The sequence below is a fragment of the Pseudomonas sp. GW821-FHT10C09 genome, assembly GCF_059415465.1.
In genome coordinates this window covers 97,059-212,401 of record NZ_JBWKNG010000006.1, presented here as the reverse complement: position 1 = coordinate 212,401, position 115,343 = coordinate 97,059, and the positions used below count along the sequence as shown (strand labels likewise).

The 115,343-nt window shown below is 60.0% G+C and carries 93 protein-coding genes and 1 pseudogene (1 of these 94 only partly in view); 55 read left to right on the top strand and 39 right to left on the bottom strand.

What is annotated here, in order from left to right; genetic code table 11:
• From ribH to AC07N8_RS08025, 8 genes are all read left to right on the top strand, one after another.
• Positions 1–58: the 3' portion of a 6,7-dimethyl-8-ribityllumazine synthase gene (ribH, locus tag AC07N8_RS08060; RefSeq protein WP_003185938.1), read on the top strand. Its footprint begins 419 nt before the window's first position; the window shows 58 of its 477 coding nt (coding positions 420–477); the start codon falls outside the window, past its left edge; it ends in the stop codon at positions 56–58.
• Complete coding sequence (gene nusB / locus AC07N8_RS08055; RefSeq protein WP_123433383.1) at positions 55–555, top strand: transcription antitermination factor NusB; 501 nt, start codon at positions 55–57, stop codon at positions 553–555. The genes ribH and nusB overlap by 4 nt, the downstream gene beginning before the upstream one ends.
• A gap of 21 nt (positions 556–576) precedes the next feature.
• The gene (gene thiL / locus AC07N8_RS08050) at positions 577–1,542 is read left to right on the top strand and encodes a thiamine-phosphate kinase (RefSeq protein ID WP_483843546.1); all 966 of its coding nucleotides are present in this window, start codon (positions 577–579) and stop codon (positions 1,540–1,542) included.
• On the top strand, positions 1,539–2,042 hold the full coding sequence (locus AC07N8_RS08045) for a phosphatidylglycerophosphatase A family protein (protein WP_123433385.1): 504 nt from the start codon (positions 1,539–1,541) through the stop codon (positions 2,040–2,042). Before thiL ends, AC07N8_RS08045 begins: the two co-directional genes overlap by 4 nt.
• Before the next feature lie 21 nt (positions 2,043–2,063).
• Entirely contained in the window at positions 2,064–2,798 is a 735-nt protein-coding gene (locus AC07N8_RS08040; RefSeq protein ID WP_493142991.1) for a substrate-binding periplasmic protein, read from the top strand.
• Between the two features lie 249 nt (positions 2,799–3,047).
• Positions 3,048–3,665: a GTP cyclohydrolase II gene (ribA, locus tag AC07N8_RS08035; RefSeq protein WP_027924335.1), complete on the top strand. Its 618-nt coding sequence runs from the start codon at positions 3,048–3,050 to the stop codon at positions 3,663–3,665.
• Positions 3,662–4,081 carry an MFS transporter gene (locus tag AC07N8_RS08030; RefSeq protein WP_493142989.1) on the top strand — a complete coding sequence of 140 codons (420 nt, stop codon included), beginning with the start codon at positions 3,662–3,664 and terminating at the stop codon, positions 4,079–4,081. Before ribA ends, AC07N8_RS08030 begins: the two co-directional genes overlap by 4 nt.
• Positions 4,081–4,881, top strand: a complete 801-nt coding sequence (locus tag AC07N8_RS08025) for a cobalamin-binding protein (RefSeq protein ID WP_493142987.1) — start codon at positions 4,081–4,083, stop codon at positions 4,879–4,881. Before AC07N8_RS08030 ends, AC07N8_RS08025 begins: the two co-directional genes overlap by 1 nt.
• A gap of 120 nt (positions 4,882–5,001) precedes the next feature.
• Here AC07N8_RS08025 and AC07N8_RS08020 read toward each other — a convergent pair whose 3' ends face one another.
• From AC07N8_RS08020 to AC07N8_RS08000, 5 genes are all read right to left on the bottom strand, one after another.
• Positions 5,002–6,885 (bottom strand): TonB-dependent receptor domain-containing protein, encoded by a 1,884-nt coding sequence (locus AC07N8_RS08020; RefSeq protein WP_493142985.1) that lies wholly within the window; start codon positions 6,883–6,885, stop codon positions 5,002–5,004.
• 149 nt (positions 6,886–7,034) lie between these two features.
• The gene (gene dxs / locus AC07N8_RS08015; RefSeq protein WP_493142983.1) at positions 7,035–8,933 is read right to left on the bottom strand and encodes a 1-deoxy-D-xylulose-5-phosphate synthase; all 1,899 of its coding nucleotides are present in this window, start codon (positions 8,931–8,933) and stop codon (positions 7,035–7,037) included.
• 92 nt (positions 8,934–9,025) lie between these two features.
• Positions 9,026–9,913 (bottom strand): (2E,6E)-farnesyl diphosphate synthase, encoded by an 888-nt coding sequence (ispA, locus tag AC07N8_RS08010; RefSeq protein ID WP_493142981.1) that lies wholly within the window; start codon positions 9,911–9,913, stop codon positions 9,026–9,028.
• Positions 9,910–10,152 (bottom strand): exodeoxyribonuclease VII small subunit, encoded by a 243-nt coding sequence (locus tag AC07N8_RS08005; RefSeq protein ID WP_007894317.1) that lies wholly within the window; start codon positions 10,150–10,152, stop codon positions 9,910–9,912. Before AC07N8_RS08005 ends, ispA begins: the two co-directional genes overlap by 4 nt.
• Before the next feature lie 261 nt (positions 10,153–10,413).
• Positions 10,414–11,559 carry a Fic family protein gene (locus tag AC07N8_RS08000; protein ID WP_493142980.1) on the bottom strand — a complete coding sequence of 382 codons (1,146 nt, stop codon included), beginning with the start codon at positions 11,557–11,559 and terminating at the stop codon, positions 10,414–10,416.
• Between the two features lie 278 nt (positions 11,560–11,837).
• Here AC07N8_RS08000 and AC07N8_RS07995 point away from each other — a divergent pair, with 278 nt between their 5' ends.
• The 6 genes from AC07N8_RS07995 to AC07N8_RS07970 are packed head-to-tail and all read left to right on the top strand — an operon-like array spanning position 11,838 to position 22,015.
• Entirely contained in the window at positions 11,838–12,629 is a 792-nt protein-coding gene (locus AC07N8_RS07995) for a YfaP family protein (RefSeq protein WP_493142978.1), read from the top strand.
• Between the two features lie 36 nt (positions 12,630–12,665).
• Positions 12,666–14,378, top strand: coding sequence for a DUF2138 domain-containing protein (locus AC07N8_RS07990; protein ID WP_493142976.1), 1,713 nt, complete (start codon positions 12,666–12,668; stop codon positions 14,376–14,378).
• A complete protein-coding gene (locus AC07N8_RS07985) occupies positions 14,363–15,013 on the top strand; it encodes a DUF1175 domain-containing protein (RefSeq protein ID WP_493142974.1) in 651 nt (216 codons plus the stop codon). Before AC07N8_RS07990 ends, AC07N8_RS07985 begins: the two co-directional genes overlap by 16 nt.
• On the top strand, positions 15,010–19,575 hold the full coding sequence (locus AC07N8_RS07980) for an alpha-2-macroglobulin family protein (RefSeq protein ID WP_493142972.1): 4,566 nt from the start codon (positions 15,010–15,012) through the stop codon (positions 19,573–19,575). The genes AC07N8_RS07985 and AC07N8_RS07980 overlap by 4 nt, the downstream gene beginning before the upstream one ends.
• A gap of 1 nt (position 19,576) precedes the next feature.
• A complete protein-coding gene (locus AC07N8_RS07975; protein WP_493142970.1) occupies positions 19,577–21,196 on the top strand; it encodes a DUF2300 domain-containing protein in 1,620 nt (539 codons plus the stop codon).
• Positions 21,197–21,199: 3 nt separating this feature from the next.
• The gene (locus tag AC07N8_RS07970) at positions 21,200–22,015 is read left to right on the top strand and encodes a YfaP family protein (protein ID WP_493142968.1); all 816 of its coding nucleotides are present in this window, start codon (positions 21,200–21,202) and stop codon (positions 22,013–22,015) included.
• A 410-nt stretch (positions 22,016–22,425) separates the two neighbouring features.
• On the opposite strand, the gene AC07N8_RS07965 is transcribed toward AC07N8_RS07970, so the two are convergent.
• From AC07N8_RS07965 to exaC, 9 genes are all read right to left on the bottom strand, one after another.
• Complete coding sequence (locus AC07N8_RS07965; RefSeq protein ID WP_483843572.1) at positions 22,426–23,172, bottom strand: S24 family peptidase; 747 nt, start codon at positions 23,170–23,172, stop codon at positions 22,426–22,428.
• Positions 23,173–23,401: 229 nt separating this feature from the next.
• Positions 23,402–23,929 (bottom strand): inorganic diphosphatase, encoded by a 528-nt coding sequence (ppa, locus tag AC07N8_RS07960; protein WP_003205933.1) that lies wholly within the window; start codon positions 23,927–23,929, stop codon positions 23,402–23,404.
• 113 nt (positions 23,930–24,042) lie between these two features.
• On the bottom strand, positions 24,043–24,855 hold the full coding sequence (locus AC07N8_RS07955; protein WP_483843565.1) for a M90 family metallopeptidase: 813 nt from the start codon (positions 24,853–24,855) through the stop codon (positions 24,043–24,045).
• A gap of 6 nt (positions 24,856–24,861) precedes the next feature.
• Positions 24,862–25,518, bottom strand: a complete 657-nt coding sequence (locus tag AC07N8_RS07950) for a DedA family protein (RefSeq protein WP_483843566.1) — start codon at positions 25,516–25,518, stop codon at positions 24,862–24,864.
• 285 nt (positions 25,519–25,803) lie between these two features.
• Positions 25,804–26,265, bottom strand: coding sequence for a GNAT family N-acetyltransferase (locus tag AC07N8_RS07945; protein ID WP_483843567.1), 462 nt, complete (start codon positions 26,263–26,265; stop codon positions 25,804–25,806).
• Between the two features lie 115 nt (positions 26,266–26,380).
• Positions 26,381–27,205, bottom strand: coding sequence for an ethanolamine ammonia-lyase subunit EutC (gene eutC / locus AC07N8_RS07940; RefSeq protein ID WP_493142964.1), 825 nt, complete (start codon positions 27,203–27,205; stop codon positions 26,381–26,383).
• A gap of 8 nt (positions 27,206–27,213) precedes the next feature.
• A complete protein-coding gene (locus AC07N8_RS07935; RefSeq protein ID WP_493142962.1) occupies positions 27,214–28,608 on the bottom strand; it encodes an ethanolamine ammonia-lyase subunit EutB in 1,395 nt (464 codons plus the stop codon).
• A gap of 139 nt (positions 28,609–28,747) precedes the next feature.
• Positions 28,748–30,118 carry an ethanolamine permease gene (gene eat, locus AC07N8_RS07930; RefSeq protein WP_027924316.1) on the bottom strand — a complete coding sequence of 457 codons (1,371 nt, stop codon included), beginning with the start codon at positions 30,116–30,118 and terminating at the stop codon, positions 28,748–28,750.
• A gap of 239 nt (positions 30,119–30,357) precedes the next feature.
• A complete protein-coding gene (gene exaC / locus AC07N8_RS07925) occupies positions 30,358–31,878 on the bottom strand; it encodes an acetaldehyde dehydrogenase ExaC (RefSeq protein WP_489334345.1) in 1,521 nt (506 codons plus the stop codon).
• Between the two features lie 452 nt (positions 31,879–32,330).
• Here exaC and AC07N8_RS07920 point away from each other — a divergent pair, with 452 nt between their 5' ends.
• The 4 genes from AC07N8_RS07920 (at position 32,331) to AC07N8_RS07905 (ending at position 36,688) form a co-directional block, all read left to right on the top strand.
• Positions 32,331–34,244 carry a sigma-54-dependent Fis family transcriptional regulator gene (locus AC07N8_RS07920; protein WP_493142959.1) on the top strand — a complete coding sequence of 638 codons (1,914 nt, stop codon included), beginning with the start codon at positions 32,331–32,333 and terminating at the stop codon, positions 34,242–34,244.
• 188 nt (positions 34,245–34,432) lie between these two features.
• Entirely contained in the window at positions 34,433–35,782 is a 1,350-nt protein-coding gene (mpl, locus tag AC07N8_RS07915; RefSeq protein WP_123433408.1) for a UDP-N-acetylmuramate:L-alanyl-gamma-D-glutamyl-meso-diaminopimelate ligase, read from the top strand.
• Positions 35,779–36,411, top strand: a complete 633-nt coding sequence (ubiX, locus tag AC07N8_RS07910; protein WP_493142956.1) for a flavin prenyltransferase UbiX — start codon at positions 35,779–35,781, stop codon at positions 36,409–36,411. The genes mpl and ubiX overlap by 4 nt, the downstream gene beginning before the upstream one ends.
• Entirely contained in the window at positions 36,404–36,688 is a 285-nt protein-coding gene (locus AC07N8_RS07905) for a YceK/YidQ family lipoprotein (RefSeq protein ID WP_483843061.1), read from the top strand. The genes ubiX and AC07N8_RS07905 overlap by 8 nt, the downstream gene beginning before the upstream one ends.
• A 117-nt stretch (positions 36,689–36,805) precedes the next feature.
• Here AC07N8_RS07905 and AC07N8_RS07900 read toward each other — a convergent pair whose 3' ends face one another.
• The 3 genes from AC07N8_RS07900 to AC07N8_RS07890 form a co-directional block, all read right to left on the bottom strand.
• Positions 36,806–37,447, bottom strand: a complete 642-nt coding sequence (locus AC07N8_RS07900) for an oxidoreductase (RefSeq protein ID WP_123433410.1) — start codon at positions 37,445–37,447, stop codon at positions 36,806–36,808.
• A 27-nt stretch (positions 37,448–37,474) separates the two neighbouring features.
• Positions 37,475–39,193: a C13 family peptidase gene (locus tag AC07N8_RS07895; protein ID WP_493142954.1), complete on the bottom strand. Its 1,719-nt coding sequence runs from the start codon at positions 39,191–39,193 to the stop codon at positions 37,475–37,477.
• Between the two features lie 101 nt (positions 39,194–39,294).
• Positions 39,295–39,750, bottom strand: a complete 456-nt coding sequence (locus tag AC07N8_RS07890; protein WP_493142952.1) for a MaoC family dehydratase — start codon at positions 39,748–39,750, stop codon at positions 39,295–39,297.
• 195 nt (positions 39,751–39,945) lie between these two features.
• Between AC07N8_RS07890 and AC07N8_RS07885 the strand changes: the two genes are divergently transcribed.
• The 5 genes from AC07N8_RS07885 (at position 39,946) to AC07N8_RS07865 (ending at position 42,617) form a co-directional block, all read left to right on the top strand.
• Positions 39,946–40,308, top strand: coding sequence for a CidA/LrgA family protein (locus tag AC07N8_RS07885; protein ID WP_483843058.1), 363 nt, complete (start codon positions 39,946–39,948; stop codon positions 40,306–40,308).
• Positions 40,309–40,310: 2 nt separating this feature from the next.
• Positions 40,311–41,021 carry an LrgB family protein gene (locus tag AC07N8_RS07880; RefSeq protein ID WP_193560097.1) on the top strand — a complete coding sequence of 237 codons (711 nt, stop codon included), beginning with the start codon at positions 40,311–40,313 and terminating at the stop codon, positions 41,019–41,021.
• A 10-nt stretch (positions 41,022–41,031) separates the two neighbouring features.
• A complete protein-coding gene (locus AC07N8_RS07875; protein ID WP_483843057.1) occupies positions 41,032–41,622 on the top strand; it encodes an LON peptidase substrate-binding domain-containing protein in 591 nt (196 codons plus the stop codon).
• A 114-nt stretch (positions 41,623–41,736) separates the two neighbouring features.
• Positions 41,737–41,943, top strand: coding sequence for a hypothetical protein (locus AC07N8_RS07870; RefSeq protein ID WP_483843056.1), 207 nt, complete (start codon positions 41,737–41,739; stop codon positions 41,941–41,943).
• A gap of 104 nt (positions 41,944–42,047) precedes the next feature.
• Positions 42,048–42,617: a hypothetical protein gene (locus AC07N8_RS07865; RefSeq protein WP_483843055.1), complete on the top strand. Its 570-nt coding sequence runs from the start codon at positions 42,048–42,050 to the stop codon at positions 42,615–42,617.
• A 49-nt stretch (positions 42,618–42,666) separates the two neighbouring features.
• On the opposite strand, the gene AC07N8_RS07860 is transcribed toward AC07N8_RS07865, so the two are convergent.
• Entirely contained in the window at positions 42,667–43,983 is a 1,317-nt protein-coding gene (locus AC07N8_RS07860; RefSeq protein ID WP_493142949.1) for a bifunctional DedA family/phosphatase PAP2 family protein, read from the bottom strand.
• 92 nt (positions 43,984–44,075) lie between these two features.
• Positions 44,076–44,774, bottom strand: coding sequence for a DNA-3-methyladenine glycosylase (locus AC07N8_RS07855; protein WP_483843053.1), 699 nt, complete (start codon positions 44,772–44,774; stop codon positions 44,076–44,078).
• A gap of 177 nt (positions 44,775–44,951) precedes the next feature.
• On the opposite strand from AC07N8_RS07855, the gene AC07N8_RS07850 reads away from it, so the two are divergent.
• The 13 genes from AC07N8_RS07850 to AC07N8_RS07790 all read left to right on the top strand — a co-directional run bounded on the left by AC07N8_RS07850 (position 44,952) and on the right by AC07N8_RS07790 (position 57,540).
• Positions 44,952–46,223: a glutamate-5-semialdehyde dehydrogenase gene (locus AC07N8_RS07850; RefSeq protein WP_493142947.1), complete on the top strand. Its 1,272-nt coding sequence runs from the start codon at positions 44,952–44,954 to the stop codon at positions 46,221–46,223.
• Position 46,224: 1 nt separating this feature from the next.
• Positions 46,225–46,914, top strand: coding sequence for a nicotinate-nucleotide adenylyltransferase (gene nadD / locus AC07N8_RS07845; RefSeq protein WP_493142945.1), 690 nt, complete (start codon positions 46,225–46,227; stop codon positions 46,912–46,914).
• 71 nt (positions 46,915–46,985) lie between these two features.
• The gene (gene rsfS / locus AC07N8_RS07840) at positions 46,986–47,480 is read left to right on the top strand and encodes a ribosome silencing factor (RefSeq protein ID WP_123433420.1); all 495 of its coding nucleotides are present in this window, start codon (positions 46,986–46,988) and stop codon (positions 47,478–47,480) included.
• Between the two features lie 9 nt (positions 47,481–47,489).
• Complete coding sequence (rlmH, locus tag AC07N8_RS07835) at positions 47,490–47,957, top strand: 23S rRNA (pseudouridine(1915)-N(3))-methyltransferase RlmH (RefSeq protein WP_007937439.1); 468 nt, start codon at positions 47,490–47,492, stop codon at positions 47,955–47,957.
• Positions 47,958–47,967: 10 nt separating this feature from the next.
• Positions 47,968–49,863: a penicillin-binding protein 2 gene (gene mrdA / locus AC07N8_RS07830; protein WP_493142943.1), complete on the top strand. Its 1,896-nt coding sequence runs from the start codon at positions 47,968–47,970 to the stop codon at positions 49,861–49,863.
• Between the two features lie 31 nt (positions 49,864–49,894).
• Entirely contained in the window at positions 49,895–50,998 is a 1,104-nt protein-coding gene (rodA, locus tag AC07N8_RS07825; protein ID WP_046028876.1) for a rod shape-determining protein RodA, read from the top strand.
• Positions 50,999–51,015: 17 nt separating this feature from the next.
• Entirely contained in the window at positions 51,016–52,026 is a 1,011-nt protein-coding gene (gene mltB / locus AC07N8_RS07820; RefSeq protein WP_483843049.1) for a lytic murein transglycosylase B, read from the top strand.
• Complete coding sequence (locus tag AC07N8_RS07815; protein WP_483843048.1) at positions 52,026–53,039, top strand: septal ring lytic transglycosylase RlpA family protein; 1,014 nt, start codon at positions 52,026–52,028, stop codon at positions 53,037–53,039. The genes mltB and AC07N8_RS07815 overlap by 1 nt, the downstream gene beginning before the upstream one ends.
• 180 nt (positions 53,040–53,219) lie before the next feature.
• A complete protein-coding gene (locus AC07N8_RS07810; RefSeq protein WP_027924295.1) occupies positions 53,220–54,377 on the top strand; it encodes a D-alanyl-D-alanine carboxypeptidase family protein in 1,158 nt (385 codons plus the stop codon).
• An 87-nt stretch (positions 54,378–54,464) separates the two neighbouring features.
• The gene (locus AC07N8_RS07805) at positions 54,465–54,740 is read left to right on the top strand and encodes a DUF493 domain-containing protein (RefSeq protein ID WP_483843047.1); all 276 of its coding nucleotides are present in this window, start codon (positions 54,465–54,467) and stop codon (positions 54,738–54,740) included.
• Positions 54,740–55,387 (top strand): lipoyl(octanoyl) transferase LipB, encoded by a 648-nt coding sequence (gene lipB / locus AC07N8_RS07800; RefSeq protein ID WP_483843046.1) that lies wholly within the window; start codon positions 54,740–54,742, stop codon positions 55,385–55,387. The genes AC07N8_RS07805 and lipB overlap by 1 nt, the downstream gene beginning before the upstream one ends.
• A 1-nt stretch (position 55,388) precedes the next feature.
• Positions 55,389–56,414, top strand: a complete 1,026-nt coding sequence (gene lipA, locus AC07N8_RS07795) for a lipoyl synthase (protein ID WP_483843045.1) — start codon at positions 55,389–55,391, stop codon at positions 56,412–56,414.
• Between the two features lie 175 nt (positions 56,415–56,589).
• Positions 56,590–57,540, top strand: a complete 951-nt coding sequence (locus AC07N8_RS07790; protein ID WP_483843044.1) for a S66 peptidase family protein — start codon at positions 56,590–56,592, stop codon at positions 57,538–57,540.
• A gap of 115 nt (positions 57,541–57,655) precedes the next feature.
• Here the strand turns inward: AC07N8_RS07790 and AC07N8_RS07785 are convergent, their stop codons facing one another.
• From AC07N8_RS07785 to leuS, 5 genes are all read right to left on the bottom strand, one after another.
• Positions 57,656–58,978 (bottom strand): lytic murein transglycosylase, encoded by a 1,323-nt coding sequence (locus AC07N8_RS07785; RefSeq protein WP_493142938.1) that lies wholly within the window; start codon positions 58,976–58,978, stop codon positions 57,656–57,658.
• Positions 58,979–59,039: 61 nt separating this feature from the next.
• Positions 59,040–59,204: an alternative ribosome rescue factor ArfA gene (gene arfA / locus AC07N8_RS07780; protein ID WP_003176285.1), complete on the bottom strand. Its 165-nt coding sequence runs from the start codon at positions 59,202–59,204 to the stop codon at positions 59,040–59,042.
• A 260-nt stretch (positions 59,205–59,464) separates the two neighbouring features.
• Complete coding sequence (gene holA / locus AC07N8_RS07775; RefSeq protein WP_027924289.1) at positions 59,465–60,502, bottom strand: DNA polymerase III subunit delta; 1,038 nt, start codon at positions 60,500–60,502, stop codon at positions 59,465–59,467.
• A gap of 39 nt (positions 60,503–60,541) precedes the next feature.
• The gene (locus tag AC07N8_RS07770; protein WP_493142935.1) at positions 60,542–61,147 is read right to left on the bottom strand and encodes an LPS-assembly lipoprotein LptE; all 606 of its coding nucleotides are present in this window, start codon (positions 61,145–61,147) and stop codon (positions 60,542–60,544) included.
• A gap of 88 nt (positions 61,148–61,235) precedes the next feature.
• A complete protein-coding gene (gene leuS, locus AC07N8_RS07765; RefSeq protein ID WP_483843040.1) occupies positions 61,236–63,842 on the bottom strand; it encodes a leucine--tRNA ligase in 2,607 nt (868 codons plus the stop codon).
• Positions 63,843–64,121: 279 nt separating this feature from the next.
• On the opposite strand from leuS, the gene AC07N8_RS07760 reads away from it, so the two are divergent.
• Positions 64,122–64,442 (top strand): hypothetical protein, encoded by a 321-nt coding sequence (locus AC07N8_RS07760; protein ID WP_483843039.1) that lies wholly within the window; start codon positions 64,122–64,124, stop codon positions 64,440–64,442.
• A gap of 116 nt (positions 64,443–64,558) precedes the next feature.
• Entirely contained in the window at positions 64,559–65,320 is a 762-nt protein-coding gene (locus AC07N8_RS07755) for a YdcF family protein (RefSeq protein ID WP_483843038.1), read from the top strand.
• 62 nt (positions 65,321–65,382) lie between these two features.
• Here AC07N8_RS07755 and lnt read toward each other — a convergent pair whose 3' ends face one another.
• The 5 genes from lnt to miaB all read right to left on the bottom strand — a co-directional run bounded on the left by lnt (position 65,383) and on the right by miaB (position 70,808).
• A complete protein-coding gene (gene lnt, locus AC07N8_RS07750; RefSeq protein WP_483843037.1) occupies positions 65,383–66,906 on the bottom strand; it encodes an apolipoprotein N-acyltransferase in 1,524 nt (507 codons plus the stop codon).
• An 8-nt stretch (positions 66,907–66,914) separates the two neighbouring features.
• Positions 66,915–67,754 (bottom strand): CorC family transporter, encoded by an 840-nt coding sequence (locus tag AC07N8_RS07745; RefSeq protein WP_027924283.1) that lies wholly within the window; start codon positions 67,752–67,754, stop codon positions 66,915–66,917.
• 5 nt (positions 67,755–67,759) lie between these two features.
• Entirely contained in the window at positions 67,760–68,254 is a 495-nt protein-coding gene (gene ybeY / locus AC07N8_RS07740; protein ID WP_123433436.1) for an rRNA maturation RNase YbeY, read from the bottom strand.
• Positions 68,247–69,251 carry a PhoH family protein gene (locus AC07N8_RS07735; RefSeq protein WP_483843036.1) on the bottom strand — a complete coding sequence of 335 codons (1,005 nt, stop codon included), beginning with the start codon at positions 69,249–69,251 and terminating at the stop codon, positions 68,247–68,249. The genes ybeY and AC07N8_RS07735 overlap by 8 nt, the downstream gene beginning before the upstream one ends.
• A 228-nt stretch (positions 69,252–69,479) precedes the next feature.
• On the bottom strand, positions 69,480–70,808 hold the full coding sequence (miaB, locus tag AC07N8_RS07730; protein ID WP_483843035.1) for a tRNA (N6-isopentenyl adenosine(37)-C2)-methylthiotransferase MiaB: 1,329 nt from the start codon (positions 70,806–70,808) through the stop codon (positions 69,480–69,482).
• Positions 70,809–70,942: 134 nt separating this feature from the next.
• Here miaB and AC07N8_RS07725 point away from each other — a divergent pair, with 134 nt between their 5' ends.
• Positions 70,943–71,272, top strand: coding sequence for a DUF1820 family protein (locus AC07N8_RS07725; RefSeq protein ID WP_007894425.1), 330 nt, complete (start codon positions 70,943–70,945; stop codon positions 71,270–71,272).
• 160 nt (positions 71,273–71,432) lie between these two features.
• On the opposite strand, the gene AC07N8_RS07720 is transcribed toward AC07N8_RS07725, so the two are convergent.
• The 4 genes from AC07N8_RS07720 to AC07N8_RS07705 all read right to left on the bottom strand — a co-directional run bounded on the left by AC07N8_RS07720 (position 71,433) and on the right by AC07N8_RS07705 (position 74,965).
• A complete protein-coding gene (locus AC07N8_RS07720; protein WP_123433439.1) occupies positions 71,433–71,987 on the bottom strand; it encodes a tetratricopeptide repeat protein in 555 nt (184 codons plus the stop codon).
• Positions 71,988–72,212: 225 nt separating this feature from the next.
• Positions 72,213–73,496 carry a glutamate-1-semialdehyde 2,1-aminomutase gene (gene hemL / locus AC07N8_RS07715; protein ID WP_483843034.1) on the bottom strand — a complete coding sequence of 428 codons (1,284 nt, stop codon included), beginning with the start codon at positions 73,494–73,496 and terminating at the stop codon, positions 72,213–72,215.
• Positions 73,497–73,511: 15 nt separating this feature from the next.
• Positions 73,512–74,135 carry a thiamine phosphate synthase gene (gene thiE, locus AC07N8_RS07710; protein ID WP_483843033.1) on the bottom strand — a complete coding sequence of 208 codons (624 nt, stop codon included), beginning with the start codon at positions 74,133–74,135 and terminating at the stop codon, positions 73,512–73,514.
• Between the two features lie 32 nt (positions 74,136–74,167).
• Entirely contained in the window at positions 74,168–74,965 is a 798-nt protein-coding gene (locus AC07N8_RS07705) for a hydroxymethylpyrimidine/phosphomethylpyrimidine kinase (RefSeq protein ID WP_027924276.1), read from the bottom strand.
• 326 nt (positions 74,966–75,291) lie between these two features.
• On the opposite strand from AC07N8_RS07705, the gene AC07N8_RS07700 reads away from it, so the two are divergent.
• From AC07N8_RS07700 to AC07N8_RS07685, 4 genes are all read left to right on the top strand, one after another.
• Positions 75,292–77,676 carry a hybrid sensor histidine kinase/response regulator gene (locus AC07N8_RS07700; RefSeq protein WP_493142929.1) on the top strand — a complete coding sequence of 795 codons (2,385 nt, stop codon included), beginning with the start codon at positions 75,292–75,294 and terminating at the stop codon, positions 77,674–77,676.
• Positions 77,677–77,750: 74 nt separating this feature from the next.
• The gene (locus AC07N8_RS07695; RefSeq protein WP_483843031.1) at positions 77,751–79,397 is read left to right on the top strand and encodes an acyl-CoA dehydrogenase family protein; all 1,647 of its coding nucleotides are present in this window, start codon (positions 77,751–77,753) and stop codon (positions 79,395–79,397) included.
• Positions 79,398–79,569: 172 nt separating this feature from the next.
• The gene (amn, locus tag AC07N8_RS07690; RefSeq protein WP_185045067.1) at positions 79,570–81,069 is read left to right on the top strand and encodes an AMP nucleosidase; all 1,500 of its coding nucleotides are present in this window, start codon (positions 79,570–79,572) and stop codon (positions 81,067–81,069) included.
• A 75-nt stretch (positions 81,070–81,144) separates the two neighbouring features.
• Positions 81,145–81,780 carry a pseudouridine synthase gene (locus tag AC07N8_RS07685; protein ID WP_493142924.1) on the top strand — a complete coding sequence of 212 codons (636 nt, stop codon included), beginning with the start codon at positions 81,145–81,147 and terminating at the stop codon, positions 81,778–81,780.
• Here the strand turns inward: AC07N8_RS07685 and AC07N8_RS07680 are convergent.
• On the bottom strand, positions 81,775–81,984 hold the full coding sequence (locus AC07N8_RS07680; RefSeq protein ID WP_027924271.1) for a DUF2788 domain-containing protein: 210 nt from the start codon (positions 81,982–81,984) through the stop codon (positions 81,775–81,777). The genes AC07N8_RS07685 and AC07N8_RS07680 overlap by 6 nt on opposite strands.
• A 199-nt stretch (positions 81,985–82,183) precedes the next feature.
• A complete protein-coding gene (locus tag AC07N8_RS07675) occupies positions 82,184–82,663 on the bottom strand; it encodes an Lrp/AsnC family transcriptional regulator (protein WP_007894448.1) in 480 nt (159 codons plus the stop codon).
• A 435-nt stretch (positions 82,664–83,098) separates the two neighbouring features.
• On the opposite strand from AC07N8_RS07675, the gene AC07N8_RS07670 reads away from it, so the two are divergent.
• On the top strand, positions 83,099–84,169 hold the full coding sequence (locus AC07N8_RS07670) for a DUF6515 family protein (RefSeq protein WP_493142920.1): 1,071 nt from the start codon (positions 83,099–83,101) through the stop codon (positions 84,167–84,169).
• On the opposite strand, the gene AC07N8_RS07665 is transcribed toward AC07N8_RS07670, so the two are convergent.
• Together AC07N8_RS07665 and pmcY are read right to left on the bottom strand one after the other, a co-directional pair.
• Positions 84,154–85,059 (bottom strand): cation diffusion facilitator family transporter, encoded by a 906-nt coding sequence (locus AC07N8_RS07665; RefSeq protein ID WP_493142918.1) that lies wholly within the window; start codon positions 85,057–85,059, stop codon positions 84,154–84,156. The genes AC07N8_RS07670 and AC07N8_RS07665 overlap by 16 nt on opposite strands.
• Positions 85,060–85,088: 29 nt before the next feature.
• A complete protein-coding gene (gene pmcY, locus AC07N8_RS07660; RefSeq protein WP_123433448.1) occupies positions 85,089–85,508 on the bottom strand; it encodes a periplasmic Zn2+ metallochaperone PmcY in 420 nt (139 codons plus the stop codon).
• Positions 85,509–85,618: 110 nt separating this feature from the next.
• Between pmcY and AC07N8_RS07655 the strand changes: the two are divergent.
• Positions 85,619–86,065 (top strand): annotated as a pseudogene (locus tag AC07N8_RS07655) (DEAD/DEAH box helicase); the annotation flags it as partial.
• Between the two features lie 63 nt (positions 86,066–86,128).
• Positions 86,129–88,651, top strand: a complete 2,523-nt coding sequence (gene hrpB / locus AC07N8_RS07650; RefSeq protein ID WP_493142914.1) for an ATP-dependent helicase HrpB — start codon at positions 86,129–86,131, stop codon at positions 88,649–88,651.
• A 153-nt stretch (positions 88,652–88,804) separates the two neighbouring features.
• Here hrpB and AC07N8_RS07645 read toward each other — a convergent pair whose 3' ends face one another.
• Both AC07N8_RS07645 and AC07N8_RS07640 read right to left on the bottom strand, forming a co-directional pair.
• Positions 88,805–89,578 (bottom strand): DUF4365 domain-containing protein, encoded by a 774-nt coding sequence (locus tag AC07N8_RS07645; RefSeq protein ID WP_493142912.1) that lies wholly within the window; start codon positions 89,576–89,578, stop codon positions 88,805–88,807.
• Positions 89,579–89,834: 256 nt separating this feature from the next.
• Complete coding sequence (locus AC07N8_RS07640; protein WP_493143028.1) at positions 89,835–90,110, bottom strand: HNH endonuclease; 276 nt, start codon at positions 90,108–90,110, stop codon at positions 89,835–89,837.
• Positions 90,111–91,337: 1,227 nt separating this feature from the next.
• Between AC07N8_RS07640 and AC07N8_RS07635 the strand changes: the two genes are divergently transcribed.
• From AC07N8_RS07635 to AC07N8_RS07595, 9 genes are all read left to right on the top strand, one after another.
• Positions 91,338–91,868: an RES family NAD+ phosphorylase gene (locus AC07N8_RS07635; RefSeq protein WP_493143026.1), complete on the top strand. Its 531-nt coding sequence runs from the start codon at positions 91,338–91,340 to the stop codon at positions 91,866–91,868.
• A 343-nt stretch (positions 91,869–92,211) separates the two neighbouring features.
• Positions 92,212–92,781 carry a lipid-binding SYLF domain-containing protein gene (locus AC07N8_RS07630; RefSeq protein WP_310271742.1) on the top strand — a complete coding sequence of 190 codons (570 nt, stop codon included), beginning with the start codon at positions 92,212–92,214 and terminating at the stop codon, positions 92,779–92,781.
• Between the two features lie 340 nt (positions 92,782–93,121).
• Positions 93,122–95,806 carry a bifunctional diguanylate cyclase/phosphodiesterase gene (locus AC07N8_RS07625; RefSeq protein ID WP_493142910.1) on the top strand — a complete coding sequence of 895 codons (2,685 nt, stop codon included), beginning with the start codon at positions 93,122–93,124 and terminating at the stop codon, positions 95,804–95,806.
• 280 nt (positions 95,807–96,086) lie between these two features.
• On the top strand, positions 96,087–110,015 hold the full coding sequence (locus tag AC07N8_RS07620; RefSeq protein ID WP_493142908.1) for an autotransporter-associated beta strand repeat-containing protein: 13,929 nt from the start codon (positions 96,087–96,089) through the stop codon (positions 110,013–110,015).
• A gap of 669 nt (positions 110,016–110,684) precedes the next feature.
• Entirely contained in the window at positions 110,685–110,852 is a 168-nt protein-coding gene (locus AC07N8_RS07615; RefSeq protein ID WP_150726924.1) for a periplasmic nitrate reductase, NapE protein, read from the top strand.
• A gap of 39 nt (positions 110,853–110,891) precedes the next feature.
• Entirely contained in the window at positions 110,892–111,158 is a 267-nt protein-coding gene (locus AC07N8_RS07610) for a chaperone NapD (protein WP_429511138.1), read from the top strand.
• Positions 111,149–113,653: a nitrate reductase catalytic subunit NapA gene (gene napA, locus AC07N8_RS07605; protein ID WP_429511137.1), complete on the top strand. Its 2,505-nt coding sequence runs from the start codon at positions 111,149–111,151 to the stop codon at positions 113,651–113,653. Before AC07N8_RS07610 ends, napA begins: the two co-directional genes overlap by 10 nt.
• An 11-nt stretch (positions 113,654–113,664) precedes the next feature.
• Positions 113,665–114,156 (top strand): nitrate reductase cytochrome c-type subunit, encoded by a 492-nt coding sequence (locus AC07N8_RS07600; RefSeq protein ID WP_223525583.1) that lies wholly within the window; start codon positions 113,665–113,667, stop codon positions 114,154–114,156.
• 9 nt (positions 114,157–114,165) lie between these two features.
• Complete coding sequence (locus AC07N8_RS07595; protein ID WP_007943094.1) at positions 114,166–114,762, top strand: cytochrome c3 family protein; 597 nt, start codon at positions 114,166–114,168, stop codon at positions 114,760–114,762.
• Positions 114,763–115,343: the final 581 nt, after the last annotated feature.

Below are 115,343 nucleotides of genomic sequence, written 5' to 3'. Positions count from 1 at the left end.
AGCTGCCCTGTCCGCTCTGGAAATGGTCAGCCTGCTGGCGCAGTTGGAGGCCAAGTGATTAGCGACGATAGCGATCGTTTCAACCCGCGCGATCCAAAGCCTGCGGATGCCGGCAAGCCATCGAAAAGCGTCAAGCGTCGCGAAGCCCGTCAGCTCGCGACTCAGGCGCTGTACCAATGGCACATGGCCAAGCAGTCGTTGAACGAGATCGAAGCGCAGTTCCGGGTCGATAACGATTTCAGTGATGTCGACGGTGCCTACTTCCGCGAAATCCTTCACGGGGTTCCGGCGCAGAAGGACAAGATCGATGCGGCCCTGACGCCTTGCCTGGACATCACCATCGACGAGCTGGACCCGGTTGAACTGGCCGTTCTGCGCCTGTCCACCTGGGAACTGCTGGAGCGCGTCGACGTTCCTTACCGCGTTGTGATCAACGAAGGTATCGAGCTGGCGAAAGTCTTCGGTTCCACCGACGGCCACAAGTTCGTCAACGGTGTACTCGACAAGCTGGCCCCACGTCTGCGTGAAGCTGAAGTGAAGGCGTTCAAGCGCTGATTGGCGCTTGATTTGCTGCCAATGGGCGAGTTTGAGCTGATCCGCAATTTCTTCGCCGCCGCGCCCTGTGCGCAAGGCGGCGAAGGCGTTGCCCTCGGGATCGGCGATGACTGCGCCTTGCTGGCTGTTCCTCCCGGGGAGCAGTTGGCGATTTCCACCGACACACTCGTTGCCGGTGTGCATTTCGCAGATCCTTGCGACCCGTTTCTGCTCGGTCAGCGCTCGCTGGCTGTGGCCGTCAGCGATCTGGCTGCCATGGGCGCCACTCCCATTGCCTTTACCCTTGCCCTGACCTTGCCGACGGTGACTGCCGATTGGCTGGAGGCGTACTCCCGTGGTTTGAACCTCATGGCGCAACGCTGCGGCGTGGCGTTGGTGGGCGGCGATACCACCCGTGGGCCGCTGAGCCTGACCATGACTGTGTTTGGTCGTGTGCCGGCCGGTCAGGCGCTGACCCGCAGCGGCGCGCAGCCTGGCGATTTGTTGTGCGTAGGTGGCGAGTTGGGCAACGCAGCCGGGGCTTTGCCTCTGGTGTTGGGGCAGCGAACGGCTGATGCAGCCGTTGCCGAGCCGTTGCTGGCGCATTATTGGTCACCGCAGCCGCAACTGGCGTTGGGTCAGGCGTTGCGTGGCAAAGCCACCTCGGCGCTGGACATCTCCGACGGCCTGCTCGCCGACTGCGGCCACATCGCGCTGGCGTCGAAGGTCGGCATTCAGCTTGAGCGGAGTAAGCTGCCCGTGTCGGCCGCGTTAGTGACCTTCCTCGGTCAATCCGCTGCCGAAACCGCAGCCCTCAGCGGCGGCGACGATTATGTACTCGCCTTCACCCTACCGTCCGTCGAGTTGCCGACATTGCTGGCAAACGGCTGGCCGATCCATGTGGTCGGGCGTGTCGTGACGGGGCAGGGCGTGGCGCTGCTGGATGCCGATGGACAAGACATCACCCCGCAAACCCGGGGCTATCAACATTTTCGGGAGACACCGTGACAGATCATCCCAAACAGGTCCCGGCGGAGTTCGTACCGCCCTCGGTCTGGCGCAACCCCTGGCATTTCCTGGCGTTCGGCTTCGGCTCGGGGACCCTGCCAAAGGCACCGGGCACGTGGGGTTCGTTAGTTGCGCTACCCTTTATCCCGTTGTGGCAAATGATGCCCGATTGGGCCTACTGGCTGATGCTGGGTATCACCATGCTGTTCGGCTTCTGGCTGTGCGGCAAAGTGGCCGACGATTTGCGCGTGCACGACCACGAGGGCATCGTCTGGGACGAAATGGTCGGGATGTGGATCACCCTGTGGCTGGTGCCGGAAGGTTGGTACTGGTTGCTGGCGGGTTTCCTGATGTTCCGCTTCTTCGACATTCTCAAGCCATGGCCGATTCGCTGGATCGACCGGCATGTGCATGGCGGCGTCGGGATCATGCTCGACGACGTGCTGGCCGGTGTATTTGCGTGGTTGGCGATGCAAGGGCTGGTAAGGATTTTCGCCTGACGGGCGAAGCAGGGGACTGGGATGGTTCGGCGCTGGTTGGCGGTGGTTTTCGCAATGGTATGCTCACTCGCCCAGGCGGGGGATGCCGCGCCGACGCCGTCCGTGATTCATCTGGCCAGCGAAGAATGGGAAGACTACACCGCCGCTGACGGGCATGGCCTGGGCTGGGACGTGATGCGGGCCATCTTCGAGCCGGCCGGGGTCAAGCTCGACTTGCGTACCGAGCCTTACACTCGCGCCGTCGGCCTGGCCCAACGCGGCGAAGTGGATGCCTGTGTCGGCTCTTACCGTGACGAGGCCGGCGATGTGCTTTATCCACGCTGGAATTACGATACCGATCACATCTACGCCCTTGGCCTGGCGAGTAATCCGGCACCGAACCCACAGACGCTCGGCAACTATCGACTGGCCTGGGTTCGCGGCTACGAGTACCAGAAATACCTGCCTGGCGTGCAGCGCTACAACGAGGTCGTGCGGCGCACCGGCATTTTGTCGATGCTGACCCACAACCGCGCCGATTTTTACATCGACGCGCTGACCGAGATCGATTACATCGTCAAACGGGCCAAGGATCCTGCCCAGTTCCGTCGCACGCACATCACTGAATTGCCGTTGTACCTGTGCTTCGCCAATACGCCCAAGGCCCGCGCCTTGATGGCATTGTTCGATCAGCGCATGGATCTGTTGGTAAAAAACGGCACACTCAAACCCATCTTCGAACGCTGGAAACAGCCTTACCCGTTCGACGCGAACTGAACACGGATCTACGACCGGTGATGAACCCTGTGGGAGCGAGCCTGCTCGCGAAGACGGTGTGCCAGTCGACATCAATGGTGAATGCCAGACTGCTTTCGCGAGCAGCCTCGCTCCTACAGGGGCAGGGTGGGCCTGAGATCTAACATTTTGATCGTTATGCCCCATAATTCAGCCTAAGCGTCTGTAGGAACCTGCTGTTACAATGCCGCGTCTGCGAATCTCCAGTACTTATTGATCAGGAGCACACCGGTGCCTGTCGTTTTTGTCGCCGCTTCCAAGCTGCCAACGCCTTTTGCGCAATTCACCATGCACGGCTTTCTCGATGAAGAAAACGGGCGCGAGCACGTTGTGCTGAGCCTGGGTGAGTTCGCCGACGGTGCCCCGGTACTCGGCCGGTTGCACTCCGAATGCCTGACGGGCGATGCCTTGTTCAGCCAGCGTTGCGACTGCGGTTCGCAACTTGAAGCCGCGTTGCAGGCCATCGCCCGTGAAGGCCGTGGCGTGTTGCTGTACTTGCGTCAGGAAGGCCGTGGCATTGGCCTGCTGAACAAGATCCGCGCCTATGAGTTGCAGGACGGCGGCGCCGATACCGTTGAAGCCAACGAGCGCCTGGGCTTTGCAGCCGACCAGCGTGATTACGCCATGTGCCTGCCGATGCTTGAGCACCTGGGCGTGAAATCCCTGCGCCTGATGACCAACAACCCGCGCAAGGTCAAAGCCTTGACCGACATGGGCATCGTGGTCGCCGAGCGCGTGCCGTTGCACACCGGTCACAACCCGCACAACAAACTCTACCTGGCCACCAAGGCCAGCAAGCTCGACCACATGATGGGCAACGAGCATCAGGGCGAGGCGGATCGGGCGTGACCCGCGGTCAGGTTCGGCGCCGGTTGTCGTTCAGTTGGTGGCAATACCTGGCGCTGGCCTTGTTGCCGTTGTTCGTGATCAACGGCGTGTTCGGCCAGGGCGAGGCGATCCTGCCGGTGCTGGCGATGCCGCTGTTCATTGCGGGTGTGGCGTCGATGCTTGTCAGCCTGAAGTTTTTCGGTGGCTACAAGCACGCCCTGATCGCCACGCAAAAAGCCCTCGATACGCCTGAAGAACCCGCCGCCTGGATCGTCCTGGCCGCCAAGCGACGTACCGCGTTCCTGGCGGCTGCATTGCCGGCCTGGATTGGTGCGCTGGCGGTGTTCGTCGGCCTCGAAGCCGTACCGTTGGTGCTGCTGGCGCTGTCGACCGCGGTGCTGTTCTACCTCTACCGTATTCCGCGTCAACTCGGCTGATGCGTCGGGCCTGGCTGGCGGTTTTGCTGTTGGCCGCCAGCGGCTCGGCGACTGCCGTCGAGCGGGTCGTCAGCCTCGCGCCGTCCCTTTCTGAAATCGTGGTTGAACTGGGTTCAGCCGACCTGCTGGTCGGGGTGCTGGATGCCGGTGAACGTCCTGCCGAACTCAAAGACCTTCCTTCGGTTGGTCGCTACGGTCAGTTGGACATGGAGCGTTTGCTCAGTCTCAAACCCGATTTGCTGCTGCTTTGGCCGGGCAGCGTTGGCCCGGCCCAGCGTGAACAGCTCAAGCGCTTGAACATTCCCACCTTCGTCGCCGAACCCCACACCCTCGACCAACTCGCGGCACAAATCGAAGCCATCGCCACGCAACTCGGCCGGCCCGAACGGGGCGTGACGTTGGCGACTGATCTGCGACAAAAACTGGATAACCTGCGTCAGCGCTATCGACGGGAGGAGCCGTTGCGGGTGTTTTATCAGGTCTGGGATCGGCCGCTGTACACCGTGGGTGGCGGGCAAATCATCAGTGATGCGCTGGAAGTCTGCGGGGCGCGCAACGTGTTTGCCGACCAGACATTGCCGGCGCCGCAAGTCAGTGTCGAGGCGGTGTTGCAGCGTAATCCCGAGGTGATTCTGGCCAGTGATCAGGCCCAGCTCGAGGCGTGGAAGGCGTGGCCGCAGGTGGCGGCGGTGGCGCGGGGGCAATTGCTGTTGGTGACGGACAAGGGGCTGGAGCGGCCGAGTGGGCAGATGGTCGAGGCGACGGCCAAGCTTTGCCGGTTGATTGCGCCGGACCGCTGAGACCGAGGTGCGGCCTTCGCGAGCAGGCTCGCTCCCACAGGGGAATTGTGGCGCTCACAAATCCAATGTGGGAGCGAGCCTGCTCGCGAAAAGGCCAGCCCAAGCACCACAAATTTCAGATCAGATCCCGGGTGTCCAGGTCACCCCAAACATCAACGCCCGACCTTCCTCGCGATACCCATACTCACTGCCATCATGGCTATACAGCGCCCGGCTGTAGCCTTTATCCAGCAAGTTATCGAGCTTCAGCTCCAGCTTGATCTCACGGTCGAGCGCCCAGCTGCTGCGTAACCCCAACAATGCATAGCCACCGAGTGGCTGTTGATTGTTCAGGTCGTCATAGCTGCTGCTGACCGCTTGCCAACTGGCGCCGAGGCCCAGGCGATCAAATTGTCGGTCCAGGTCCAGGCTCAATGTCCGCCGTGCACGACGGGCCAAGGTATGGCCGGTATCGCGATCACGCGGGTCGATGATCGCCACGCCAAGGTTGCTCTGCCAGCCGAACAGTTCCTGTTTCAGTGCCGCTTCGAAACCGTTTATCCGTGCCGATGCCACGTTCTCTGGCCGCGAGTTGCTGCCGAAAATAATCGCGTCTTCAAGGTCGGTGCGGTACAGCGACGCTTCCAGTCGACTGTTTTCGGTTAACTGGTTGCGCCATTGCAGCTCATAGCTTTTCGACGTTTCAGGTTTCAGGTCCGGGTTGCTGAAGTCCGGGTAGTACAAGTCGTTGAACGTCGGCGCGCGAAAGCCTTCGCTGTAGGTCAGCAGCACGTCGTTGTCCGGGTTCACCGGCAAGGTTAGGGTGCCGCTCCAGCTGTTCTGTCCACCAAACTGTTGGTTGTCATCGTGGCGCAGGCCCAGTTCGGTAGAAAAACTGTCCGCCCGATAGTGATGCTGGATAAATGCCGCGCGGTTCCAGCGACTGTCTTCATCGAACGCCGTGCTGCTGTTGATTCGGTCTTCATACCAGTCGCCGCCCAGGAGCAGGCTGTTACGGTCGTTGAGCGTCAGGTCGTTCTGCCAGTTCACCGAGTCGCGGTAGGTGTTGAAGACGCTGCGTTCATCGCTGAGCTTGTCGAGGGTCTTCTCGCGGTTTTCGCTGTGGCCGAATTCGACGCGGGTCTTCCAGGTATCGGTAACCCGCGCATCAACGTAACTGCTGACGCTGCTCACCTCGAAATCGCTGTAAGGCTGTTGCTGCACGGATTCGAAGGTGGTGGTGTCGAAGCGGCCAAACGGGTTGTCGAACTCGCTTTTGCCCCGGTTATCCAGCACGTTGGCGCCGATTTCCAGGTCATCGGTGAGCGCGTGACTGACGCTGAAACTGACCGATTGATTGCGGTACTCATCGTGATCGTTGTCGCTGGGGTACGACTCGTGCGTGCGATTGATCCCGGCGGTTTCGTTGAGGCTGGCGCCGAGGTTGAAGCGGGTTTTTTCATCGCCGCCGGACAACCCAAGGCTGCGCTCCCAGGTCTGGTTGCTGCCAAAACCGACGTGCATTCGCGGTTGCAGACCTTGCTCGTCGCCACGGCGGGTGAAGATCTGAATCACCCCGCCAATCGCATCGCTGCCATAAATCACCGAACGGGAGCCGCGCAACACTTCTACGCGCTCGACCTGTTCGATGTTGATGTGCTGCAGGTTGCTGTCACCCGAGGTCGAATTGCCGATGCGCTGGCCGTCGACCAGCACCAGGCTTTGCGCCGACTGGGTACCGCGGATGTAAACCCCCGGCAGACTGCCGCGCCCACCGGTCTGCGCCACTTGCACGCCCGGCACCCGGTTGAGCAGGTCGGTGATGCTGTTCGGTTGCAGACGATCGATGTCTTCGCGGGTGAACACCGTGTTGGCGGCGCTGCTGTCGTTGCGTGCTTCGACCTGACGGTTGGCGGTGATCAGCACGTCGGGCAGTTTCAACGCTTGATCGCGTTCGAAAGTGTCGGCCAGCAGTTGGCCGGCCGGCAGCAGGGTCAGCGTCAGGGCGAGGGGGGAGAGTTTCATCGGCAGTCCGTGGTATTCGGGGTAAGCACAAATCAAATGTGGGAGCGAGCCTGCTCGCGAACGCGGTGTGTCAGTCAAAATCTAACTCGACTGACAGTCCGTATTCGCGAGCAGGCTCGCTCCCACAGGGTTTTGCATGTGTCTGATGTTTAGAGGTTCAGCAGTTGCAGGCGCTCACGCACCGCCGCTTCGATCCCGGCCTCGTCCAGCCCGCACTCGGCCAGCATCTGCGCAGGCTTGGCGTGTTCGACGTAGAGGTCCGGCAAGCCCAGGTGCAGTACCGACTTGAGGATGTTCTCGCGGGCGAGGAATTCGCTGACCGCGCCGCCTGCACCGCCCATGATCGCGTTTTCTTCGATGGTCACCAGCAGCTCGTGGCTGCCGACGATGTCGCGCACCAGCGCTTCATCCAGCGGTTTGACGAAACGCATGTCGACCACGGTTGCATCCAGCGTCTCGGCGACTTTCAGCGCCTCGGCCAATTGCACACCGAACACCAGCAAGGCGACTTTGCTGCCCTGACGACGAACAATGCCTTTGCCGATTTCGATTGGTTGCAGGTCTTTCTCGATGGTCGCATTCGGACCTGCGCCGCGCGGATAACGCACGGCCGCCGGGCCGTTGTAGAGGTGACCGGTGGTGAGCATTTTGCGCAGTTCGTTTTCGTCGCTCGGCGTCATCACCAGCATGCCGGGGATGCAACGCAGGAACGACAGGTCGAAGCTACCCGCGTGTGTCGGGCCGTCTTCGCCCACCAGACCGGCGCGGTCGATGGCGAACAGCACGTCGAGGTTTTGCACCGCGACGTCATGAATCAATTGGTCGTAGCCGCGTTGCAGGAACGTCGAATAAATCGCTACCACCGGTTTCGCGCCTTCGCAGGCCATGCCGGCGGCGAGGGTCACGGCGTGTTGCTCGGCAATCGCCACGTCGAAGTAGCGCAGCGGGAAACGCTCGCTGAACGCCACCAGGTCGGAGCCTTCTTTCATCGCCGGGGTGATGCCTACCAGGCGCGGATCAGAGGCGGCCATGTCGCACAGCCATTCGCCGAACACGCCGGAATACTTCGGTCCGCTGGCCTTTTTCGGGGCGGCGGCCGGTGCGTCCAGCGGTTCGAGTTTGGTGATCGCGTGGTAGCCGATCGGATCGACTTCCGCCGGGGCGAAGCCTTTGCCTTTCTTGGTGACGACGTGCAGGAATTGCGGGCCTTTGAGGTCGCGCATGTTGCGCAACGTCGCGATCAGGGTCGGCAGGTCGTGGCCGTCGATAGGGCCGATGTAGTTCCAGCCCAATTCTTCGAACAGCGTGCCGGGAACCAGCATGCCTTTTGCGTATTCTTCGGTACGACGGGCGATTTCCCAGGCGCCGGGCAGGCGCGACAGGACCTTTTTGCTGCCCTCGCGCATGCTGGCGTAAGTGCGGCTGGAAAGGATTTTCGCCAGGTAATTCGACAGGCCGCCGACGTTGCGCGAGATCGACATGTCGTTGTCGTTGAGGATCACCAACATGTTGGCGTTCACTTCCGGCGCGTGGTTCAGCGCTTCGAAGGCCATGCCGGCGGTCAACGCACCGTCGCCAATCACGGCAATGGCCTTGCGATCACTGTTTTGCAAGCGGGCGGCAATGGCCATGCCCAGCGCAGCGCTGATCGAGGTGCTGGAGTGGCCGACGCCAAAGGTGTCGTACTCGCTCTCGGAACGACGCGGGAAGGCGGCAACACCGTCCTTCTGGCGCAGGGTGCCCATGCGCTCGCGACGGCCGGTGAGGATTTTGTGCGGATAAGCCTGATGACCCACGTCCCACACCAGCCGGTCGTCCGGGGTGTCGAAGACGTAATGCAACGCGATGGTCAGCTCGATGACGCCCAGGCCGGCACCGAAATGCCCGCCGGTCTGACCGACCGTGTAGAGCAATTCCAGGCGCAACTCATCGGCCAGGGTTTCCAGCTCGGCTTCGCCTAACCGGCGCAGGCCGTCCGGCGTGTTGGCACGGTCGAGCAGGGGCGTGGTCGGGCGCTTGCGGGGAATCTCATGAAACGTCGTGGGCATCAGGCGAATCGTTATAGGTATAAAAGATGCGGCAGTTTACCTGATGCATCGCCCCCTGCCCACGCGTTGCTTTTAACTTGGCCGATACGCTGTCAGCTACGCCGGTCGACGATGTAGCGGGCCAGGTCGCGCAAAGGCTCGGCGGCCGCGTCAAACGGTCGCAGCGCGTGCAGGGCCTGATCGCGCAGTTCCAGGGCATAAGCCTTGGCCGCTTCGAGGCCGAGCAGGGCCGGGTAGGTCGGTTTGTCGCGAGCGATGTCGGCGCCCTGGCGTTTGCCGAGGGTTTCGGTATCGCTTTCAACGTCGAGAATGTCGTCCTGCACCTGAAACGCCAGGCCGATGGCCTGTGCATAGGTCTGCAAGGCTTTCAGTTCGTCCTTCTCCGCGCGGCCGCTGGCCAGGGCACCGAGTTTGACGCTGACTTCAATCAGCGCGCCGGTCTTGTGCCGGTGCATGTACTCAAGGGCTTTTTGATCGAGCTTGAGGCCGACCGAGCCGAGATCGATGGCTTGACCGCCGACCATGCCCGCCGGGCCTGCCGCGACAGCCAGGGCGCTGACCATCTGCAGGCGGATCTCGGCGTCCGCCGCGTTCAGGCGCGGGTCGAGCAGGGCGCTGAACGCCAGGCTCTGCAAACCGTCGCCAGCGAGGATGGCGCAGGCTTCGTCGAATTTCTTGTGAGTGGTCGGCTGGCCGCGACGCAGATCGTCGTCGTCCATGGCCGGCAAATCGTCGTGGACCAGGGAATACGCGTGAATCAGCTCCACAGCACAGGCCGCGCCGTTTGCGTGTTCAGCCTTGCCGCCCAGCGCTTCGCACGCCGCGTAAGCCAGCAGTGGGCGTACGCGTTTGCCGCCATTCATCACGCTGTAGCGCATGGCTTCATAGAGGCGGGCGAGCTCGGGGCTCGGGGCGTTGAACAAAGTTTCCAGTGCCGCGTTGACACGGGCCTGGCTGGTCGCCGAATACGCTGCAATCATTCTGGCTGATCCGCGTCGAAGGGTTCCTCGGCCAGCTCGCCATCACGCTCGAGCAGCACTTGAACCTTTTGCTCGGCCTGGGCCAGCGCCGCCTGGCAATCGCGGGTCAGACCGATGCCTTGCTCGAAAGCCGTCAGCGAGTCTTCCAGCGACAGTTCGCCGTTCTCCAGACGCTCTACCAGCGTTTGCAGGTCAGCGAGAGATTGTTCGAAATCCAGTGCAGCTTTTTTGCGGGCCATGGCGGCTATTTCCGGTTGTCGTTAAACCGGCGCGACACTAGCAGACATGGGGGTTATGGGCAAATGAGCGGGGACGTCTGGAACCGTAATTCCGGGGGCAGCAGCAAACATTGTAGCGAGGGAGCTTGCTCCCGCTGGGGCGCGAAGCGGCCCCTTACACAGACGCTGCGTTTCGTCAGGCATACCCCATTCAGCGATTTGCGACTGCTGCGCAGCCGAGCGGGAGCAAGCTCCCTCGCCACAGGTAGGTGTTGAAGCAAGTTATTGCGTTGAGTCATCCGGGTAGTGGACTTGATAGCGTGTACTACGCCCACCACCGGGCAGGCGTTGCAGGCAACCCTTCACCAGCAACTCAGCCAAATGACGGGTCGCGGTGGCTTTCGATACTTTTGCCACCGCCTGATATTGAGCCGCGCTGATCCTGTCCTCGAAGCCTCGCTCGCCACCGTCCAGCAAGCGGTTCAGTACCTTGATCTGCTCGGCGGACAGTTTTGCGTCCCTATGCGCCTGCCAAAAGCGCGCCTTGCCCAGTACCGCTTCGATCCGCGTCATGGCCTGCTGCAAGCTGCGCAGCAGGGTTTGCAGGAACCATTGCAGCCACTCGGTAATGTCCGTGGAGCTTTTCTGGCTGGTTTCCAGCACTCGGTAATAGCTGGAGCGGTCGTCCAGGATGCTCGCGGACATGGCGTAGAACCGGATCGCCTGCGCCTCTCCCTGAGCCAGGGCGAGATCGGTAATGGTTCGCGTGAGGCGACCATTGCCGTCTTCAAAGGGGTGCAGGGTGACGAACCAGAAGTGCGCGATACCGGCCCGCAACAAGGGATCGAGCCCATCTTGCTTCTGACTGGCTGCAAACCAGCCAAGAAACGTATCGAGCTGCTGTTCAAGCCCAAGACGTGGCGGTGCTTCGAAGTGAATGGTCGGTTTGTCCAGCCGCCCGGACACTACCTGCATCGGCTCATCGCCACGCAGCTCGCCGATATGGATCGAACGGGCGGCAACGTTCATATCCTGATCGGGAAACAGCCATGTATGCCATTCCAGCAACCGCTGCAGTGTCAGCGGTTGTGCGAAGCGCTGAGTGGCGTCGAGCATTAACTGCGCCAGCCCTTCGCTGCGCTGGCTGACTTTATCGCCATCGACCACCTCCAGGCCCAGGCGCCGCGCCAGCGATGAGCGGACCGAGCCCACATTGAGCTGTTCACCCTCAATGGCCGAAGACGTCACGATGTTTTGTAACAGCGCGTCCAGTTCGTTCTGTGCGCTGAGTGAGCTGTCCACGGAACTGGCCATGCCCATCAACCGGCCTTGCGCCTGCACGCACTCACGCAATAGCGGCGTCAGGCGTTGGGATCGCCAGGTGAAATTCGGCCAGTCGGGCTGTTGCCAAATCCAGTGAGGTGCCATGACCACGGGTAACTCCAGAGGGAATGAGCCGAATAATAGTCTTATTCGGCTCATAATGTGAGCCGAATAAGCGCGCTATTCGGCTCACGCCCCACCTTCTTCGTGATGCCTGCAGCAAATCAAGAGGTATCTGATTGTTAAAAAACTGCCGAATCGCTAACCTTCGCGCCTTCTACGACCCAATAGTCACGGGTCTTTCTGACGAAACGCAGTATTTGGTTCTGTAACGCGCCGAGGATCGGGCGCAAGGTTTCGTTATGCATGGCAGGAGGCGTCACATGCGTTCACTTCTTTTGCTGTTGATGGGTCTGGTCTGCGCGAGCGCTGCCTCGGCCGAGCCGACGGCTGAGCTGTCGGAACCGGTCGGCGGCTGGCGCTATAACGGCCTGCTCGACCGCAGCGAAAATCCGCAAGTCGCCTATCCCACGCCGCCCATCGACCGGGGCGTGCAGCGCAATCGCACGATGATCGAGGGCCAGCTCAAGGCCATCGGCACGCAACGCGGGCCGCACACGCTGGCGGTCAACGGTAATCCACTGAATCTGTACACCGACGACGAAGGGCGTTTCGCCCGGCCGTATGCCTTTGGCGCCGGCTCCAACAGCGTCGAAGTGCGCAGTGCCGAAGGCAAGTCGCTCAAGCGCGTTCAATTTTATGAAGCCAATGACCTGCGCACACCGGCACGGATTCGTGTGGTGCTCGGTTGGGACGACCCAAAAGCCGAGCTCGACCTGCACATCATTACCCCCGACGGCCAGCATGCGTTTTTCGCCCACACGGCGTTGACCAATGGCGGCGGCCTCGACCCGGATGGCGTTGATGGCCCCGGCCCGGAAATGTTCACCATGACCGCGCCGTTGCATGGCACCTATCTGGTTTACGTGAACTATTGGGGCAACTTCGGCAGCGAAGGCTATAACTTCGATGAGACCAGCAACCAGAACGAGGTCATCACCTCGCAAATCAACCTGGTGCTCAACGAAAACACCGTCGACGAAAAACGCGAGACCTTCATCGTGCCCCTGCGGGCCATCGGTGACCTGCTGCTGGTCAAGACTTTCAACTATTAAGCATCCCGCACCACGGATGAATTGGGCGTTGTGAACATGAGCGATAACACTGTTTCCCCGGCTGCTGAAACACCGGCCGCCAAAACTCCTCGCCGCTGGCCGGCGCTGCTGGTCGGCCTGGCCCTGATCGCCGGCGTTGCGGGCGGGTTGGGGTGGTTCATGCACAAACCCAAGGCGCCGCCGGCGGAGCTGGCCAGTGACAAACTGGGCATGAGCCGGCCGGACGGTCTGCTCGAAACCCACTCCTTGAGCCAATTGCCCAAGGACTTGCTGGCAGTGCCGTTCCTCAAGGAAACCCTGACCGAAGACTTCGTCTTCTATTACGAAGCGCACGTCGATCGCCTCGGCTTGATCGGCAGTCTGCGGCGGATCATCTACGAACATGACCTGAAATTGCAGGACAGCCTGATCGAGCAACTTTTCGATCAACCGGCCGACGTGGCGCTGTGGCGCGGAGCGGATGGCCGGCTCAAGGATTTCCTGTTGGTGATGGACCGCGGTGGTCTGGCGAAGGTGCTGGAGCCGCTGGCCAAAGTGGCGCTGGACGATTCGCAGCTGACCCACCTCAGTGATGTGAAAGTCGGTGCCGACGACGTGCCGCTGTATCAACTCACCTACAACAACAGCAAAGCGCTGGTGTTCGCCTCCCATGGCGACAAATTGGTGGTGCTGTCCAATCCCGCCAAACTCTACGACCCGAGCAGCGGCCCGAGCGAAGAGCGCGGCAGTGTCTCGACCACGGCCATCGCCGCGTTGCTCAACGGTGACAAACTGTTCCCGGAAGCCTTCGGCCTGCCACCGCGCACACCGGAAGTGAAGCAACGCCTGTCGGTCAATTCCAGCGTGTTGGCCATGGGTTACCAGCGCTTCATCCCGAATTTCGCCGGGCTGCGTTTCGACATGGACGACAAGGGCTGGCACAGCTTCCTCGCCATGGATGAACTGGACGATCAGCCGGACTTCGATTTCAAACCGATCTGGCAAGCCATGCCGATGGGCGCCAGTGCCTGCGTAGCCTTGCCCCTCGCTGCCGAACAACAGAAACCGTTGCTGGTAAAACTCGGCGCCGAAGAGCCAGTGGCCCAGGCGTTGACTGAACACATGGCCGGCGCGGCGGGCCTGTGCTGGTACGCCGATTCGCGTCTGTACACGCCGTTGCTGGTGGCCAGCCTGAACGACAAGGACAGCGCCAAACTCGACGGTGACCTCGGCAGTTTGTTCGGCTCGATGGTCGGCGCCTATGAGCCCAATGTCGAAGAACACGCGTTCCCGGTGATCGAGAAACAGGACGGCCCGACTCACCAGTGGCAGCGTCAGGTCAGCTCCAACTTCGGCCCCTATAAAGCCAAGGAGGCTGAAGATCCAGACGCGATCTCCGGCAAGGCCTTCATGAAAGTCAGCCTGGCGCGTCACGGTTCGACGCTGCTGTTTTCCCTCGACGACAAGCTCGTGGACAAGGCCCTCGGCACCCTCGACAAGCGCTTCCCGCCGATGGCCGACGTGGTGCCGAAAGACCTGCTGATGCCGGTCTATTTCGGCCCGGATGCGATGGCGCAGTTGATGCAACAGGAAACCCTCGACAGCCTGCCGCAGGACATGGAACCGGTGTTTTACAACGCCGCGCAAACTTACTTGATCCCGAAACTGCGCAAGCTCGGCGGTTACGGCAAATACGCCCTGACCTTGCCCGAAGGCAGCGAGCCCGACGGCCATTGGCAATGGCTGCCGCTGGAATGGAAAGCCCTGTGACCGCACTCATCCGCGGCCTCGGCCTGCTGGCGATGTTGTTGGGCAGTCGCGCCTTTGCCACTGAGGCGGCGCCGCTGGATCCGCAGCAATCCCAGGTGTTCCGCGCCTGGTTCGTGCGCATCGCCCAGGAACAACTGACCCAAGGCCCGAGCCCGCGCTGGTATCAGCAGGACTGCGCGGGGCTGGTGCGTTTCGCTGCCAACGAAGCGCTGAAAGTCCATGACGATAAATGGCTGCGCAGCAACGGCCTGTCCAATCGCTACCTGCCGCCGGAACTGCCATTAAGCGACGCGCAACGCGGTCTCGCCCAGCAGTGGCAACAGGGCGGCGGCAAGGTCGGGCCGTACGTCAACGCGATCAAACTGATTCAGTTCAACAGCCATCTGGTGAGTCGGGACGTGGCGCAAGCCCGTCCCGGCGACCTGATGTTTTTCGATCAGGGCGACGACCAGCACCTGATGATCTGGATGGGCCGCTACATCGCCTATCACACCGGCACCACCACCCCCACTGACAACGGCATGCGATCCGCGAGCCTGCAGCAACTCATGACATGGAAGGACACCCGATGGATACCCGACGCAGCCAACCCCAACTTCATCGGCGTCTATCGACTGAATTTTCTCTCCCAATGATCGGTGCCCGCATGTTGCGTTTTCTGTCTCTGCTGTTGGTTTTGCTGCTGCCGTTTTCGGCGGTCAACGCCGAAGACACCGTCGAGCCGAGCGGCTATACGCCGGTGGCCGGTGAAAGCTTTTTCCTGCTGGCCGACAGCAGTTTCGCCAGCGACGAACAGGCAATGGTGCGCCTCGAAGCGCCGGGCCGTGACTATCGCCGCTTCCGCATGGAACCTTATGGCGGCGCCGACATTCGCGTGTACCGCATCGACAAGCCACTGGATTTCCTCAAGCGCCAGAAGAACCTGCACCGCGTGGTCAGCGATGGCCAGTTCAAGGGCGAAGGGCTGTCGAATACCCTCGCTTACCTGTGGGACAACTGGTACCGCAAATCCCGTCGCGTGATGCAACGGGCGTTTTCCTACGAGTCGCGTCAACAAGTCACCGAGGAAGTGCCGGAACTGAAGATGGGCACCGCCATCGCCGCGCCAACGCCTTACGATGCACAGCCGCAATTCGCCCTGATCCCGGGCCTGCCGGTGGTCAGTCAATTCCGCTATCCGCTGTGGCAAGCCAAACCGATCCAGCCGCCGGAAGGCGTGAACCTGGCCGGTTCTTCCAGCGAATTCGTCAGCGTCGCGCCGGGTAACGTCTACATTCCGTTGGGTAACCTGAAACCGGGTCTGTACCTGGTGGAAGCGTTGATCGGCAAGTACCGCGCGACCACCATGGTCTTCGTTTCGAACACCGTGGCCGTGAGCAAAATCGCCGGTGATGAACTGGTGGTGTGGGCGGCGCGCAAACACGAAGGCAGTTCGGTGCCGAAAGTGAATGTGCTGTGGACCGATGGCCTCGGCGTGATGAGCAGCGGCGCCACCGATAACGATGGTTTGTTGCGTCTGAAACACGTCAGCCCCGAGCGTTCGTTCGTGATCGGCGAGGACGAAGAGGGTGGGGTGTTTGTCTCCGAGAACTTCTATTACGACAGCGAAATCTACGACACCAAACTCTACGCCTTCACCGACCGGCCGCTGTACCGGCCGGGCGATTGGGTGTCGCTGAAAATCGTCGGGCGCGAGTTCAAGAATGCCCGGGACTCCGTCGCACCGACTGCGGCCGACGTCAACGTGACCGTGCTCGATGCCACCGGCACGGCGCTGCAATCGCTGGCGCTGAAACTGGATTCCAAGGCCGGCACCCAAGGCCGATTCCAGTTGCCGGATAACGCGGTAGCGGGCGGTTATGAACTGCGTTTCAGCTACAAGGATCAGGCCTACAGCAGCGCCTTCCGCGTGGCCGAATACATCAAGCCGCACTTCGAGATTTCGCTGAACCTGGCCAAGCAGGACTACCGCACTGGCGAGCCGGTGAAGGGCAGTCTGGTGCTGCTGTACCCGGACGGCAAACCGGTGGCCAACGCCAAGTTGAGCCTGAGCCTGCGCGCCCAGCAACTGTCGATGGTCGACAACGAACTGCAATACCTCGGGCAATTCCCGGTGGAGCTGACCAGCACCGAATTGACCACCGACGCCAAGGGCAACGCGACCCTCGACCTGCCGGCCGCCGAGAAACCGAGCCGCTACATGCTCACCGTGTTTGCCAGCGATGGCGCGGCGTATCGGGTCAAGACCACCAAGGAAATCCTCATCGACCGTGGCGCGGCGAGTTTCAGTTTGAGCGCGCCGCAGCGGTTCAGTGCGGTGGGCGACAAGGTTGCGTTCAGCTACATCAATGAAGGCGCCAACGAACAGAGCAAAACCGTGACACCAAGCAGCTACAGCTGGGTGCGTCTGGAAGATCAGACCTCTGGCGACGGCAAACTGGCTGCCAAAGACAAAGGCTTCACCGTGGCCTTCGAACGTCCCGGCACCTACAACCTGACATTGAAAGATGACCATGGCCGCGTCATTGGTGCGACCGGTCATTCGGTCACCGGCGACGGCGTCAAAGCCGTGCCGGGCACCGTGGAAATTGTCCTCGATAAACCCGAGTACAAGGCCGGTGATGAAGCACTGGCCCTGATCACTTTTCCGGAGCCGATCAGCGATGCACTGCTGTCGCTTGAGCGCGACAAGGTCGAGGCCACCGCGCTGCTGTCCAAGGGCGGCGACTGGCTGAAGATGGAAAAACTCAGCGACACCCAATACCGCGCGCGCATCCCGGTGAAAGACAATTTCGCCCCGAACCTGACCTTCTCCGTGCTCTACACCAAGGGCGGCCAATACAGCTTCCAAAACGCCGGGATCAAGGTCGTTGCGCCGCAAATCGACGTGGCCATTGCCACCGATAAAGAGGCGTATCAACCCGGTGATACGGTGTCGGTCGACTTGACCACGCAGTTCGCCGGCAAGCCGATTCCGGCGCACCTGACCGTCAGCGTCGTTGACGAAATGGTCTACGCGCTGCAACCGGAAGTCGCGCCGAGCATCGACCAGTTCTTCTACCACCCGCGCCGCAACAACGTGCGCACCAGCGCCAGTCTGTCGTTTATCAGCTATGACGTCGCATTGCCGGGCAGCCCCGGCGCGCCGGGCAAAGCCAACCGCAGCGAACGAGGGGTGAAAGTGCTGGAGCGGCCGCGTCGTGAAGACGTCGATACCGCCGCGTGGCAGCCGGAACTGGTGACTGATGCCAACGGCAAAACCCGCTTCACCTTCAAGATGCCGGACTCGCTGACCCGCTGGCGCATCACTGCGCGGGCCATCGCCGATGACGGGCAGGTCGGGCAGAAGAAGCAGTTCGTGCGTTCGGAGAAACCGCTGTACCTGAAGTGGAGCGGGCCAACGAAATTCCGCACCGGTGACAAACCAGTGCTCGGGGTATTCGCCTTCAGCCAGGCCGAGAAACCGGTCAAGGCTGAGCTGGTGATTCATTTCGGCGGCGCCGATCAGCGTGTTCCAGTGACTCTCAACAACGGCATCAACTACATCGCGTTGCCAGAGTTCTCGTTGGCCAGTGGCGAGTGGACCGCCGAACTGGTGCAGGACGGCAAAACCGCTGACGCGCTGGCCGTGCGCCTGACCGCCACCGGTGAAGGATGGCAGGTGACGCAGAGCCAAAGTCTGGACGTGGCCAGCGGCGATACACCGCTGAGCTTGCCGGCCGATGCGACGGATATTCGCCTGCGTCTGGATGACAGTCCGCAAGCGTTGTTCCGTTCGGCGCTGGATGATCTGCTGAGCTATCCGTACGGTGGCGTCGAGCAGACCGCCAGCCGTTTGCTGCCGCTGAGCATCGCCTATCCGACCTTGGCGTCTAACCCGCAAATCCGCGACCGCTTGCGCCTGATCATGCAAAACAGCCGCTTGCGACTGGTGCAAATGGCCGGGCCTTCCGCGAGCTTCACCTGGTGGGGCATGGACGGCGAGCCGGATGCCTTCCTCACCGCTTACGCCTACTACGCCGACTGGAACGCCAGCAAGGTGCTGGACTTGAACCTGCCGCCGGAGCATTGGCAGCGGGTGCTGGAGGTGTATTCGAAACAGGCGCAAAACACCCCGCTGTTGCAGCGCGCGCTGATCCTGTCGTTCGCCAAACAGATGCAATTGCCGGTGAATACCTTGCTCAGCGGGTTGATGGATGACCTGGCGAAAGCAGGCGAGGGTAATGCCGCAAACCTGATGGAGGATGGCGAAGACAGCATCGTCATGAGCGATCCGGATTCGGCGCTCGGCCTGTCCGCTGCCCGCGTGTTGACGGCCTCACTGGCGCGTCAGTCCAAAGTGACGCTGCCGGAGGCGTTCAATCGCCAACTGGCGGATGCGCAACAGCGTTTGGCGGTCAGCTCGCAGCCGTTTGCCGAAGCGCTGAACCTGTCGCTGCAACCCTTCGATCAGGCCCACGCGCAAGCGTTGTTGCAACGCTTGCTGCCACAGCAATCGACGCTGGAACGCGCCTTGGCGCTGACCTGGTTGCAACGAAGTATCGAACAGGCTTCGCCGACCATCGCGCTGGCACCGGGTGAAGGCTGGAGGAAACAGTACGGCGATACCGGTGAGATGTACTGGACGTGGCAGGGTTCTCCGTCGGTGCCAGCGGTGTTGTCGCTGGCTGGTACGCAGGAGCGGCCATTGCGCGCCGCGTTGAGCTTCCAGACTCGACAACCTGCGGTTGATCCGATGGCCGTGACCATCACACGTCGCTTGTCTCGATTGGTGCCGGGTGACGAAGCCTTCACCTTCAAACTCGAAGCGGTCGGCACCCAGCCGTTGTCCAGCGACAGTCTGTATCTGGACGAAGTAATCATCACCAGCAAAGCCGCGAAACCGCTGCGCTACGGCATGCTCGAAGTGCCGCTGCCGCCGGGCGCCGATGTCGAACGCACGACGTGGGGCATCAAGTTGATGGGCAAGGCCGGCACCGAACCGACCGCGCTGGAGAAGGCGCGTTTTGAGCCGGGTCAGATGGCTTACGCGATTCCGGTGGATGCCTTGAGCGGGGAGTTGCGCTTGCGTCATTTGGTGCGCTTCTCGCAGAAAGGTCAGTTCAATCTGCCGCCGGTACGTTTCACGCAGGTTTATGCGCCGCAACATCAAGCGCAGGAACAGAAACCGGCCCTCGGTCAGGCCACGGTCAACTGACATGACCCGGCCTCTGGTCTGGTTGCTGCTGTGTTTGATTCCTGCGCTGGCGACAGCGCAGGACGAACCGCTGCGGCTGGGCTTCAAGGGTGAACTGATTTCGTTGAACCGGACTCAAGTGATTTCACGCGAGCCGTTGCCTGCTGATGTGCAGGCACCGTTGGGCAGTTTGTGGAAGTTGTTTGTGTACGGTTGGCTGGTGGATACCGGCGCCCGAGAACCTGCGTATGAATGTCGCGGGCAGTCGAAGGAAGAGGTTTATTGCTGCACGGCTGGCGGCAAGATCGAGCGCGATCAGGCATTGGTAAAATCGTGCGGTTTGTATTTTGAGCCGGCACGTTTGGGCATCACTGACGCTGACTGGCGCACGTATTGGAAGGCGCGTCAGGCGCCGGAGTGGTTGCTGGATTTGCCGTCGTTAAAACCCTCTACGCGAGTGTCCGTCGCTGAATTGCTCAAGGTGTTGGCGATGATGCCGGCGCAGGATCAGGCGCGGCGGGTGTTGCTCGATGTGGTGCTCAATGCCGCCGATGGCAACGTGGTGGGCGAACTCGGTGGCCGGTTGCGGGTGAAAACCTGGAGCTGGTTGGGGGATCAGGATCCGTCGTCACGTCAGGGCGGTTTTGCCGGTTGGACGGCGGATGGCACGCCGATCTGGGCAGGTGGGCGCGGGACCAGTCAGATGGTGCTGCGTCATTATGGTGAGGCGTTAGCTTCGGTGTTACCGAATGATTGGCCAGCGGATTCTGGGCGTTGTGTCGAAGTCGGACTGTTTTCTCGCTATCCGATCGAGCGGGTTCTGGCGGGGGACCGTGTAGTTTCTTCCGGGCCATTGCAGGGCGACTACCGCGTCGAATTCAGCAACGGCAACCAACTCGAAATCCACAGCGACGGCGAACTCTTCTTGCTCAAGGACCAGCTCGTCGCCCGCCTGGACCGCGAAGAATACGTCGCCCGCGTCCTCCAGCGCGAAGCCAAAGCCGAACCTTTAGAGGCTGCCAAGGCTCTGGCCGTCGCTATCCGCACCTATCTTCTACAAAACGCCACGCGTAACGGCGACTGCCTGAGCATCGACGACAGCAGCAGCCGTCAGCGCGTTTCGCCACGCCCGGCCACCGCTGAATCGCGCAACATTGCCGCGTGGACCAGCGACCTGGTCCTGGCCGGCAGCACCGTCACCTACCACTCCGACCAGCCCGGCCCGGACAAACTCTCCTGGCAGCAAGCCGTCGAACAAGCCAACGCCGGCCAGCGCTACGACGCCATCCTGCTGCACGCTTACCCGCGCGCCAGCCTCAGCCGCTGGGACAACCCCGTCGCCTCCTGCGAAGCACTGCCCGCCGCGCAAGACTGGCTGCAAACCCAGCGCCGCGGCTGGCGTGCGCGGCTGGAAAGCGAAGTCGGCTACAACGAAGTCAGCACCTTCGCCGTCTGCCGCCTGGCCTTCGGCCGCCCCTACGTCGACCGCGAACGCCAGCGCATCTACGTGCGCGGCGTGCTCTCGCTGCAAGACCGCCTCGACTTGACTCACGAATACTTGCACCTGGCCTTCGAAGCACACCCCAACGGCCAGGATGAAACCTACATCGAAGGGCTCGCCCGCCACCTCTTGCTGGAATAGGCCATGAAACTCCGTTATCCACAGGTCTTCCTGTTCCTTTGTACTTTTTGCGCGATGTCGACGACTTTTGCCGCAGACGCCGCCGTCAAACTCGACACCCCCGTCGGCGGTTGGCGCACGGGCGCGGTTGAAGGCGAAGGCGAAAATTTCCGCCAGACCGTCAACTATCCTGCTTCGTCGGTGAACACCCCGGTGGGCCAGGCCAACACCGCGCGCATCAGCGGTCAGATCAAATCCACGCCCAAATCGACGGAGCCTGGTCGATTGATCGTCAACGGCGTGAGCATGCCGCTGAAGATCGATCCCGCCGGGCGTTTTGATCGCCCGTTCTCATTTCCCAATGGCAGCAACAGCGTTGAAGTGCGCAGCCCTGATGGACAGCAACGGCATCGCACACAGTTTCTCAATGCCAGTGGTGGTGCCACGCCGGCCAAGTTGCGGGTGTTGTTGTCGTGGGACAGTGACGGCACCGACCTGGACTTGCATTTGATTACGCCGGACGGGGCGCATATTTGGTACGGCGATCGGGTTGCGCCCAATGGTGCGGCGCTGGATGTTGATGTGACGACCGGGTATGGGCCGGAGATCTTTGCCATGCCGGCGCCGATCAAGGGGCAGTATTTGGTGTATGTGAATTATTTTGGTGGTGGATATAGCAGCGATGAGGAAGGGCAGGAGGATGCGGTTCAGCCGCTGACGACGGCGCAGGTGACGGTGATTACGGAGGAGGGGACGCCGAGCGAGAAGATGGAGACGTTTTTGGTGCCGATGCGGGCGGTGGGGGAGTTGACGTTGGTTAAGTCGTTTAGTTATCCGTGATACTGAATTGGGCAGCAGCGTGCTGCCTAATTGCACGAAGGTGGTCTTCTCAAATCGCAGGCATTAAAAAGCCGGCTTGTGGCCGGCTTCTCGGGGACTGGCTTGGTTCATTTTTGGTAAACCGCGCCAGCCTTCAAAACGTACACCCGGATCTTGCGTCCGGCTGTGGGACTCGGCGAGAAAATCATCTGCCTTGTCGGTGCGATCTGAGCCGCGGGGCGGGTCGATGCGCAAATGTGGGGCGCAGCATACTGATTTTTTGGGGAAATTCCCAGCTTGGTGTGTGGTGTAGAGCGATTGGTGCATTGAGTTCAGCAACACGTCCGGGTTTGTAGTGTGAATGTTCTGCCGCCATCGCGAGCAAGCTCCCACATTTGATCGCATTCCAATGTGGGAGCGACGGGGCGTTCTCACAGGAAGGGGACTGATGGCCGCCGTTTGTTAAGTGTCGACCACCAAAACACCCACCCCAACACCCTGATGTTCTGCTTATCGATCTGCTCGGCACTGAAAATCTCATCCGGGTGCTCGGTTTTGTTGTAGCTGCGCAACCGCAGCGCATTTCCGGGCATCCGGTGCAGGTATTTGATGCGCAGCATCCCGTCATGGTCGATCGCGTAAATCTCCCCATCAATCACCTTGGTCAGCCCACGGTCGATGGCGAGGGTGGAGCCGTCCTCAATCCTCGCCCCCATGCTATTACCGAGCATGTGAATGCCGATCGCATCGGCATGGTTGATTTCCAGGGAGTCGAGGTGGCTTTTGGGCAGGCGGATAAATTGGCCGGTGTCTTCCACGATGTGGGTTTTGTAAGACCCCGGGGCGATGGGGGTTTCTTTGTAGAGGGGCAGTTCTACGTCGGTCGGCTCGATGACCGTGTAGATGCCACGAATCGCCTGGGCGTCGAAGGTGTTGCCGGACTCGTCGAGCAGGCGCAGGTGTTTGGCGTCTTCCGGGCCTTCGCCGGTTTTGAGCCAGTGGCTGTTCACCGAGAGTAATCTGGAGACCTCTTCCATGCGGTAAGCGGGCACACCGCGGGTGTACCAGTTGTGGATGTTTTGAGCTTCCGTGTCGAAAAAAGCGGCAAATCCTGTCGTCGTGATCTTGGCTTTTTCGAGCAATGCTTTGAACCGTGGGCCGCTAGTGTTCTTTTTCATAAACACGAGTCTACGGGCGCAGGGCGGGGCTTTGAATAAACGAACCGTTCAAATTTCGAGGGAAATTTACGACCGGATGTAAGACGTATTTGGAACAAATTAAACAGAGAAAAACCGCAGCGGCGAAAAGATAAACACGCTGTTTAAAGCCCTTTATGAACGCCCACAAAAAACCCCGGATCAACCGGGGTTTTTTTCAAGTCGTCAGTGGCACAAGGCCAATGGCGTCTTAGCCTTTGTAGGCAGCAACCGACTTGGTGATCGCTTCGCGGGCGGCATCGGCGCCGGCCCAGCCTTCGATTTTCACCCATTTGCCTTTTTCGAGATCTTTGTAGTTCGCGAAGAAGTGCTCGATCTGCTGGATCAGCAGTGGCGGCAGGTCGGTGTATTCCTTCACGTCGACGTACAGCTGGGACAGCTTGTCGTGTGGGACTGCGATGACTTTGGCATCGCCGCCGCCGTCGTCGGTCATGTTCAGGATGCCGACTGGACGAGCGCGGATGACCGAACCTGGAGCAACCGGGTAAGGGGTTACAACCAGCACGTCGAGGGGATCACCGTCGTCAGCCAGGGTGTTCGGAATGTAACCGTAGTTGGCCGGGTAGAACATCGGGGTGGCCATGAAACGGTCAACGAACAGGCAATCGCTGTCTTTGTCGATTTCGTATTTGATCGGCGCGTGGTTGGCCGGGATCTCGATCGCGACGTAGATGTCGTTCGGCAGGTCTTTGCCAGCCGGAATCTTGCTGTAGCTCATTGGGCGGTGCCCCCGTTAGTTGACCAAAAACACTTGGCCGGATTGACCAAAAAGTGGCGGCGATTATAGGCATATTCCGCCGATGACGCCATGTACCAGAAGTCGTGTAGACCTTAGTCGCGTGCCTGATAGACCGGGTCTTCGGCCAGAAGTTGCCGCAACCGGGCCAGCGGGTCCTGTCGGTAAAACAACTTCAGCTGCTCATACACCTTGGGATAAGCCTCGTGCAGCAAATCCGGGGCGCTGAAGAAGTATTCGCTGGTGACGGCGAAAAACTCGGCAGGGTTTTCTGCGGCATAGGGATCGATCGCGGTTTCGGCGTCCGGATTGCGCTCCAGTTGCCGGTCGAGGTCGTCGTAGGCCTCTTGCATCACCTTGGCCCAATCGCTGACCCGCATGTCCGGGTGCAACGGCGGCAGGCCGTTGGCGACGCCATTGAGCATGTCGAGTTTGTGCGCGAGTTCGTGGATGACCAGGTTGTAGCCTTCCCAGCCACCACTGGCCATCACGCCCGGCCAGGCGAGGATGATCGGGCCTTGCTGCCACGCCTCGCCACTGTGTTCGCCGTCCCACTCATGCTCGACGCCGCTGGCATCGCGGTGGCGCTGGGGGCTGAGGAAGTCGTCGGGGTAGAGGATGATTTCGTGGAAACCCTGGTACCAGTTCAAATCGCCCAGGTTCAACAGCGGCAATTGCGCTTGCGCGGCCAGCAGCAGCCGCTGCTCCTGATGCAGTTCAACGCCGGGCAGGGCGGTCAGGTGTTTGTCTTCGAGGAACAGCACGCTGGCTTCGCGCAACCACTGGTCTTCGGTGGCGCTGATGCCATCGAGGAAGCTCAGGTGATGGCGCACCCGATGCCACATGTCGTCGGCAATCGGGTGCTTGGCCAGGGTGCGCTGGCGACGCCAGGCACTAAGCGACCACATCGCTGTTCAGCGCGATTGGGCTTTGGACGCGGCGTTGCCGAGGCGGCTGCGGACCATGCCAATGATCATCGGCACCAGCGACAGCAGGATGATGCCTACCACCAACAACGACAGGTTTGTCTTGATGAACGGTACATTGCCGAAGAAGTAACCGAGGGTCACCAAGCCGCCGACCCAAAGAATCGTGCCGATCACGCTGAAGAAGAAAAACCGCGGGTAAGGCATCTTGCCGACACCGGCGACGAACGGTGCAAAGGTGCGGATGATCGGCAGGAAACGCGCAAGGGTCACGGTTTTGCCGCCGTGCTTGTCGTAGAAATCGTGGGTTTGTTGCAGGTAGTCGCGGCGGAAGATCTTCGAATTCGGGTTACTGAACAGTTTTTCGCCGGCCGTTCGACCAATCAGGTAGTTGGTGCTGTCGCCGAGAATCGCCGCAAGCATCAGCAGGCCGCCCAGCAATACCGGATCCATGCCGCCACCGGCCGCAACGGCACCGGCAATGAACAACAGGGAATCGCCCGGCAGGAATGGCATCACCACCAGACCGGTTTCACAGAAAATCACCAGAAACAGGATGGCGTAAATCCAGGTCCCATAGTTGGTCACCAGCATGTCGAGGTAAACGTCGAGATGCAGAACAATGTCGATCGGGTTGAAATCCATGGGGCACCTGTGGTGACGGCCCGACTCAGCAGGCCTGTGCGGATGACTTCGCATAAGACTACACGCAGGTGTAGTTTTTCTTACAAGTCGGAAAGATCGGGATTATACGGACTGAAAAGTGAAAAGAGCGTTCAGTTTGTAGCGAGGGATGTCGCAGTAGACAGATGGTCCAGGCAGGGCTTTTGTAGGAGTGAGCCTGCTCGCGATAGCCTCGCCTCGGTGATTCAGTCAAACCGAGGTGCGGCTATCGCGAGCAGGCTCGCTCCCACAGTAGATCGGTGGGGCTCAGAGCCCGTCGCTGATCGGCAACACGTAGTTCTTGAACTCGGTGTCTTCCTTGAATCCGATGGATTCATAGGTTTTGCGCGCGACTTCGTTGTTGCTGCTGGTGGAAACGCGCATGCGCACGGCATTGGTTTCCTTGGCCATTTTCTTCGCGGTACGGATCAGGTTGTCAGCCACCAGTTGGCGGCGGGCGTCTTCGGCGACATAAATGTCGTTGAGGATCCATACTCGTTTCAGCGAAAGAGACGAAAAGCTCGGGTACAACTGACAGAAACCCATCAGTTTGTTGCTGTCGTCATCGGACAGCGCCAGGTAGATCACCGATTCCTTGCGGCGCAGGCGTTTTTCGAGGAACGCTCGGGACGAGTCCGGGTACGGCAGGGATCCATAAAATTCACGATACTTCACGAACATGGGCGCCAATAGGTCCAGGTGTTCGAGGGTCGCTTGAATAATCCGCATGGTAGGTCTCGTCTTCAAGTGGCTGTCTTTACTGCATTGACGGCGATGGGAAACCCGTGGCGGCCGTTCGTCGATCCTGCCTGAAACCTATTCGCAAACGCAATGCGGAAACGGTTCAGGCATCTGTTTGACCCAGCAGGAAGTTTCGTTTCATGTCCGTACCGGCGTCCGATTCCAGTGTCTGGAGCTGCGCCTCGTCCTTGAGATTGACCCCCGACAGCTGTCTACGACAGGCCTCTCGCATCAAATACAGCAAACGGTGGGCGGCCATGCCGTAACTCAGGCCTTCGAGCCGAACGTTGGAGATGCAATTGCGATAAGCATCCGTCAGACCAATCTTTGGATTGTAGGTGAAATATAAACCCAGACTATCAGGGGAGCTGAGTCCGGGGCGTTCACCGATCAGGATGACCGTCATCTTCGCCCCCATCAGTTCACCGATCTCGTCGGCCACAGCGACGCGGCCCTGTTCCACCAGCACCACGGGTGCCACGGACCAGCCTTCGGCCTGCACCTGTTCATCCAGGCGTGCGAGAAACGGCAGGGTATGGCGATGCACCGCCAGTGCCGACAGCCCGTCGGCCACCACAATCACCAGATCGACACCGCCGGGGTTGGCCGTCGCGTACTCGCGAAGCGTCTGCGCCGACTCATCGCTGAGCTTTCGCCCCAGATCAGGGCGCTGCAAATAGCTGTCCCGGTTCGTGGCGGCGCTGTGCAGCAACAGACTGTCGCGCCCGATCCCGGCCAGTTGCGAACTGAGCCCCGCCGAATCGAACGGCAAATGCACCGCATCCCGTGCCTGCGCATGGGCGTACTGGAAATCCAGTTGGGCGCTGGTCGGCATGCTGGTGCCCGTGCGCCCCAAGGCAATCCGCGCGGGTGTCAGGCGGCGCAATTCCAGCAACGGGTTCTGTGGATCAACGGGTGGTTTTTCCATGAAAGCACTCATCCCAATTGCGCCATCGCCTGGCGGAAGGCCGGGGGCAGGCTGTCGCCGAAGTGAATTTTGCCGTCCGCCTGGGTAAAGATGCCCATTTTCGTCAGCCACTGCTCGAATTCCGGCGCGGGTTTCAGGCCCAGCGTCTGACGGGCGTAGAGGGCGTCGTGGAACGAGGTGGTCTGGTAGTTGAGCATGATGTCGTCGGAACCGGGGATGCCCATGATGAAGTTGATCCCGGCGACGCCCAGCAAGGTCAGCAGCGTGTCCATGTCGTCCTGGTCGGCTTCGGCGTGGTTGGTGTAACAGATGTCGCAGCCCATCGGGACGCCCAGCAACTTACCGCAGAAGTGGTCTTCGAGGCCGGCGCGAATGATCTGTTTGCCGTTGTAGAGGTATTCCGGGCCGATGAAGCCGACCACCGTGTTCACCAGAAAAGGCTTGAAATGGCGCGCCACGGCGTAGGCACGGGTTTCGCACGTCTGCTGATCGATACCGTGGTGGGCGTTGGCGGACAGCGCACTGCCTTGGCCGGTTTCGAAATACATCAGGTTCTGACCCAGCGTGCCGCGATTCAGGCTCAAACCGGCGTCATAACCTTCCTTCAACACATTCAGGTTGATGCCGAAACTGGCGTTGGCCGCCTCGGTGCCGGCGATCGACTGGAACACCAGGTCCAGCGGCACCCCGCGATTGATCGCTTCGATCGATGTGGTGACGTGGGTCAGCACGCAGGCCTGGGTCGGGATTTCGTAGCGCTGGATGATCGCATCGAGCATTTCCAGCATGGCGCAGATCGAGGCGATGCTGTCGGTGGCCGGGTTGATGCCAATCATCGCATCGCCGTTTCCGTACAACAGGCCGTCGAGGATGCTTGCCGCGATACCGGCGGGCTCGTCGGTGGGGTGATTGGGTTGCAGGCGGGTGGATAAACGCCCGCGCAAGCCCATGGTGCCGCGAAATTTCGTCACCACGCGGATTTTCTGCGCCACCAGCACCAGGTCCTGGACGCGCATGATCTTCGACACAGCGGCGACCATTTCCGGCGTCAGGCCGGGGGCGAGCGCGCGCAGGCTCTGTTCATCGGCGGCATCGCTGAGCAGCCAGTCGCGAAAACCGCCGACGGTGAGGTGGCTGACCACGGCGAAGGCGTGTGCGTCGTGAGTGTCGATGATCAGTCGGGTGACTTCATCGGCCTCATAAGGAATCAGTACTTCCTGCAGGAAGTGGGTCAGCGGGATGTCGGCCAGGGCCATTTGCGCGGCCACACGCTCGCCATCGTTGAGCGCGGCGACGCCCGCCAGGAAATCCCCGGAGCGCGCCGGACTGGCCTTGGCCATGACGTCCTTGAGGCTCTCGAAGCGGTAGGTCTGAGCGCCGACGGAGTGGGCAAATGCGGCCATGGGGCGATTTCTCCTGTTTTGTACAAGTCTCAATAACACTGACATTCCAGTGTGGGAGCGAGCAGGCTCGCTCCCACAGGGGGGCTGCATGCACTTCAATAACGCAGGCGCCGGTCTGCAAGCCCGGCGCCGGTGCAACTTAAATACCCTCGAGCATCGCATCGGCCGGCGCGTCGGCGCGCTGCTTGGCGGTCAGCTGGAAATACAGGTAACCGGCGGCCATGAAACCGAGGAACACACAGCCGATCAGCGTGTTGAACCAGGCCATGGCCACCAGGCACACCACCGCCAGGAACAGCGCGATCCCCGGAACAATCGGGTAGCCCGGTGCGCGGAAGGTTCGTTCCAGGTTCGGTTCGGTTTTACGCAGTTTGAACAGACTCAGCATACTGATGATGTACATCACGATGGCACCGAATACCGACATGGTGATCATCGCTGCCGTCAGGGTCATGCCTTGCAGGTTGACCAGGCCGTCGCTGTAAATCGCCGCGATGCCGATTACGCCGCCGGCCAGAATGGCGCGGTGCGGGGTCTGGAAGCGCGAGAGTTTGGCCAGGCCGCTGGGCAGGTAACCGGCCCGCGCGAGGGCGAAGAACTGGCGCGAATAGCCGAGGATGATCCCGTGAAAGCTCGCCACCAGGCCGAACAGTCCGATCCAGACCAGCATGTGCATCCAGCTCGAATTGTTGCCGACCACGGCTTTCATCGCTTGGGGCAGCGGGTCATTGATGTTCGACAGTTGGCGCCAGTCGCCGACGCCGCCGGCCATCACCATCACGCCGATGGCCAGGAACACCAGGGTCAGAATGCCGCTGACGTAAGCCTTGGGAATCGTGCGTTTCGGGTCCTTGGCTTCTTCAGCAGCCATCGCCGCGCCTTCGATCGCCAGAAAAAACCAGATCGCGAAGGGAATGGCGGCAAAGATGCCGGGAATGGAGGCGATGGTGAATTCGTTGGAACCCGACCAGCCATTGAGCACGAAGTTACTGAAGCTGAAGCCCGGCGCCACGACGCCCATGAACACCAGCAACTCGGCGACCGCCAGCACCGTGACCACCAGTTCGAAGGTGGCCGCGATGCTGACCCCGAGGATATTCAGGCCCATGAACACGAAATACGCGCCAACCGCCGCGATCTTGGGATCAAGTTCCGGGTATTGCACGTTGAGGTAGGCGCCAATCGCCATCGCAATGGCCGGGGGCGCAAACACGAATTCGATCAGGGTGGCGATGCCGGCGATCAATCCACCTTTCTCACCAAACGCCCGCCGGCTGTAGGCAAACGGCCCTCCAGCGTGGGGAATCGCGGTTGTCAGTTCGGTGAAGCTGAAGATGAAGCACGTGTACATCGTCGCCACCATCAGGGCGGTGACGAGAAAGCCCAGCGTGCCGGCGGTGCCCCAGCCGTAACTCCAGCCGAAGTACTCGCCGGAAATCACCAGGCCGACGGCAATACCCCATAGGTGCAGGGTGCCGAGTGTGGGTTTGAGCTGTGTAGAAGAAGTCATAAGTCCTCGCTGTCTTTTTTATTTTTTGATGTTTTGGACTTGCGGTACGACGTTTCAGGTGTGAAGCGGGCACGCAAAGCCCGTGCCAGAGCGGCCAGGGCGATGTTTTGGAGTGCCTTCGATGACGCCTTCGCGAGCAGGCTCGCTCCCACAAGGGGAGCGGTGCAAATGTGGGAGCGAGCCTGCTCGCGAAGGCGATAGAAAGGGCGATGCAGAACTCCCTGCATCGCCCCCGGTTTTTAGAAGAAGCCCAACGGATTGATGTCGTAGCTCACCAGCAGGTTTTTGGTCTGCTGATAGTGATCGAGCATCATCTTGTGGGTTTCACGGCCGACGCCGGACTTTTTGTAACCACCGAACGCGGCGTGCGCCGGGTACAGGTGGTAGCAGTTGGTCCATACACGACCGGCCTTGATGGCGCGGCCCATGCGATAGGCGCGGTTGATGTCGCGGGTCCAGAGGCCGGCACCGAGGCCGAACTCGGTGTCGTTGGCGATGGCCAGGGCTTCGGCTTCGTCCTTGAAGGTGGTGATGCTCACCACCGGGCCAAAGATTTCTTCCTGGAACACGCGCATTTTGTTGGTGCCCTTGAGCAGCGTCGGCTGGATGTAATACCCGGTCGCCAGATTGCCCTCGAGTTTTTCGATCTTGCCGCCGGTCAGCAGCTCGGCGCCTTCGCCTTTGGCGATTTCCAGGTACGAAAGGATTTTGTCGAATTGCTGCTCGGACGCCTGGGCGCCGACCATGGTGTCGGTGTCTAGCGGGTCGCCACGTTTGATCGACAGGACTTTTTTCATCACCACTTTCATGAAGTCGTCGTAGATCGACTCTTGCACCAGGGCGCGGGACGGGCAGGTGCAGACTTCGCCCTGGTTGAAGAACGCCAGCACCAGGCCTTCAGCGGCTTTTTCGATGAAGGACGGTTCGGCTTTCATGATGTCTTCGAAGAAGATGTTCGGCGACTTGCCACCCAGCTCCACGGTGGACGGAATGATGTTTTCGGCGGCACATTTCATGATGTGCGAGCCGACCGGGGTCGAGCCGGTGAAAGCGATTTTGGCGATGCGTTTGCTGGTGGCCAGCGCTTCGCCGGCTTCTTTGCCGAAACCTTGCACGATGTTCAACACGCCCGGTGGCAGCAGGTCGCCAATCAGCTCGACCAGCACGGTAATGCCCAGCGGGGTCTGCTCGGCAGGCTTGAGCACCACGCAGTTACCGGCGGCCAGGGCCGGGGCAAGTTTCCAGGCGGCCATCAGGATCGGGAAGTTCCACGGGATGATCTGCCCTACCACGCCCAGCGGTTCGTGGATGTGATACGCCACGGTGTTGCCGTCGATCTCGGCGGCGCTGCCTTCCTGCGCGCGGATGCAACCGGCGAAGTAGCGGAAGTGGTCGGCAGCCAGCGGGATGTCGGCGTTGAGGGTTTCGCGAACGGCTTTGCCGTTGTCCCAGGATTCAGTGATTGCCAGCAGTTCCAGGTTCTGCTCGATGCGGTCGGCAATTTTCAGCAGCACCAGCGAACGTGCCTGGGCGGACGTGGCGCCCCAGGCATCGGCGGCGGCGTGGGCAGCGTCCAGGGCCTTGTCGATGTCTTCGGCAGTGGAACGGGGGAATTCGGCAATCGGTTGGCCATTCACTGGCGAGGTATTGGTGAAGTACTGACCTTTGACAGGCGCGACGAACTCGCCGCCGATGTAGTTACCGTATTTGCTCTTGAACGAAACGATAGCGCCTTCAGTACCGGGGTGAGCGTAACGCATGATGATGTTCTCCTTGGCTTTGTACTTATTAGAGAAACGCGCAAGTGCGCTTGCTATAAGCGTAGAGCAAAGGTCGGGCCACTGCCTTGCAGGTCAGGCAAATCAAGGCCTTGCGTGATTTTTGTCGGACCGGCGGGTGCGCGCTGTGACGCTTTCGGTACAGCCTCCGTGACACTTTGTACCGCTTGTGGCACAGGGTGTGACTGACGGGTCTTGCCAGCATTGCAATGCGTCGATGGCTGGAGGATGCTGGGCCTCAAATTGCCACACAGGGTAATCCTCTGTGGCGAGGAGCTTGCTCCCGCTGGGCTGCGAAGCAGCCCCAAAATGTCTGCCGGTCATGATTTTTGGCGAGCGCTTCGCACTCGAGCGGGAGCAAGCTCCCTCGCCACAAGGTGTGTGCCAACCTCTTGATGGGGGTTCAGCACAGTTATCGGGGAGAATAATAAGAAATGCACGACAACCATCTGAGTCGCCATGCCCGGCAGGTCCTGACCGTCACCCAGGGCAAATCGCACCTGCATGGCCCCGGCAGCGATCCTTCCATCGCCCGTTCCTGGCTGCGTTGTCTTGAGGACTATCACCTCGACCCGGCCCTGACCATGGCGCCTACGGTATTGGAACACGGTCGTGTGCTGGAAAGCCGCGAACGCTTGCAGCAAGTGCTGCACATCGCCGGCAATGAAATGACCAGTCTCCATCAACAACTCTCCGGCGCCGGCCACGCGGTGCTGCTGACCGATGCCCGTGGCGTGATCCTCAATTGCGTCACCGCTCCTGCCGAACGGAAGATTTTCGAGCGCGCCGGCCTCTGGCTTGGCGCCGACTGGAGTGAAGCCTGCGAAGGCACCAACGGCATCGGCACCTGCCTGGTGGAGCGTCAGTCGCTGACCATCCATCAAGACGAACATTTTCGCGGTCGCCACACCGGCCTGACGTGCTCGGCGAGCCCGGTGTTCGACCCCCATGGCGAATTGCTGGCGGTGCTCGACGTGTCATCGGCGCGCCACGATGTCTCGCGCCAGAGTCAATTCCACACCATGGCCCTGGTCAATCTGTCGGCGAAGATGATCGAGAGCTGCTATTTCCTGCGCTATTTCGACAATCAATGGCTGCTGCGTTTTCACTTGCAGGCCGAGTCTGTCGGGCTGTTCAGCGAAGGGCTGCTGGCATTCGACGGGGAAGGGCGGATCTGTGCGGTCAATCAAAGTGCGCTAAACCTGCTCGGGCATATTCGCGGCGGCTTGCTGGGCAAACCGGTGGAAGCGTTTTTCGATTGCTCGCTGGATGAGTTGCTCGGTCGCGCCAGTGTGAATGCCAGCGCCAGTTGGCCGTTGCGCACCCGTGACGGTCGTAGCCTGTTTGCCGTGTTACGTGGGCAGCCACGCAGTATTCCGGTGCCGGTGGTGCAAAGCCCGGCGATTACCGAACGTCCACGCCTGTCGGGCATCTGCATCGGTGATGCCGCACTGCAGGAAGATTTTCGTAAGTCGCTGCGGGTGTTCGAACGCGATGTCCCGCTGCTGATCAACGGCGAAACCGGTTCCGGCAAAGAAGCCTTCGCCAAAGCCGTGCACCAGGCCAGTCAACGGGCGGAGAAAGCCTTCGTTGCCCTTAATTGCGCGGCCATTCCCGAAAGCCTGATCGAGAGTGAATTGTTCGGTTATCGCGGCGGCAGCTTCACCGGCGCGCGCAAGGAAGGCATGCGGGGCAAGTTGCAGCAGGCCGATGGCGGGACCCTGTTTCTCGACGAAATCGGCGACATGCCCCTGGCGTTGCAGACCCGGCTTTTAAGGGTGTTGGAAGATCGCCAAGTGGTGCCGATTGGCGGCGAGCCGGAGGCGGTCAACGTGCGGATCATCAGCGCGACGCACCGTAATCTGTTGGATCGGGTGCAGGACGGCAGCTTCCGTGAGGATTTGTATTACCGGCTCAACGGGCTGGAAGTCGCGTTGCCGGCGTTGCGTGATCGCAGTGATAAATCCCAGTTACTCGATTTTTTGCTGGCGGAAGAGGCGGGTGGGGAAACGGTACTGATCGACGTGCCGGCGCGGGAAGCCTTGTTGGGGTTTGCCTGGCCGGGCAACGTGCGGCAGTTGCGCAATGTGCTGCGCACATTGGCGGCGTTGTGTGACGGCGGGCGGATCGGGCTGGAGGATTTGCCGGCGATGATTCGTCAGGCGCGGCCGGCGGTTGCAGTGGCGGTCGAAGAACCGTCCGAGCATCCGTTGGACGATGCCGAGCGGCTGGCGTTGTTGAATGCACTGGAGCATACGCGTTGGCATATGACCCATACGGCTGAGCAGTTAGGTGTCAGCCGTAATACGCTTTATAGAAAGCTGCGTAAGCACGGTATCGAGCGCTAAACCGCGTCGCGGCCATTCGCGAGCAGGCTCGCTCCCACATTGGATCTTCAGCGGACACACATTATGCGAGCGCCGCTGAGTCCCTGTGGGAGCGAGCCTGCTCGCGAAGGCATCTTCAAATCCGAAACACAAGGTGCGATTTTCGCCTCCCTACGCTAACCTGCGGCCATGTTTTACGAGGTCGACTAATGCACATTCATATTCTGGGTATCTGCGGCACCTTCATGGGTTCGATGGCGGTTCTGGCCAAGGAACTCGGCCATCACGTGACCGGCTCCGATGCCAACGTCTATCCGCCGATGAGCACTCAGCTTGAGGCTCAGGGCATTCAGTTGACCCAAGGCTACGATCCTTCCCAGCTCGATCCGGCCCCGGACCTGGTGGTTATCGGCAATGCCATGTCGCGCGGCAACCCGGCCGTCGAATACGTGCTGAACAAAGGCCTGCCGTACGTTTCTGGCCCGCAGTGGCTGGCGGATCACGTGCTGCAAGGTCGCTGGGTGCTGGCTGTCGCCGGTACTCACGGTAAGACCACCACCAGCAGCATGCTGGCCTGGGTCCTGGAGCACGCGGGCATGAGCCCGGGCTTCCTGATCGGTGGTGTGCCGCAGAACTTCTCGGTGTCCGCTCGCTTGGGTGGGACGCCGTTCTTCGTGATCGAAGCCGACGAATATGACAGCGCCTTCTTCGATAAACGCTCCAAGTTCGTTCACTACCGCCCGCGCACGGCGATCCTGAACAACCTTGAGTTCGATCACGCGGACATTTTCCCCGATCTGCCAGCCATCGAGCGGCAATTCCACCATTTGGTGCGAACCATTCCGAGCGAAGGCCTGGTGATCCATCCGACCACCGAGCCGGCGTTGCAGCGTGTCATCGAAATGGGCTGCTGGACCCCGGTGCAGACCACCGGAGCGGGCGGACAATGGCAGGTCAAACTGCTGAGCGAAGACGGTTCGAAGTTTGAAGTGATGTTCGAAGGTGTCGCCCAGGGCGTGGTCGAGTGGGACATGACCGGTCAGCACAACGTGGCCAACGCCCTGGCTACATTGGCAGCTGCGCGTCATGTCGGCGTGGTGCCTTCCATGGGTATCGCCGCGTTGAGCGCCTTTAAAAGCGTGAAGCGCCGTATGGAAAAAGTCGCCGAAGTGCGCGGCATCACCATCTATGACGACTTTGCTCACCATCCGACTGCCATTGCGACGACCCTCGATGGCCTGCGCAAACACATCGGTGATGCGCCGTTGATCGCGATCATCGAGCCGCGCTCCAACTCCATGAAGCTTGGCGCGCACCGCGACGGCTTGCCGGAAAGCGTGGTCGATGCCGATCAGGTGATCTGGTACGCACCGGCCAACCTCGGCTGGGACCTGGCCGGCACTGCCGCGCTGTGCACCGTACCGTCGATTGTCAGCGATTCGCTGGAAGGCATCATCGAGCGCGTGAAAAGCCAGGCCCAGCCCGGCACCCACGTGGTGATCATGAGCAATGGCGGCTTCGGCGGCCTGCACGGCAAACTCGCCGAGGCGCTGCAATGAGCAGCGGCCCGGATCGCATCACACTGGCGATGACCGGCGCTTCCGGCGCCCAGTACGGTTTGCGTCTGCTCGATTGCCTGGTGCGTGAAGATCGCGAAGTGCACTTCCTGATTTCCAAGGCGGCACAACTGGTGATGGCCACCGAGACTGATGTCACGCTGCCGCCAAAACCGCAGATGATGCAGGCCTTCCTCACGGAATACACCGGCGCTGCGGCCGGGCAAATCAAGGTGTATGGCAAGGAAGACTGGATGTCGCCGGTGGCTTCGGGCTCCGGTGCACCGGCGGCGATGGTGGTGGTGCCGTGTTCCACGGGGACGCTGTCGGCCATCGCGACCGGTGCCTGCAACAACCTGATCGAACGCGCCGCCGATGTGACCTTGAAGGAGCGTCGCCAGTTGATTCTGGTGCCGCGTGAGGCGCCGTATTCAAGCATCCATCTGGAGCACATGCTCAAGCTGTCGAACATGGGCGTGACGATTTTGCCGGCCTCGCCGGGTTTCTATCATCAGCCACAAACCATCGATGACCTGATCGACTTTGTCGTCGCGCGGATTCTCAATCTGTTGAGCATCCCGCAAGACATGCTGCCACGCTGGGGCGAACACCATTTGAGCAGCGATGAATAAGCTACTCACCCTCTTGTTGGTGTTGCAACTGACCGGCTGCGCCACGGCGCGCACCCTTGATGCCTCCAAGCCCGGTGCACCGCTGGTGTATGCGGGGACGCGTCTGGATGTGTATGCCATGAATGGCGGGTGCTGTGCCAAGGACCACTTTGGCGCTGAGGCACCGAGTTACCCCGGCTTGGACCTGCCAGCCAGCGCATTGCTCGACACGCTGCTGTTGCCGTTGTCATTGCTGACGGTGATCGGGGTGAGTTTTCAGGCGACGGGTGGGTTGTAGCGTTCGACTCTGAATCTGGGTGAGCCCTTCGCGAGCAGGCTCGCTCCCACATTGGATTTGTAACAGTCCAGTGTGGGAGCGAGCCTGCTCGCGAAGGCGTCCTTTCAGGCGCCACAGTTACTTGCCGAGCTTGCGCAACTCATCCGACTCGACAATCCGCACCCCATCCTGCTCTTCCAACGCCAACCGCCACATCGCCCGGGCCAGTTGGCAGGCTTCGATGCCGTGGTATTTGCCCGGGATCAGGCGTGACAGCGGGCCGGCGACTTTCTCGCCCAGGCGAGGCTCGATGCGATCTCCCAGCAACAGAGAAGGGCGGCAAATGGTCAGTTGCGGCCAGTCCTGCGCGCGCAATGCGTGTTCCATCTCGCCTTTGACCCGGTTGTAGAAAATCGAGGATCTGCGATCAGCGCCCAGGGCACTGATCACGATCAGGTGGCGTGCGCCCATTTCCCGCGCACGTTTGGCAAACGCCACGACCATGTCCAGGTCCACCGCACGAAACGCTTCTTCGGAGCCTGCCTGTTTGATCGTGGTACCAAGGCAGCAGTAGGCGATATCGACACGACCGTTCAGCTGCGGCAGAAACACCGCCGGATCGCCAACCGGGTTTTCCAGGTGTGGGTGTTTGGCGAGTGGACGGCGTGAGGGGGCCAATACCCTTGAAATCGTAGGCTCGTTGAGCAGGCGATCAAGCAGATGTTCACCGGTCAACCCGGTAGCTCCGGCAAGCAATACATGCTGAGGCGTCAAGTACATAGTGTTTCCCCCTTGATACTGTTCAGCTTAGTTGCTCTTTGCATCCTTGCTGTCGATAGAGACACTTTGTAGCGCTTTTCGTGCCTGCTGCTTGCGTGACAACTGCCAGTGCGAGATGACCGTTTTCGGTGCCCAGAGCTGCGGTTCAGAGGCTTCGAAGCTGTCCGCCAGTTCGCGTTCGGCGACGGTGGCCTTGGCCAGTTTGAAGGCTTGCTCCAGGTCGTCGGTCTGGTTCAGCGCCTGGGCAAACAGCGCATCGCCGAAGTAGGTGAAGTTGGCTTCCTCGGAGCAGCCGAAGGACACACGGTCCGCCCGCGAGGCCGTCATGATCAGGGTGCGTTCGTCTTTCAACGCCGGAATGAAACCGCCGGAATAGCAGGACGAAATCACGATGATCTTGTCGCGATTCTTCAACGGTGCCAGCACCGCGGCGAGTTCATCGGCCGGCAGATCGGACAGCTCCATGCGCGGCTGGTCGAGCACCAGTTCGTGTTCGGCGGTGCCGTGGCTGGTCAGGTAAATGAAGATCAGATCTTCCGGGCCGCTACGCTCGGCCAGTGTCAGCGCGGCGCGGCGCAGGTTTTCCCGGGTGGCCATCGGCCGGTCGACGAGGTGGTCGCGATGATTCACCAGGCGTATCTGCCCGAATGCACCGAAGCGGCTGCTGAGCATATTGCTGACGTAATCGGATTCGCGCAGGAACACGCTTTGTTTGCCGTCACCGCCGACTGTCAGGGTGTACAACTCGACGGCCGGCGTCGAGGCCGGCACGTTGAGCAGGGCGTCGTCGAGCAAGCGGCCCTGGGCCAGCAAGCCAAGTTCCAGGCTGTCGGGCAGCAACTTGCCATCGGCGTCACGCACACGCTGGCCATTGTTCCACGTGCCGCTTTGCACGGTGCCGTCAGTTAGCACCAATGTGCCGCGCCCCGAATAGCTGTCGCTGTCGAATTGCCCGATATAAAAGCTGCCATCGGGCAGGTTCAAACGGCCCTGGCCGGTGAAGCGCCAGTCGCTGAACTGGCCGATGTAGTGGCTGCCATCGGCACCGATCAACTCGCCCTTGCCGTTCAGCGAGCCTTCCTTGAACTGACCGAGCCAGACATCGCCGTCGGCATTTTCGTAGCGGCCCTTGCCGTGCAATTGATTGTTCTTGAAGCCGCCCACATAGATGTCGCCGTCGGCGCTGTTGAAGGTCCCGTTGCCTTCCAGTTGCCCATCGACGAAATGCCCGGTGAACTGATTGCCGCTGGCGTCGCCGCGCTGGCCTTCACCGTTGGGTTTGCCATGGGCGAACTGGCCCTGGTACGAGCTGCCGTCGTCGAGTTCGAGATGACCGAGCCCTGAATATTGATCGGCCTTGAATTCGCCGCGATAGGTCATGCCGTTTTCTTTGAGCGTGCCTTCGCCCTCGCGCCGACCGAGTTTGAAACCGCCGGTGTAACTGCTGCCTTGTGTGGTTAGCGTGCCCTGGCCGTCGAACAGGCCCTGGTTGAAATTCCCGCGAAAGACCTCGCCGTTGCTGCCATGCCATTCGCCCTGGCCATGCCATTGGCCCTTATCGAACTCGCCGGCGTACCAGCTGCCGTTCGGGTAGTCGATGCGGCCCTGGCCTTGCAGCAAGCCATTGACCAGATCACCGCGATAGCGCCCGCCATCCGGCAAGCGGGCATCGGGGGGCAGCGGCGATTCGCCGTTACCGCAAGCGGTGAGCAACAGGGTCAAGGCAAGGAGTGCAAGTGAGCGCATAGCGGGATCCGGGCAATTAGGCGACCGAGTATGCCGCAGCTATGTGTCGTATATATAGAGAGGGTCGCGAAACAGCGTGAGCTGCTTCGCATCCGGGAGGATTACACGAAGCAGAGGGACAGTGACTCAGCGATATAGGCCGGTTTCTCCGAGCCTTCTATCTCAAGGGTGCAGGTGGCCTTGAGCAGCCATTGACCGGGTTTTTTTTCGGTGGCGTCGCTGAGTTCGACCTTGAGACGCACTCTCGAATTGACCTTGACCGGTTGAATGAAACGCACGCTGTCGAGACCGTAGTTGACCACCATCTTCACGCCTTCGGGGAGGATGAGGATGTCTTCCATCAGTTTCGGGATCAGTGACAGCGACAGAAATCCATGGGCGATGGTACCGCCGAATGGTGTTTGCGCGGCTTTGACCGGGTCGACATGAATGAACTGGTAATCACCTGTGGCTTCGGCGAACAGGTTGATGCGCTCCTGATCGATGGTGAGCCATGCGGAACGTCCGAGTTCCTTGCCGACATAATCTTTGAGCTCTGCAACGGGAACATAGGGCATTGAGACTCTCCTTGGGTTTCATCGGATTTATAGTTTTTCGGGTGGGGGGATTTGACCTCCCTGTGAACCACTTTAGATCAACATGGCAAATGGCTCCGGTCAACTGTCCATGCTTTTGGCGAATGCCGATCCATAGCGCTGACGTGCTTATAATGCTCGGCCCCTGCTTTGAGGGGCGAGTGCGGGAGATGCCGGATGTTGTTACGTGGCCTGACCTGGCTGGTGCTGTTCCAATTGCTGGGCACAGCCATCAACCACTTGTTTTTACCGGTGCTGCCGGGGCCGATTATCGGTTTGCTGTTGTTGCTGGTGTACCTGATTTCACGCGGACAAGTCGGCGAGCCGTTGAGCCTGGCGGCCAGCAGTCTGCTGCGTTATTTGCCGTTGCTGCTGGTGCCGCCGGCCGTGGGCGTGATGGTGTACTTCAAGGACATTGCCGCTGACTTCTGGGCCATCGTCGGCGCCTTGGTGTTGTCGCTGGTGCTGTCCATGGCCTTCGCCGGAGTACTGATGCAGCGCATGGTCAAACCCCACGCCCCTCGCGGAGATGACCAATGATCCTGGATTGGCACGGCGCGCTCGACTCGGTGATTCATCATCCGTTGTTTGGCATCGGCATCACGTTGGGCGCTTATCAGTTGGTGTTGGCCGCTTTCGAGAAAACCCGCTGGATCTTCCTGCAACCGGTGCTGGTCTCGATGCTGGTGGTGATCGGTGTTCTGGTGACCTGCGGCCTGACGTACGCCGAGTACCGCAAGAGCACCGAGATCCTCAGCATCTTGCTCGGGCCTGCGACGGTGGCGCTGGCGGTGCCGCTGTACCTCAATCTGCGGCGGATTCGGCAGTTGTTCTGGCCGATATTTACTACGCTGGTGATAGGTGGCGTGGTCGCCACGGGCATGGGCGTGTTGCTGGGCTGGTGGTTCGGTGCCGAGCATATGATCCTGATGACCATGGCACCCAAGTCGGTGACGTCTCCGATTGCCATGCTGGTAGCCGAGCAGATCGGCGGTGTCGCGGCGCTGGCCGCGGTGTTCGTGTTGATCACCGGCGTGATCGGTGCGATCTTCGGCCCGAGCCTGTTGACCCGTCTCGGTGTCCACAGTCCCGAGGCGCGCGGCATGGCGCTGGGCATGACCGCCCATGCGGTCGGCACTTCGGTGGCCTTGCAGGAAAGTGAAGAGTGCGGCGCCTTTGCGGCGCTGGCGATGAGTCTGATGGGCGTGGCCACGGCGGTGTTCCTGCCGTTGGCGGTGTCGATGGTGGTGTAAGGAAATGTCTATGAGCTTGCCGCTTTTCCCGCTGAACACAGTGCTGTTTCCTGGCTGCATTCTCGACTTGCAGATCTTCGAGGCGCGCTACCTGGACATGATCAGCCGCTGCATGAAACAGGGTGGCGGCTTTGGCGTGGTGTGCATCCTCGATGGCGAGGAAGTCGGCATTGCGCCGGCGGGTTATGCGCTGGTGGGTTGCGAAGCGCTGATCACCGATTTCAAGCAACAGGACAACGGCCTGCTGGGGATTCGGGTGCAGGGCGGGCGACGGTTTCATGTCTTGCACACCGAGGTTCAGCGCGATCAACTGACCCTTGCGGAAGTCGAATGGCTGGAAGATGAACCTGAACAACCGCTGCAGGATGAAGACGCGGATCTGGTGGCGCTGCTCAAGGCGTTGGCAGAGCACCCGATGGTCGAGGCCTTGAACATGGGGACCGAAGCAACCGGGCAGCAGTCACTGGCCAATCAGCTCGCTTATCTACTGCCGTTTGCCGAAGTGGACAAGATCGACCTGCTGCAACTCGATGATCCGCAACAGCGACTGGATGCAATTCAGGCGCTGCTGGATGAGTTGCAGGGTGAGTTGTTTGCTTAGTTGCACTTTGTATTAACTTGGTTCGTTTGCCATCATTGTTTTGATTTTGTCTTTGTCTTAATTTCAAATTGCCCGCAAAGAGTGGGTGAACTGATTAATAATAAGGATGAGGTTATGACTATTTATGAGGACGAATGGGCATTTTGGGATGATATTGCGGGTAAGTATATTCTGAAACATGCGGCGGTCGATCATAACGTTGATAAGGTGATAGATGCCGCTGGCGTTTATGCTGATTTGATGGTGCTTGCGCGCCGTAAGCGCAAGCGTTTAAAGCCTTTGCTGAAGGAAGTGCCAGTGGCCGCCATGCCTCAGGTTTAGCAGGTTTTCTATATTTCGTTATTCTTTTTGTTGGCGGTGCTCCCACTTTGTTAGTGGGTGGTAAATAGTGTCGAATCTAATAAGGTTAAGGGGTTTATAGGGTCATGGAAGAAAATAAAACATTTACAGCTAATCTTTACGTTAATGGGTTGCCGTTGGTCCTGAATCAGCAGCGCCTGAAGACAAGGCTCAGTGATCCGCGAATTACCAGGCGCGAACAATTGGATGTTGAGGTCGCCCTGGCTGACAGGGGCGCTTCGAGTATTATCACGCTCGCCGATCATGAAGGTGACTCTCCATTGTTGTTCAAGTTTGTTCCGCATGGTGACAATTATGCTGTCACTGTCGTTTTGCGAGGGACTTATGAAGGATGGCGCTTGAAAATAGAGGCCGATACTCACCATGTGTCTGTAAGTGACAAGGCGGAGTCTGACTTTTTTTCAATCAGTAAACACGGTGCGCCTAAAGCCGGGTTTGCGGATCTTGTCCCAGGGCCCTCTTATGTTTACATCGTGAGTGAGGTGAATGGGCGAGCGTTATATCGCGCCGAGGATGGCGGGAAGATAATCTTCAAAAATATAGATCCTAACCGTACAGGGCATGATGCCTTTAACAACAAGCCTGCCACCTTTGCACTCAAGGTTGTTCAGGCGTCCGCCGCTGTAGAGGCGTGAACTCGCGCCATTCATTCGTGCAATGAATGGCGCGTTTCATCGTTATTAATCAATACGCGTACCGCAACATCGCATGCGGCAAGTGCCGCAACGCAAAGAACGCAAACAAAGCCACCAACGCCGGCAGCACCAGCCACCAGACTTTAGGCGGCATGGCGTTAAGCGGCGCCTGACGCTGGCTCACCCACAAGCTCGCTGCGCACACGCACGCCGCCAGCATCGCGCCGGCCAGTACATCTGTCGGCCAATGCGCGCCCAGGTACACCCGTGACAGGGCAATCGCCAGCGCAGGTATACAACCGACGAGCAGCCAGGTCAGGCGCATCCGTGGTGGTTGTCCGCGACCGGCCAGTACGGCGAGGGTCAGGAATAGCGCGAATGACCCTGAGGCATGGCCGCTGGGCATGCTGTAGCTGGTCAGCGGATCACTCAGCACTTCCGGGCGCATACGGGCGAAGAAGTGTTTGGTCACGGTGTTGCCCAGTGCCGTGAACAGCAGGGCGCTGCAGGCAAAGATCGCTTGTCGCCATTGCCGGGTGATCAGCAGAAGTGCGACCAGCAACGCACTGAACACCAGCATGTTGCGGAACTCGCCGATCAGCGTGAACAGCACTGCCACTTCATCAAGCATCGGGCTGCGATGTTCCTGTACCAGGGTCATGACGCCCTGATCGAGCGCGGTCAGGTGTGGATAACCGATAAACAGTCCCAGCAGAATCAGCAAGCTCATCCCGGCAATCAGCATCGTCGCCTTGCGATGACGGCGCATGCTGCTGGTGATGCTCAGGCCGACCATGGCCGCAATGGCGCCAGCGACGACGCCCGCCTCCGGCCAGAAACCTTCCGGCAACGGCAACCGAATCGCGGCGCCCGTGGCCCAGCCGGGCAGCAGGTACGCCACACTCCAGCCAGCGGCAGCCAACAGACTGACAGCGAAAAATCGCGGGAAGGGCATGTCGAACATACCGGCGACCATCGGCAGCATCGGCCGCAGGGGGCCGATGAAACGCCCGACCAGCAGGCTGGCGATGCCATAGCGCTGGAAATACGCCTCGGCTCCGGCAATCCATTCCGGATGATGGCGCAACCCCGGCAGCCGCCGGATGTTTTGATGGAAGTGTCGACCGATGAAGTAGGACACGACATCGCCCAATACGCCGGCGAGGAACCCCAACAGCAGCGTTTCGCTCAACGACAACGCGCCACTGCCGGCCAGAACCGCCACGGCGAACAGCAACACCGTGCCGGGCACAATCAGTCCGGCAATCGCCAGGCATTCCACAAAGGCCACGATGAACACCGCTGCCGCCAGCCATTGCGGGTTGACCGTCAACCAACCGGTCACGCTATCGAGCCATGGGCCCATAAAAACAACTCCATCAAATGTTCATTGGTCCCATGGGGGGACGAACGCAATATTCAAAACACTACAGCTCCCACAGGGGGGGATACCCATCTTCAAGGCAGCAGAAAATAATCGCGACCTTCGACCTGCCCTCGTCGCAGCGGGTTCCGCGTGCAATACGGCGCATAAGCCGCATCGACGAAGCGGTACATCAAGTGTTCATCGCGCCCATGGGGGATGCCCAGGCGCGTGGTTTGAATGACGTGGGCAGGCGCCGGGCCGATATCCTCAACCAGCAACACCTCATGATCGAAACGCTTGGCATCCCAGACCGGCACCTTCAAGCCCAGCGCCTTGCACAGCAATGTCTGACCGGCACACAGCTTTTGCGAAGGGCGAGGGCGGCCTTGGGCGTCGGGATTGTTCAATAACATCTGCGCCAGACTCGCCGGCCCGCTCAATTCATCGACCCACGGATAGGCGGATTTGATCAGTACCGCATTGCCGGGGCCTTGAGCGCTGAAGTTCAGGGAGTCGCCGCCGCGGGCGTAATACATATAGATGTGCCCGCCATCCAGAAACAAAGCCTTACGCTTTTCTGTGTAGCCGAGGGAGGCGTGGCTGCCTTTTTCTTCGAAGTAATAGGCTTCGGTTTCGATAATCCGGGCGCTGAGCCACAGGTCGCCGACCCGGTGACGGATGACTTTGCCGAGTAAATCCCGGGCCAGCGTTTGTGCGTCGCGGTCGAAAAACGCATCCGGGAGCCCCGTGGGCAGGCTCGCAGCGGACGCTCGAACAGTCAGGTTGGACATGATGAACGGCGTTTATCAGGGCTGATTGAGCGGTGATGATAACAATTTGCAGCTTAATCCCGGCTGAACGTCGGCAAATTGCCCTCGATTTCGACCATCCGCCCGTCACCGCTGTTAGTCGGGAGACGCGACAGCTATAATCTGCCGCTTTCCTCTTTACCAAGACCACAGCAGACAATGACTGAGTCCGTTCTTGACTACATGACCCGCCTGGGTCGCGCTGCCCGCGAAGCCTCTCGCGTCATCGGTTGTGCCAGCACCGCGCAGAAAAACCGCGCCTTGCAGGCTGCTGCCAATGCGCTGGACGCTGCACGCTACGAGCTGACGGCGGCCAACGAACTGGATTTGGCCGCGGGTCGCGCCAATGGTCTTGAAGCTGCCTTGCTGGAACGTCTGGCGCTGACCCCGGAACGCATCGACGGCATGATCGTCGGCTTGCGCCAGGTGGCCGCATTGCCGGACCCGGTCGGCGCGATTCGCGACATGAGTTTCCGCCCGTCGGGTATTCAGGTGGGCAAGATGCGCGTGCCGTTGGGCGTGATCGGGATCATCTACGAATCCCGGCCGAACGTGACCATCGACGCCGCCAGTCTGTGCCTGAAGTCCGGCAACGCGACGATCCTGCGTGGCGGTTCCGAAGCCATTCATTCCAACCGTGCCATTGCCGCCTGCATCCAGCGCGGCCTGGCCGAAGCCGAATTGCCGGCCGCCGTGGTGCAAGTGGTCGAAACCACCGACCGTGCCGCCGTAGGCGCGCTGATCACCATGCCCGAATACGTCGACGTCATTGTGCCCCGTGGCGGCCGTGGCCTGATCGAACGCGTCAGCCGTGATGCGCGCGTGCCGGTGATCAAGCACCTGGACGGCATCTGCCACGTTTACGTGAGCGAGCACGCCGACCTGGCGAAAGCCCAGCGCATCGCGTTCAACGCCAAGACGTATCGTTATGGCATCTGCGGCGCAATGGAAACGCTGCTGGTGGATCAAACCGTTGCCAGGGATTTCCTGCCGTCGATGGCTGCCCAGTTCCGCGAAAAAGGCGTTGAGCTACGTGGTTGCGAACGCACGCGGGTAATCATCGATGCGGTGGTGGCCACAGAAGAAGACTGGACCACCGAATACCTGGCGCCGATTCTGTCGATCCGCGTGGTCGACGGGCTGGACCAGGCCATCGAACATATCAATAAGCACGGCTCCCATCACACCGACTCGATCGTCAGCGAAAACCTCGCCGACACGCGGCGTTTCGTCGCGCAAGTCGATTCATCGTCGGTGATGATCAATACCCCGACGTGCTTCGCCGATGGCTTCGAATACGGATTGGGTGCCGAGATTGGCATTTCTACTGATAAGCTGCACGCCCGCGGCCCGGTGGGCCTCGAAGGTCTGACCTGCGAGAAGTACATCGTGGTCGGTGATGGCCAGTTGCGCGGCCAGGCGTCGGTCTGACTTGGGCGACTTCAACCCGACAGCCCCAGCCACCGCAGACGAGCCTGAACCTCGGCGCATCGGCATGCTGGGCGGCACGTTCGACCCGGTGCACATCGGCCATCTGCGTGGTGCGCTGGAAGTCGCCGAGTCGTTGGCGCTCGATGAATTGCGCCTGACACCCAGCGCCAGGCCGCCGCACCGCGGTACGCCGCAGGTCTCGGCCAAAGACCGTCTGGCGATGGTCGAGTGCGCGGTGGCCGGTGTGGCACCGTTAGTGGTGGATGCCCGCGAATTGCAGCGGGACAAACCGTCCTACACTATCGATACCCTGGAACTGATGCGTGCCGAACTGGCCGCCCAGACCCAGGTTTTTCTACTTTTGGGCTGGGACGCATTTTGCGGCCTGCCCACTTGGCACCGCTGGGAAGAGTTGCTCCAGCATTGCCACATCCTGGTGCTGCAACGCCCGGATGCCGACAGCGAACCGCCGGATGCCTTGCGCAACCTGCTGGCAGCGCGCTCGGTGAGCGACCCGCTGGCCCTCAAAGGGCCGAGCGGACAGATTGCATTCGTCTGGCAGACACCGCTCGCGGTATCCGCCACCCAGATCCGTCAACTGCTGGCCAGCGGTAAGTCGGTACGTTACCTGGTGCCCGACGCGGTCCTGGCCTACATCGATGCGCACGGACTTTACCGTGCGTCGAACTGAAAAGAGGCGCGCTTCAAGCACGTGATCACGTGTATCGAAGCCCCCGAACATACGAGCAAAACGAGTTTTATATGACTGACAAAGACGTAGCTAAAGTAAAGCGCAAAGGCACATTCAAAAGCGCTCCACTGCCAGTAGAGGCTCCAACCGGGCCGGAGCTGCGCGGTGAAGAACTGGTCAAGGTTGCCGTAGCCGCCCTGGAAGACGTCAAGGCCCAGGACATTCAGGTCATCGACGTTCGTGAAAAGCAGAGCATCACTGACTTCATGATCATCGCTACCGGTACTTCCAATCGCCAGATCGGCGCGATGCTGGACAAGGTTCGCGAAGCCGTCAAAGCCCAGGGCGTCAAGCCATTGGGTGAAGAAGGCAAGGGCGACAGCGACTGGGTCCTGCTGGACATGGACGACGTCATCGTTCACATGATGACCGCCTCCGCTCGCCAGTTCTACGACCTGGAACGTCTGTGGTCCGGCGCTGAACAGAGCCGTGCGCTGAACGCGGCTCACCACAGCCCGGAAAACACCCACGAGCATTTCATCAAGCTCAACAAAGACCAGCAATAAGGGCCCGCTGTGCGACTGCGACTGATCGCCGTCGGTTCACGGATGCCCAAGTGGGTGGAAGAAGGCTGGCATGAATATGCCAAGCGTCTTCCGTCCGAGCTGGCGCTGGAACTGGTGGAAATACCGCTCAACACCCGTGGCAAGAACGCCGACGTGGCGCGCTTCATCCGTCAGGAAGGCGAAGCCATGCTGGCCAAGGTCGGGCCGAATGAGCGTGTTGTCACCCTCGAAGTCCACGGCAAACCCTGGAGCACTGAGCAGCTGGCGGTCGAACTCGATCGCTGGCGCCTGGACTCGCGCACGGTGAATTTCATGGTCGGCGGCCCCGAAGGGCTGGCGCCGGAAGTCTGTGCCCGAGCCGATCAGCGCTGGTCATTGTCGCCGTTGACGTTGCCGCACCCGCTGGTGCGAATCCTGATCGGCGAACAGCTGTATCGTGCCTGGACAGTCTTGTCCGGCCACCCTTACCACAAGTAGTTCTGCCCCCATGTCTCAGCCGATCCGTATCAAGGACCACGAAAAAGACGCCCGTCTGGTGCGTGGCCGTGTCGTGTTCGGTGCCATTGCGGTCGTGACGCTTATTAGTGTGCTGATCGCGCGGTTGTATTTCCTCCAGGTCATCCAGTACGAGTACCACTCGACGCTGTCGGAAAACAACCGCGTCCATGTGCAGCCGATTCCACCACCCCGTGGGTTGATTTACGACCGCAACGGTGTGGTTATCGCCGACAACCGGCCCAGCTTCAGCCTGAGCATGACCCGCGAACGTTCCGGCGATTGGCAGCAAGTGCTCGACGTAATTGTCCAGGTGCTTGAGCTGACGCCCGAGGATCGGGTGATATTCGAGAAACGCATGCGTCAGGGGCGTCGGCCGTTCGAGCCGGTGCCGATCATGTTCGAATTGACCGAAGAGCAGATCGCGCGAATTGCCGTAAACCAGTTCCGCCTGCCGGGGGTGGAAGTGGTCGCGCAGCTGGTTCGTCACTATCCGCAGGGCGCGCACTTTGCGCATTCGGTCGGGTACATGGGGCGGATCAACGAGAAAGAGCTCAAGACGCTGGATCCGGTGAGTTACAGCGGCACCCATCAAATTGGCAAAACCGGCATCGAGCGCTTCTACGAGCCGGAGTTGCACGGTCAGGTCGGTTACGAAGAGGTCGAGACCAATGCTCGGGGCCGCGTGTTGCGGGTGCTCAAGCGTACCGATCCGATTCCCGGCAAGGACATCGTCCTGAGCCTGGACATCAAATTGCAGGAAGCCGCTGAAACGGCACTCGGCGGTCGTCGTGGCGCTGTGGTGGCACTGGACCCAAAAACCGGCGAAGTACTGGCGATGGTCAGTCAGCCGAGTTTCGACCCGAACCTGTTCGTGACGGGCATCAGCTTCAAGGCCTATTCCGAACTGCGTGATTCCATCGACCGGCCGCTGTTCAACCGCGTGCTGCGCGGTTTGTACCCGCCAGGTTCGACGATCAAACCGGCGGTGGCGATTGCCGGTCTGGATTCCGGCGTAGTCACGGCTTCGACCCGCGTGTTCGACCCTGGTTACTACATGCTGCCCAACTACGATCACAAGTACCGTAACTGGAACCGTACCGGCGACGGCTATGTAGATCTGGACACGGCGATCATGCGGTCCAACGACACCTACTTCTATGACCTGGCCCACAAGCTGGGGATCGATCGATTGTCGTCGTACCTGGGCAAGTTCGGCATTGGCCAGAAGGTCTCGCTGGACATGTTCGAAGAATCGCCGGGCTTGATGCCTACCCGTGAATGGAAGCGTGCGACCCGTCGCCAGGCCTGGTTCCCGGGTGAAACCCTGATTCTGGGGATCGGCCAGGGCTACATGCAGTCCACGCCGCTGCAACTGGCCCAGGCCACGGCGCTGGTGGCCAACAAAGGGGTGTGGAACCGTCCGCACCTGGCCAAGACCGTCGAGGGCGAGAGGCCCAAGGATGAAAACCCGATGCCGGACATCGTCCTGCGCGATCCGTCGGACTGGACCAAGGTCAACCACGGTATGCAGCAGGTGATGCACGGCGCTCGCGGTACCGCGCGCAAGGCAGCGATTGGCGCGCAATACCGGATCGCCGGTAAAAGTGGTACGGCTCAGGTTGTCGCGATCAAGCAGGGCGAGAAGTACGACCGTTCCAAGGTTCAGGAACGTCACCGCGACCACGCCTTGTTTGTCGGCTTCGCGCCGGCCGACAACCCGCAAATCGTGGTGTCGGTGATGGTCGAGAACGGCGAGTCCGGTTCCGGCGTCGCCGCGCCAGTGGTGCGTCAAGTCATGGACGCCTGGCTCCTGGACCAGGACGGACGTCTGAAAGCCGAGTACGCCAGCCCTATCAGCGCAGAGGCTACAGCCCGTGATGAATAATTTTGATCGCATGCTCTCCAGTGAGGATGTGATGCGTCGTCGTGCCACGCTGTTGCAGCGCCTGCACATCGATGGCCCGTTGTTGATTCTGCTGCTGACCCTCGCGGCCGGCAGCCTGTTCGTGCTGTATTCGGCCAGCGGCAAAAGCTGGGACCTGCTGGCCAAGCAAGCGACTTCGTTTGGCATCGGCCTGGTGTCGATGATCGTCATTGCGCAGTTCGAACCGCGATTCATGGCGCGTTGGGTGCCGGTTGGTTATGTGCTCGGCGTGCTGTTGCTGGTGGTGGTGGACGTCATGGGCCACAACGCCATGGGCGCCACGCGCTGGATCAACATCCCCGGGGTGATTCGCTTCCAGCCTTCGGAGTTCATGAAGATCCTGATGCCGGCGACCATCGCCTGGTACCTGTCCAAGCGCACCTTGCCGCCGCAGCTCAAGCACGTGGCGGTCAGTCTGTTCCTGATCGGCTTGCCGTTCATCCTGATCGTGCGTCAGCCGGACCTGGGGACATCGCTGTTGATCCTGGCCGGTGGTGCGTTTGTACTGTTTATGGGTGGCTTGAAATGGCGCTGGATCATCAGTGTGCTGGCGGCTGCCGTTCCGGTGGCTGTGGCGATGTGGTTCTTCATCATGCACGACTACCAGAAGCAGCGAATCCTGACGTTCCTCGACCCGGAGAGTGATCCGTTGGGGACTGGCTGGAACATCATTCAGTCGAAAGCCGCCATCGGTTCCGGCGGTGTGTTCGGCAAGGGCTGGCTGCTGGGCACCCAGTCGCACCTGGACTTCCTGCCGGAAAGCCACACCGACTTCATTATTGCGGTGATGGGCGAAGAGTTTGGCCTGGTGGGCATTTGCGCGTTGCTGCTGATCTACTTGCTGTTGATCGGTCGGGGGCTGGTGATTACCGCCCAGGCCCAGACTTTGTTCGGCAAATTGCTCGCAGGCAGCCTGACGATGACGTTTTTTGTTTACGTTTTCGTCAACATCGGTATGGTCAGTGGCCTGTTGCCGGTCGTGGGGGTGCCGTTGCCGTTCATTAGCTACGGAGGAACTTCGCTGGTAACGCTGCTGTCAGCGTTTGGGGTTTTGATGTCGATCCATACCCATCGTAAGTGGATCGCACAAGTTTGAATAAGGTGAAGATTTCAATGCAAGTAATGCGTGGCTGGGCGACTCGATACGCGCCATGGGTCGGCCTGGTAAGCATCCTTGGCACAGCGCAGGACGCGTTGGCCGGCGATTACGAAGGCTCACCCCAGGTGGCCGAATTCGTCGGTGAAATGACCCGCGATTACGGTTTCGCCGGTGAGCAGCTGATGGGCGTGTTCCGCGAAGCCGAGCGCAAGCAGTCGATTCTGGACGCCATCTCGAAACCCGCTGAACGGGTCAAGCAGTGGAACGAATACCGGCCGATGTTCATCACCGACGCGCGCATCGCCCGTGGTGTGGACTTCTGGCGTCAGCACGAAGCAGTACTGGCGCGTGCCGAGCAGGAATACGGTGTGCCGGCGCAGGTGATTGTCTCGATCATCGGCGTTGAAACCTTTTTCGGCCGCAATACCGGCAATTACCGGGTGATCGATGCGTTGTCGACCCTGGGTTTCGACTATCCTCCCCGTGCCGAGTTTTTCCGCAAGGAACTGCGTGAGTTCTTGCTGCTGGCCCGGGAAGAGCAGGTCGATCCGTTGACCCTCAAGGGCTCCTACGCCGGTGCCATGGGCTTGCCGCAGTTCATGCCGAGCAGTTTTCGCGCGTACGCCGTGGATTTTGACGGCGACGGCCACATTAATATCTGGAACAACCCGGACGATGCCATTGGCAGCGTTGCCAGTTACTTCAAGCGTCACGGCTGGGTGGCCGGCGAACCGGTGGTCAGCCGCGCCGACGTTCGGGGTGATCAGGTGGACGACGGTTTGACCACGGGCATCGAGCCGGTTAAAACCGCAGGGGAGTTGCGGGCGCTGGGGTGGTCAAGTCATGATGCGCTGCGCGATGATATGCCGGTCACGGCTTTCCGCCTGGAAGGTGACAATGGCCCCGAGTACTGGATGGGCCTGAAGAACTTTTACGCGATCACGCGTTATAACCGCAGCGTGATGTACGCCATGGCCGTACATCAACTGTCTGAACAGCTGGTCCAAGCACGGGGCGTCAAGTAATGCGGGCATTGCCTATGAATAAACCCCTGAAGCTCATGGCTTTCGCCGCGTTGGCGGTGCTGCTTGCCAGTTGCTCGACCAGTCGCGCGCCGGCTCAGAAATCCCCGTCCACCGCCGTGCGTGCTACGCCGGGGCTGGACATCAACCGTGCCCACAAAGATGGCGCGCCGTGGTGGGATGTCGACGTATCGCGCATCCCGGACGCCACGCCGACCCTGCACAGCGGTCCTTACAAAGCCAACCCGTACACGGTGCTGGGCAAGACCTATTTCCCGCTGCAAGAATCCAAGACCTACGTCGCCTCGGGCACGGCGTCCTGGTATGGCACCAAGTTTCACGGCCAGAACACCGCCAATGGCGAGGTGTATGACCTGTACGGCATGAGTGCAGCACACAAGACATTGCCACTGCCAAGTTACGTTCGGGTGACCAACCTGGACAACAACAAGAGCGTGATCCTGCGGGTCAACGACCGTGGGCCGTTCTATTCGGACCGCATCATCGACTTGTCCTATGCCGCCGCCAAAAAACTCGGTTACGCCGAAATCGGCACCGCGCGGGTCAAGGTCGAGGGCATCGATCCGCAACAGTGGTGGGCGCAAAAAGGCCGTCCGGCGCCTTTGATGCTCAACGAGCCGCAAGTCGCGCAAAATAGCGCCCCGGTGATTACGGCCTCGGCCGGCACCGTCGAGCAATGGACGCCGCCACCGCAGCAACACGCCGCGGCCGTTGTGCCAGTTCAGCTTGATGCAAAAAAAAACGCTTCTGTACCAGCCTCTGGCCAGTATCTGCAGGTGGGCGCGTTCGCCAACCCGGACGCTGCAGAACTCCTGAGATCGAAGCTCAGCGGGATGGTGAGCGCTCCGGTGTTCATCAGCTCGATAGTGCGCAACCAACAGACACTGCATCGGGTGCGCCTGGGGCCGATCGGTTCTCCGGGTGAAATCCAGCAAGTGCAGAACAGCGTGCGCATGGCCAATCTCGGCTCGCCGAGCGTGGTCACCGCCGAGTAATACGTAGTACTTGATTGACGGTTCGCTTGCGGTTTGGGGGGCGGACCTGGTTGTTGGCTCATGAGAACAAAAGCCCGGCAAGGGTTAAAGAGTGAACGACTGAACACGCGACAGCTCGTTAGAAAGCTGTCTGATTAGTTTTGCCCTTGGGCAGTTTCCATTAGCGATTTCGAGAGACGGATGAACATCACCACCTTTGCCAAACGCCTGTTCCTGTTAGTCCCGCTGCTCCTCTCGCCCGCGGCGTTCGCGGTCGAGGTGATGCCATCACCCCCACAACTGGCCGCCAAGGCCTATGTGCTAATGGACGCCAGCAGCGGCAACGTGCTGGTCGAGAACAATGGTGATCAGCGCCTGCCGCCGGCCAGCCTGACCAAGCTGATGACCGCGTACATCGCGACCCTGGAAATCCGTCGTGGCCAGATCGGCGAAAACGATCCGGTGACCGTCAGCGAAAACGCCTGGCGTACCGGTGGTTCGCGGATGTTCATCAAGGTTGGCTCGCAGGTCACTGTCAGCGACCTGCTGCACGGCATCATCATTCAGTCGGGTAACGACGCCAGTGTTGCGCTCTCCGAGCACATCGCCGGCAGCGAAGACGCTTTCGCCGACGTGATGAACAAAACCGTGGCCGACCTGGGCATGACCAACACCCACTTCATGAACCCGACCGGTCTGCCAAACCCTGAGCACTACTCGTCGGCTCACGACATGGCTGTGCTGGCTCGCGCGATCATCCACGAAGACCCGGCTCACTACGCGATCTACTCGCAGAAAGAGTTCTTCTGGAACGGCATCAAGCAACCTAACCGCAACCTGCTGCTGTGGCGCGACAAGACGGTCGACGGTCTGAAAACCGGTCACACCGACGAAGCCGGCTACTGCATGGTGTCTTCGGCTGTACGTGATGGCATGCGCCTGATCGCCGTGGTATTCGGTACCAACAGCGAAGTGGCGCGCGCCGCCGAAACCCAGAAACTGCTGACTTACGGTTTCCGTTTCTTCGAAACCCAGACCTTCTATCAGAAAGGCGCCGAGCTGGCTCAGGCCCCTGTCTGGAAAGGCGCGACCAATCAAGTCAAGGCCGGCCTGGCTGAAGACCTGACCATGACCCTGCCAAAAGGCCAGCTGAAAAAGCTCGCCGCCAGCATGACCATGAACCCGCAGCTGGTTGCGCCAATCGCCAAGGGCGACGTGATCGGTAAAGTGGAAGTGAAACTGGACGACAAAGTGGTGCACAGCGCCGATCTGATCGCCCTGGACGCTGTCGAGGAAGGTGGTATCTTCCGCCGCATGTGGGATAGCATCCGTCTATTCTTCTACAGCATCTTCAACTGAATACAGTGTGCACCTGCATGACTCCGCGCTGATCCGGCGCGGGGTCATGCCCGTCGCCACGGCTTACGCTTACGAGGCCGTTACGCCATGACCGATACCGAAGTAAAGGCGCCAAAGATCGAGTTCCCTGCCAATGATTACCCGGTTAAGGTGATCAGCGACACCGGCGTGGGGAATAAGGACACGATCATCGACATCGTCAGGAAACACGCAACAATCAATGAAGAGCGTGTAGACGAGCGCCAAAGCAGCAACGGCAAATACACCACTATTCAGTTGCACATCGTTGCCACCGGCCAAGAACAGCTGTACGACATCAACAGCGAACTGCGGGCTACCGGCTTCGTGCACATGGTGTTGTGATGTCTGGCACGCTGGGCTTTCGTGAGCTCGGCCAGATGGCTTACGAGCCGGTCTGGCATGCCATGCAACGCTTCACCAACGAACGCGGCACCGAGGCCGCCGACGAGATCTGGCTGGTCGAGCACCCACCGGTGTTCACCCAGGGGCAGGCCGGCAAGGCCGAGCACTTGTTGTTGCCGGGGGATATTCCGGTGGTGCAGGTCGACCGAGGCGGGCAGGTGACTTATCACGGCCCTGGCCAACTGGTGGCTTATCTGCTGCTGGACGTACGCAAGCTGGGGTTTGGCGTACGTGACCTGGTCACCCGAATGGAACTGTGCCTGATCGAACTGCTGGCGAGTTACGGCGTTATTGCCGCCGCCAAGCCGGACGCACCGGGTGTCTACGTCGACGGGGCGAAAATCGCCTCCCTGGGTCTGCGGATCCGCCACGGTTGTTCCTTTCATGGCCTGGCCCTGAACGTGGACATGAACCTGGAACCGTTTCGACGGATTAATCCCTGCGGCTACGCCGGGCTGGCGATGACCCAGCTGAGCGATCACGCAGGACCGATTGAATTTGCCGAGGTAAGTGCCCGGCTGCGCGCGCAGCTCGTCAAACACCTCGACTATGCTGAGCAGACGACCCTAACGGGCGGAATCGATTGATATGACTACTGATGCAGTGCAAACCATGATCCCGACGCTCGATGTCACTGAGCGTCCGGCCCCGCGTGCCAAGGTTGAAGCCGGCGTCAAGCTGCGCGGCGCCGAGAAGGTTGCACGTATCCCGGTGAAGATCATTCCGACCACCGAACTGCCGAAGAAACCCGACTGGATTCGCGTACGCATCCCGGTTTCCCCGGAAGTCGACCGTATCAAGGCCCTGCTGCGCAAACACAAGCTGCACAGCGTGTGCGAAGAAGCGTCCTGCCCGAACCTGGGCGAGTGCTTCTCCGGCGGCACCGCGACGTTCATGATCATGGGCGACATCTGCACCCGTCGCTGCCCGTTCTGTGACGTCGGCCACGGCCGTCCGAAACCACTGGACACCAACGAGCCGCAAAGCCTGGCCATCGCCATCGCCGACCTGAAACTCAAGTACGTGGTGATCACCTCGGTTGACCGCGATGACCTGCGTGACGGTGGTGCCCAGCACTTTGCCGACTGCATCCGCGAGATCCGCAAGCTGTCGCCGAACGTACAGCTCGAAACCCTGGTCCCGGATTACCGTGGCCGTATGGACGTAGCACTGGAAATCACCGCCGCCGAGCCGCCAGATGTGTTCAACCACAATCTGGAAACCGTGCCGCGCCTGTACAAGGCTGCGCGTCCGGGTTCGGATTACCAGTGGTCGCTGACCCTGTTGCAACGCTTCAAGCAGATGATGCCGCACATTCCAACCAAGTCCGGCCTGATGCTGGGCCTGGGCGAAACCGACGAAGAAGTCATCGAAGTCATGAAGCGCATGCGCGAACACGACATCGACATGCTGACCCTCGGCCAGTACCTGCAACCGTCCCGCAGCCACTTGCCAGTGCAGCGTTTCGTGCACCCGGACACCTTCGCCTGGTTCGCCGAGGAAGGTTACAAGATGGGCTTCAAGAACGTCGCGTCGGGCCCGCTGGTACGCTCCTCGTACCACGCCGACGAACAAGCGAAGCTGGTTAAAGCCGAGCTGATATCGTCCCTGTAATTTGGCGATGACTTAAAAGGCGCCCGCATGGCTTTTCAGGCTTTGCGGGCGTTTTTTTGCCTGGCCTACGCCAGCCAGTGTGTTTTCCTGCAACCTGCGGGCGACTGAGCCTCTTCTGTTTGTCCCCGTTCCTGACTACTGTGTGCTGAAGATTTTCGCGCAGGGAGATTCATGGATGACCGTTCGACCGACCCACACGCTGTATCCGCATACACCTGTTCCGGCCTTGCCGTCGGAAGGGTTGATCGGCGTGATTGCACCCGCCGGCCCTGCCGGACTGGACACTGAGAAGGCCATCGCCTGGATGCGCGCTCGCGGCTACGCGCTGCGGGTGTTTCCCGGGGTGTATGAGCAGGAGGGTTATCTGGCCGGCAGTGACGAGGTGCGGCTCAATGATCTGCACGCGGCGTTCGCGGATCCCGAGGTGGATGCGATCATTTGCCTGCGCGGTGGTTATGGCACGCCGCGTTTGCTCGACCGTATCGATTTCGAACTGCTGCAAAACAACGCCAAACCGTTCATCGGCTATAGCGATATCACGGCGCTGCATTTGGCGATCAGTCGTTATGCCGGATTCGTGACCTTCCATGGTCCGCTGCTCAATGCCGATTTGCTGGGCGACAAGCAGAAGCCTACCGAGTCGTCGTTTTTCAACATGCTCAGAGGCCAGGTGAAGGCCGGCAGCGTGCTTTCGCACCCGGTGGCCTGGCCGTTGACCACGATTGAGCCTGGCATCGCTCACGGGCGTTTACTGGGCGGTAACCTGTCGATGATTGCCGCGACCATGGGCACGCCTTACGAGCTGGAGGCCGAGGGCGTGATCCTGTTGATCGAGGACGTCAATGAGCCGCTGTATCGCATTGACCGGCTGCTGACCCATCTGCGGCTGGCGGGTGCGCTGGGCAAGCTGCGCGGGGTTCTGGTGGGGGATGTGGCGGGGGTTGATGCGGCCGCGCTGGAACGGTTGCTCAAGCAGACCTTCGAGCCGTTGCGGATTCCGGTGCTGGCCGGGTGGCGCAGCGGGCATTGTGATCCGAACCTGACATTGCCGATGGGGGCTTTGGTTCGATTGGATGCGGGGAAGAAAGAATTGGTGTTGGAGCAGGATGTGGTGGTCAGGCGCTAGAGTTTCGTCGCCTGGCAGTCGGTCATCGTCGGAACGCCGCCCGGAGCAAGCTCGCTCCCACAGGTTTTGTGTCATTCACAGATCCAATGTGGGAGCGAGCCTGCTCGCGAAGCGTTTAGCGGTTCCGCAGTCCTTCCAGCAACTTGTGCGTCGGATACCCATCCGCCGGCCAGCCAAACGACTGCTGTGCACTGCGGATCGCTTTGCGCGTATTGGCGCCGATAATGCCGTCCGGGGTGCCCGCGTCGTAGTTCTGGGCGCTCAACAGGCTTTGCAGTTCCATGCGCTCGGTGCGGCTCAATGGCAAGTCATCTTTGGGCCAGGTGCCGCTGATCAGCCCCGCACCATTGAAACGTTCGGACAACAGACTCACCGCCAACGCATAGGACGACGAGTTGTTGTACTTGAGGATCGCGCGGAAGTTGTCGAGCACCAGGAATGCCGGACCACGGTAGCCGGCCGGCAGCAGCAGGGCCGCGGAGAGGTGTTCCGAGCCTGGCGGGACCCGAGCGCCAGCGGGCATCGAAACTCCCAGTTGCAACCATTCGGCGACACTTTTGCGAATTGTGCCATCGGCCAGGACGTAGTTGAAACTGCCCGGCAGTTGCACTTCAAAGCCCCACGGCTGGCCTTTCTGCCAGCCGGAGCTTTGCAGGTAGTGCGCGGTCGAGGCCAGGGCGTCGGCGGAGCTGTTCCATATGTCACGGCGACCGTCACCATCGAAGTCGACAGCGTGGGTGTTGTAAGTCGTCGGGATGAATTGGGTCTGGCCCATGGCGCCGGCCCAGGAACCGAGCATCTTCTCGGGGGTGATGTCGCCCTGTTGCAGGATTTGCAGGGCGGCGATCAGTTGATCGTGGGCAAAGCCCGGGCGCCGGCCTTCGTACGCCAGCGTCGCCAGCGAGTTGATGACCGACTTGCTGCCCTGGAACTGACCGAAGTTACTCTCCATGCCCCACACCGACACGAGTGCCTGGCGGTCGACGCCATAACGCTGTTCGATGCTTTGCAGGATGGCCGCGTTTTCGCTGAGCAGCGCCTGGCCTTTACGTACTCGCAGGGGAGAAAGGGCGCCGTCGAGGTATTCCCACACCGGACGGGAAAATTCCGGTTGGCTGCGATCGGCACGGATCACGCTCGGGTCGAAGCTGACATCGGCAAAGGCGCGGTCGAACAGATCGGCGCGGATACCGGCGGCCAGCGCGTCTTTGCGGAAACCCGCTTGCCATTCGGCGAACGTCTGGGTGGGCTGGATGTCGAGGTTTTCTCCGGCCGGCACCACGGGCGGAATGACCGCAGGGGCTGTCGCGACGGGAAGGGTTTGCAGCGGCTGGGCGTCGGCGGCGGTCGGTTTTTCCGCGCAGGCGACAAGCAAAATGAGGCTGGAGGCAGCGATCAGTTGGCGAACGGGCCAACGACGGGAAAGACTAAGGGGCATGCACAGGTCCAGAAGATACGAATCAGGTACAGACCTTAACATGTAGAAGGGGTGTTCTGCTTTACGCAGCCAGAAAGTAAGAAGCCTCCCAGCTATTAGACTGGAAGGCTTCGCGGCGGTAGCTGCCTTTGCCCTTGCCGGCTCGTTCCTGACGGCTGCGGAACAGTGGCTGGGCGATGATGGATTTGGCCTTGTTGGGGCCATGCTTCGATGGCTTTTTGCTCATGATGATTCTCGCGAGTGAGTGGGTTTTGCGGGGCAAATCATCGGCTGAAGTTGGGGTTCTGTCTAGTCCCCACAGGTTGTAGGATTTTTCGGTATTGTCCTGGCTGAACGCTATCTTGTGGTGAGGGAGCTTGCTCCCGCTCGGGTGCGCAGCAGCCGCAGACCCGTTGAATACGTTCTACCTGAACAAGTTGGGTGACGGGTTTAGGGGACGCTTCGCGACCCAGCGGGAGCAAGCTCCCTCGCCACAAAGGCTGCGGGTTATTCGGCGGGCAATGTCAGGCGTTGACCGGCCATCAACAGTGACAATCGGCTGAGGCTCATCCACGGCGAACCTGCCGCCTGCCCCTTGATCTGCGCATCAATCCGCTGCGCTTCCAGCAACAACTGCGCCCAGCGTTGCGCCGAGTAACGTTGCAGGGCTTTGCTCATCAGGGGTTTGCGCTTGTCCCAGACCGGCGGTCGGGCCGAGCTGAAGGCTTTGTCCAGGGGCACGCCCTGGCTGTATTGCAGCGACAGGTTGGCCAGCAGGCGCAGTTCCCGGGCCAGCGCCCAGAGAATAACCGGCGGTTCGACACCCTCGCCACGCAGCCCTTCGAGCATGCGCAGTGCGTGGGCCGCTTCGCCATTAAGGATGGCGTCGGTCAGGCCGAATACATCGAAACGTGCACTGTCGGCCACGGCGGCCTGGACGGTTTCGACGGTGATTTGCCCACCTTCGGCCATCAATTTGAGCTTTTCGATTTCCTGCGCGGCGGCGAGCAGGTTGCCCTCGACACGGGCTGCAATGAGTTCGACTGCGTCCTGGCTGGCCGACAATCCGGCCTGGGACAGACGCTGGCGGATCCAGCTGGGCAGCTGGTTGGCATCCACCGGCCAGATTTGCACGAACTGAGTGTGCTGACCTTCGACCAGCGCCTTGCCCCACTTGGTCTTCTGCGCACTGCCATCGAGCTTGGGCAAGCTGATCAGCAGTATCGTGTCTTCGGCCGGGCGCGAGCAGTATTCGATGAAGGCCGCAGCACCCTTGTCACCGGGTTTGCCGGAGGGCAGGCGCAGTTCCAGCAGGCGTTTTTCGGCAAACAACGACATGCTCGCACCGGCCTGCAACAACGTGCCCCAGTCGAAACTGGCGTCGGCGGCGAAGACCTGGCGTTCATCGAAGCCTTGTTGACGGGCAGCGGCACGAATGGCATCCGCCGCTTCCTGACACAGCAATGGGTCATCGCCGCTGATGATGTAGACCGGCGCGAGGGCACCTTGCAGGTGTTTACCGAGTTGGGCAGGGGCAAGTTTCATAAGAGAGGGCCATCGGGGCGCCGGAGCGCCCCGAAAGTCTTACTGTTGCGGGATCTGGACAGGCGACTGGCGCGGAGTATTCGCTTCAGCCTTTTGTGCGGCTTCCAGTGCCTGGGCTTCGGCCTTGGCCTTGGCCTCTGCGGTCTGCTGCAGCTGGTCCAGTTGAGCCGGGGTGATCTGCTGCAGACGCAGCATCATGCGCTGAATCAGCTCGCGACGGGTTTCCCCACGAGCAGTGTCGGCGTCCTTGTCGGACCCCGCCAGATTGTTGCCGTCATGCATGTAGATCTTTTGCACTTCGAGCTTGTCGCTAATCAGCGGCAGGTCATGTGCGCCACGAATGTCGTAGTTCAGCACAGTGGTTAGCTGATACTCGCCAGTATGGCCGCCGCCTGCGTAGCTGATGATGCGCTGGCTTTCCTGCTCATCGGTCAGCACCAGTTTGAAAGGTGCGCCGGTGTAGACCTTGACGCCACTGCCTTCCAGCACCTGACGCATTTGCTTCACGGTTTCGCCGTAGGCGTTGCGGGCGCTCAGGTCGAGTTCCTTGATCGCCAGTTCAGTGGTGCCGGTGCCGCGCAGCTGGAAACCGCAGGCGCTCAACAGGACCGCAAGGCCCATCACCAGCAGATTGCGTTTGATCATTTTGTTGCTCCCCTTGAAACCATGTGGGCCGATCTTGCGGCCCGAAAGGTTTTACTCGGCGCCGGGCATGGCCCGGCGCCTGATCCAATTAGCTGGCGACGATGTTGACCAGTTTCCCGGGCACGACGATCACTTTGCGAATAGTCAGGCCGTCGACAAAGCGCAGCACGTTCTCGTTGATACGGGCCGCGGCTTCGACTTCTTCGCGCGTCGCGCTGGCCGGCATTTCGATCTGGCCGCGCAGCTTGCCGTTGACCTGGATGACCAGCGTCAGGCTGTCTTGCACCAACGCGTTTTCGTCCAGCACCGGCCAGGCGGCGTCGATTACCGGGCCAGCGTGACCCAGTTGATTCCACAGCTCATGGCTGATGTGCGGTGTGATTGGCGCCAGCAGCAGCGTCACGGTTTCCAGACCTTCCTGGACCAGTGCCCGATCCTGTTCGGTACCTTGCGGGGCTTTTTCCAGCACGTTCATCAGCGTCATCACCTGGGCGATGGCGGTGTTGAATTTGTGGTTCTGGCCGACGTCGTGGCTGGCCTGCTTGATGGCCTGGTGGATCGAACGGCGGATGACTTTCTGCTCATCGTTCAGGCCGGCGACGTCCAGTTTGCCCGGCAGGCCCTGAGTGACGTGGGCTTGAGCGAGGCGCCAGACGCGCTTGAGGAAACGGTGCGAACCTTCCACTCCGGAGTCGGACCATTCCGCGCTCATGTCGGGTGGCGAGGCGAACATCATGAACAGGCGGCAGGTGTCGGCGCCGAACTGGTCAATCATCGACTGTGGGTCAACGCCGTTGTTTTTCGACTTGGCCATCTTCTCGGTGCCGCCGATTTCCACCGGCAGGCCGTCCGCGATCAGCTTGGCGCTGATGACCTTGGCCTTGCTGTCGCGCTCGAGTTCGACGTCCGCCGGGTTGAACCAGGTGTAGGCGCCATTGGCTTCGCGACGATAGTAAGTCTCGGCGATCACCATGCCTTGGGTCAGCAGGTTCTTGAATGGCTCGTTGGAGCTCACCAGGCCTTCGTCGCGCATCAGCTTGTGGAAGAAGCGCGCGTAGAGCAGGTGAAGAATCGCGTGTTCGATGCCGCCGATGTACTGATCCACCGGCAACCAATGGTCGGCCGCGGATTTTTCCACCAGACCGCCTTCATAGTGCGGCGAGGCGTAACGGGCGTAGTACCACGAGGACTCGACAAAGGTGTCCATGGTGTCGGTTTCACGCTTGGCAGGCTGGCCACATTTAGGGCAGCTGCACTCGTAGAACTCGGGCATGCGCGCCAGTGGCGAACCGGCACCGTCGGGTACGACGTCTTCCGGCAGCACAACAGGCAACTGGTCTTCCGGCACCGGCACATCACCGCAGGTCGTGCAGTGGATGATCGGGATCGGGCAACCCCAATAGCGCTGGCGGCTGATGCCCCAGTCGCGCAGACGGAACTGGGTGCGCGAGGCGCCGAGGTTTTTCTTGATCAACGCGACTTCAATGGCGTCAAACGCGCCGGCAAAATCGAGGCCGTCGAACTCGCCGGAATTGATCAGCGTGCCGTGCTCGCCATACGCGTCCTGCCACGGAGCCGGGTTGGTGTCACCCGAGCTGGTGCGCACCACGGACTTGATCGGCAGGTTGTACTTGGTGGCGAACTCGAAATCACGTTCGTCGTGCGCCGGGACAGCCATTACCGCGCCATCGCCGTAATGCATCAACACATAGTTGGCGACCCATACCGGAAGTTTTTCGCCGGTCAGTGGGTGCTCGACGAACAGCGAGGTCGGCAGGCCTTTCTTCTCCTGGGTGGCGACGTCGGCTTCAGCGACGCTGCCGCCCTTGCATTCAGCGATGAACGCTTGCAGCTCAGGACTGTTCTGCGCGGCCAGGGTGGCCAGCGGGTGTTCAGCGGCCACGGCGACGTAAGTCGCTCCCATCAAAGTGTCCGGACGGGTAGTGAAGACTTTGAGCGCGCCGGCTTCGCCGATGGAGTCGACGTTGTACGGGAACTGCACTTCCATGCCGCGGGATTTGCCGATCCAGTTGCGCTGCATGGTCTTGACCTGTTCAGGCCAGCCAGTCAGTTCGTCGAGGCTCTCCAGCAGCTCATCCGCGTAAGCGGTGATCTTGAAGTAGTACATCGGAATTTCGCGCTTTTCGATCAGCGCGCCGGAACGCCAGCCGCGACCGTCGATCACCTGTTCGTTGGCCAGAACGGTCTGGTCGACCGGGTCCCAGTTCACGGTGCCGCTTTTCTTGTAGATCACACCTTTTTCGAACAGGCGAGTGAACAGCCATTGTTCCCAGCGGTAGTAATCAGGCTTGCAGGTGGTCACTTCGCGGGACCAGTCCACCGCCAAGCCCAGGCTGCGCAGCTGGGTTTTCATGTAGGCGATGTTTTCGTAGGTCCACTTCGCGGGCGCTACGTTGTTCTTCATCGCGGCGTTTTCCGCTGGCATGCCGAAGGCGTCCCAACCCATGGGTTGCAGAACGTTCTTGCCTTGCATGCGCTGGTAGCGGGAGATCACGTCGCCGATGGTGTAGTTGCGCACGTGCCCCATGTGTAGCTTGCCGCTGGGGTAAGGGAACATCGACAGGCAGTAGAAGGTCTCCTTGCCTGGCTGTTCACTGACTTCAAAGGACTTTTGCTCGTCCCAGAACGACTGGGCGGCGGCTTCGATTTCACGGGGCTGATATTGTTCGTGCATGGCTACTTTTGAACTGAATAGGGGTGGCCTAATCCTCTTCAATGCAACGCTGGACGGTGATCACGCCAAATCGGCGTTTCGGTGCCCAGACGAGCTGGAAGTGGAGTTACAGGAAGCGCCGTAGCATACATGACCGCACTCTACCGAGGGAAACCCTGATTACGCTCGCGCGTCTCGCAAAAACGGCTGCGAGGGCCGTTGGTCGCAGTGTTCAGCCGGTTTGTTCATGGAAGCTAAGCTCTAAATGGGGAGCGAGTCTTATCTTCAATGAGGTGAGGGATGGTTGAGTCACAGCAAAAAGCCACAAAACCGGAGCTGTACGAAAGACTGATCGATCGTCTGGGAATGGCCCTGGACGCTGCAAAAACTGCTGGCCGGCTGCGCGATGAGCGTCCCCTGGAGCTGGAACTGCGCGGCCTCAGCCCCGCAGAGTTTGAATTGGTCAAAGCCTATCTGGATCGCAGTGAACGTGAAACACAGGGATGCTTGTCAGCAGCAGTGAAGCAACTCGACGCACCACGTTCGGCCAAAATCATCTGGCTCAAGGACAAAGTACGAGGCAGGGACGCGGTAAAGGTCCGGTCTCTGCAATTCAAGTAAGGGCACTTGAGGTCATGGCCCGGCTTCTTTTTAACTCTTGTGAAGCATAGTCCTTCCATATCTGTTGTCGCACTGCGTCAACCCCTTTAGGCTTCGGGCATCTCTGGAGATGCTCGATGCCTTTTCGATATTTCGTAAAACAACTTCTGTTACCTCCCGGCATTCTTTTGCTGCTGCTGGTCCTTGCGTGGTGGTTGCGCCGCTCAAGACCAAGGCTTGCGAGTGTGTGCTTTGTCTTGGGATTCGGTGGCTTCTGGTTGATGAGTTTGCCCGTGGTGGTGCAGTGGAGCGCCAAGGCGCTTGAGCGTGAACCGCCGCTGGCACGCGACGAATGGGCGACGCTGGGCCAGCGTGCAGACGCGATTGTGCTGTTGGGTTCCGGGCGTGAGCGCGGCGACGTGGCGTGGGGCACCGACCAGCCGACGGGCGTGGGGCTGGAGCGTGAGCGTTATGCGGCGCGTCTGGCCAAGGCTTCCGGCTTGCCCATCCTGACCAGTGGCGGCCTGCATTACGGTACGCCGCCCTCTGAAGCGAAGATGATGGCGGACTCGCTGCTCGATGATTTTGGTGTGACGGTACGCTGGCAGGAAGGGCGCAGCCGAACGACGTGGGAAAACGCGCAGTTCAGTGCCGAAGTATTATTGCCTCAGGGCATCAAGCGGGTGGTGGTCGTGACTCAGGCGTGGCACATGCCGCGCTCTGTCTGGAGTTTCCAGAAGGCCGGATTTGAAGTGGTGCCTGCGCCGGTGGGTTTTTTAGGCGTGGACAATGCCCGGCCGCTGGGCGGCTGGATGCCGGAATTCAAGTCGATCTGGCAGTCCGGGCAATTGATGAATGAGGCGGTGGGGCAGGTCGGGTATTCGCTGTTTTACCGATAAATCTGTCGAGCGATAACCTGTGGCGAGGGAGCAAGCTCCCTCGCCACAAAAGCTCGGCAGCTTCAGACAGTTTTTGCCATCCGGCTGGCAATCAAGGCCCAGCCAAACAACAACACGCAAACGATAATCAGCGGCCACGAACGCCATTGCAGGTACGGCGTCAGGTTGTGCATCGGCACCACTTCGCCGTAGAGGATGCCGCGTTCGAACTGCGGGATCTGCGCGGTAATCTGGCCAAACGGGTTAATCAGCCCGGACACGCCATTGTTGGTGGCGCGGATCATCCAGCGACCCGCCTCAAGCGCGCGCATCTGCGCCATCTGCAAATGTTGCAACGGGCCGATGGAGGTGCCGAACCAGGTGTCGTTACTGATGGTCAGCAGCAAATCACTGCGCGCCGCAAGGCTGGCGGCGAATTCCGGGTAGACCACTTCGTAACAGATGAACGGCGCGATCTGATAACCCTTGGCCTGCAGCATCGGCTGGTCGGCCGGCCCACGGGCAAAATCGGACATCGGCAGATCGAAGAATGCGATCAGGCCGCGCAGTACATCCTGCAACGGCACGTATTCGCCGAACGGCACCAGTTTCTGCTTGAGGTAAGTGCCATCGCCTTCACCGACGACCGTAATACCGTTGAAGAAGCGTTTCTCGTGACGCACTTCCTGACGGATCGGCACACCGGTAATCAACGCCGAATTACGCTCGGCGGCGAAGTTGCCCATCATCGTCAGGTAACCCTCGGCGGACGACTTGAGCACCGGCACCGCGGTTTCCGGCCAGATCAGCAGATCGACGCGTTTGGAGCTGAAGCTCATGTCGCGGTACAGCTCTAATTGCGCGTTGAGCTGCGCCGGGTCCCACTTCATGCTTTGTTCGATGTTGCCTTGAATCGCCGCGACGCTGAGCGCCGGACCCGCCGGACTGGTCCAGGCGTGTTCTTTCAAGGCCAGGCCGGCCACCCACGGGCCGACCAGCAACAACGCGCCCGCTGCAATAAACCCTTTACGCCCGGTGCGCACCAGGCGCAATGCGTTGTAGATCAGTGCGGCCGTCAGGGCGAGTGTGAAGGAGATCAGCCACATCCCGCCTAAAGGCGCGAGCCCGGCCAATGGACCGTTGAGCTGGCTGTAGCCGGAATAGAGCCACGGGAAACCGGTGAGGAACCAGCCGCGAAACGCTTCCTGGCCGACCCACAATGCTGCAAACGCCAGGGCATCTGCCAGCGGTGCTTCGTTGCGGCGTAGCCAGCGCGCCCAAATCCAGGCCGGAAGGGCAAAGAACCAGGCAATCGCGGCGGTGAACGCCAGCATCAGCAAGCCCGCCAGCAACACCGAAGCGCCACCGAAGTTGTGAATGCTGTAGTAGATCCAGCTGGTGCCAGCGCCGAAAAGACCGAAACCGAAACACCAGCCACGGCCCAGGGCCTGACGTGGGCTCAGTTCGCGTAAACCGGCGTAAAAGAAACCGACCGCCAGCAACGCCAGCGGCCAGATATCGAACGGCGCCAACGCCAGGGTGGTGAGTGCACCGGCCACCACGGCCAGCAGATTACCGGGCCAGCCGGGACGGGTCAGACGGTGCATTTCAATCCTTAGCGTGCAATTGGAGTCAGGCGCAGCAGGTGAATCCGACGGCTGTCGGCGTTCAGGATGCGGAAGCGATAAGGGCCGATTTCAGTGATTTCGTTGCGTTTCGGCAAGTGTCCGAACGCGCTCATCACCAGGCCGCCGACGGTATCGAACTCATCGTCGGAGAATTCGCTGTCGAAAAACTCGTTGAAGTTCTCGATCGGCGTCAGGGCCTTGATCAGGAAGTCGCCGCTGGGCAGCGGCTTGATGTAGCTGTCTTCCTCGACGTCGTGCTCGTCTTCGATGTCGCCGACGATTTGTTCCAGCACGTCTTCGATGGTCACCAGGCCAGCCACGCCGCCGTATTCGTCAATGACGATGGCCATGTGGTTGTGGTTGGCGCGAAATTCGCGCAGCAGCACATTCAGGCGCTTGGACTCGGGCACGAACGTGGCCGGGCGCAGCAGGTCCTTGATGTTGAAGCTGTCGCCGTTCTCCTTGAGGATCAACGGCAGCAAGTCCTTGGCCAGCAACACGCCCATCACGTCATCGTGGCTTTCGCCGATCACCGGGTAGCGGGAGTGGGCCGAGTCAACCACGGCAGGCAGAAACTCGCGAGGGGTCTGGGTCGCCTTGATGCTGACCATTTGCGAGCGCGGGACCATGATGTCCCGTACTTGCAGGTCGGCAACCTGGATGGCGCCTTCGACGATGGCCAGCGCTTCGCTGTCCAACAGTTTGTTCTGGTGTGCATCGCGCAGGAGCTCCAGCAGCTCCTGACGGTTTTTCGGCTCGTGGGCAAAAGCCTGGGTGAGCTTACCCAGCCAAGACTTCTGCCCGTTGCTCGATCGATCTTCGCTCATAGCGATTACTCTGAATCCTTTGTTGTAACGATAGGGGATGTTTCGGTTTCGTCGTCCGCATATGGGTCGGGGTAGCCCAACTCTGCAAGCAACGTTCGTTCCAGTGCTTCCATTTCTTCGGCTTCGTCGTCATCTATATGGTCGTAACCGAGCAGATGCAAGCAGCCGTGAATCACCAGATGAGCCCAGTGGGCCTTCAATGCCTTGCCTTGTTCGGCGGCTTCACGCTCGACCACGGCCACGCAGATGACCAGGTCACCCAGCAGCGGGATATCCAGGAACTCGTCGGGCACGTCGGCGGGGAACGACAGAACGTTAGTGGCGTAATCCTTTTGCCGCCAGGTGTGATTCAGCTCGCGGCCTTCTGCTTCGTCGACCAGGCGGATGGTCATTTCGGAGTCGGCAGTGCGCTGGCGCAGGGCGAGTTCACACCATTGGCGGAACTCGGCTTCGCTGGGGGCGGACGCTTGTGTAGCCAGTTGCAGATCAAGCTCAAGCATCGCGGCGGTTGTCCTTGGGTGCTTCTTCGGTCACGCGATTTTCGAAGCGCTCGTAGGCTTCGACAATGCGCTGCACCAGTGGATGGCGCACAACGTCCTTGGGCATGAAATGGGTGAAGCTGATACCCGGCACGTCCTTGAGCACCTCGATCACATGGTGCAATCCGGATTTGGTGCCTTTCGGCAGGTCGACCTGGGTGATGTCACCGGTGATGACCGCGGTGGAGCCAAAGCCGATACGGGTCAGGAACATCTTCATTTGCTCGACGGTGGTGTTCTGGCTTTCGTCGAGAATGATGAAGCTGTTGTTCAGCGTACGACCGCGCATGTAAGCCAGCGGCGCGACTTCGATGACCTGGCGCTCGATCAGCTTGGCGACGTGTTCGAAGCCGAGCATTTCGTAGAGCGCGTCATAGAGCGGGCGCAGGTACGGGTCGATCTTCTGCGACAAATCGCCGGGCAGGAAGCCGAGCTTCTCGCCTGCTTCAACCGCCGGACGCACCAGCAGGATGCGGCGAATCTGCTCGCGTTCCAGCGCATCTACCGCGCAGGCCACGGCCAGATACGTCTTGCCGGTACCGGCAGGGCCGATGCCGAAGTTGATGTCATTGCCGAGAATTTCCTTCACATAGCGCAGCTGATTCAAGCCGCGAGGGCGAATCATGCCTTTTTTTGTGCGCAAGGCGACGGAGGGTTCGGCGGGGGACACATTGTCCAGCTCTTCGACGGCCGATTCCTGCAGGAACAGGTGAACCATGTCCGGCGACAGCTCGGTACCCTTGGTTTCCCGGTACAGACGGCGCAGGAGGTTTTCCGCGGAGGTGGTGTGTTTAGGATCGCCGATCAATTCGAACTGGTTTCCGCGGTTGCGGATCTCGATGGTCAGGCGCTGTTCGATCAAGCGCAAATGCTCGTCGAATTGCCCGCACAGATTGGCGAAGCGGCGAGCCTCAAAGGGCTCGAGGATGAAACGATGCGGTTCTATGGGTGCGTTCAAGGTCGTATTTAGCCGCCCTGGGGCAATTAAGATGAAATCAAGGATAACGCCAGTGGGCTGGGTGCGAAAGCTCTTAAATAAGATGCCGAATTCCGACACTTGACCTGTGGCGAGGGGGCTTGCCCCCGTTCGGCTGCGAAGCAGTCGCAAAATCTTGGGACCGCTTCGCGATCCAACGGGGGCAAGCCCCCTCGCCACAAAGGCTCGCACACACTTTGACTGGTGGTGTTACTGAAGCAGTGAGCCCCGCAGCGAGTGCGGTTGTGCGGCATCGATGTGCACGTCGGCGAACTGGCCAATCAAGGTTGGATTGTCGCAGCGGAAGTTGACGATACGGTTATTCTCGGTCCGGCCTTGCAGCTCGCCAGGGTCTTTTTTCGAATAATCGGTCACCAGGATCCGCTGGATCGAACCGACCATTTGTCGGCTGATTTCAAAACCTTGCTGGTTCAGACGATGCTGCAGGGCGTTAAGACGCTCTTTCTTCAACTCTTCCGGCGTCTCGTCGACCAGGTCAGCCGCCGGGGTGCCCGGGCGTTGGCTGTAGACGAACGAATAGGAGAAGTCGAAACCGACGTCCTCGATCAACTTCATGGTCTGTTCGAAGTCTTTCTCGGTTTCACCCGGGAAGCCGACGATAAAGTCCGAACTGATGCAAATGCCCGGCACGGCGGCCCGCAGCTTGCGCAGTTTGGATTTGTATTCCAGCGCGGTGTGGTTGCGCTTCATCGCCGAGAGAATCCGGTCCGAACCCGACTGCACCGGCAAATGCAGGTGCTTGACCAGTTCCGGCACATCGGCGTGGGCCTGGATCAGGCTGTCGGAGAACTCCAGCGGGTGCGACGTGGTGTAGCGAATCCGGTCGATGCCATCGACGGCGGCCACCACGCGGATCAGTTCGGCGAGGTCCGCCAGGCGACCGTCATGCGTGGTCCCGCGATAACCGTTGACGTTCTGGCCCAGCAGCGTCACTTCGCGTACGCCGTTTTCGGCCAGGTGGATGATCTCGGCAATCACGTCGTCAAACGGACGGCTGACTTCTTCGCCGCGGGTGTAGGGCACCACGCAGAAGGTGCAGTACTTGCTGCAGCCTTCCATCACCGACACATAAGCGCTCGGGCCGTCGATGCGTGGCTCGGGCAAATGGTCGAACTTTTCGATTTCCGGGAACGAGACGTCCACTTGCGGCAGCTTGGTGGCGCGTGCAGCGTCGATCATTTCCGGCAGGCGGTGCAGGGTCTGCGGGCCGAAGACCACATCGACATACGGTGCGCGATCACGAATGGCAGCGCCTTCCTGGCTGGCCACGCAACCGCCGACGGCGATCACCATGTCCGGGTTGGCGAGTTTCAGTTCACGCCAGCGGCCGAGCTGGGAGTACACCCGGTCCTGGGCGCGTTCGCGAATGGAACAGGTGTTGAGCAGGATCACGTCGGCGTCTTCGGCGCGAGCGGTGACTTCCAGGGCCTGGTGTTCACCCAGCAAGTCGACCATGCGCGAGCTGTCGTACTCGTTCATCTGGCAACCGTGGGTTTCGATGTAAAGCTTCTTGGCCATGGACAGAGTCATCACGTGATTCAAAGAACCGCGCATTATAGGGAACATGTCCCAAGGTTCCTACCGCTGTGCGTCCGGTGGCTATGCTATAGTTCGCGCCCTCATTTTTATCCCCGATGTGTTGCTCGCCCACCATGACCAAACGTGAAGCTCCAATCTACAAGGTGATTTTCCTCAACCAGGGCCAGGTGTACGAAATGTATGCCAAGCAGATCTATCAAAGTGATCTGTGGGGCTTCCTGGAAGTGGAAGAGTTCGTCTTTGGCGAGCGCACGCAAGTGGTCGTCGATCCGAGCGAAGAGAAGCTCAAGGCTCAGTTCGAAGGCGTGGTGCGCAGTTTTGTGCCGATGCATTCGATTGTGCGTATCGACGAGGTAGAGCGACTGGGTACGCCGAAAATCAGCGAAGCCCGTGGCGCGGTCGGCAATGTCATGCCGTTTCCGATGCCGATGCCTGAGAAGTAAGCGCGAGCCCCTGTGGCGAGGGAGCTTGCTCCCGCTCGGCTGCGAAGCAGTCGTAAAACCAGAGAATGCGGTGCGTCAGGCAGGCTGTGATTGGAGGGTTTAGGGCCGCTTCGCGCCCCAGCGGGAGCAAGCTCCCTCGCCACAGGGGACCTTGTGCGGTTTAGGGCAATGGTGCAAACGGCGTTCGCCCATCCGCACTCTGCAATTCCATCAGGTATTTACGAAAGATTTGCCCCAGTACCTGAGTCGCCACTTCCAGCTCTTCGCGTGGCATTTTCTCGGTGACTTCGTCGGCGGTGTCCAGCGCATCTTCAGCGCCGTTGACTGCAGCCATTTTCAGCAGAATGTAAGCCTGAACGTTATTGGCCTGAACGCCTTCGCCTCGGAAGAACATCGTACCCAGTTTGAATTGCGCCTGGGCGTGGCCTTGCAGCGAAGCTTTTTCGAAATAGCTGAGGGCTTGATTGAGGTCGCGAGGCGCGTTTTTGCCTTCGTAGTAGAACTCACCCAACTCGTATTGCGCTTGAGCATCCCCTTCATCCGACGCTTTCTGGCAGGCGGCGAGCGCTTGCGTCAGGTCTTGCGGCTGAGTATTGAGGGTGCAGCGACCCATCGCTGGGATTAACAACGAGTTGCCGCCTGCTTGTGCGTGCGCGAGCAGGGGCTGAAGGAGCAACAGGCAGCCCAGTGCAAGGGCGCGGCCGGTGCGGTTCATGAGAATCGACTTACCTCTGAAGGGCGCGCGGACCCATCGAGGGATCCAATAAGCGCGCATTATGAAATAAGCAGGGCCAACCTTACAAAGTCTTTACTCGTTTTTCTGCTGCACGGGGAATATATCGCCCAATTTGCGGGAGATTATTGGCAGAAGCGTAGGAATAACGGTGTGAATGTAGGTAAAAGCTGACGCTGGCAGTCGCCAACGTCAGCGGCACAGCGTTTATTTCAATGCAGCGAATGCACGCTCAGCGGCATCCAGCGTCAGTTTCAACTCGGTTTCGCCATGAGCGATCGAGGTGAAGCCGGCTTCGAAAGCACTCGGCGCCAGGTACACGCCACCTTCAAGCATCAAGTGGAAAAAGCGGCCGAACAGGGCAGCATCACTGGCCATCACGTCATCGAAGGTCACGATGTCGTCGGCGCCACTGAAGTACAGGCCGAACATGCCGCCCGCCTGCGTGGTCACGAACGGAATGCCCGCCGCATCGGCGCGTTGTTGCAGGCCATCGAGCAGGCGGCTGGTGTAGTCGCTCAGCTCGGCATGGAAGCCCGGACGGCTGATCAGGCGCAGGGTGGTCAGGCCGGCGGCCATGGCCAGCGGGTTACCCGACAACGTGCCAGCCTGGTACACCGGACCCAGCGGCGCGATGTGCGACATGATTTCGCGTTTTCCGCCGAAGCAGCCGACCGGCATGCCGCCGCCGATGATCTTGCCGAAGGTGCTCAGGTCCGGCGTCACGCCGAAATGCGCTTGTGCACCGCCGAGGGCGACGCGGAAACCGGTCATCACTTCGTCGAAAATCAGCACCACACCGTGCTTGTCGCACAGGGTCCGCAGGCCTTCGAGGAAACCCGGTGCCGGCGGTACGCAGTTCATGTTGCCAGCCACTGGCTCGACGATGATGCACGCCACGTCCTGGCCGACTTCGGCGAGCATGGTTGCTACCGCGTCGATGTCGTTGAATGGCAGGGTCAGGGTGTGTTTGGCGAAGTCCGCCGGTACGCCGGCCGAGCTCGGTACGCCTTGGGTCAGTGCGCCGGAGCCGGCCTTGACCAGCAGGCTGTCGGAGTGACCGTGGTAGCAGCCTTCGAACTTGATGATGCTGTCGCGACCGGTGAAACCACGGGCCAGACGAATCGCGCTCATGGTCGCTTCGGTGCCGGAGCTGACCATGCGCACCATTTCCATCGACGGCACGATCGAGCAGACCAGGTCTGCCATCTCGGTTTCCATCGCGGTCGGGGCGCCGTAGGACAAACCGTGTTCCAGTTGTTTACGCACCGCGTCCAGCACGTCCGGATGGCTGTGGCCGAGGATCATCGGCCCCCAGGAACCGACGTAATCCACATAACGCTTGTCGTCTTCGTCGGTGACGTAGGCGCCTTCAGCGTGTTTGAAAAACAGCGGGGTGCCGCCGACGCTTTTGAACGCGCGTACAGGCGAGTTCACGCCACCGGGGATGTGTTTCTGGGCATTGGCAAACAGGGTTTCGGAACGAGACATGGTCGGGCTCTCAAATCAGATTTTAAGTAGTTCGTTAAAGGCGCGGGCGCGGCGTGTCACTTCAGCCGTACTCTCGGCGCCAAAAAGACCGTGGACAACCGCCAGCAGGTCAACCCCGTGGGCTACCAGTGGCGCGGCGTTTTCCAGGGTGATGCCACCAATTGCGCAGATCGGCAGGTGCAATGTGCTGCGGGCCTGATCGAGCAAGTCGAGGCTGCAAGTCGGCGCGCCGGGCTTGGTGTTGGAGTTGAAGAAACGGCCGAAGGCGACGTAACTGGCGCCTTCCTTTGCAGCCTGTTCGGCGAGTTCGAGTTGCGCGTGGCAGGTCGAACCGATGATTGCTTTGGGGCCGAGCAGGGCACGGGTCGGAGACAGCGGACCATCGGTTTGGCCAAGGTGCACGCCAACGTTCAGGCGCGCAGCGAGCTCGGCATCGTCGTTGATGATCAGCTGAGTCTTGTAGCGTTCGCACAGGTCACGCAGTGCTTCGGCCTCACGCAGGCGCCGGGCTTCATCGCTGCTCTTGTCGCGGTATTGCAGCAGGGTGACGCCGCCTTCCAGCGCCGCCTCCACGTACGAAAGAAATTTACCGGCCAACAACTGGCTATCGGTAATGGCGTACAGGCCACGTAGTTTCATCGGACAAGCCTCGGCGCTTTACGCATCAAAAGTTACGAACAGAAATCCAGCGGCAGACGGCGCGGCACGAACTGGCCTTTGCCCAGTTGCTCCGCATCACGCAGGGTTCGCCATGTGTAGTTAAGCGCGGTCTGTACGGCGCTGGCGAGGTTTTCACCCTGGGCCAGACGACCGGCCAGGGCGCTGGCCAGCGTGCAACCGGAACCGTGATAGCTGCCGGGCAAGCGCTGGCAGGTAAACGTTTCGCGGCGCCCGTCGCGGCTGTAGAGGCGGTTGTGGATTTCGTGTTCGTCGCCATGGCCGCCGGTGATCAGCAGGTGTTTGACGAACGGCAACAGTTTTTCGGCGCATTCGTCGGCCGTGCCTTCTGGCAGTTCGGCGAGGATGCGCGCTTCGGGAAGGTTAGGGGTCGCGATGATGGACAGGGGCAGCAGGCGTTCGCGCATGGCGTAGCCGACTTCGTCCTTGCCCAGTCGTCCGCCACCGCCGGCGCGCAGCACCGGGTCGCAGACCACTGGCAAATGCGGGTGCGCCGAGAGCAGTTCGACAACGGTGTCGACCATCTCCAGGGAACCGAGCATGCCCAGCTTGACCGCCGCGACTTCGGAATCGTTGAGCACGGCATTGGCCTGGGCCAACACCCACTCACGGTCGAGGACGCGAAAGTCAGTGACGTTGACCGTGTCTTGCACGGTCAGGGCGGTGACGGCCGGGGCCGCATGACAACCCTGGGCGAGCAGGGCTTCGATATCTGCCTGCAAGCCGGCGCCACCACTTGGGTCGTGGCCGGAGAGACAGAGGACAACGGGGCGAGAGCTGTAGATATTCATGGTGCGCGAGCTTACCACCAGTCGACCAACGAGTCATGAGACGGACCGTGTGGCCGCTGGCGACGCTTGCGTCTGGCCGCTACAGGAATGGGTAAAACAGCCGATGCATTGATATAACCTGAGCAGGTCGGCAGATCTTGCGCAAAATTTGTCGCTGGAACGCCCGTACTAGAGCCTCTACAGTAAAATTTTCAATGGTGTTCAATGGCCATCAACGGCTATGCTAGAGTGGATCCAAACCAATAACAGGTAATACCGGTTTTACGTCTACTCAAAGGGAATGAGGGGCTTCCTGAGATAACCGGACAGGCCACGCTGGGGCTTAAATGCGCTATTTGCTGATGTTGCTGCTTTGCTTGCCCCTCATGGCGAGCGCCGTCGAGTTCGACGAATACACCCAGAGCCTTCCCCTGGGCCGAGTCATGCAAGTGTACGAAGACGCGGGTGGTCAGGCGACCATCGCTGATGTTCGTGCACAGGCCGCGGCCGGAAATTTCAAAACCCACGACAAAGCCACGCTCAACGCCGGGTACTCGCGTTCGGTGTTCTGGCTGAAAATCGATCTGCATTACCGCCCGACCAACCCCGCTGCGCAACGCACCTGGTTGCTCGAACTGGCCTATCCGCCCCTCGATCACCTTGATCTGTACTTGCCCGATGCAACCGGCAGCTTTCAATTGGTGCGGCAGACCGGCGATGCCCTGCCGTTCGCCACTCGCGAGATCCGCCAGAACAACTACCTGTTCGATTTAAGTTTCACCCCTGACCAGGCGCAAACCGTCTACTTGCGCCTGCAAAGTGAAGGCTCGATCCAGGCGCCGGTCACCTTGTGGTCGAGCACCGCGTTTCTTGAAGAACAACCGGTGCGCCTCTACGTCTTGGGGCTGATCTACGGTGTATTGCTGGGGATGCTGGTCTACAACCTGTTCATCTACCTCAGCGTGCGTGACACCAGTTACCTCTATTACATTTTCTACATCGCCTCGTTTGGTCTGTATCAGCTGTCGGTCAACGGCGCGGCTGTGGAGTATTTCTGGCCGAACAACCCCTGGTGGGCCAACGCGGCAACGCCGTTCTTCATCGGCTGCGCAGGGCTGTTCGGCAGCCAGTTCGCTCGCAGCTTCCTGCAGACCGGCTCCTACGGACGCTGGCTCGACCGCTTGTTGCTGGCGTTGATTGCATTCGGCGCGGTGGTGATCGGGCTGTCACTGATGGCCAGTTATGCCCTGGCCTTGCGCCTGGCCACCGCGTTGGCCTTGACCTTCACCGTGGTGATTTTCGCCGCCGGGCTGTGCGCCTGGCTTCGCGGCCTGCGGGTGGCGCGCTACTTCATCATTGCCTGGTCGGCGTTTTTGCTCGGCGGCATCGTCAACACGCTGATGGTGCTGGGTTACCTGCCCAACGTGTTCCTGACCATGTATTCGAGCCAGATCGGCTCGGCGATCGAGGTCGCCCTGCTGTCGCTGGCCCTGGCCGACCGCATCAACGCCATGCGCGAGCAGCAGGCGCAAACGCTGTTTGATGCCGGTCAGAAGCTTGAAGTGCTGAACCAGCAACTGGCCCACAGTAACAAGCTCAAAGACGAATTCCTCGCCACCCTGACCCACGAATTGCGCACCCCCATGAACGGTGTGATCGGTTCTTTGGAGTTGATGCAGACCGTCGAGATGGACCCGGAACTGGAGCAATACCAGCAAACCGCCGCCGGTTCCGCGCGGGACATGATGCGCATGGTCAACGGCATCCTGACCCTGACCGAATTGCAGGCCGGCAAGCTCAAGGCCACCCCGGCAACGTTCAGTTTGCGCGGTGTGGTCGATGCCTTGCGGGCGCAGTTCGAGGGCAATGCCTCGAGCAAGTCGCTGGACTTCAAAGTCGACGTCACTTCGGGGCTGCCGGACCGCCTGCACGGCGACAGCGTCAAACTGGCGCAGTGCCTGGAATGCCTGCTGGACAATGCGATCAAGTTCACCCGGGTCGGCGGACTCGCCCTGCGGGTGACGGGTAAACCGGTGGAGAACGGACGGCTGTCGTTGTCGTTTGCAGTGATCGACACCGGCATCGGCTTCACTGATCTGGGGGAGGCGACGATGTATCAGCGTTTCTTCCAGCTCGACGGTTCGATGACGCGCGAATACGGCGGCTTGGGTGTGGGCCTGGCGATTTGTCGGCAACTGGTCGAATTGCTCGGTGGGCGCCTGACGCACCGTTCGGAGCCGGGCAGTGGCAGCCGTTTCCAGCTGGATGTCGACTTTGAAGTGCCGGTGGTAGAGCGCCCGCCCGTGCCATTGATGAGTGGCGATCCTGCGCGTCTGCGCCTGCCTCAGGATTGCAGCGTGTTGCTGGTCGACGATAACAGCGTCAACCAGTTGGTGATGCGCGGCATGTTGCTCAAGCTCGGGTTTCGAGTGCGGTCCGCGGATAATGGCCCGGCTGCGCTCGATCAGTTGCAGCGTGAAACCTTCGACGCGGTGTTGCTCGACTGCCAACTGCCGCCTCAGGATGGCCACTCTCTGTGCTGCCAGATCCGCGACTTGCCGGGTTGCGCCGAGTTGCCGGTGTTCGTGGTCGCACTCAGCGTCGATCGCGAACGCTGCCCGACCGGCGACATGATCGATTACCTGAACAAACCGGTGAAATTCGAAGACTTGCAGGCTGCCCTGTATCGGCGGGTGTTGTGCCCAAGACAGGGCGAAAGCGCCGACAGTTAGGCGGATATGCCACTTTGTTCAGCCTCGGGGCAGTGCTTAACTGAATCCCTTGGCTGACCCAAAGGAGCCCCGTCATGAACCTGCATCAGTTCGCCGAAACCCACGAAGTCACCAACCAGCCACCGTCGCTGGACGGCACCAACCTCTACCGCATCGACCTGCCGCTGCAGGAATGGTCGCGGCGGTTCGGGGCCGGTTGGGCCGAGTCGCGGATCGACGCCTATGGCGCACTGGCCGGCGGGCCGCTGATGGAGGCCGGGTTCCTGGCCAATCAGAACAAACCGGTGTTCGTCAGTCATGACCGTTATGGTCATCGCATCGATCTGGTGGAATTCCACCCGGCCTATCACCAATTGATGCGCACCGCCGTCGAGCACGGACTGACGTCGTTGCCCTGGGCGCATCCGCAGTCCGGAGCGCATGTGGCCCGCGCGTCCATGAGCTATCTGCACAGCCAGGCCGAGGCCGGCAGCGGTTGCCCGTTGACCATGACCTTCGCCAGCGTCCCGGCGATGCGCCTGCAACCGGATCTGGCCGAGCAGTGGCTGCCGAAAATCCTCTCTACCGAATACGACCCGCGCAATGTCGGCATGGCGCACAAGGCCGGTGTGACCATCGGCATGGCCATGACCGAGAAGCAGGGCGGCACCGATGTGCGCGCCAACACCACCAAGGCGTATCCGGTCGGCGCCAGCGGCCCGGGCCAGGCTTACGAACTGGTGGGGCACAAATGGTTCTGCTCGGCGCCGATGTGCGATGCCTTCCTGACCCTGGCGCAGACCGACAAGGGTTTGACCTGTTTCCTGCTGCCGCGCCATCGGCCTGACGACACGCGTAATCAGTTCTACATCCAGCGCCTGAAAAACAAACTGGGCAATTGCTCGAACGCCTCCAGCGAAGTGGAGTTTCGTGGGGCACTGGCGTGGATGATCGGCGAAGAAGGGCGGGGCGTACCGACGATCATCGAGATGGTCGCCATGACCCGCTTCGATTGCATGGTCGGTTCCAGCGCGCTGATGCGTCAGGCGCTGACCCAGGCCAGCCATCACTGCGCGCACCGCAGCGTCGGTGGCAAGCTGCTCAGCGAACAACCCTTGATGCAAAACGTGCTCGTCGATCTGGCGCTGGAAAGCGAAGCCGCCCTCGCGTTGAGCCTGCGCATGGGCAAGGCGCTGGATCATCTGGACGACAGCCATGAAGCGAAATTCGCCCGGCTGGTGACTGCGGTGGGCAAATACTGGATCTGCAAACGAGCGCCCGCGATGATCAACGAAGCCGCCGAATGCATGGGCGGCGCCGGGTATGTCGAAGAAAGCATCCTGCCGCGCCTGTATCGGGAGGCGCCGGTCAATTCGACGTGGGAAGGTTCCGGCAACGTGCAATGCCTGGATGTGTTGCGCGCGCTGTCCAAGGAGCCTGGCGTGCTGGATGTGTTGTTCAGCGAACTGGGTGATGGTCATGGCGACAAACGCCTGGCTGCGCACATCAGCCAGTTGCAGGCGGCCTTCAAGGACACCAGCGACATTCAGTACCGCGCGCGGCAATTGACGGAAGACATCGCCTTGGGGCTTCAAGCCAAGCTGTTGCTGGAAGCGGGGAATGCGGCGGTCAGCGATGCGTTTATTGCCAGTCGCCTCGGTTCGGCGGGACGGGTCTATGGCGCGTTGCCGCGTGGGCTGGATGTAGAGGCGATTGTCGCCCGGTCGACCCCACTTATGTGAGCGACCCAGACCCCTGTGGGAGCGAGCCTGCTCGCGAAAGCGATTTGACCTTCAGCATTGATGTTGGCTGACAGTCCGCATTCGCGAGCAGGCTCGCTCCCACATTGGATCAGCGCTGGACTTGGCATTTGTATAGCCACCACTGTTCCCGTGAAGCGACGATGCAGGCAAGATGAAGGTCTGCAAGTCAGAACACAGGATGCTGATCGTGACCGAAGCTTTTATTGTCGTTCAAACCGCCGAGCAAGCCGTGGACCGGCTTGCGCTCTTGCACAATCGTGCAACCACCGCGCTGAATCAGGCGCTCAAGCGTTACCTCAAGGACCGTGTCGAGCCGGACGCCGAACAGCGTGCGATGTTTCGTTATCCTGAATTGCGTCTGACCTATCACTGCCAGGGTGAAGTCCCGCAGACCACGCGTGCCTACGCCAAGGTTCAGTTGCCGGGGACCTACAGTGTCACCGTCACCCATCCGGCCGCTTTCCGTAAATACCTGCTGGAACAACTTGTGCCATTGATGCACGACTTCACCGTGACCGTCGAAGTCGGCGTCAGCCAGCAGAACATTCCTTATCCTTACGTGGTCGAGCAGGGCGATGAACTGGCCGGTTCCGGCGTGACCGCTGCCGTGCTGGCGCGAGTGTTCCCGAGTACCGATTTGTCGGCCGCCACCGATGGCATCGCCGATGGCTTGTACGATTGGGAAAACACCGACCCGCTGCCGCTGGCGCTGTTCGATGCCGCCCGGGTGGATTTCTCCCTGCGACGACTGGTGCATTACACCGGCAGTGACTGGCGTCATGTGCAGCCGTGGATCCTGTTGACCAACTACCACCGTTACGTTGACCAGTTCATCGTCCATGGCCTGGAGCAATTGCGCAGCGACCCGCGTTTTGTGCGCATGGTCTTGCCGGGCAACGTGATCATCGAAAAAAGCATGGACCACGGCGAAGCCTCGGCCATTGCCGCGGGCGTGGTCTGGCACCGTTACCAGATGCCGGCCTATCACCTGATCGCCAGCGATGGCCACGGCGTGACGCTGGTGAACATCGGCGTCGGCCCGTCCAACGCCAAAAACATCACCGATCACCTGGCGGTGTTGCGTCCGCATTGCTGGCTGATGATCGGCCACTGCGGCGGCCTGCGTCAGTCGCAGACCATTGGCGACTACGTGCTGGCGCACGCTTACATGCGCCGCGACGGGATTCTCGACCGGGTCGTGCCGCCGAACATTCCGATTCCGGCCCTGGCTGAAGTGCAGATGGCGTTGCAGCAAGCAGCGGCCAATATCACCGGCGAAAAAGGTGACGAGCTGAAGAAACGCCTGCGCACCGGCACGGTTCTGACGTATGACGACCGTAACTGGGAACTGCGCTGGGCGCAGGAGCGTCCGTTGATCAACCTGTCCCGCGCTGTGGCGGTGGACATGGAAAGCGGCACCATTGCCGCCCAGGGCTATCGTTTGCGGGTGCCTTACGGCACGTTACTGTGTGTTTCGGACAAACCGTTGCACAGCGAAATCAAGCTGCCGGGCTCGGCCAACGCCTTCTATGAACGCGCGGTCAGCCAGCACTTGAAGATCGGCATTGAAGCGGTGGATCTGTTGCGCACCGAACTCAACTCGTTGCACTCGCGCAAACTGCGCAGCTTCGACGAGCCTCCGTTCCGCTGATAAATAGTTGTCATGGTCATTTAGCGGTCAGGGCACTAGCATTAGCAGCCCTGACCGTTAGATGTTCCTTTCCTCATGCCTCGTCCACCACGTCCCGCACCTCGCCGTCCTGGCGCGAATACTCCGACCTCAGCCCCGCGCCGTGTCGCCAAGGCGCCGCCGGCCGAGCCGAAGTTGATCCTGTTCAACAAACCGTTCGACGTGCTGACCCAATTCAGCGACGGCGAAGGGCGGGCGACGCTCAAGGATTACATCGAGATTCCCGGAATCTATCCGGCAGGACGGCTGGACCGCGACAGTGAAGGTTTGCTGCTGTTGACCAACGATGGCCAACTTCAGGCGCGAATTGCCGACCCGAAGCACAAACTGGCCAAGACCTATTGGGTGCAGGTGGAAGGTGAGCCGAGTGCCGAGCAATTGGAGCGCTTGCGTGATGGCGTTGAACTGAACGACGGCATGACGCTGCCGGCCGAGGCGCGACAGCTTGAAGAACCGCAGCTGTGGCCACGCAATCCGCCGGTACGCTTTCGCAAAAGCGTACCCACGAGTTGGCTGGAGTTGGTGATTCGCGAGGGGCGAAACCGTCAGGTACGGCGCATGACGGCAGCGGTCGGCTTGCCGACATTGCGGCTGGTGCGGGTCAGAATCGGCGACTGGACGATCGAAGGGCTCGATCAGGGCCAGTGGAAAGAAGTGCCGGCGCGTTTATAACGTGCCGGATTCGATCAGGCCGATCACCACGCTTTTGATCACGAACGCGGCCACGCCCAGACCCAGCACAAAGAACAGAATCATCGAGCCAAAGCGCCCGGCCTTGGACTTCTTCGCCAGATCCCAGACGATGAAACCCATGAAAATGATCAGGATGCTGACAAGGCCAGTCATCATCCACTCTTCAAATACTGCAGGATCCATCGAACATCTCCAGCGCAGGCACGGCTAAAAGGGCGCGGCGAGTATACGCCACGGGGGATTGGCGAAGTATTGACCTGCGTCGGTGTGTCGCAGTCATTCGTCGCCTGTGCCGGCCTCTTCGCGAGCAGGCTCGCTCCCACAAGGGATCTTCAGCGCATGTGAGATCCCTGTGGGAGCGAGCCTGCTCGCGAAGGCGTCCTCAGCTGCGCAGATGAGTCAGCGGTAACTCAGTGCTATTGAGCACCTGATTCAACACAAAACTCGACCGCACACTCGTCACCCCTTCAATCCGGGTCAGATGCCCCAGCAGCAGTTTCTGATAGTGGTCCATATCGGGCACCACCACCTTCAACTGATAATCCGCATCCATTCCCGTCACCAGGCTGCATTCCAGCACCTGCGGCAAGGTACGGATCGCCGCTTCGAAGTTCTCGAACCGCTCGGGGGTGTGTCGGTCCATGCCGATCAGCACATAGGCCGTCAGGCTCAAACCGAGCATTTTGCGGTCGAGCAGGGCGACCTGACGGGTGATGTAGCCGTCGTCTTCCAGTTGCTTGACCCGGCGCGAGCATGGCGAAGGCGACAGGCCAATGCGTTCGGCCAGTTCCTGGTTGGAGATGCGCGCGTCACGCTGCAATTCCGCCAAAATGCTCAAGTCGTATCGGTCGAGTTTGCTCATCAATCAGGCCTTTGTCGTAACTATTGCGGAAGATTATCTATCCAGGGTTAAAAATTGCGCAAGTGATGTTTATTTGAGCAATCTTCGCAATCCTCTGCCAGCGCCCCAGGCCTATTCTTATCACCAGAATCACTGCTCGGACAAACAGTCCACAGCGGCTCGCCCAATCAGGCCAGTCGCGGCCGCCACCCCCACCGGGGATGTGCCGGCCCCCGAGCTACACACTGTCCAGAAGACGGCGTGAGGTGAGCCGGCGTCATAAGCGTCGAGCACGGACGAAGTTCTCAAAGGGAGGCCGACGGGTCTCCCTTTTCTTTTGCCCGCGATTTCCCTTCTGCCCTCAATAAATAAGTTTCGCGACTGATAACCTGTTGCAGAACCGGCTTGTGCTTTTCCAGTCTTACGTACAGGCCCTAACCCGCAGTGAGGAAAAGCATGAAGTCGCGCATCTGGCGTTTGGCCGGTGTTGGTTTGCTGTGTGTCGGTGTCGCTGCGCAATCGCTGGCCGATGATCAGCAAAACCGTGGAAACGATGGCGGGCAGCATGGGCCGGATGGCCACCAGGGCAACGGTCAGGGGCATGGCAACAATCAGCAACGCCCGCAGAACGATCAGCAGAATAATCAGCCGCGTCCGCAGAACAACGAGATCATTCGTGGCGAAAACAGCCGCCAGTTCGAACAAAACGGCCAAAACCAAAACAACGGTCAATGGCAGAACCAGAACCAGAACCAGCCACGACCGCAGCACGACTACAACAACCCGGTTCGCTCGCCGCCACCGCCACCACAATTACCCGCCAATGACCTGCCGATCCAGGGCCGGCCCGATACCGTGCGCCAGACCCAGCAGCCGCAGCGTGGCTACTATCAGGACAATCCGCGCAACAACGGATACAACCAGCAGTGGCAAACCGGCGGTATGGGCGCACGGCCCAATGATCATTACTGGGCAGGTCGCCCGAATGGGCACGGCAACGGTTGGGGCCCAGGTCCGCAGTATCGGCCCGGTCAGGTGATCGATCGCTTCCCGGATCGCGATTACCGTGTGCCTTACGGCGGTCGGGATTATTTCTATTCCGGCGGCTACTGGTATCGCCCGCAAGGCCCGCGTTACGTGGTGGTGCAGCCGCCACGCGGGATCCGTGTCAGTTACTTGCCCGATTACGCCCGTGAAGTGTGGATTGGCGGGTCATTGCTGTTCCTGGCCGCCGGTTCGTATTACGCCTATCAAGAGAACACTCAGGATTACGTCGTGGTCGAACCGCCAGGACAACCGCTGCCGCAATCGTCCAGCAATGGCTATGACGTCGAGGCGTACCCGGCCAACGGGCAGTCGCCGGAACAGGTCAGTCAGGACGGTTACGAGTGCTACCAATACGCGGTGCAGCAGAGCGGTTTTGATCCACGCGCCGACACTTACCAACCAGACCCTTCGGTGGTGCAAGCCTACCGACAAGCCCAAGGCAATTGCCTGGGCAGTCGCGGTTATCAGGTCAAGTTCTGAGTCCGGGCAGCCAACACCACTTCTTGCGGGTCGGCGTGCACCAGCACTTCGGCTCGCGGGTAGGCGGCGTGGATGGCATCGGCGGCTTGATCGCTGATGCCGTGGGCGACTGACAGCGTCAAATCCCCCGGCAATTCCAGGTGCAGTTGCACGAACCACTGGTTGCCGGAAATCCGCGTGCGCAAATCATGCGCCCCCAGAACACCCGGCACGCTGCAGGCCAGTTCAAGCATGTGCTGACTGACATCCGGTGGCAGTTCTTCATCCATCAACACCGTGAAGCTTTCCCGGGCGATCTGAATCGCGCTCCAGAGAATGTACGCGGCAATCCCCAGACCGAACCACGGGTCGACCTGATGCCAGCCAAACCCGGCCAGCACCAGCGCCACCAGAATGCTGCCGTTGAGCAGCAGGTCCGAGCGGTAATGCAGCGAGTCCGCACGCACCGCGTTGGAGCCTGTGGCCCTGACCACGCGATGCTGCAACATCAGCAACGCCACTGTCAGCACCAAGGAAAACACGATCACCCCGATGCTGATCCACGGAGCGCCGACCGGCTCCGGGTGTTGCAGCCGGTCTATCGCCTGCATGGCAATCAACACCGCACTGCCACCAATGAACAACGCCTGCGCCATGCCCGCCAGCGACTCAGCCTTGCCATGCCCGTAACGATGGTCGTCATCGGCCGGGCGCAGGGCGTAATGCACCGCCAGCAGATTGAGCAACGACGTGACGCCGTCGAGCGCCGAGTCGGTCAACCCGGCGAGCATGCTCACCGAGCCGCTCAACCACCAGGCGATGGCCTTGGCGACGATCAGCGTACACGCCACCGCCACCGAGGCACGGGTCGCCAGCCGCAGCAGGCGGGCGTGTTCGGAGCTGGAAATCATAGGGGCGGCTTTTCCTTCTGGTGCACCGGTTACGCGGCAGGTTGCAGGCCGAGCAGGGCCAGTTGCTGGGTGCTGCCTTTATGTTGGATCAGGCGCGGGTCGTCCAGCGGGAAGCTGCGGCCCAGTTCAGTTTCGAGAATAGTCTGCAACTTGTGGTTATCGACCTTGCCGTCGACACCGATCGCTTCCTTGAGTTTTTCCGGGTCGACCTGAGCAGTCTTGCCGGGTTCGAAGTAAATCGCGCCGGTGGCGAAGTCGACCGCAAACGCGATCAGGCCGGGGATGATGTAGAACAACAGGCCCACGGCATCCAGCGCGGCGATGGCCGGGTCGATCTTGCCGTCGATTTGCCCACGGCGGTCGGGGTAGAAAATCGATCCGCAAGCGGTCACTTGGGTCAGCAGGGTTGCAACCAACACACCGCCAATCAGGCGAAAGGGAACACGCATATGAAATCTCCTGAGTCATCTGGAAAACGAAGCGTCGTCGTTATGAATTAGGACCGTGATAAACGCCGAGCAGTTCGCCGTTATACTCGCGCCTCTGTTTGGGAGCCAGCATGATTTCTTTGCCGATTGATGAAGTTTTACCCGCGCTGCGTGAAGCCTTGGCGACACGCCACGAAGCCGTGCTCGAAGCACCGCCCGGCGCCGGTAAGACCACCCGTGTGCCATTGGCCCTGCTCAACGAGACCTGGCTGGCCGGGCAAACCATTCTGATGCTTGAACCGCGCCGGTTGGCAGCACGGGCGGCGGCGGAGCGGCTGGCCAGTGAATTGGGGGAGAAGGTTGGCGAAACGGTCGGCTATCGCATTCGTCTCGACAGCAAAGTCGGACCCCAGACCCGTATTGAAGTGGTTACCGAAGGCATCCTGACCCGTCGTTTGCAGGACGATCCGGCGCTGGAAGGCGTTGGCCTGCTGATCTTCGATGAATTCCACGATTTGCTGATTGCACGGAAATCATCATTATCTTGTCAAAAACTATTAAGCAACGGCATCCCCGTCTGAGTGGTTGATCTCCTCTCTTAATCCCCCGTCGTATACTGCCCCCTTGATTTGGGAGCTTCGATGATTTCTCTACCTATTGACGCCGTATTGCCAGCCTTGCAAGCCGCTTTGGCTGACCGTAACGAAGTGATCCTTGAAGCTCCTCCTGGTGCGGGTAAAACCACCAGGGTGCCCCTAGCGCTGTTGAACGAAGCGTGGTTGGGAGACCAGAAGATCCTGATGCTTGAGCCTCGTCGACTGGCTGCTCGGGCGGCGGCAGAGCGTTTGGCGAGTGAGCTCGGTGAGAAAGTTGGAGAGACCGTCGGCTACCGAATCCGCCTTGAAAGCAAGGTCGGCCCACGCACCCAGATCGAAGTAGTCACTGAGGGTATCCTGGCTCGTCGGCTCCAAGACGACCCTGCACTGGACGGTGTGGGCGTGGTCATCTTTGACGAGTACCATCTTAGGAGTCTGGACTCTGACCTTGCACTAGCCCTCTGCTTGAGCGCGCGTGAGCTTCTGCGAGATGAACCTCCACTGAAGTTGCTGCTCATGTCCGCAACGCTCGAAGGGGCGCGGCTTTCGAAAGTTCTCGACGACGCCCCAGTGATCACCAGCGAAGGACGGATGCATCCCGTCTCCTCTATTTGGGGAAGCCCATACCAACCCGGCCAGCCAGTCGATACGCGGATCACAGACACCTGCTTGACCGCCCTCAATGAGCAATCGGGAAGCATCCTGGTTTTCCTTCCTGGACAGGCAGAGATTCGCCGGGTGGCCGAGTCCCTCAAAGAGCAACTAAGCAGCCGCCCAGACGTAGTAGTGTGCCCTTTGTATGGCGATCTTGATCTCAATGCACAGCGCTCAGCGATAGAACCTGCGGCCCCTCGAACGCGAAAAATCGTACTGGCGACGAACATCGCAGAGACTAGCTTAACCATCGAGGGTGTCAGAGTGGTGGTGGACGGCGGCCTTGAACGAGTGCCGAAGTTCGATCTTCGCAGTGGCATGACCAGACTCGACACCCAGCGCATCTCGAAAGCCAGCGCTACTCAGCGAATGGGGCGTGCGGGCCGACTCGAGCCGGGTATCTGCTATCGCCTGTGGTCGGAGTCGCAACACGAACAACTGGCTAGTCACAGCACTCCTGAAATCTTGCAGGCGGACTTGGCAGCTCTCGCGCTGCAGCTGGCACGCTGGGGGATGAAGCCAGATGAAATGACGTGGCTTGATCAACCTCCCTCGGCACCTTTCGCTCAAGCCAGAGATCTGCTGAAACGCTTAGGCGCGCTGGATGATGCCGGACAACTTACACCGCATGGTGCGGCCATGAGCGAGCTGCCGGCCCACCCGCGTATTGCTCACTTGCTGATTAAAGGCAGCTCGCTGGGCCTGGATGACCTGGCCTGCAATATCGCAGCACTACTGGGTGAAAAGGACATTTTGCGCGGGGTCGGTGCAGACCTCCATACGAGGCTCAGCGCCTTGGCGGGTGAGCAGCATTCACGTCGTAACGGGGGCTCCCTGCAGAGGGTGAAGCAATCCGCTCGACAGTATCGATCCCTTCTGCGAGGTAAGGTCTCTAAGCCTGTGATCGAGCCCGAGCATTCGCGCTGGGTTGGGTGTCTCCTGGCCTTCGCATATCCTGATCGCATTGGTCTGCAGAGGCGTTCAAGCGCGTCTGAATATCGTCTTGCAAATGGGCGCGCAGCGGTATTCTCTGAGCCTGACAACCTCGCCAAGAATGAGTGGCTGGTGGTGGCAGATTTAGGTAGTCGGCTGGGGCAGCGAGAAGAGCGCATCTACTTGGCGAGCGACCTCGATCCGGCGCTGTTTGATGATGTGTTAGCCGACCTTGTGAGGTCAGTCGATGAGGTTGACTGGGACGACAAGGAAGGAGTGTTACGTGCGGAACGGCAACTGAAGGTTGGCGAGCTGGTTGTCTCCACAGCCCCACTACCTAATCTGGATGAGCGAGCCCGCTCGCTCGCATTGGTCAACCTTGTAAGGCGCAAGGGCATCGAGCTTTTGCCGTGGACACCCGAGTTGCGACAGTGGCAAGCGCGGGTGGAGCTGCTCCGTCAGCAGGAGATCCAGGATAGCCAGGCAGGTAGTAAATGGCCTGATCTAGGCGACGCAAACCTGCTGGCAACCCTTGAGGAATGGCTCACGCCGTACTTGGGGAAAGTCACCAGGCTCAGTCACTTCAGCCAGTTGGATCTGTCTTCGATAGTCAGGAATCTGCTCCCTTGGCCGCTTCCGCAGGAGTTGGAAGCCCAGGCACCTCAGGCGATCCAGGTGCCGTCTGGCTCGAATATCCGCATCGACTATTCGCAGCATCCTCCAATTCTGGCGGTGAGGCTGCAGGAGCTTTTTGGCCTGTCAGAAACACCTCGGATTGCCCAAGGCAAACAGCCCCTGACGCTGCATCTTTTGTCACCGGCCCGGAGGCCTGTACAGGTCACCCAGGATCTCGCCAATTTCTGGCGCAGTACCTACGCGGAAGTGAAGAAAGATCTTAAAGGCAGATACCCAAAACACTATTGGCCCGAAGATCCATTAGTGGCCGAGGCGACGGCCAGAGCAAAGCCTAGGAAGCCATGAGGAGCGAACAGGCTTTTGGGCGCGCCCTGCGTGCGGTTCGGCTGTCGTAAACCTACGGGCTATCATCCGCGACCCCGTGTCTGCACGAACATGTAAATTCGTGTATGGAAAATTAAGACTCCACAGAGCGTTCGGTCTATTATTGATGGTGTGTCACCATTCTTCATCAATGAACTTTTGAATCTCACCATTTCCATTGCGAGGGTCATCCCAGCTGCTATGCATGTTCCACTCACGCATGAAAGCTCTGAGTTCACTTAGCGCTTCATCAAGTGCAGATTCCGTTTCTTCATATTCTTGTATCCCCACTCTGTAGTTCAAAACTAGGGTATTGGCCCGTAGTAGCTCATCGTAGGCGGTGCTCCTTCGGCACATCACATCGATAAGGAGAGGTGGATCTGAGTAATCTTCCATCCCTTCGATTGCGTCTTTTATTTCTTTAATCTTCATCCAGACTTCGGAGAGATAGGTTTGAATCGTGCCTAAGATACTTTCCTCGGCTGCTGCTTTGATCACGTTGCCGCTTATTTTACTGAATAGTTCTTGAGCTAGGTCGAATTCAATGCGAACACCATTTTTTTCAGTTACATGGTAGGCAAATTCTTTCCTTATGCGATGGAGGTACATGGTCTGCTCTTTGAGAGAGATCAATACCACAAATACTGGGGTGTCCATCTCGCGCCAATAGTTGAGCTGATTTTTTGAAACGTACCAGTAAGGCTTAAGTTCTTCGTTGGCTGAAGTTTTTATCTGGAAGGCGACAAATCTACCGGTACTGTTACGATCCTCGTCCAGGATCTCCACTTGTGCGTCAATACCAATGTCGATATCGAATAATCGACAGGGCCAGCCGAGGATGTAGGAAATTTGGTAGGCAAAAAAATATTCTCCAGCATCACCTGTGGCAGTGTTTGAAGGGTATTTCATATTCTTCTCAATTAGCTGTTTATCCAATTCAACGTCATGGGGCTGGGTTTTAATTGTCGAGATTGGGTTTTGGCGCGTCCTTCCGGTTAGGCTGTCGTAAATCAAGCAGCTGCGTGTCTCTACCCTTAACGGGCTTCCATCCTCGCGCCTTTGGCCTTATCGGCCTGCGCGCTCCGCTTGCTCGTCAGCCCGGATCAATTCCTTTTTCTGAGAGCATGTCATTTCCTCTAGATATCACCTCCATGGAGTGGGTTGTCTAGCGGTTTAGCAGCTGTCGTAGTTTCATGACTGGCATTGGAGGGTCAGTGCGATGCACCATTGAGTGACAGTTTGGACAGAGCGGCTTCATGTCCTTGATGGGATCGACGCTCTGTGCGCCGCCCATGGCATGCAGTGGGATTTCATGATGCACATGGATGAAGTCTGTACCAAGCTCCCCGTACACATCCCCAAAACTTATTCCGCAAGCTTGGCACGAAGGGCCGTAGTGCTCGAGGCAAGCCTTTCGGTTTGCTCGATTTCGTTCATACAGGGTGATAGTTACCTGTTGCCATTCCCCTTCTACATTTTCGTTTGATGTAGGCGATGTTTCCTTGACTGATTCTGGTGTGTCATTCGACCCTGGGAGGTAGGCATCATTGAGAATTTGCCCTTGATAAACGGCGTTTACCCACTCCAGAAATTGCTCAGCAAGTGATCCCAGTGTCTCTTCGAGCTGAGCTTCGACCGCAAGCGCAGAGCCATTTTCTGGAATCGTTGAGAGGATCGGATGCTTGGCGTCGTACTGGATGCCTTTGACGGCAGTGTTTATTTCCTTGAGTTGTCCTTTCCAACTGTCAGCCGAGCAAGCCTGTGGGCAGAAGCCTGAGAAGTCTCAGAGTCACCGCAGATTTAACTTCCTGGGTAGAGCCATTTCTTCAGGTGCTTCGCCTTCTTTGAAGCCAACCAGATAAAGCACCCGCCCTGCGGGGAGGGGCTCGGACTTTGGTTCTGTTGAGGCCTTCTGAAATAGCTCCCTGGTTGCATAGCGCAGGGTGACACCTTGTTCGTCGAGGCGGTCAAGCAGAGCCTGCAATTCGTCAAACACCTCTAGACGGGATGTGCTCGAGTGCTCCTCGGCGCAGTCGCGGTAGTCCCGTAGATAGTCAGTCAGCTCAGCAAACGTTGTGGCTTGCTCTCGGGTACGCTAGGCAGGAGACTAAGCGATTTAAGACTTGTTCCTCCGGCTTGGCTGAGCTCCACTGCATGGTTTAAGCAAGTGAATCGGGGGCAAGAAGACGCCCATCGAGCGGCGGATGCGTAATCGCCAGGGGCTGGACAGGTGTCTGTGACGGAAAACGAGAACCGCGATGAAAGGTAAACGCAAAATCCCGACGACGAAGTGGCAGATGGCCGAGCAGTTCAGGGCTGAGGCTCGGGGCGTTTTAAAGGCGCGCTCTGCCCGAGCCAGTCGATTCTTGGACGCCTCTCTTTCCGCCGAGGGCGTTCTTGAGCCCATTGGCGCACTGGCGGGTAGGCGGTCTGTCATTTTGGCGGAGCACGACTGATGCGACCTGTCGGCCAATCTACCTTCACCGCCTCGGTGAAATGCGGATGCTGCACGGCAGGCCGAAATGTGGAGGCGACTCATGTTGGCGGAAGTGATGCGCGAGAGTGCTTACCGTGCCTGTCGAGCCCGGTTGAGCATGTTTCTTCCCATTCCCATCGACGCTGTGAGATCAGGCCTGTTGCCGCTGACCGAAAACTGACCCAGTAAAGGCTGGGTCAGTTTTCAATCAGCGCCAACAGTCCAGCTGATCCGGCAGAGTACGACAGCCCACCTATTGCACTCGCTGGAAAGGGGCGACTCGATTCGCCAGGCTTTCCTATCATGTACGGACCGCAGGACATCGACGTTTGCATCCATGAATGTCGAGCATCGACAGATGACGACATCTACGTTGCTACCCTGGAGCCCAAGCGAAACTTACGGCTTTTGGATCTTACTCATTCACTCGAAGAGGATGTGACGGAGTTCGAAAGCTTGGATATGGCTATCCATATGCTCTTCCTGGCACGTTCCCACTCCTATGAGATTTCCCGAGCAATCGCATTAGCAGCCAAAGAAACGGGCTTCGACGGCATAGTTTACCCGTCGTTCTTTAGTTTGATTCGCACTGGTGGCCATCCTTTGAAACCACCTATGGTATGTCACTGCGGCGCTGTCATCCTTATCGGGGAAAATACGCAGAGGCATACACAATCCAAAATTTTGCCCTGTTTGGACGTCCGCTGGAGAACGACCTGGTAAGCATCCAATGCATTAATCGTTTGGTACTCACTCAGGTCGGATATAGAGGACACTTCGGCCCCGTGCAGTATTGACCGAAATGTAAGAGGTGCTCAGATCCACGGTGGCTACTGCCCTTCCTGAAAGGGCAGCTTCGGGTCGACTCCGGCCCTCCGCGACAGGCAGTCATCGGCCAACAGCTGACTGTCGATTTCCTCTGAGGCACATGCATGTGCATGGCATTTGACCAACTGCTTATTAGGATTAAAGTCTAAGGGAAAGATCGACCCCGTCAGTCTTTGATCCGCAACGGCTATCGCCACGCAGGTTCCTCAATGGCAGGTTCAGAAACGGAGTATTGCTCATGATCAAATATCTTCGAATGATGGCAATGATTTCAATACTCGCGATCACGGCGGGCTGCCAAACGAATCAATCTACTTCCGCCTCAGATGTGAAGGCTGCTAACGCAGAAATGAACCGGGACGCGAACGCGGCGTTACAGAGTTTGTATACCAAAACGCCGCAAGCGCGCGCCCTGGCGCAGCGAGCCAAGGGTATCCTCGTTTTCCCTGATGTGCTGAAAGCGGGCCTCATCGCCGGCGCACAGCATGGCGAAGGCGAACTCATTGAGAACGGAAAAGTCACGGGATACTTCGCGACCACAGCGGCCTCATACGGCCTTCAGGCGGGCGTGCAGCGGTTTGGATACGTGATGTTCTTCATGACCTATTCAGCGATGAACGACCTGAAAAATGTTAATGGGTTTGAGGTCGGCGTGGGCCCAAGCATCGTGGTCGTAGATTCGGGCATGGCCAAATCGTTGACTACCTCGACGGCTCAGTCCGATGTCTATGCGTTCATCTTTGATCAAAAGGGCTTAATGGCCGGGCTGGGATTGCAGGGTTCAAAAATTACCAGGCTCAATCGCTGAGGCCGTCTGCATATCGCTAACACTGAGTTGGGTTGTGTTGCATCGACCTGCTGAATTCACAATCCCTGGCTGCCCTTAGCGGAGGGCAGCAATGAGTCGCTTTCTGCAGGTCATGCCCTCTGCGAAGGTTTGGTCGAAGCAAGGCCTTTGAGTTCACTAACCCATCGACCACCATCAAGTCACTTTTCCCAACTCCGTGCGAAGCATGGAAAACATCGATTTTGCGCGATGCTATGCAAAATTTGATCGTGTAATTCAAATTGTTGACGCCAATATTTTCTGACCGACTAATCTAAGTATTGAACTGCAAGCCCCCAATTGGATTTGTCGAGGCTTTCTCATGCAGCGGCGTTCACATTCCTTAGCGATCCGTCTTACGGCAGGTATTGTTTCCATCATTTTGTGTGTCTACGCGCTGGCGGGCCTGGCGCTCTACCAGAGCAAGCAACAGCATGAACTTCAAGCGATCATCACAACGGAGAACCTGGCGCGATCCTTGGCAATAAACGTCTCTGGCATCCTTGATAAAGTTGATGTCGCCCTGTTTGCTGTCACCAGCGAAATCGAGCGGCAAATGGCTGCCGGAGGCATTGATGGGGCGTTGCTCAACGAGTATCTGACACAGCAGCAGGCACATATTCGCGATTGCGAAGGGCTGTGGGTGGCGGATGAGAAAGGTGATGTCCCTTGGGGGACAATAATGACCGCCGGCAAGGTAACGAATATAACCGACCGAGAGTATTTCCAACGCCTGCGTGAGAATTCGCATCTCGGAATGGTCGTATCCAAGCCCGTGATAGGACGCAGCACAAAAGCCTGGTCGGTTCTCCTGTCCAGACGCATAAACCACACTGATGGCTCCTTTGCAGGTGTGGCGCTGGGCTCGTTGCGGATGATGGAGTATTTCACCGACATGTTTTCCACTATTGATGTTGGCAAACAAGGCGTCATCTCTATTCGTGATGAAGAGATGGCGCTCATCGTCCGGTATCCGAAAGTCGCGAATGAAAGCGGGCAAGTAGGCGCCAAGCTTGTTTCAGCCGAGGCTGCAGCAGCGATTCGATCGTCCCCGGAGGCCGGAAGCTACACCGCAGTTGCTCCAGTAGACGGCATCGAGCGACTCTACAGCTATCGAAAAATTGCGAATTACCCTCTCTATATTTTCGTCGCGCAGAGCACCGACGACTTTCTTGTTTCCTGGCGAAAGGAAGTGGTCATCACGCTGTTACTGGCGACAGTTTTCACGTTGGCAATTCTTGTTTTCACACGTACCAGCTATAGGCGTGAAACTGAATCGCGCAAGGCGAAAAAAATGGAGGTCTTTCGGACCGTGTTCCGCACCAGCCCGGACAGTCAAGTCATCACCCGCCTTGAGGATGGGCGACTGATTGAGGTCAATGACGGATTTACGCCTGTATTTGGCTGGACACGGGAAGACACTGTTGGCAAAACGGTTTTTGATATCGATATCTGGCGCTATCCGGAAGATCGTCATGCCGCAGTTCGTCTCTTGCAGCAAAACGGATATTTCATTGATCGTGAGGCTGAATTTGTCAGCAAGGATGGCCGGAAGTGGCCCGGTCTGATTTCGGCGCACGTGATGACCCTGAATGACACCCTGTGCATTCAGGCGACTATCCGCGACATCAGCGACCGAAAGGCTGCCGAGCAGCAAATCCAGCGACTGTCGTTCTCTGACCAGCTCACGGGGTTGCCAAATCGGCGCCTCTTTATGGATCGGCTGGAACAGGCTTTGATTTCCAGTGCTCGCCATCAATGGATGGGGGCATTGATGTTTGTCGATCTTGATGACTTCAAGTCCATCAACGAAACCCTGGGCCATGGCCAGGGAGACTTTTTTCTAAATGAAATCGCCCAACGACTGAGGCGTTGTGTGCGCGAGGGTGACACCGTCGCCCGCCTTGGTGGCGACAAGTTCGCGATAATTCTGGAGAGCCAGAGCACTTATCCGCAGGAAGCGGCGAGCCATGCTGAAAACATGGGCGAAAAAACGCTGCGGGAGATCGGACAGCCTTTTGAACTGCTTGCATCCACACTGCATCGAACCTGCAGTATCGGCATTACTCTGTTCGGCGAGCAGCATGAAGATGCCAGCGAGCCGTTGAAACGCGCCGAGTTGGCCATGTACCAGGCCAAAGCCTGCGGGCGCAACGTCTTGCGCTTTTTCGACCCCCAAATGCAGGCGGCCGTCAGCGCTCGAATCACCCTTGAAGATGGCCTGCGCGAGGCTATCAAGCAACACCAGATCCTGCTGCACTATCAGCCGCAGGTCACGGACGAAGGTCGCATTACAGGGGTGGAAGCGTTAGTGCGCTGGGAAGACCCGCTCGGCGGTATGATTTTTCCGGCAGATTTCATTCCACTGGCAGAGGCGAGCGGCTTGATCATTGCGCTAGGCCGGCAGGTGTTGGAAATGGCCTGTCAGCAGTTGGCGGTATGGGCAGGCAGACCCGGGTTCTCGCACCTGATCATCGCCGTCAATGTCAGTACTCGTCAGTTTAATCAGGACGACTTTGTCGAACAGATCCGGTCTGTGCTCAAGCGCTGCGTTGCCAATCCTCATCGTCTTAAGCTGGAAATTACTGAAAGCATGCTGGTCTCCAACGTCGAGGATGTGATTGCCAAGATGATTGCGTTGAAGTCCATCGGCGTTGGCTTTTCGCTGGACGACTTTGGCACCGGTTATTCCTCCCTGTCGTACCTCAAGCGCCTGCCGCTGGACCAGCTCAAGATCGATCAGGGATTTGTACGCGATATCCTGGTGGACCCAAACGATGCTGCAATCGCCAAGACGGTGGTCGCGCTGGCCAGCAGTATGAGTTTGTCGGTTATTGCCGAGGGTGTTGAAACGCAAGCGCAGCGTGACATGTTGGCGGCTTTGGGTTGCCGTAACTATCAGGGATATCTATTTGGCCGCCCCATGGCAATCGACGTATTGGAGCAGTACATCGAAGGCGCAATGGGCCTCGTCCTTACAGATCGCTCGGGGTATCGGCGTCAGTGAGGCCCCCATAGTTTGTAGCGGCTTTTGACCGGGCAAAGCGCTGGCCGACTTTGCCGGGCATCACCGAACCGAGGTAATCGTGATGGGAATTGCGCATTGCAAGGGCTGGGAAAATGGGTGGGCGACACGGGCTATTCGCACATTTGCAGAATTTTCTTAGTGATATATCTGCCTGGATTTGACGTATCGGCGTGCACTGGGTGCGTGTGGTTGTCAGCACGTACGTGTTGAGCGGGCAACTCGACAGGGCACAACCCAATAAGAAAAAAAGGGAAAGACCGTGAATCATGTATTTCGCCTTGTCTGGAGTGCACGTGCAGGTACTTTCGTAGCCGTCAGCGAGTATGCGAAATCCCATGGAAAAGGTCGCAGCGGTGGGCGGCGGGGTCGCAGGCTCCGGACGCTGACCTTGTTGCTGTCGGCGGGCATGGCGTTCAGTCCGATACTGCAGGCAGCCGATCGGTATTGGGATACCAACGGCACGGCACTGGGCTCGGGGGGGGCCGGCACCTGGAATCTCTCCGCGGCTTTCTGGAGCCCCAACAGCGACGGCGTCAGTGGCCCCTACAGCGCCTGGAACAACGCCGCGCTGGACGACGCCTTCTTCGGCGGCACCGCCGGCACCGTGACCCTGGGCACGCCGATCACCGCGCACAACCTTACCTTTCAGAGCACCGGTTACACGCTCAGTGGCAGCACCCTGACCCTGGGGGGGATCACGCCCACCATCAACGTTACCGGCGCCGCCACCATCAACTCGATCCTGGCTGGCGGCGCGGGTCTGACCAAGACGGGGGCGGGCACCCTCAGCCTCAACGGCGCCAACACCTTCAGCGGTGGTGTCGTGGTCAATACCGGCGGCCTGAGCCTCAACGGCGATTCCGCGCTGGGTGCGGCGGGCAACGGTGTCACCATGGCCAGTGGGACAAGCTTGAGTAGCACCGGTGCCCTCGCAACGAGCCGGAACATCACCCTCGCCGGTGGCAGCGTCTTGCTGAGCGGCGCCGGGGTGGGCTCGGCCCGCTTCACCGGCGCAGGCGGCCTCAGGCTCAATAGTGGTGTCAGCCTCACCAACGCCGCCAGCACCTATACCGGGGCGACCATTTTCGGTAACGGGGGTGGCGGCAGCTTTTCGTTCAACTCCATCGCCGATTTGGGCGTGGCCAGTTCCCTGGGGGCGCCAACAACGGTGGCCAATGGCACCATCACGCTTGGGTCCGGCGGTGGTGTTGGTGCAACACTGAGCTATTTTGGTGCCGGCAGCAGTTCCAACCGCAACTGGCAGTTAAACGCCGCGGGCACCGTGGCGCCGCTCACCTTCCGCAACATAGGGACGGGCACGTTGACACTGACCGGCAACATGGTCGTGTCCGGTGGCAGCACCTATGGCACCAACTTCTTTGCCAGTTCGGGTGACATGTCATTGCTGGGCATCATTTCAGGCAATGGGTTGGTCTCCTATACCGGTGGCGCCGGAAGAACCATAACGCTTGGCAACGTCAATACGTATACGACCGCCACCGGCATCAACGGCGTAACGGTGCGGGCCGGTTCGCTCAAGGACATCGGCACCGCCAGTTCCTTTGGTGCCGGCGCAGTGGGAAATGGCATCGGCATCACCAACGGCGCCGTCATCTACACCGGCGCTGGCGACAGCAGCAATCGGACATGGGGGCTAAACGGCGGCGCGATCAACAACGACGGCACTGGCGCGCTTGCGCTCAGCGGCACACTGGCACTCACCAACACCGGCACGCTTGGCGGCAGCTACAGTGGTGCCGACAACCTCTTCTCGGGCGTTATTTCAGGTTCGGGTGGCCTGGCCAAGAACGGCGCCTCCACCTGGCTGGTCAGTGGCGCCAATACCTACACCGGTAGCACCACGGTCAATGGCGGCACGCTCCGTGCCGGCAGCACCACAGCTTTTGGAGCAACCAGTGGGGTCGCCGTGAACAGCGGGGGTACGCTGGACCTCAACGATCTGGACATCACGGTGCGCTCGTTGGCCGGTACGGGTGGCACCGTCGACCTGGGATCGGGGACGCTGACCCTGAACGATGCTGCGGGTATCAGTACCGCCTACGCCGGCAACATCACCGGCAGCGGTGGCCTCATCAAAACCGGAGCCAGCACGCAGACCCTCACCGGGACCAACACCTATACAGGTGCGACCACCGTCAACGGTGGCACGCTGCGGTTGGACTACAGTGCAGCCACCGCGCCCACCAGCAACATCATTTCCAGCGCCTCGACCCTGAACATGGGCGGCGGGGTGCTCAATACGATCGGTGCTGCTGGCGAGGCCAACACGCAGACGTTCAACGGTCTCTTGGTCACCGCAGGCAACAACACGATTGGCGCGACATCCGGTACCGGCGGCAGCATGGCGCTCAACCTGGGGGCGATCACCCGCACCAATGGCCTGGTCAATTTCAACTTGCCGGGCAGTGGCAACATCACCACCACGAATACCACCCTGGGCGGTTGGGCTACGGTCAACGGCACCAATTACGCCAAGGTGGTCGGTGGCAACATCCTTGCTTTCACCACGACGGACTATGTCAACAAGGACAATGCTTCTACCTGGCTGAACAACGAGATCCTCAGCGATGCGGGTGGCACTGCGAACTCGCCCTTTTTCGGCACGGTGAGCGGCAGCAAGCAGATTGGCGGCTTGCAGTACACCGCGGCAGCCAACTCCACCGTGACCGTGGGCGCCGGTAATACCCTGGGCGTGGATGGCACCATCATCGTTGCGCCGTCGGTCGGGGCCAACAATCAGACGATCACGGGCGGTTCGCTCACCGGTACCTCCGGCGGTGGTGTGCTGGGCATCCAGCAGAACGGCACCGGCAACTTCACCATAGCGTCCCAGATCGTCAACAACGGTGGCGCAATCGGCTTGACCAAGGCCGGTACCGGGCTGGTCACGCTGACCAACGCCAACAACACCTACACCGGCGCCACCAGCGTGTCGCAGGGGATCCTCTCAGTCGGCAACATTACCAACGGCGGCACGGCGAGCGGCATCGGCGCCTCGTCCGCGGCATCGTCCAACCTGTTGCTGGAAGGCAGCACGCTGCGCTACACCGGTGCCACGACGACCAGCGACCGCGGTTTCACCATTGCCAAATCCGGCTCGATCCTGGGCAGTACCGTCGATGTCACCAGTGCCGCCAGCAACCTGACGTTCAACGGTCCGGTCACCAGCGCCGATGGCGCCACTTTCACCAAGACCGGCGCCGGCACGCTGACGCTGGGCAACGCGGGCAACGACTACACCGGCATCACCACTGTCTCCGGCGGCACGCTGGCGGTCAACACCCTGGCCAATGGCGGCCTGGTCAGCGGCATCGGTGCGTCCGGCAATGCTTCGGGCAATCTCATCCTCAATGGCGGCACGCTCGATTACCTCGGTGGTACGTCCAGCACCGATCGTGGTTTCACCGTCGGCACCCCCGGTGCTGGCGGCAGCGTGGGTGCCATTGGCGTCAGCAACGCGGCCACCACCTTGACCGTCAGTGGTACGGCAGTGGGTGATGATGGTTTTCGCAAGGACGGGGCGGGCACCCTGGTGCTCTCCGGCACCAATACCTACTCGGGCGGTACCACGGTCGCTGCCGGCACGCTGCGCGCTGGGTCCACCCAGGCTTTTGGCACTTCAAACAACGGCCTGAGCGTGGCGAGCGGAGCCACGGCGGATCTCAACGGTTTCAATATCTCGGTCGGGGCGCTACAGGGCCTCGGCAATGTGAACCTGGGCTCCGCCACGCTAACGTCGCTTCTCAGCGGGACCTTCGGCGGGGTCATCAGCGGTAGTGGCGGCTTTACGCAGGGCGGCGGCACCCAGACCATGTCCGGTTGCAACAATACGTACACCGGCGCCACCGCCATGAACAACGGTGGGATTAACGTTGATTGTCTGGCCAATGGCGGGCAGGCAAGCGGTATCGGCGCATCGACCAGCGCTGCTTCCAACGTTCTGTTCAACAACGGTACTCTCAATTACACCGGTGGCAACGTCAGCATCGATCGCGGGCTGACGATGCAGAGCGGGTTTGGCGTGCTTAACGTCACCAATGCGGCGACCACCCTGGGCATCAGCGGAGCGGTGGGCGGCGCTGGCACCCTGTACAAGAGAGGGCCCGGCACGCTGGTACTGTCTGGCAACAATACGTACACCGGCGGCACAGTGGTCGATCAGACCGGCATCCTGCGCGCCGGCTCAGCCACGGCCTTTGGCAATGGCTACCTGAGCATGGGCAACGTGGCCGGCGCCACGCTGGATACCAACGGTTTCAATCCGACGTTCACGTGGTTGCAAGGTGGCGGCACCACGGGCGGCAACATCAACCTGGGCGGGCAGACGCTGACGATCAGCTCCGGCAACAACACGGCTGGCGTTGCTTATGCAGGCAACATCAATGGCACCGGCAACCTGGTCAAGAACGGCGTGCAGGTCCAGCGAATGTCCGGATGCAACAATAGCTACACCGGCACCACCACGATTAACGGCGGCACCCTGGCCGTCGACTGCCTGGCCGACGGCGGCAGCAACAGTGGCACCGGCGCCAGCAGCGCGGCGGCGAGCAACCTGGTCGTCAACGGTGGCGCCACCCTGTCGTACGTCGGCACGGGCCAAAGCAGCGATCGCCTGTTCACGCTCGGCGCGGGCGGTGGCTCGCTGGATTCCTCGGGCACAGGAGCATTGAACCTGACCAACGTCGGCGCCATTGCGTTGACCGGCACCGGCGTCGCGCGCACGTTGACGCTCAACGGCACCAACACCGGCAACAACACGCTGTCGGCGCAGCTCGACAACAACGGTGCGGGCGTCAGCTCGCTGACCAAGACCGGCGCCGGCACCTGGATCCTGACCAACAACACCAGCAACTACACCGGTGTCACCACCATTAACGGCGGCGTGCTCGGGGTCAGCAAACTCAGCAATGGCGGCACGGCCAGCGGCATCGGTGCAGCGTCCAGCGCGGCTTCCAACCTGGTGATTGGCAACGGCTCGACCCTGCGCTACACCGGCGCGGGCGACAGCAGCAACCGACTGTTCACGTTGGCGGGCGGTGTTTCGTTCATCGAATCGTCGGGTACGGGCGCTGTCAACCTCACCAATACCGGCACGATCGGGCTATCGAATCCGAACGTGGCGCGCACCGTCGCCCTGGGCGGCACCAACACGGGCAACAACACCGTGGCCGGCGTGATCGGCAACAGTGGCACTGGTATCACCACGCTGGCCAAAAACGGTAGCGGCACTTGGGTCCTGACCGGCAACAACACGTACACCGGCAACACCGTCATCAACGACGGCAACCTGACAATCGGCGACGGCAACACGTCGGGCAATCTCGGCACCGGAAACGTGATCGTCGATGCGACGACCTCGACATTGTCGATGAACCGCAGTGACACGGTCAGCTTCAATGCCACCATGAGCGGTCCGGGCACGTTTGCTCAAGTAGGCATCGGCACCACCACGCTGACCGCGGACAACAGCATTGGCGCCACCACGGTGAGCGCGGGCACGCTGGACGTGAATGGTGTGCTGAACACTGGCGCCATCGCCATGACTGGCACCTCCACCCTCAACGTGGACGGCACCGTGCAAGCGGCGGGCGCAACGACTGCCGCGATCACCGGCGACGCAGGCGCCAGCACGATCAACGTCAACAGCGGTGCGACCCTGCGCGCCAACGGCGACCTGGGCGATGGCAGCGATGCCCTCAACGTGACCGGTACGCTGGACACGGGTGCCGCGGTGTTGAACCTGGGCGCTGGCAACGACACCCTGACCATCAATGATGGCGTGATCAACGGTGCCGGCGTCGACGCGGGTGCCGGCACCGCCGACAGTCTGGTAATCAACAACGCCCTGGCGAAGACCTTCGGTGGTTTCAGTGGCTTCGAGCAATTGACCAAGCAGAACGCGGGCACGCTGACGCTGACCGGCAACCAGAGTTACAGCGCCGGTACCGCGATCAACGGCGGCACGCTGGATGTGAGCGGCACGCTCGATACCTCGACCGTCTCGATGGCGGACGCCACCACCTTGAACGTGGATGGCACGGTGCAGGGCATGGGCGGGACGCCTACAACCCTCACCGGCAGCGCCGGCGCCAACACCCTCAACATCAACAGCGGCGCGACGCTGCAAGCAAACGGCAGCCTTGGCGATGGCACCGACAACGTGTCCCTCGCAGGTACGCTCAACACGGGCGGCGCCGCCCTCGACCTGGGCGCGGGGGACGAAACCGTGACCCTTCATGACGGCGCCGTGATCAGTGGCGTGGGCATCAACGCCGGAACCGGCAATGACCAGTTGGTGCTCGACAATGCCCTGGCGCTGACCTTCAACGGCGGCGCGACCGCGGGTTTCGAAAGCCTGCTCAAACAAAATAGCGGCGTCGCCACCCTGACCGGCAGTCAGAGCTTCAGTGTCGGCACCACGCTCAACGGCGGCACGCTGGATGTGGCGGGTGCGCTGGAAACGCCATCCGTGAACCTGGCCGACAATGTGACGCTCAATGTCGATGGCTCACTGCAAGGGGCTGGCGGAGCCGCGGCCACGATCACCGGCAGTGCCGGCGCGAATACCTTGACGGTGGGGGCTGGCGGCCACCTGGTCGCCAGTGGCGATCTGGGGGGCGGCGACGATGTCCTGGACGTCGCCGGCACGCTCGACACCGGTGGCGGCACGTTCGCACTCGGCGACGGCGATGACACCCTGAGCATCCACGACGGCACCCACATCATCGGCGCCGTGACAGCGGGCGCGGGCACCGATACTTTCGCCACTGATATCAGTACCAGCGCAGACGTGGGCGCCGTGCAAGGGTTTGAAACCCTGACCAAGACCGGCGTTGGCTCACTCAACTTCAATGGCCCGACGGGTTCGGACTTCACGACCGTCAACGTGCTGGCCGGCATCTTGAACATCAATGCCGCTGCCAGCTTTACCGGTGTAACGGACGCGACGGTCGCCAGCGGCGCGGCGCTGAACGTCAACGGCAACCTGGGTTTCACCACCGGCTCTGACAGCCTCACCGTTGCAGGCAATGTTGCGGGAACGGGCACCATCGACATGCTCGATGGCGACGATCAGTTAACGCTACAGGATGGCGCGGATCTGAGCGGTCTGACGACCGCGATCGATGGTGGCCTCGGCATCGATACGCTGACGGCCGACATCGCCACCACCGCGGTCCTGGGTGGCGCGGTCAATTTCGAAACCCTGATCAAATCCAATGTCGGCACGCTCAACATCAACGGCCCGTCGACTTCGCAGTTCGATACGGTGCTGGTGCAGGGCGGGACGCTGCACATCGCCGCGGGCACCATCGTCGATCCGCAAACCACCGTGGTGTCCTCGGGCGCAACCATGACCGTGGACGGGACGTACCAAGGCACCACGGGCAACGACACGTTCACGGTGTCGGGCACGGTCAATGGCACGGGCACGATCAACCTGCTCGGCGGCGACGACATACTGACCTTGAACGACGGCGCTGACCTGAGCGGGCTGGCCAATCCACTCGACGGTGGCGCGCATGGCGCAGGCGACACGGTCGTGTTGAACAACGCCGGCGCATTTGCCCTTAACGGCGGCAACATCGTCAACTTCGAATTTCTGCAGAAGGACAATACCGGCACGGCGACGCTGACCGGGACACAGAGCTTCAGCGGCGGCACCGCGATCAATGGCGGCACACTGGATGTGGACGGTGCGATGACGACCCCGACCGTGACGCTGGCCGACAACACAACGCTTAATGTCAATGGCTCGCTGCAGGGCGCGGGCGGTACGGCCTCGACGATCACGGGCAGCGCCGGCATCAACACGGTAACGGTCAATGGCACGCTGGTTGCGACCGGCGACCTTGGGGCCAGCGACGATGTGCTCGACGTGGTCGGCACGTTCGACACGCAAGGCGGGACCTTCGCTCTGGGCGATGGCGACGACACCTTCACCGTGCACGACGGTTCCAATGTCATCGGCACCATCGACGGTGGTGCCGGCGTGGATACCCGCGTCTACGATATCAATCTGACCGCCAACCTGGGCCAGTTGGTCAACTTCGAAGGCGTGACCAAGACCGGTAGTGGCACTCTCAACCTCAACGGCCCCGGCGCGACCGATCTGCAGGAGGTCAGCGTGCTGGGCGGTACGTTGAACATCGGACCCGCCGGCAGCGTGGTGGCGACCCCGGGCAGCACGCTCACCACCTTGGTTGGTAGTGGTGCGACGTTGAACGTGGACGGCAGCTATGGTTGCGGCGACGGCAACGATGCCATGACGGTGTCCGGCACGGTGTCGGGTTCCGGCACCATCGACCTGTGTGACGGCGATGACACGCTGACCCTCAATGATGGCGCAGTGCTGAGCAGCGTCGTCAGCGGCGGCAACTCCGTCGCCGTCGGCGACACCGTAGTGCTGAACAACGCCAATGCCTTTACGTTCGACGCTGGCAACACGACCAACTTCGAACTCCTGCAGAAGGAAAACACAGGTGTCGCGACCCTGATCGGAACCCAGGGATTCAACAGCGTCAACGTGTTGGCGGGCACGCTGGATGTGGACGGCACGCTGGAAACGTCGGATTTGGTTCTGCTTGGCGGCACGACGCTCAACGTTAACGGCGTGGTAAGAGGTATCAATGGCGCCGAAGCGGTCGTCGGCGGTGACGATGACGTCAACACGGTAAAGGTTGGGGCCGGTGGCTTGCTGTTCGCGACAGGCGATCTGGCGGGCGGCAACGACGTGCTGGACGTGTTCGGTGAGCTCAATACGAATGGCAGCAGTTTCAGCGGCGTTTTCTCGCTGGGCGACGGCGACGATTTATTCACCCTGCACGACGGGGGGGTGGTGAATGGCGTCGTCTACGGCGGCGATGGCACCGACACCGCCATCGCCGATATCAACCTGACTGCCGACCTCGGCGCATTGGCTCAGTTTGAAGTCCTGACCAAGACCGGTGTTGGCACCCTGAACATCAACGGCGATACCGTCGGCGTGTTGTTCCCGTCCACCATCCAGAACGTCAACGTGCTCGAGGGCACATTGAACATCGGGCCGGATGGCATCGTGGCGGGGCCCGCCGACGGTAGTCCGTTCAATACGCTCGTCGCGAGTGGCGCCACCCTCAACGTAGACGGCAGCTACGGCTGCGGCACCGGTAACGATACGATGACCGTCGGCGGCACGGTGACCGGCAGCGGTACCATCGATCTGTGTGACGGCGACGACACGCTGATCCTGAAAGACGGTGCGAATCTGTCGGGTCTGGTCAACGCGCTGAGTGGTGGAAACGGAACGGATACGGTGTTGGCCGACATCGCCGGCAGTGCGATCCTGGGGGGCGTAGTCAACTTCGAGACGCTGACCAAGACCAACATTGGCACGCTCAATGTCGATGGTCCCGCGTCGTCGTCGTTCACCACGGTCAATGTCCTCGGCGGCACGCTGCATATCGGTGCCGCTGGCGCGATCAACGGCGTGGTTAGCACGACGGTGGCGAGCGGTACGACCTTGAATGTCGATGGTGTCTACACAGGCAGCGCAGGCAACGACAGCTTCGACGTGTCCGGCACGGTCAGTGGCAGTGGGACCATCGACCTGGCCGCCGGCGACGACACGCTGACCCTCAACGACGGAGCGGTGCTGAACAACGTCATCGACGGCGGCGCGAACGGCGCAGGCGACACCGTCGTGCTGAACAACGTCAACGCTTTTACGTTCGACGCTGGCAACACGGCCAACTTCGAATTCCTTCAGAAGGACAACACTGGCACGGCGACGTTGACCGGGACACAGAGCTTCAGCAGTGGCACCACCCTCAACGGCGGCACGCTGGATGTGGACGGTGCGCTGAGTACGCCGACCATGGCGCTTGCCGACAACACGACGCTCAATGTCGATGGTTCGCTGCAGGCCACGGGCGGCACGGCCGCGACGATCACCGGCAGTGTGGGCATCAATACCGTCACTGTGGGGGCGGGTGGCACGCTGCTGGCCAATGGCGACCTAGGCGCGGGCAACGATGTGCTCGATGTCGCCGGCACACTCGACACCGGGGGCGGAATCTTTGCGCTGGGCGATGGCGACGATACCTTCACCGTGCACGACGGCACCAATATCATTGGCACCATCGACGGTGGCGCCGGCCTGGACACCCGAGTCTATAACATCAACCTGACCGCTGATCTGGGCTCGCTGGTCAATTTCGAAGGCGTGACCAAGACCGGTGTCGGCACCCTTAACATCAACGGTCCCGCCGCGACCGACCTGCAGCAAGTCAATGTGCTCGGCGGCACGCTGAACATCGGTCCAGGCGCCACAGTATCCGCGCAGGACACCACGGTCGGAAATGGCGCGACGTTGAACGTGGACGGCAGCTTCATCGGCACGAGCGGTAACGACACAATGACCGTAGCCGGTACGCTGACCGGCACGGTCGCCGTCGACCTGCTCGACGGCGACGACACTTTCATTGTCCAGGATGGCGCCGATCTTTCGGGCCTGGCGAATGCCGTAGACGGTGGGGCGGGCACCGATACTTTGCTGGCGGACATCGCAGGCAACGCCACGCTGGGCGGCGCAATCAATTTCGAGACCCTGAGCAAGACCAACATCGGCACGCTCCACGTCGATGGGCCGGCGAGCTCGAGCTTCACTACCGTCAATGTGAGGGGTGGCACGCTGGACATCGGTGCCGGCGGTGCGATCAACGGCGTGGTGACCACGACGGTTGCCACCGGTGCCACCTTGAACGTGGATGGCAGCTACACAGGCAGCGCGGGCAACGATAGCTTCGACGTGTCCGGCACGGTCAGCGGCAGTCTCATCATCGACCTGGCCGCCGGCGACGACACATTGACCCTCAACGACGGCGCGGTGCTGAACAACGTCATCGACGGTGGCGCGAACGGCGCAGGCGACACCGTCGTGTTGAACAATGCAGCGGCAATGACGTTTGATAGCAGCAATACGATCAACTTCGAGTTCCTTGCCAAGAACAACATCGGCGTCGCGACCCTGGTCGGCACCAGTACCTTCTCCGGTGGTACCACGCTCAATGCCGGCACTCTGGATGTGGATGGCACGTTGAATACGCCGACCGTCGCGCTGGGTGACGACACCACGCTGAATGTCGACGGCAGGTTGCAGGCGGTGGGCGGTACGGCGGCGACGATCACCGGCACTGCCGGCACCAATACGGTGTCGATCGGTGCGGGCGGCACGCTGCTGGCCAGTGGCGATCTGGGCGCGGGCAACGACGTGCTGGATGTCGCCGGCACACTCGACACCGGGGGCGGAATCTTTGCACTGGGTGATGGCGACGACAGCTTCGTGGTGCACGACGCTACCGTGGTGCTGGGCACGATCGACGGCGGCGCCGGGCTCGATACCCGCGTCTACGACATCAACCTGACCGCCAACCTGGGCGAATTGGTGAACTTCGAGGGCGTGACCAAGACCGGGGCCGGCGTGCTCAACATCAACGGGCCAGGCGCGACCGATCTCCAGGAAGTCAGCGTGCTGGGCGGTACCCTGAATGTCGGCCCCAACGCCAGTGTGGTGGCGACCGCTGGCAGCACGCTTGCCACCGTGGTGGGCAGCGGTGCGACGTTGAATGTGGACGGCAGCTACGGCTGCGGCGCCGGCAACGACACGATGAGCGTATCGGGCACCGTCAGTGGCAGCGGCACCATCGATCTGTGTGGCGGCGACGACACATTGACGCTCAACGACGGCGCGGTGCTGAACACCGTCATCGACGGTGGCGCGAATGGCGCAGGCGACACAGTCGTGTTGAACAATGCAGTGGCGATGACGTTCGACGGCGTCTACACAACCAACTTCGAATTCCTCACCAAGGACAACGTCGGCGTCGCGACCCTGGTCGGCACCAGTACCTTTTCCGGTGGTACCGCGCTCAATGCCGGCACCCTGGACGTGGCTGGCACGTTGAATACGCCGACCGTCGCGCTGGGGGACAACACCACGTTGAATGTCGACGGCAGGTTGCAGGCGGTCGGCGGTACGGCGGCGACGATCACCGGCACTGCCGGCACCAATACGGTGTCGATCGGTGCGGGCGGCACGCTGCTGGCCAGTGGCGATCTGGGCGCGGGCAACGACGTGCTGGATGTCGCCGGCACACTCGACACCGGGGGCGGGATCTTTGCACTGGGTGATGGCGACGACACGCTGATCATCCACGACGGCACTCATATTCTGGGTACGGTGGCAGCAGGAGCAGGCAACGACGTCTTTAATGCCGACATCGCGGTGAGCGCCGATCTGGGCGCCGTGCAGGGCTTCGAGACCTTGAGCAAGAGCAATGTCGGCGTGCTCAACATCAACGGCCCATTGGGGTCGGAATTCACCACGGTCAACGTGCTCGCAGGCACCTTGAACGTGGGCGCCAATGGCAGCGTCACGGCGCAGAACACGACCGTCGCCGCCGGTGCCACGCTCGACGTGCAGGGCCGTTACACGGGTACTGCCGCAGATGACAGCTTCACCTCCAAAGGCACCGTGCGCGGCGCGCTGGACTTCGGTGCCGGTAATGACTCGGCCAGCTTCATCGGTGGCGATCTGAGCGGTCTGCGCAGTCTGGGTGGGGGGGATGGCGATGACCACCTCAGTTTCAGTGGCCTGGACCTCAGTGCCGGTGCTCCGGCGCTGAGCAATTGGGAGCAAGTCGAATTAGTCGACGGCAGCGTTTTCGCGCTGGCCAGTCCACTCGATCTGAACGGTGGTCTACTGACCCTGGACAGCACTTCGCGCCTGCTCGCTCGCTCCGGTGCAAGCGTTGGAGGAAGCGTTCATAACGACGGCCTGATTGATGTCGGATCCCACCGTCTGGCGATCAGCGGCGACTACGGCGGTAACGGCACCCTCGACGTCCAGGTCGCGGCCTCCGCCGGTACGTCTGGTGGGTTGGACATAGGCGGTGATGTGGTCGGTACGACGCGCGTCAATTTCGCCAACGATGGTACTGAGGCCAAGCCGGGGACAACGATCCGAGTCATCAGCAGCCCTAATGACAATCCGTCAACCGCCGGAGGCTTCGTGTCGGACAAGACCGTGCGTTTAAACGGTAGTGTCCTGGCCTGGAATTTCGCTCAGGGCAAGAATGACTCGGACTGGTATTTGAGTTCAGCCGACAAGCTGCTGTTGCCGGAGATTCCCGGCTATACGGTGGTGCCGGATATCGGCTATAGCATGACTCTGGATAACAACCGACTGCTGTTTGACCGCATGGCCGGCGGTCGTGGGGATAACCCCTATTGCAACCGCAGCGAGGAAGAGCGCACGCGCATTGGTCTGGAGTGGTTCGGCACCTGCGAAGGGCTGTGGCTGGCCGCCATCGGCAGTCACTTGTCGATGGAATCGAATCCGGGGTTCGAGTTCGATGGCAACAGCACCGGGCTCTACGCCGGCTTCGACCATCTGTTTGTGGACGAACAGGCTTACCGCATGCGAGGCGGTCTGTTCATCGGCCAACAGCGGGGCAATTACTCGACCACCGGCGAGGGTTCGACCGGCCAGGTGAGTGTGGGCAGATCTAACGTGGACATGGACGCACTGGCGTTTGGCGCCTATGGAAGCCTGGATTGGCAGAGCGGCACCTATGCCGACCTGAGTCTGACGGCTCTGCTGCCCGATGCGCATGTCCGTTCGGCCGATGGCTTCAGCGAACAGGTGCACGGCGACATCTTGAGCCTCAGTGGACAAGTGGGTCACAGGTATCCCCTGAGCAACGGATGGGTAGTGGAGCCGCAGTTCCAGGCGAGTGCCATCTACATGCGCTGGGACGACAAGACCGACTCAAGCGGCAAGCAACTGAATATAAACGACGATGTACTGGGGTTAGTGAGGACTGCGGTGCGCGTCGAAAGGACCCTCAAGACGGATGGCGGCGCGACCCTGAAGCCTTGGCTGGCCGTAGGGTTGCAGGACACCGTGGGGGAGAACTCGACAAATCTGGAAGTCACACTGCCGGGCGGGACACGACAGAACTTCTCCGGACATGACCTGGGATTGAACGCGACGCTGGATGTGGGGCTGGAGGCCCAGGTCACTCAGGATCTGAAGGTGTTTGGCACGGCTTCGGTAATAGGCGCAAACCTGGGAGGTAGCGATGTGAGTCAGCAGCAGGTAAGCGTCGGGGTGCGCTGGTCTTGGTAAGGGGGGGCTGAAAGCGCCCTCCTCTATTGGCAAAGCCCACGATGGTGGCGGTCTGATGGTGCTGCGGAATTGCTTATACGTCGGAATCTGTAAGCCCAGCCCCGAAAAAAATCAGCCAATAAAGGTTTTTCACCGCATCGCTAGAGACCGCTGTTGGCCGACATCAGCCCGTCGCGACAGGCAGAATTCGGCCGATTCTGTTGAAAAAGTCGGTCATGGATTCCACGACAGAAAAGTACGCGTTTGAGATTGAAATCTTTACTTTGAGCAGTGGATTCCGGGTTCAGATTTCGCGTAGCGGCGCGCAAAAAAGGCGTTTTCAGCCGTCAGTATGCGGGCAGTCTGGAAGAACCGACTTTTTCAACAGAATCGGCCAAAAGTGGACGCTCGATTTTCAAAAAGTGCAATATCAGCGATATGGCGTCGCTAATGGGTTGGGCTCCAGTTGACTGGGGAAAACATCAAATTTTGGTCGATACCCCCTCCGCTTCTCGCTTGCCGCCGGTCACCTGAGCTTGAATTGGTTGTGTCAGCCTGTCCTTCGACTCGCCATCTGAAAATATCTGTCTCTTGGCTCAGACCTTCCTTAGCTTTGCCGTTAATCCGTTTAGTGGAATTTGTGATGTGGGCCGTCTAGGCTGAATTCAAAGTTTGGCAGGAGCGATAACCATGCCATCAGCGGATGACTCTACCCGGCAAGCGCGCAAAGAAACCCGTCTGTTCTTTTTTCTAATTGTCGTTTTTTTTCCTCTGCTGTCGGTGGCGATAGTGGGTGGTTACGGTTTCTTTGTCTGGTTTCTGCAAATGCTGCTCGGCCCTCCTGGTTCACTTCACTGATCGTTGTCCATCTTTAGCAAAAGACGGGGAGTACGGGTCATGGAAAAGACGCTGCATATTGCCAGTCTGGTGGTGCTTGCCCTTCCTGAGTTTTTCGAGGCGGTGAAAGCCAACTTGCGCTTGCTCGAAGGCGTTGAGCTGCATCAGGAAAGTCCCGCCGGCAAGCTGGTGGTGGTGCTGGAGATGGAAGAAGAAAGTGAGATTTCCCGGCGCATCAGTGAGATCAACGGCTTGCCGGGTGTACTCAATGCCGCCCTCGTTTATCACGAGATTCTCGATGTAACGGGAGAAAGCACATGCCTATGACTCGACGCGAGTTTGTCAAAGCCCAGGCTGCCGGGATCGCCGCAGCGGCGGCGGGGCTCCCGGTGTTTACATCCGCCAGCAACCTGATCACCGAAGAGGACCGGGTAGCCCTGGACTGGAATAAAGCGCCTTGCCGCTTTTGCGGTACCGGGTGCAGCGTCATGGTGGCAACAAAGGACAATCGGGTGGTCGCCACTCATGGTGATGTGAAAGCCGAGGTCAATCGCGGACTGAACTGCGTCAAAGGCTATTTCCTGTCGAAAATCATGTACGGCGTTGATCGGCTCACTCAGCCGTTGTTGCGCATGACCAACGGGCAGTATGACAAGCAAGGCGAGTTTCAACCGGTGTCCTGGGATCAAGCGTTTGATGTGATGGAGTTGAAGTTCAAGGAGGCGATAAAAAACAAAGGGTCCGAGTCCATCGCCATGTTCGGATCAGGTCAGTGGACCGTTTGGGAAGGCTATGCGGCCAACAAGTTGATGAAGGCGGGTTTTCGCTCCAATAACATTGATCCCAATGCGCGTCATTGCATGGCCTCGGCGGTCATGGGTTTTATGCGCACGTTCGGTATGGATGAGCCGATGGGGTGTTATGACGATATAGAAGTCACCGATGCGTTCGTGCTGTGGGGTTCAAACATGGCGGAGATGCACCCGATTCTTTGGAGCAGGGTGGCGGATCGCCGATTGAGTCAGCCCAACGTCAAGGTGGCCGTACTGTCGACCTTCGAGCATCGCAGTTTTGAGTTGGCCGACATACCCATGGTGTTCAAGCCACAGACGGACCTGTTTATCCTCAATTACATTGCCAACCACATCATTGAAAGTGGCTCGGTCAACAAGGACTTTGTCAGCAAACACACCAAATTTGCCAAAGGTACGGATGACATCGGCTACGGCCTGCGTTCCGATAACCCGCTGGAGATGAAGGCCCAAAATGCGGCCAAGGCGAACACTTGGAGTGACATCGACTTTGAGCAATTCGCGGCATTCGTAAAACCTTACACCCTTGAGCGCACCGCCAAGGAAACCGGCGTACCGGCCGAGCAACTCAAGGCCTTGGCTGAGCTGTATGCCGACCCGAAGCGCAAGGTGGTCTCCTTCTGGACCATGGGCTTTAACCAGCACACGCGGGGCGTCTGGGCGAATAACCTGATTTACAACATCCACCTGCTGACCGGAAAAATCAGCGAGCCGGGCAACAGTCCTTTTTCCCTGACGGGCCAGCCCTCGGCCTGCGGCACGGCGCGGGAAGTGGGAACGTTCTCCCATCGCTTGCCCGCTGATCTGGTGGTCACCAATCCAAAGCATCGCGCCACGGCGGAGAAAATCTGGAAATTGCCGCCAGGCACCATCAATGAAAAAGTCGGGTTCCATGCCGTGCAGCAGAGTCGGATGCTCAAGGACGGCGTGCTCAATGTGTATTGGACGATGGCCAGCAACAACATGCAGGCCGGCCCCAACATCATGCAGGAAGTGTTGCCGGGTTGGCGCAACCCCGAGAACTTCGTGATTGTCTCGGATGTGTATCCCACCGTCTCTGCCCAGGCGGCCGATCTGATTCTGCCCACAGCGATGTGGGTCGAGAAAGAGGGCGCTTACGGCAATGCGGAGCGACGCACGCAGTTCTGGCATCAATTGGTTTCGGCCCCGGGTGACGCCAAGTCCGACCTCTGGCAACTGGTTGAATTTTCCAAACGCTTTAAAACGGAAGAAGTCTGGTCCGAGGAAATATTGTCGGCCTCACCGCAGTACAAGGGCAAAACCCTGTACGAGGTGTTGTTCAAGAACGGTCAGGTCGATCAGTTCCCGCTTGATCAAATGGCGGCGGGCTATAAAAACGACGAAGCCCGGGATTTTGGTTTTTACCTGCAAAAAGGGCTGTTCGAAGAATATGCCCAATTCGGCCGTGGCCACGGTCATGACCTCGCCCCGTTCGATCTCTATCACACCGAACGAGGGTTGCGATGGCCCGTCGTCGATGGCAAGGAAACACGCTGGCGTTTCCGGGAAGGCTATGACCCCTACGTGGAGAAGGGCAGCGGTGTGCAGTTCTATGGCTATCCCGACAAGAAGGCGATTATTTTCGCGCTGCCCTACGAGCCCCCGGCGGAATCCCCCGACGCGGAGTTCCCATTCTGGCTGAGCACCGGACGAGTGCTTGAGCACTGGCACACCGGGTCGATGACGCAGCGTGTCGAGGAACTTCATAAAGCAGTCCCCGACGCATTGGTCTACATGCATCCGGCTGATGCCCAAGCCTTGAATGCCCGTCGAGGCAGCGAAGTGAAGCTGATCAGTCGACGCGGTGAGATGCGTGCGCGCATCGAAACCCGAGGGCGCAACAAGCCACCACAAGGCTTGGTTTTTGTGCCGTTTTTCGATGCCAACAAGCTGATCAACAAGGTCACACTCGATGCGACGGATCCCATCTCCAAGCAGACTGATTATAAAAAATGTGCGATCAGGATTGAGTTGATCAAGACGGCATAAGGAGCGCTCAGATGAAGAGTCATTTGCTGTCTTTGCTTGCTGCTCTGTTGCTGTGGATGCCGCTGGCATTCGCGGCGCAGCCCGATTACCCGCTGGATGCGCCTGCGCCGGATGGCCGGCGACCCGGAGGGACCTTGACCCAGGAATTTGCGGCACCGTTGATGGCTGATGACGAGAACAAGGACCTCAAGCGCGAGCGCAATTATCCTGACCAGCCGCCCACCATCCCCCACAGTATCCGGGGGTATCCGATCGACAAGAACAGCAACAAGTGCCTGTCCTGTCACAGCCGTGCCAATAGTGCCCGCACTCAGGCGCCGATGATCAGTATCACCCACTACATGGACCGTGATGGTCAGGCGCTGGCCGCTGTTTCGCCGCGTCGGTATTTCTGTACTCAGTGTCACGTGCCACAGAAAGACGTAAAGCCTCTGGTGGGCAACAACTTCAAGAACATTGACCAGGTGCTGCAAGACGAAATCAACGGCCAGCAGAAACCTTAAGGAGAGGCCATGAAATCCTTGCGTGCGCTGCTCAAAGACTATTGGGGCATTCTGCGTCGCCCCAGCGTGCATTACAGCCTGGGCTTTCTGACGCTCGGCGGGTTCATCGCCGGAGTGATTTTCTGGGGTGGTTTCAACACTGCGCTGGAAGCCACCAATACCGAGAAGTTCTGCATTTCCTGCCATGAAATGCGCGATAACGTGTTTGTCGAGTTGCAGGACACCATTCACTACACCAATCGTTCTGGCGTACGCGCCACCTGTCCGGACTGTCACGTCCCGCACGAATGGACGCACAAGATTGCCCGCAAGATGCAGGCTTCCAAAGAGGTGTGGGGCAAGGTGTTCGGAACGATCGACACCCGGGAAAAATTTCTCGGTATGCGGCGTGAACTGGCCGAGCACGAGTGGGGGCGGCTCAAGGCAAATGACTCCCGAGAATGCCGCAATTGCCATAACTTTGAATTCATGGACTTTACCCGCCAGGGCAAACGCGCCGCCAATATGCACTCCACGGCACTGGCCAGCGGTCAGGCGACCTGTATCGACTGTCATAAGGGCATCGCCCACAAGTTGCCTGACATGAGCGGTGTCAAAGGCTGGTAGTCGAATCGGTTGGGCTCTCACTTCGTTGCCGCCGAGCGGCATATCCGCGCTGGTTTTTCGACTTTGACACAATTCTCTCTCCCTCTCTGATAAACCCCAAACCCAATGTTTCAAGGGGGTTTAGCCTCTGTGCGCAAGTTGGTCTGCGGATTCCACGCGCACTTTGGCGCCCATTCTACAAACACTTGGACAGCGATCTCTCATTGATCCGGCCCACGCTCAGGCAGGCACCAACGCAGGATTACCCACTACCATCGGCCTCTTTTATCGAAGCAAAGAGGTCGTCGTAGAGCGTTTAGCCTTATGCGACACGTCGAATGTGGTGAATTCTCAAGTGTTCCTAAACGCTTAATTGCATCGCACATGGCCACCCATTGCATTGCCACTCACAAGACATTTGCATTCGCGGAGACCGCCGTTTGCATACGGTTGACCAATGCACACACAAGAGTCGACAGGCAGAGAACGGCCAATCTCCACCCTTCGTGAAGGGCAGCTATGGGTCGATTCTGTTGAAAAAGTCGGTCATGGATTCCACGACAGAAAAGTACGCGTTTGAGATTGAAATCTTTACTTTGAGC

Coding starts and splice junctions, on each gene's coding strand:
- thiL (WP_483843546.1), top strand. CDS start 577: ATGGGCGAGTTTGAGCTGATCCGCAATTTCTTCGCCGCCGCGCCCTGT.
- AC07N8_RS08040 (WP_493142991.1), top strand. CDS start 2,064: ATGGTTCGGCGCTGGTTGGCGGTGGTTTTCGCAATGGTATGCTCACTC.
- AC07N8_RS08025 (WP_493142987.1), top strand. CDS start 4,081: ATGCGTCGGGCCTGGCTGGCGGTTTTGCTGTTGGCCGCCAGCGGCTCG.
- AC07N8_RS08020 (WP_493142985.1), bottom strand. CDS start 6,885: ATGAAACTCTCCCCCCTCGCCCTGACGCTGACCCTGCTGCCGGCCGGC.
- dxs (WP_493142983.1), bottom strand. CDS start 8,933: ATGCCCACGACGTTTCATGAGATTCCCCGCAAGCGCCCGACCACGCCC.
- ispA (WP_493142981.1), bottom strand. CDS start 9,913: ATGATTGCAGCGTATTCGGCGACCAGCCAGGCCCGTGTCAACGCGGCA.
- AC07N8_RS08005 (WP_007894317.1), bottom strand. CDS start 10,152: ATGGCCCGCAAAAAAGCTGCACTGGATTTCGAACAATCTCTCGCTGAC.
- AC07N8_RS08000 (WP_493142980.1), bottom strand. CDS start 11,559: ATGGCACCTCACTGGATTTGGCAACAGCCCGACTGGCCGAATTTCACC.
- AC07N8_RS07995 (WP_493142978.1), top strand. CDS start 11,838: ATGCGTTCACTTCTTTTGCTGTTGATGGGTCTGGTCTGCGCGAGCGCT.
- AC07N8_RS07990 (WP_493142976.1), top strand. CDS start 12,666: ATGAGCGATAACACTGTTTCCCCGGCTGCTGAAACACCGGCCGCCAAA.
- AC07N8_RS07985 (WP_493142974.1), top strand. CDS start 14,363: ATGGAAAGCCCTGTGACCGCACTCATCCGCGGCCTCGGCCTGCTGGCG.
- AC07N8_RS07980 (WP_493142972.1), top strand. CDS start 15,010: ATGATCGGTGCCCGCATGTTGCGTTTTCTGTCTCTGCTGTTGGTTTTG.
- AC07N8_RS07975 (WP_493142970.1), top strand. CDS start 19,577: ATGACCCGGCCTCTGGTCTGGTTGCTGCTGTGTTTGATTCCTGCGCTG.
- AC07N8_RS07970 (WP_493142968.1), top strand. CDS start 21,200: ATGAAACTCCGTTATCCACAGGTCTTCCTGTTCCTTTGTACTTTTTGC.
- AC07N8_RS07965 (WP_483843572.1), bottom strand. CDS start 23,172: ATGAAAAAGAACACTAGCGGCCCACGGTTCAAAGCATTGCTCGAAAAA.
- ppa (WP_003205933.1), bottom strand. CDS start 23,929: ATGAGCTACAGCAAGATTCCGGCTGGCAAAGACCTGCCGAACGACATC.
- AC07N8_RS07955 (WP_483843565.1), bottom strand. CDS start 24,855: ATGTGGTCGCTTAGTGCCTGGCGTCGCCAGCGCACCCTGGCCAAGCAC.
- AC07N8_RS07950 (WP_483843566.1), bottom strand. CDS start 25,518: ATGGATTTCAACCCGATCGACATTGTTCTGCATCTCGACGTTTACCTC.
- AC07N8_RS07945 (WP_483843567.1), bottom strand. CDS start 26,265: ATGCGGATTATTCAAGCGACCCTCGAACACCTGGACCTATTGGCGCCC.
- eutC (WP_493142964.1), bottom strand. CDS start 27,205: ATGGAAAAACCACCCGTTGATCCACAGAACCCGTTGCTGGAATTGCGC.
- AC07N8_RS07935 (WP_493142962.1), bottom strand. CDS start 28,608: ATGGCCGCATTTGCCCACTCCGTCGGCGCTCAGACCTACCGCTTCGAG.
- eat (WP_027924316.1), bottom strand. CDS start 30,118: ATGACTTCTTCTACACAGCTCAAACCCACACTCGGCACCCTGCACCTA.
- exaC (WP_489334345.1), bottom strand. CDS start 31,878: ATGCGTTACGCTCACCCCGGTACTGAAGGCGCTATCGTTTCGTTCAAG.
- AC07N8_RS07920 (WP_493142959.1), top strand. CDS start 32,331: ATGCACGACAACCATCTGAGTCGCCATGCCCGGCAGGTCCTGACCGTC.
- mpl (WP_123433408.1), top strand. CDS start 34,433: ATGCACATTCATATTCTGGGTATCTGCGGCACCTTCATGGGTTCGATG.
- ubiX (WP_493142956.1), top strand. CDS start 35,779: ATGAGCAGCGGCCCGGATCGCATCACACTGGCGATGACCGGCGCTTCC.
- AC07N8_RS07905 (WP_483843061.1), top strand. CDS start 36,404: ATGAATAAGCTACTCACCCTCTTGTTGGTGTTGCAACTGACCGGCTGC.
- AC07N8_RS07900 (WP_123433410.1), bottom strand. CDS start 37,447: ATGTACTTGACGCCTCAGCATGTATTGCTTGCCGGAGCTACCGGGTTG.
- AC07N8_RS07895 (WP_493142954.1), bottom strand. CDS start 39,193: ATGCGCTCACTTGCACTCCTTGCCTTGACCCTGTTGCTCACCGCTTGC.
- AC07N8_RS07890 (WP_493142952.1), bottom strand. CDS start 39,750: ATGCCCTATGTTCCCGTTGCAGAGCTCAAAGATTATGTCGGCAAGGAA.
- AC07N8_RS07885 (WP_483843058.1), top strand. CDS start 39,946: ATGTTGTTACGTGGCCTGACCTGGCTGGTGCTGTTCCAATTGCTGGGC.
- AC07N8_RS07875 (WP_483843057.1), top strand. CDS start 41,032: ATGAGCTTGCCGCTTTTCCCGCTGAACACAGTGCTGTTTCCTGGCTGC.
- AC07N8_RS07870 (WP_483843056.1), top strand. CDS start 41,737: ATGACTATTTATGAGGACGAATGGGCATTTTGGGATGATATTGCGGGT.
- AC07N8_RS07865 (WP_483843055.1), top strand. CDS start 42,048: ATGGAAGAAAATAAAACATTTACAGCTAATCTTTACGTTAATGGGTTG.
- AC07N8_RS07860 (WP_493142949.1), bottom strand. CDS start 43,983: ATGGGCCCATGGCTCGATAGCGTGACCGGTTGGTTGACGGTCAACCCG.
- AC07N8_RS07855 (WP_483843053.1), bottom strand. CDS start 44,774: ATGTCCAACCTGACTGTTCGAGCGTCCGCTGCGAGCCTGCCCACGGGG.
- AC07N8_RS07850 (WP_493142947.1), top strand. CDS start 44,952: ATGACTGAGTCCGTTCTTGACTACATGACCCGCCTGGGTCGCGCTGCC.
- rsfS (WP_123433420.1), top strand. CDS start 46,986: ATGACTGACAAAGACGTAGCTAAAGTAAAGCGCAAAGGCACATTCAAA.
- mrdA (WP_493142943.1), top strand. CDS start 47,968: ATGTCTCAGCCGATCCGTATCAAGGACCACGAAAAAGACGCCCGTCTG.
- rodA (WP_046028876.1), top strand. CDS start 49,895: ATGCGTCGTCGTGCCACGCTGTTGCAGCGCCTGCACATCGATGGCCCG.
- mltB (WP_483843049.1), top strand. CDS start 51,016: ATGCAAGTAATGCGTGGCTGGGCGACTCGATACGCGCCATGGGTCGGC.
- AC07N8_RS07815 (WP_483843048.1), top strand. CDS start 52,026: ATGCGGGCATTGCCTATGAATAAACCCCTGAAGCTCATGGCTTTCGCC.
- AC07N8_RS07810 (WP_027924295.1), top strand. CDS start 53,220: ATGAACATCACCACCTTTGCCAAACGCCTGTTCCTGTTAGTCCCGCTG.
- AC07N8_RS07805 (WP_483843047.1), top strand. CDS start 54,465: ATGACCGATACCGAAGTAAAGGCGCCAAAGATCGAGTTCCCTGCCAAT.
- lipB (WP_483843046.1), top strand. CDS start 54,740: ATGTCTGGCACGCTGGGCTTTCGTGAGCTCGGCCAGATGGCTTACGAG.
- lipA (WP_483843045.1), top strand. CDS start 55,389: ATGACTACTGATGCAGTGCAAACCATGATCCCGACGCTCGATGTCACT.
- AC07N8_RS07790 (WP_483843044.1), top strand. CDS start 56,590: ATGACCGTTCGACCGACCCACACGCTGTATCCGCATACACCTGTTCCG.
- AC07N8_RS07785 (WP_493142938.1), bottom strand. CDS start 58,978: ATGCCCCTTAGTCTTTCCCGTCGTTGGCCCGTTCGCCAACTGATCGCT.
- arfA (WP_003176285.1), bottom strand. CDS start 59,204: ATGAGCAAAAAGCCATCGAAGCATGGCCCCAACAAGGCCAAATCCATC.
- holA (WP_027924289.1), bottom strand. CDS start 60,502: ATGAAACTTGCCCCTGCCCAACTCGGTAAACACCTGCAAGGTGCCCTC.
- AC07N8_RS07770 (WP_493142935.1), bottom strand. CDS start 61,147: ATGATCAAACGCAATCTGCTGGTGATGGGCCTTGCGGTCCTGTTGAGC.
- leuS (WP_483843040.1), bottom strand. CDS start 63,842: ATGCACGAACAATATCAGCCCCGTGAAATCGAAGCCGCCGCCCAGTCG.
- AC07N8_RS07760 (WP_483843039.1), top strand. CDS start 64,122: ATGGTTGAGTCACAGCAAAAAGCCACAAAACCGGAGCTGTACGAAAGA.
- AC07N8_RS07755 (WP_483843038.1), top strand. CDS start 64,559: ATGCCTTTTCGATATTTCGTAAAACAACTTCTGTTACCTCCCGGCATT.
- lnt (WP_483843037.1), bottom strand. CDS start 66,906: ATGCACCGTCTGACCCGTCCCGGCTGGCCCGGTAATCTGCTGGCCGTG.
- AC07N8_RS07745 (WP_027924283.1), bottom strand. CDS start 67,754: ATGAGCGAAGATCGATCGAGCAACGGGCAGAAGTCTTGGCTGGGTAAG.
- ybeY (WP_123433436.1), bottom strand. CDS start 68,254: ATGCTTGAGCTTGATCTGCAACTGGCTACACAAGCGTCCGCCCCCAGC.
- miaB (WP_483843035.1), bottom strand. CDS start 70,808: ATGGCCAAGAAGCTTTACATCGAAACCCACGGTTGCCAGATGAACGAG.
- AC07N8_RS07725 (WP_007894425.1), top strand. CDS start 70,943: ATGACCAAACGTGAAGCTCCAATCTACAAGGTGATTTTCCTCAACCAG.
- AC07N8_RS07720 (WP_123433439.1), bottom strand. CDS start 71,987: ATGAACCGCACCGGCCGCGCCCTTGCACTGGGCTGCCTGTTGCTCCTT.
- hemL (WP_483843034.1), bottom strand. CDS start 73,496: ATGTCTCGTTCCGAAACCCTGTTTGCCAATGCCCAGAAACACATCCCC.
- thiE (WP_483843033.1), bottom strand. CDS start 74,135: ATGAAACTACGTGGCCTGTACGCCATTACCGATAGCCAGTTGTTGGCC.
- AC07N8_RS07705 (WP_027924276.1), bottom strand. CDS start 74,965: ATGAATATCTACAGCTCTCGCCCCGTTGTCCTCTGTCTCTCCGGCCAC.
- AC07N8_RS07700 (WP_493142929.1), top strand. CDS start 75,292: ATGCGCTATTTGCTGATGTTGCTGCTTTGCTTGCCCCTCATGGCGAGC.
- AC07N8_RS07695 (WP_483843031.1), top strand. CDS start 77,751: ATGAACCTGCATCAGTTCGCCGAAACCCACGAAGTCACCAACCAGCCA.
- amn (WP_185045067.1), top strand. CDS start 79,570: ATGAAGGTCTGCAAGTCAGAACACAGGATGCTGATCGTGACCGAAGCT.
- AC07N8_RS07685 (WP_493142924.1), top strand. CDS start 81,145: ATGCCTCGTCCACCACGTCCCGCACCTCGCCGTCCTGGCGCGAATACT.
- AC07N8_RS07680 (WP_027924271.1), bottom strand. CDS start 81,984: ATGGATCCTGCAGTATTTGAAGAGTGGATGATGACTGGCCTTGTCAGC.
- AC07N8_RS07675 (WP_007894448.1), bottom strand. CDS start 82,663: ATGAGCAAACTCGACCGATACGACTTGAGCATTTTGGCGGAATTGCAG.
- AC07N8_RS07670 (WP_493142920.1), top strand. CDS start 83,099: ATGAAGTCGCGCATCTGGCGTTTGGCCGGTGTTGGTTTGCTGTGTGTC.
- AC07N8_RS07665 (WP_493142918.1), bottom strand. CDS start 85,059: ATGATTTCCAGCTCCGAACACGCCCGCCTGCTGCGGCTGGCGACCCGT.
- pmcY (WP_123433448.1), bottom strand. CDS start 85,508: ATGCGTGTTCCCTTTCGCCTGATTGGCGGTGTGTTGGTTGCAACCCTG.
- hrpB (WP_493142914.1), top strand. CDS start 86,129: ATGATTTCTCTACCTATTGACGCCGTATTGCCAGCCTTGCAAGCCGCT.
- AC07N8_RS07645 (WP_493142912.1), bottom strand. CDS start 89,578: ATGAAATACCCTTCAAACACTGCCACAGGTGATGCTGGAGAATATTTT.
- AC07N8_RS07630 (WP_310271742.1), top strand. CDS start 92,212: ATGATCAAATATCTTCGAATGATGGCAATGATTTCAATACTCGCGATC.
- AC07N8_RS07625 (WP_493142910.1), top strand. CDS start 93,122: ATGCAGCGGCGTTCACATTCCTTAGCGATCCGTCTTACGGCAGGTATT.
- AC07N8_RS07615 (WP_150726924.1), top strand. CDS start 110,685: ATGCCATCAGCGGATGACTCTACCCGGCAAGCGCGCAAAGAAACCCGT.
- AC07N8_RS07610 (WP_429511138.1), top strand. CDS start 110,892: ATGGAAAAGACGCTGCATATTGCCAGTCTGGTGGTGCTTGCCCTTCCT.
- napA (WP_429511137.1), top strand. CDS start 111,149: ATGCCTATGACTCGACGCGAGTTTGTCAAAGCCCAGGCTGCCGGGATC.
- AC07N8_RS07600 (WP_223525583.1), top strand. CDS start 113,665: ATGAAGAGTCATTTGCTGTCTTTGCTTGCTGCTCTGTTGCTGTGGATG.
- AC07N8_RS07595 (WP_007943094.1), top strand. CDS start 114,166: ATGAAATCCTTGCGTGCGCTGCTCAAAGACTATTGGGGCATTCTGCGT.